The sequence below is a fragment of the Huijunlia imazamoxiresistens genome, assembly GCF_037132455.1.
GTDB classification, from domain to species: Bacteria; Bacteroidota; Bacteroidia; order Chitinophagales; family Chitinophagaceae; genus Flavisolibacter; species Flavisolibacter imazamoxiresistens.
Genome location: NZ_JBBBEI010000021.1, coordinates 1 through 98,190, shown reverse-complemented (window position 1 = coordinate 98,190; position 98,190 = coordinate 1). Strand labels below are relative to the sequence as shown.

Here is a 98,190-nt window from a genome sequence, read left to right as displayed (position 1 = left end):
AGTGCAAAGAAGCAAAGAAAAACGATACGAAAAACAAAACGTTAATTTTTTTCTTTCAGCCATTTCCCCTTTTCCTCTCCTCCTCAGGTCCTTTCAGCCCTTTACATACTTCTTTATCTATATACAGAGAACCTTAAATGGCTTCTTTATGGTGCCCGGCATCGTCCATTATAAACCAGGAGACAACCTGTAGAGCTGTTATTCCGAACGCAGATCCTGCCCCGCCTCAGCGGGGGAGGAATCCCCTCGGAAACGAAGGAATGTTTGTATTCGAAGGAGGGCTTTCCTGTTTCTGCAATAGGCTTTTCATGCCCCGTGGGGATTCCTCACTACGTTCGGAATGACAGCTCTACAGGTTGTTACCTGGCCTATGATTGTGGCCGGGAAGGACAGCCGTTTACCGGATCACCGTTATTTTTTGGGTCTGCACCCAAACTTTGCTTTGGGTTTTCAATACGACCCGGTAATAATAACTTCCTTTCTGAAGGCCCGAGACGTCAACGCCGGTGGTGTAGGTGCCCGCCTTTGCGGAAGCACTGATCCAGGAAGCCACTTCCCTGCCCTGCAGATCGTATAGCTTAATGGAAAGCTGGCCGTCGGCGGGAAGCTCGTAGTGCAGGCGGGCGGTGGCGATAACCGGGTTCGGATAATGAGCGACGCGGAAGCCGGCCATCGGTTCGGACGCCCCGGCTTTGTTGTCCAGGCTGGTAATGGAGGAAGCGAAGGGAGCATACTTTATGGTAAGATAATCTTCGCCGGTTCCAGGGCCCTCGCTCACCCCGGTAACATACACATTGCCTTTTGCGTCCAGGGCAAGGGCAACGGCGCCGTCTTCCCCGTTACCGCGACTGTTGTACCGGTCCACCCATTGCTGCACGCCTGCTGCCGTGTACTTGATCGTGGCATAGTCATTATCCATGCCGCTACCCTGGCTAAAGCCGGTTACATACACATTGCCCGAAGCGTCCAGGGCCAGGTCGGTTGCCCCGTCGGACAGGTTTTTCGGACCGTTGTAGCGGGCGGCCCACTGCTGCACACCTGCCGCATTGTACTTGATGGTGGCATAGTCGCCGCCCGAGGTGCTGCCCTGGCTCAACCCGGTGACATATACATTGCCCGAAGCGTCCACCCGGAGGGCATTCGCCTCATCTGCTTTATTTCCCGGGCCGTTGTAGCGGGCGACCCACTGCTGTACGCCGGCAGCGTTGTACTTAATGGTGGCATAGTCGCCGCCCGAGGTGCTGCCCTGGCTGAATCCGGTTACATACACGTTGCCGGAAGCATCCACCCGGAGGGCATGGGCAAAATCCAGTTTATTTCCCGGGCCGTTATAGCGGGCCAGCCACTGCTGCACGCCTGCGGCATTGTATTTTATCGTGACATAGTCGGAATCAGAGGCACTGCCCTTGCTGTACCCGGTAACATACACGTTGCCGGAGGCGTCCACGGCCAGCGCACTTGCCTCGTCGGGTAGATTCGCGGAACCGTTGTACTTTTTCACCCATTGCTGTACCCCTGCCGCATTGTACTTGATGGTGGCAAAGTCCTTACCGGTGGCACTGCTCTCGCTGGAGCCGGTAACATACACATTGCCGGCGGCGTCTACCGCTATGGCATTGGCCTCATCGGGGAAATTGCCGGAACCGCTATACCGGGTGGCCCATTTCTGGCTGCCATCATTGCCGTACTTGATGGTGGCGTAGTCATAGCCGGTGGCACTGCCATAGCTCAACCCGGTTACATACACATTGCCGGAGGCGTCTGCGGCCAGCGCCGTTGCCTGGTCATCGTCATCCGCCGGGCCATTGTATCTTTTTTCCCATTTCCGGCTTCCATCTGCATTATACCAGATGGTGAGGTAGTCCGCTGCGGGCTCATTGTACTTGTCATTTTTAAGGCTGCCCGACCCCGTCACCCACACGTTGCCGGAAGCATCCCCCGCTATGGCGGCGGCATTTTCCTTTCCGTTACCGGTGCCGCTTTCCCGCTTTGCCCATAGCTGCGTTCCCGCGGCATTGTACTTCAGGGTGGCGTAGTCATTTCCCGTCCCCGTTCCCCAGCTATCTCCCGCAACATACACATTGCCATTGCCGTCCACCGCCAGGGCATCGGCCGCATCATACCAATTGCCGGGGCCGTTATATCGTTTCACCCACTGCTGCACCCCCGCATTGTTATACTTTACGGTAGCAAAGTCCCCGGAATATAAGTAATCATCCACTGCGCTCAACCCGGTTACGTATACATTGCCCGAGGCGTCCATGGACAGGGCCGAAGGCATATTGAAGCTAAAGCCGAGACTGCTGCTGTTGTACTTTGCGGCCCATTGCTGCACGCCGGCCGCATTGTACTTGATGGTGGCGTATTCGGCGGTATAATTGGCGCCCTTGCTGTACCCGGTGACATATACATTGCCCGCGGCGTCCGCGGCCAGGTCGATGGCTTCGTCCGAGATATTTGCCGGGCCGTTGTAGCGGGCCGCCCACTGCTGCACGCCGGCGGCAGTGTACTTGACGGTGGCATAGTCGCCGCCCGAGGTGCTGCCCGCGCTATAGCCGGTTACGTACACGTTGCCGGAAGCATCCACGCGGAGGGCGTTGGCATAGTCCGGTTTATTTGCCGGTCCGTTGTAGCGTGCCAGCCACTGCTGCACGCCGGCAGCCGTGTATTTTATGGTGGCATAGTCATAATCGGTGGCGGCGCTGCCCTTGCTGTACCCGGTGACGTATACATTGCCGGAAGCGTCGACGGCCAGGGCCGTTACTTCATCGGCTAAATTGCCCGGGCCGTTGTACTTTTTTACCCATAGCTGCGCCCCCGCAGCATTGTACTTGATGGCGACATAGTCTTTATTCGTTGCGCCGGCCGTGCTGAAGCCCGCTACATACACATTGCCGGCGGCGTCTACCGCTATGGCGTTGGCCTCATCGGGGAAGTTGCCGGGACCGCTATACCGGGCAAGCCATTTCTGGCTGCCATCGCTGCCGTACTTTATCGTGGCATAGTCATAACCGGTGGCACTGCCCTTGCTATACCCGGTGACGTATACATTGCCGGAGGCGTCCACCGCAATGGCAGCCGCAACGTCATTGGCGCTGTCCGATCCGTTGTATTTAGCTTTCCACAGGATGTTCCCGTCTTTGTCGTGTTTGATGGTGGTGTAGTCGGAACCGGTTTCACTGTTTTCGATGCCCCCGGTGACATACACATTACCGGAGGCGTCCACGGCTACCGCATGGGCATTATCGCTGGAAAAGCTGCTGGTGCCATTGTGCCTTTTGACCCATTCGCGGCTTGCCTGGGCAAGGCAAAAAACAGGGAGCGGGAAAAGAAAGATAAAAAGCAGGACCTTCCGGAAAAGCAGTGTTGTTCTCATAACCTTACTTTTTTAAATGAATAAAAGGGGTGAGCGTTTTCCTGTCAACAGATACGAAAGGCTGTTTTGGCGTAAGGTGAAAGATTGCTATTTACAGGGTTGGGGAATTCAAAGCAGGCTGCGCAGTTGCTTCGTTTATAATGGCTAATATACATTAAAAAATTATAACGTAAGGTCGGGGCCATAAAAACCTTTGGCGGCGAAGTCCCGGGTGTTACCCAATAACGTATTGATGTTCATTGCGTTTTATTATTTTTGCCCTATGACAGGTATGATTTTTTCCAAATGTTCTTCTTTTCCTGCCAGGCACGTAGTGCTTGACATGAGGGATAGCTATACCTGTTCTTTTACGGAGTTCTCCCCCTTCTGTTACAAGCTGTATTTCTTCTCCAGTTACAAGGCTTATCCTGCGCAAGCGCTGTCCTGATCATTCCGGGATTTTACCGGTTTTACTCTTTTGCTTCCGCTAAGGAGCGCACCTGCCTGCATACGTGTATCATGGGGGCAGTGAAAAAGCCTGCTTATACTGCCCGTCCAGGGCATTTACATCGAACAGTAAAGAATACATTTTATGAATTGGATGATCCTTATCATCGCCGGGTTATTCGAAGTGGCCTTTGCGGCCTGCCTTGAAAAAGCAAAAGCCGCCACAGGAACCGAAGTTTACTTTTGGTACGCCGGCTTTGTCCTTTCTTTGAGTATCAGCATGCTGTTGCTCATTAAAGCCGCCCAGTCCCTGCCCATTGGAACGGCCTATGCCGTTTGGACGGGTATCGGAGCTGCCGGGACCCTGCTGGTCGGCATCCTGGTCTTTAAGGAGCCGGCAACCTTCTGGCGCCTGTTTTTCCTGACCACCCTCATTGGCTCCGTGGTGGGATTGAAAGCCGTTTCGCATTAGGTCCCCGGTTGGGCTATTGAAGCAAATGGGGAAATAAAGTTGATATGAGGCGTTAAGGAGCAGGCGGCCCCCTGGCTCAACTGAAAAATCAGGGTTATAAAATAGATAAAGGCGACCATGCTTATGGTCGCCTTTTATGGTCAATCGTTCTTCAAATTCAATCATACCCTCCATTCGGCAGCGGAGCAGGTTACCACCAGCGGGGGTCGCCTATGGCCGCTCCGCCGGCCAGGTTCCGCAGGGCATTGGCGGCGGGAATGGTAAAGTCCAGCCCTTCCGGGTTGGCGTATTGCGGGTCTATGGACACCGGGTACTCCCGGATGGAAAGAGGGTTTTCGTGCGCGGCATCGTTCATGACGAAGGCGCGCACCACTTCATTCCACCCGGTATACCTGATCGTATAAGAGTAAGACAACCGGCAGGAGCATTTCAACCACAGCGGCTTAAAGTTTTTTTAACATTTTTTAACCGCTCCTCTGCCCCGACGCCTGTTGTATGGCCCGGAGGAGCCTATCCGCCCGCCTGATACGTTTTGCTGAAAGAATGGAAGGATTCATTGAAAAGATATAAAGCCGTTTTTTCACCTTTGCCCTTCAGTCTCCCAACAATATGAGCTTCCTCAAACCCTTACAACTTATCCTTGCGGTAACGCTCCTGATCGGCGGACCGGCAACCCACGCACAAACGTTAAAGCCCCACCAGTTCAGCAATCCTATTGCGGCGCAACGGGCCGATCCGCATGTATGGAAAGCGGCCGATGGCACGTATTACTTTATCGCCACGGTGCCTGAGTACGACCGCATCGAGCTGCGGAAGTCAAAGACCATCAATGGCATCAAAGAAGCGGAACCGGTAGTGGTATGGCGCAAGCACGATAAAGGCCCCATGGGCAACCACGTCTGGGCTCCTGAACTACACCGCATAGAAGGGAAATGGTACATCTATTTTGCCGCCGGTTCGGCGGAGGATAAGTGGAAGATCCGAAAGTATGTATTATCAAACGCCTCGGAAGACCCCACCAAGGGCGAATGGAAAGAGGAAGGGGAACTGGTGAGCAAAAGGAATGAGTTCACCCTCGATGCCACCACCTTTGTCCATAAAGGCCAGCCTTACCTGGTATGGGTGGACCGGGCGTCCGCCAGGGAAACGAACACCGGATTGTACATTGCCCGGATGACCAGCCCGACTACCCTCGATGACCGGCAGGTGGTCATTTCCCAGCCTGAATATGCCTGGGAGCGGAAGGGGCATAACGTGAACGAGGCGCCGGCGGTGCTTATCCGCAACGGGAAGGTATTCGTGACCTTTTCAGCCAGTGCTACCGATGCCAACTACTGCATTGGTCTACTCTGGGCGGAGGAAGGTGCCGACCTGCTGGATCCCTCCTCCTGGCATAAACTGCCCGAGCCGGTTTTCTTTACCAATGAAGCGCTGAAACGTTTTGGCCCGGGGCACAACAGCTTTACCGTGGCGGAGGATGGCAAAACCGACGTGATGATCTATCATGCCCGCGACTATAAGGACATAAAGGGCGAGCCCTTGTACGATCCCAACCGCCATACCCGAGCCCGGGTATTCAGTTGGACGAAGGAGGGGATGCCTTACTTTGGCCAGGACCTGGACGATAACGAGATGGCGTCAAAAAAAGCAAAAAAAGCAAAGTAAATAGTCCCCTCCTGCCGGAGGGGATTTTTATTTCAGGTTACTGTACAAGGCAAAGGTGCCGGCGCCGGACTTTGTATTGTGCGGAATGTTCCTTAGATTTGAAAGGCATGACAGGTATGTTGCACGATAGAAACCCTTTACCTTCCCCTTATATCACCATAGTCGATATGCGGGACTGCTATACCTGTTCCTTCACCGAATTCCACCCCTTCTCCCCGGGGCTGTACTATTTTTCTTCCTATAAGGACTTCCATGCCCCTGCCTGCGGCTGATCACCGGACCTTCCGTGTTTGTAAGCTGCACCCGGTTCCTCCTTTCTGTATGAAGGAACGACAGGTGAACGTCTATTGAGGTTTTCCTCCGACAGCCTACTGTTGTTTTCTCCGTATGGAGCAGGATCGGAATAAGGGGCAATGCCTTTGTGATGCGCCGCATTTTTCCTGAAAACAATGAGGCCCCGCCGGCCCCTGTAATGGTGCATGGCCTGCGGCCTCCCCTCCTTTCCTTCCTTTTAATGACAAGAACATGGAAACGAATCAACAACAGGTTTCTGTGGCAGGATGGACGATCGCGTTTCTTTTATTGCTGAACGGTACCATTCTTGAAACCGCTTATACGCAAAACGGGCGCTGGTATTATGCCCTGTGGATCACCCTCCCCCTCTTACTGCTGGCCCTTGGGGACGTGGTGCAGAAAAAATACGCCCGCTGGCGCCACTACCCGCTCCTGGGCCATTTTCGCTGGCTGTTCCAGCCGGTGCGGCGGGCGGCGCCCCCGCCGGCAGGATGCGCCCTGCCCCCGCAGGAGCAGGAACTGCGGGTTTGGATCGGCGGTACCCGTTGCCTGAAACCGTATCACTGCAGCATTTTCAATGTACGTACCCCGGCCGAAGGCAGCCTGAGCGGGGATGGCCCCGTCTGGCAGATCGACCCCGGGTTTCTGGACGGTTCTGCTCCCGAAGGAAGCTTTGACCCCCCGGCTTTCCGGAAGGCCGCCCTCCGCCCCGAAGTAAAAATGATCGAGCTGAAGCTGCCGGAGGCCCTGCCCGGCGCCTGGATGTGCATGTCCGGCTACGAGGGGCTGGAAACAGCTGCATCGTCCCATCCTTCCCCGCCCTCTTTTCCGAAATTCGACACGGCGGAAGGCCTGCTGGGGTTTGTGCAGCTGCTGCAGGAGCTCAGTGAAGGAAAACCCGTGGGCCTGAATGTGTGCATCCGGGACCAGGGCAGCTTTGTGGCGCTCTGCCAGGCGATGGCCGCAACCGGTTTTTACCCGGACTTTATCACTATTGAAGGCACGGAAAACGGACCTGAGGCCCTTCCCCCGGAATTCTGTGGCCAAAGGGCCATGCCTTTATACAGGGCCCTGGCATTTGCCAGCCAGTCCCTTTCCGCTTACCGCCTGTCCGGCCAGGTAAAGCTCCTGGCTTCCGGATCAATCCTTACGGGTTTCGATCTCCTAAAAGTGCTGTCGCTGGGGGCTGTTGCCTGTTACAGTAAGGCCGCGATCAGGGAAACGCCGGGCTGTACCCCGGCGCGCGCCCTGGCGGAGGCCACGGCGCTGATGGCTGCCTGCGGGTTCGGGAGCCTGGAAGAAATCTGCCCCTCCCGGTTCTACCACCGGGACCAGGAAGGAGTGACGAAAACGTTGGAACAGATCTATTTTCCCTACAGGGGCGATGCTGTAAGCAACCATCTTTTCCCGGTCTTGAACTAAGGGCGGTATGCGGTGCGCCGATATTTTTTAACAAGCACGTTATCAGCGGATTACAAAGAAGTTTTCAAGAGCTGGGGCTGACCGGGCGGGGCACTTTTGATTTGCGGTTCTAAGTAATTTTTCTTACCTTATTGTCCGTAAAACGCCAAAGTTGTGCCTCCATCCCTTGATGCCTTGCCTGTAGTCAATGCGCTTCCCGGGGCGCACCTGGTCCTGCTTCCGGACCCGCCCCGGTTTACCATTGCCGGTGCCAGCGATGCGTACCTGGAAGCCACCTTCCTGAAACGAGAATGGGCCATTGGCCGCGGCCTTTTTGAAACGAACACCGATGATCCCGATAACCCGCAGGCTACAGGGGTAAAAAACCTCCGGAAGTCCCTCCAGTTCGTGCTGGAGCAGAAAGCGCCGCACCGCATGGCCGACCAGCGTTACGACATTATGAATCCCGTCTCCGGGCAGTTCGAGCTGCGGGTATGGCGGCCGCTGAACTCTCCCGTGCTCGATGAAGCCGGGCACGTGCAATACATTATCCATACCGTGGAAGATGTGACCGAGACCATACGGCTGCGGGAGGCGGAACAAAGGATGAACCGGCAACTGGAAGCGCAGGAAGCCACCTGCCGGGGGTTGTTTGCTTCCATGGACCAGGGCTTCTGCCTGATTGAAATTCTTTTCGACGAGGGCGGCCGGCCGGTGGATTTTCGCTGGCTGGAGGCCAACGGCGTGTTTGAACAGCAAACCGGCCTGAAGGAACCCGTGGGGAAAAAAGCAAGCGAACTGATCCCCGGCCTGGAGCCCTTCTGGGTAGAGCGGTACGGAAATGTGGCCCGGACCGGCAATCCCCATCGCTTCGTAGACCAGGCGGAAGCCCTGGGCCGCTGGTTTGACGTGCATGCGTTCCGGATCGAAGGCGAGGGCAACCACAAAGTAGGCATTCTTTTTACCGATATCACCGAGCGAAAAAAAGCGGAAGAAGCCCTGCTGCAAAGCGAAAACAACCTGCGCAACGTGATCCTTCAGGCTCCCGTGGCCATGGGCATCCTGAAAGGGCCTTCGTTTACGGTGGAACTGGCCAACGCCCGCCTGTACGAGCTCTGGGGCCGGGGGCCGGAAGAACTGCTGCACCGCTCCATCTTCGACGGGTTGCCGGAAGCCCGCAACCAGGGATATGAAGAACTGCTGACCGAAGTGTTTACTACCGGCAACACCTTTGCCGCCTTTGCCCGGCCCGTGACCCTGCCGCGGAACGGAGGCACGGAAACGGTTTACGTGAACCTGGTGTACGAAGCCTTCCGGCAGGGGGATGGCACCATATCGGGGGTGATGGTGGTGGCTACCGAAGTCACCAGCCTGGTGGTGGCGAACCTGCAGGTGGAAGAAAGCCACCGCGAGTTGCAGTTCGTCATGGACGTTATGCCGCACCTGGCGTGGTCCACACGGCCCGACGGGTACGCCGACTTCTTTAACCAGGGGTGCCTCGATTATACGGGACTGTCCATGCGGCAGCTCACGGGCAACCTGTGGACGGCCATGGTGCATCCCGATGATGCCGCCACCACGTGGAAGACCTGGAACGAGGCGCTGGCCGGCATGAACGACCACTACTCCATCGAGCACCGCCTGCGGGGCAAGGATGGCCTGTACCGCTGGTTCCTCACCCGGGCCATACCCCTGAAGAACGAACAGGGCGCTATTTTAAAATGGTTCGGCACCTCCACCAATATCGAGGACCAGAAAGCCGCGGAAGAATTTTTGGAACAACGGGTAGGCGAGCGGACCGAAGAGCTGGAAAGACGCAATAAAGAACTCCAGCAGTTCGCCCATATTTCCCACCACGACCTGCAGGAACCGTTGCGGAAGATCCTGCTGTTCAGCGACAAGATGAAGGCCGACGCCGATAACCGGCTTTCCCCTGCCTCCGGCAACCACCTCGATAAGATCCTGGCCAGTGCCCACCGCATGAGCCGGGCGCTCCGGGAAGTGCTGGACTTTGCCAGCCTGGATAAGGAGGAGGCGTTCGTGCCGACCGACCTGAACGAGGTGCTGGCGGCGGTGCAGGTAGACCTGGAACTGCTGATCCACGAAACCAACGCCCGGATCGTTTTCGATCCATTGCCTACCATACGGGCCGTGCCGCACCAGATGCACCAGCTGTTTTATAACCTGATCGGAAATGCCCTGAAATTTACGAAACCCGGCCAGCCGCCCCTTATTACCATCACCTGCACGACCTCCGGCACCCCTTCCCGGAAAGGGGCGCCGGCAGAAGAAAAGAGCAGGACGTACTACCAGATCACCTTAAAGGACAACGGGATCGGCTTTAACCAGGAGTGGGCCGAAAAGATATTTGAACTCTTTCAGCGCCTGCACAGCAGGGAAACCTATGCGGGTACCGGCATCGGGCTGGCGCTTTGTAAAAAAGTGGTGCTGAACCACGGAGGGCAGATCTGGGCGGATGGCGCACCCGGGGAAGGGGCTGCCTTCACGGTGCTGTTACCTGCCGAACTTCCGGAAATGCCCCTGGTGCCGGCTTTAGCAGACCGCCTGGAGCCCGATCGCTAAAAAGGGATACCGGGAGCAACGCCTGTCGCCTTGTCCCGGTATCCCCGTTATCAAAGTTTATTTTATACTCCGGACGCTACTGCACCAACAGGATTCCCCCGTCGGGCTGCAGGGTTACGGTAACCTCCCCGTTTTTCCTGATGCTTACCTGCTCCAGTTGCGGGCTGCGGTCCGGTTTGTCGGAATACAGCGAAACCTTCTTTTCCGCAAGCATCGGGAGCTGCAATTTTATTTTTTTGGCTTCTTTACCTGCATTGATGCCGACCACATACCATTTGTCCTGGTGCCGGCGGGCGAGGACCACGTATTTCCCCGGGTAACCATCAATGAAGACGGTCTCCTCCCAGGTGGTCGGTACCGCTTTCATAAAGTCCAGGACAAACGCGGGATATTCCTGCAGGTTGTTGGGTGTTATGCCGAAATTCTGAACCGGGGTCTGGAATAAAACCGAGGTGGCCAACTGGAAAACTTCGGTTGTTTTGCGGGTGGTTCCCCCGTTATTGTTGCGGTTATGGCGCTTGTTTAACAAGACCGGCCCAAAATCCATGGAAGCCACCGTATTCCGGATAAAGGGATGCAAGCAGGCATTGAACGCCTCGTTGTCATTGGCTTTCTGCGTAAAGATCAGGTTCTCGGAGGCCAGCACCGCTTCACTCCCCACGAAATTGGGATACATCACTTCCCATCCCCTGGGAAGCGTGGCGCCATGAAAGATCACCACCAGGCCATATTCGTTGGCATCCGAGAGGATGTCCTCGTACAATTTCAGGGTTTCCTGCTTGTCGCCACCGAAGAAATCCACCTTGATGCCTTTGATGCCGATGCTGCGCATCCATGCCATCTCCTTTTTACGGGCAATGGAGGTATTCATCCTGTTCTTCGGTCCCTGCGGGGCGTCGTTCCAGTAACCGTTGGAATTATACCACAGGCAGAGGCCCACCTTTTTGGATTGCGCGTAGGCTGCCAGCTCTTCTATTTTTTGGTGGCCGATCCGGGTATCCCACCAGTTGTCCACCAGCACGAATTCGTAGCCCAGCGTTGCCGACAAATCCACAAAGGTTTTCTGATCCTGGTAATTGATGCTGTTGTCCTGCCACAGCAGCCAGCTCCAGGTAGCGCGTCCGAACGTATAGGCTTTCGAGGGTGGGTATAAGGGATCTACCACATCAAAAGGTATCGTGGTCTCCACGATCGGCTTCAGGTTGTCGCCGACGGTGATGGTCCTCCAGGGGGTTGCCCCGGGCAGGCCGAGGCCGGGATGTGCCGAACCGATCCCGTTATTTTCTCCCGGTTCGGGAAAGGCGATGGTATACAGGCCGTCTTTGGTGGCTTCGCTCAATTTGGAGCCGCAATAGGAGCTGCTGACGCCTGTTTCCGAAACCAGGGCCCAGCCATGATCGCCTACGTGGAAAAGCCCGGGAAAGGTATAGCCTACACCGTATTGTGACACCCTTCCGATGGGTTCCTCCGGCACGTATTCTTCCTCATAGCTCGGTTTGGTGTGCTCCCAGCCGATCATCGGGGTGGCCTGCGGTGTCAGGAAGGTGGTTGTCGCTGCCGGGAATTTAAAGCCGCTCAGTTCTTTTTCGATGATGTAGTGCGCCGTGGCTTTCGGCTGGGGCAGGAAATAGCGGAATGCGACATCGTTATCGCTCACCCGGAAAATAATATCCAGGCGGTCTTTTCGTTCATTTTCCAAAGAGAAAATTTTCTCATTAGCGACATAATGCACCTGGGATCTTTTGATTTTACGTTCCTGGTACGTTTTGTCGATAACGGAGTCTTTCTGGTGCAGGAGCCTGAACCCGGAAGACAGGTCGGAAACATTGGTCATCAGGCCTAATGGTGATCTTTCCAGGATCGTTTTGCCATTATAGCTTAACGAATAGAAGGGTTTTCCTTTTTCCACCAGGAACTTAACGGATAGCTTTTTGTCCGGCCCCGCTATTTCCACTTCCTGGGCATTGAGCGGGACGATACCGGATGCGGCGTAAAGCAGGCCTGCAAGAACGAACTTGGCAATAACTTTCATCTTTGTTTATTTTCTAAAAATTTTAATGCGAACGTTTTTAAAAATAGTTCATGGCCCCATAAAAATGGCTGCCTTTAGGGAATTATCCGGGTAAAGGCAGCCCTATCTTTCAATAGTTGATTACTTATTGCTCCCGCCTCTTAGTAGCCGGGATTCTGTTTTAAGTTCGGATTCTTATCAATTTCGCTTTGCGGAACAGGCAGCCACTCCATTTTGTTGGGAACAAACTTCCTGTTTTCCACCAGGGTTTTGGAATCGCCGGTATGTGCGTTGTAGTGCATCGTGCCGTCCTTCTTTTTGATGATCAGGATCCCGGTAGCGGGCCTGTTCAACACGTTATCGGCGATCATCCAGCGGCGTGCATCGAAATAGCGGTGCTCTTCAAATGCGAGTTCCACACGTCTTTCATTGGCAATGGCCTCCCAGAGGGCGGTGCCGCTAGCGGTAACCTCGGGCATGCGGGCACGGCGCCGGATGTTGTTCAGCGCGGCCTTTGCCCCGGTTTCGTTGTTCAGGTTATAGAGGGCTTCCGCATAGTTGAGGTAGATTTCGCCCAGCCGGAACCAGATCCAGTTTTGTGCAGAGGCGCCGGTAAAGGTCCAGCTGTTGACCACGTACGCTTCGTTCAAAAACTTGCGCACGTTGTAGGCCGTTTTAGAGGCGTTCCAGGAGCCTATAGCGCCGTCTTTGGTATCGCTGCCGCCTTTGAGGGAACCATCCGCCTGCTCGTCGAAATGTGCGTTGATGATTCTTCCTTTCCAGGGGTCGCCGTCGCTTAAAACAGTGGCGTATAAGCGCTTGTCACGGTTGGCAAACGGGCGGGCGGCATGTGCCGGGTTGCTCCAGCTAAATTTGCTTCCGTCCGCCATTTCAAACGCATCTACAAACTCCTGGATCGGCGTATTGCCGCCCCACTGGTCGGAGCCGTTGGGGCCGTTGGACTGGTCGAGGTATTGAATGTTGTTCGGGGAACCATAGTTCTGCCGGGAGAAGATCACTTCCGGGTTGGCTTTGTCTAAAAACAGCTGGATGTAGTTGGTCTTTACGTCATCGCCATACTTATTGTACAAGGCATAGCCGTTGGCAACCGCCAGGTCTATGGCCGCTTTGGCCGCATCCGCCGCTTTCTGCCAGCGGCTGCTTTCCGGGCTGGGATAGCCCACCAGGGGGTTTACGTTCGCCTTATTCATCAGGGGGCTGGCCGCGTATAAAAGCACCCTTGACTTCAAGGCAAGGGCCGCTACGCTGGTAGCGCGTCCTTTGTCGGCGCCGGTATAAGCAGGCGGCAGCAGCGCCGCGGCTTTATCGCATTCCGATACAATAAAATCAACGCATTCTTTGTACGTATTCCGCGGCAGCGTAGCGCCGGCTTCGAGGTTCGTCAGGTCATACACCTGCGTGATCAACGGCATGCCGCCCCATTTGGAAACAAGGTCATGGTACATCAGCGCCCTGATAAAGGTTACTTCGCCGGTATACCTTTTCTTTAACGCTTCATCGGCAAAGGGCACTTTGTCGATATTGGTGAAAAACACGTTGCAATCCTTGATGTTCGCCCAGATGGTGCTCCAGCTCCGGTTGTCGCCACCCCACCAGGCGCCGTTCATCCGGCCCAGGTCGTTAGGGTTGACATAGCCCTGGGTGATCGGCTCGCAGCCGCGGCTCCAGGTGAGGTAGGTTTCATCCGCGACCGAACTCATCCAGGATTCCGACCAGCCCCAGCCCACCTGGTCGTAGCGGCGGTTGACAAAGCTGAGAACCAGTTTCGGGTCGTTCCAGACATCCACCTCGGTGACGGAGTCCAGGGGCTTTAGATCGAGGAGGTCTTTTTTGCAGGAGATCAGTCCTAAAGTAAGGGAGAGAAACAGGAGGCTATAGAGTTGAAAATACTTTTTCATAGACAAATTCATAAAGGCGTTATTTGAAACTTACGTTGATACCGGCGTTGAACACCCGGGTTTGCGGTGTGTACCAGCCTGCATAGTTCTGGTTGTTGGGCTTTGCTTCGGGATCCAGGTATTTGAGCTTGTCAATGGTGACCAGGTTGAAGCCGCTTACATACAGCTGCAGGTGGGCAAAAGGCAGCTTATTCAGGAGCGTGGAGGGGAAGCTATACGCCAGCTGCAGGCTTTTTAACCGTACAAACGCCGAATTCCGGTAAAAGAAGGTGTTGGTGTAGCTGGTGGTCGGAATGGTTTCCCGGTCGTACAGCCTTGGACCGGACGCATCCCCATTCGCTGCCGTCCAATGATTGTCCCAGTATTCCTGCGTAAAGTTCCCGATCGTGCCGGACTGGAAGTAAACGTATTGTGCCGACTTTGCCTGTCCCTGCAGCAGCAGATCCATCGTCCAGCCTTTGTAGGACAGGTTTGCCGGGATGCCGTAGGTGATGCGGGGTACGCTCGTAATGTCCTGCCGTACCCGGTCGTTGCCGTTAATTTTCCCGTCGCCGTCCACATCTCTAAAAACCAGGTCGCCGGGTTTGGTGCCGTCGGGATGCGGGGTTTTGTCGATCTCTTCCTGCGAGCGGTAGATGCCGGTAGCTTCCCAGTACAGCGGCGCGCCAATAGGCTTGCCCGTTTGCATCTGCCAGGGGTAGACAGAAGCCGGTTCGGCGATATTGAGGATTTTGTTCGTATTGTACGAAAAATTCAGGCCCACGCTGTATTTGAATTTTTTGATATTATCCCGGTAGTGGGCGGCAATTTCATATCCTTTGCTTTCCACCTTGCCCTGGTTCTCATTGGGCAGGCTGAGTCCCAGGTAACCGGGTACGGCTGCCGTGCGGGGGATCAGGATATCGTTGCGCACCGTTTTATAGAGGTCTACGCCCAGCGTTAATTTGCTTTTTAAAACGGCCAGGTCGAAACCTATGTTGGAAGATTGGGCGGTTTCCCAGGTGACATTGGGGTTGGCGCTTACCGGGATATACAGGCCCTGGGTCAAGACGGGCGATTCGCCGCCAAACACGCCGCCATTGGCCAGCACATAGCGGGTGATGTACTGGAAGGCGGCAATGTTGTCATTGCCCAGCAGGCCCCAGGAGCCTCTTAATTTCAGGTCGTCGATGAAGTTCACCGCGTTCATGAAATTTTCCCTGGAGATCCGCCACCCGCCGGAGACGCCCGGGAAGAAGCCGAAGCGTTTGTCGGCGGGAAAGTTCTGCGATCCGTCCACACGCCAGTTGAATTGGAGCAGGTAGCGGTCATCATAGCTGTAGCCAAACCGGCCGAAATAGTTTTGGCGGGCGGTTTTACTGGCGGTCCCGTTGTTGGTCAGCTGCGAATTCACTTCGCCGGCAAACAGCTGGTCGATCTGGGTGCTCAGCAGGTTGCTGCGGTAGCCGGATAAATAATCGTAATCGCTGGTGGCCTGCTCATAGGCCACAAAGCCGCTCCAGTCGTGGCGGTTGCCGAACTTGCGCTGGTAATTCAGCCGGATGTTCGAGGTCAGCATCATGTAGCGACTCATATTCTCGCTGAGGTCGCCTGTAGCCAGCCCGTAATGCTGGGGAACGGTATCGTTGTTCTGGATCTTGTACAGGTCAAAGCCCTTGTAGAAATTTTTATAAAAGCCCCCTGTATAATCCATATAGACGCCGCCGATCAGGGAAAGGCCTTTCGTGATCCAGGGCAGGTCCAGGGTGGCGCCCAGGTCGCCATTCAGGATCATGGACAGGTTTTTCTGGTAACCGGCCCTGTCGGTAGCCGCGGCTACGGGGTTGACGTCGTCGCCCAGGGCCAGTGCGGGCAGGTCGGTACCGGGGATATACGCAAGGGCCATCGGCTTTGCGGCCGTTATGAAGCGGAAGATGGTTTCGGATCCATGGTGCGGGTAGTTGCGCACTTCCTGCCGGCCGGCCAGGTTGAGGGCCATTTTCAGGTTGTTGGTCACCTGCACGTCAATATTGGAGCGTACGTTATATTGTTTGTAGTTGGTCGCTCCTTTCCGGTAATAGCCGTCCTGGTATTGGTTGCCTAACGAGAAGTAATATTTTACCTTGTCCGATCCGCCGCTTACGGAAAGGCTGTGCTGGTACTGGCCGGAAACAGGTTTGAGGGTTTCTTTCAGCCAGTTGGTGTTCGGATGCCCCAGGGGGTCGGAGCCGTCCCTGAATTTTTGAATATCTTCTTCGGAATACGTATGCGACTGGCCGGCGGCATCGTTCAGTTCATTGATGGCCAGGGCATAGGTGGCGGCATCCAGCATATCCGGAAGGCGGGTGGGCTGGCGCAGGCCGTAATTGAGCGTGTAATTAATGGAGGGCTTGCCGGCCTTGCCCCGCTTGGTGGTGACCAGGATCACGCCATTGGCGGATCGTGCGCCATAGATGGCGGCAGAGGCATCTTTCAGCACGGTGACGCTTTCCACGTCGTTGGCGTCCAGTCGTGAAAACCCGCCGGCCCTGTCCGGCACCCCGTCGATCACCACCAGGGGGGCGCTGCCGCCATTCAGCGTGCTGATGCCGCGAATGAGGATGCTGGCATCGTCATAGCCCGGCTCGCCGGTGGAGTTGGAGGCAATCACCCCGGTAAGCCTTCCGGCCAGGGTGTTGGAAATGGCGGGCACCGGCACCGCTTTGATGTTGGCGCCGGAAACGGAGACCACGGCGCCGGTCACATCTTTTTTACGCTGCGTGCCATAGCCTACCACCACCACCTGCTCCAGGGCGGCAGCCGTAGCTTTCATCGTGACATCTACGGAAACGGTTGCGCCTTGCTTTAAGCTATAGCCCGACAACGTTTGCGGCTCGTAACCTACGCTGGTAATGGAGAAGCTGTACGGGCCGCCGGCAGGCACCCGGGCCGTGAACATACCCGAGGTATCCGTTTTCGTTCCGGAGGTGAAGTTGGTCTTGCTGTTGCGAATCACCACCGATGCGCCCATAACGGCCTGGTTGTTATCGCCATGCACGATTCCCTGGATGACGCTGGGGTGCACTTGTGCCCGGGAGGTAAAGGGCTGAAGGAGTTGCGTGAGTAAAAACAGGGCGATAACAGTAGCCCTGGATCTGGCTTGCTTAAATTTCATACGACATGCAATTGGGTTTAGTAATCAATAAAAGTCTTTCTCATCCTGGTTGCTGATGAGTCGTCCCCGTTAGCAGGACGCTATAATGTATCGGGCTTGATTTTATTTGCTGATAATGAAAGCTGAATCTTTTTTGCTGACCGTCAGTCCATTCAGAAGGGCAATGCGCTTCAGAATGGTTTCTACGGAATCCGAGTTGTTGTATTTTCCGATAAAATAAAGGTTCCGGACATCCTGTTTTTTATAAAGGATTTTTACGTTATAGAAAGCCGATAAGCTGGCAAAAACCTGTTCCAGCGGTTCGTTGTTGAACATGTACCAGGATCCTTCCATGTCTTTCGGCAGTGAAGGGTCTTCGCGGAAGCTTTTCTCCCCTGCGGAGGCATCCCGGGCCCCGTTGCCCGACCGGAAGGCCCGCACTTTAGCCGGTGCGTCATTACGGTACACGAACTCCTGGCCGGGCGACAGGTAAAAATCGTTTTTCATTCTCCAATCCTGCTTTTCCACCGGCCTGATGACCACTTTGCCTTCGTACAACCGCACGGTAATCTGTTGTTCGTGGGCAAAGGCGGTAACGGTAAATTCGGTACCCAGGGCCGTGGTCGCTACCTGGTCGCTGATGACCGTAAAGGGACGGGCCTTATCTTTTGCCACTTTGAAGTTGGCTTTCCCGGTCAGGGTAATATCCCGGCTGTTGCGAAACGGTTCCCGGTAGGTGATCTCGCTTTTGTCGGCCAGAACGATCCAGGAGCCGTCCGGCAATTGCAGTCGTTTGTCTTTGCCGGTTGTATTGACCTCGTGGCGTACCAGGGCCAGCGCACTGTCCGGTTGCCTTTTGCCCTTTTGGCCGGCAATAACGGGTCCCGCCGGCTTGGGGTGGAAGAACAGGATCCCCAGGCCGACGACCAGGATCAGCGAGGCCGCCACCGCCAGGGCCGTACGGAAGGATTTTCGCCGGTGCCCGGGCAGTTGCACCACTTTTTCTTCCCCTGCTGCCGCCATGATCTTGTGAAAAATGCGGTCCGCTTTCGTTGGATCGGCCTTGCCGGCGATCGTCCGGTCGGCCAGCAACTGGTCAATGGAGTCGTTCAATCGGCTCTGGTATTCCTCCTGCTGCAGGTAGTGTAAAAAAAGCGCCAGCTCTTCCTCCGTCAACCGGTTCTGCACATAACCGCTCATCAACTCCTCAAAAGATTTATTGCTCATAAATTTACAGCTTAAGGTAGGAAGGCGTCCATCGCCCTGCCGGCGCCCTCTTTAACCGTCCTCTACCCATAAAGACACATAAAAAAGGACCAGGTAGTAGTCGCTGCAGGAATTTTTTTAAAAAATTTTAAAGTCCTCAAAAAGCGGCAGGAAGGGCGCGTGCAGGCCTGGGCCCCAGGCGGGAAGGTCACATACGTTCTTTTAGGGATAAAGGGTTCCCAGCATGCAGAGCAAAAATAAAAGGCCGTCCGTATGTTTTTCGAGGTATTGCCGGATCGCCTGTAAGGCTTTGGTCATGTGGCTTTTCACCGTGAGTTTGGAAATCCCGAGCTTTTCGGCGATCCGGGCGTGGTCCAGGCCTTCATTACGGCTGAGCTCGTAAACGGCCCGCTGCTGGGCGGGCAGCTGCGCCACCGCCTTCAGGATCAGTTGTTTGGTTTCCTTTAGCAGCAGTTGCTGTTCCGGCAGGGCGGAGGTTTCCAGGAAATACTGCTCCAGGTGGTCGACAAAGGGCTGCTCCGCGGTTTTTTTGCGCAACTCGTTGTAGATATGGTTGCGGGCCACCATAAACAGGTAGCCGTCGAATTTATCGATGGCGGGCAGTTGCTCCCGCCTGATCCAGATTTTCAGGAATACGTCCTGCACGATCTCCTCCGCTAAGGGGGAGGATTTTGTCAGCGCAAAGGCAACGGAATAAATGTGGTCCCAATAATGGTCAAACAGCTGGCGGAAAGCGGCTTCATTGCCTTCGGCCACCTGCAGTATCCATTCCTTATCCATATTTATGACAGCGCCAGGCACGTTCGGGAGTGATTTCGAAAAGAAAACCGGTTGATTTAATTTCCAAAGATACACTACCATGTTTTCAGGCTACAGAATGATTTGGAAACCTAAAGGCAAAGCGCCCCGGTTACAGATCGTTTTTTCTTTATGTTTCCAAATCATGCTACTCGATTGCTGCTTTGTTAAAACGGATGATTGTCGTTAAAAGGCAGCGGCTGCAGGGTGAAGACCTCCCGGGCCTGTCCGCCCATCAGCAGGTGGATGTAGGAATGCAGCGCATACCCTGTTTTGCCGTCGCTGGTGACCGTGGAAAGATAGACGGGATCGGTGGTGGAAAACGTGCCGGTGGCCGTTGCGGTTTTCCAGTTGTCCTTGCTGTTAAAGGTCAGCACCTTGTCGGTGGTGTAGCCGGCCCCGTTGTTCACCACCAGCAGTTGCTTGCCGTCCTTGCTCAGGAGCAGGCCGTCCGGAACGGAAATGGGCGTCTCCAGCTGGACCTTGGTATAGGAAGAGCCGTCCGACTGGATTTTGAGGATACTGTTCGTGTACGAGTGGCCCACCAATAAATAACCGGACTTGTGGTATTCGATGCCGTTCAGCCCAAAACCGCCAGGCGGGGGCGTAAAAGCCGCATCCTGGAACAGGATGGAAGCCTTGCCGGAAGGCGTCACTTTGTAAATGATCCCTGCATAGCTGTCGGTAACGTAGGCATTTCCCTGGGGATCGATCGCTACGTCGTTGGCCAGGTGCGGCGCTCCGTCGTTGGCTACGGCCGCCAGGTCCGCCAGGAAGATGCGGCTCCCGGACTTCAGGTCGTAAACAGCCAGCTGGGCCAGCGTCCCTTCTACATTGGCATTGGCGACCAGCAGCCGTTTGCCGCCTTTGTCGATTTCCATTCCGGCCGTGGAAGCCAGGGCCGCATCCTGGATAATAGGCGAGTACACCCCTTCGCGGGTAACCGCCCCGATGGTTCCCTGGGCAATGGAGCTGACCAGGAAGCGGTCATTGAAGGGATCGTACACCACGCCTTCGGGAAAAACAAAGGGTGCGGTAAAATGAATGGCATCCTGGGGGGTGGCCGGTTTGGCAGCGGCGGCAACCGGTTCGTAAGCGTCCGGGCGGAGCGGCGCATCGCTTTTTTTGCACGCAGCAAAGAAGACCGCCAGTGCGGCTGCTGTCAACATTTTCTTTTTCATGGAGGCAGTTGTTTAAGGAATGAAAATACTGATGAGTTCGCTAAAATAGCGGGCGCTTCCAAAAGGATAAGCCGCCCGACAATTTATTTTTTAAATACCGTTCGGTATGTATATTTGCACCATGGGCCGTAATTCTCACATACCTACCGCGGATACCGAGCAATACATCCTGGAGAAGGTATGTGATGTTTTTAATAAAAAGGGCTATTGGGGTACCTCCTTAAGTGATTTGGAAAAAGCTTCCGGGCTGACCAAGGGAAGTATTTATGCGAACTTCAGGGATAAGGAAGAGGTTGCCTTAAAAGTATTCGAATTCAACTACCAGCACATGCGCCAGGCGCTGCAGCAGCGGGTGTCCGGGAAAGCGGCCGCTAAAGAAAAGCTCCTCGCCCATATTGAATTTTATCTCGACTACTACCCCACTATGAAAACCAAGGGCGGTTGCGCTCTTCAAAATGCGTTGGTAGAGGCTGATGACACCAACCCGGCCCTTTTTGAGCGGGCCAGGCAGGCGTTAGCCTCCTGGAAAGATTCGGTGCAGCGCATCCTCGAAGAGGGGGTTCAAAACAGGGAGTTTGGTCCCGGCCTGGATGCCGGGCAGTATGCCGCCTATCTCCTGGCCTCGATCGAAGGCGCCATCCTGGTGGCGAAATCCCTGGACAGTCAAACGATTTTTGCCGATATCCTCGGCCATGTAAAAAGCGAGATCAGCCGATTATAAATTTTTTTGGACAAATAAATACTGATTGGTATGAAAAATAAACGAGTCGTCGTAACCGGGTTGGGGACCGTCAACCCCTTGGGACTGCGGGTACCGGAGTTTTGGGAAAACCTTATTGCCGGGAAGTCCGGGGCCGCCCCCATCACGAAGTTTGATGCCACCCATTTTAAGACGCGATTTGCCTGCGAGGTGAAGGGTTTTGACCCGGAAGCCTATATTGAACGGAAGGATATCAAAAAATACGACCTGTTCACCCAATACGCCCTTGCCGCCGCCCAGGAAGCGGTGGCGGATGCAGGGCTTCCATTCGAAACGCTGTCCGATAAGGAACGGGCCCGGATGGGCGTTATCTGGGCTTCGGGTTATGGAGGGATCAGCACCTTCGAGTCACAGTTAGGGGAATTCCACGCGGGCGACGGGACGCCCCGCTTTAATCCCTTTTTCATCCCCAAAATTATCACCGACATTGCCGCCGGCGCTATTTCCATCCGTTACCAGCTCTATGGCCCCAATTACTGTACGGTATCTGCCTGCGCTTCTTCCAATACCGCCATCATCAACGGTTTGGACCTTATCCGTTCCGGCAGGGCGGATGTGATCATTGCCGGGGGTTCCGAAGCCTCCATTACCCCGGCCAGTATCGGCGGGTTCAATGCGTCGCAGGCGCTGTCGAAAAGGAACGACGATCCCCAGGCTGCCTCCAGGCCCTTTGATGTGTCCCGGGACGGGTTTGTAGCAGGAGAAGGAGCGGGCGCGTTGATCCTGGAAAGCTATGAGCATGCGCTCCGGCGGGGTGCCCGGATCTATGCCGAAGTGGCGGGAGGCGGCATGGCTGCGGATGCCTACCATTTGACGGCCACGCACCCCGATGGCCTTGGGGCCGTTTTGGGGATCCGGGCGGCACTGGAAGATGCACAGCTGCATCCTGCTGCAATCGGGTACATTAATGCGCATGCCACTTCCACCGGGGCAGGAGACCTGAGCGAGATGAACGCTATTGCAAACGTTTTTGAGGATACGACCGATCTGTTCATTAGTTCTACGAAGTCCATGACCGGTCATATGCTCGGAGCTGCCGGGGCCGTAGAGTCTATTATATCCGTATTGTCCGTTTATGAAGGCGTCCTCCCTCCTACCCTTAATACGAGCGAATTGGATCCCTTGATCCCGGCTCAACTGAACATTCTTACGGGAAAGGCTATAAAGAAAGAGATTCGATATGCGCTCAACAACAGCTTCGGCTTTGGCGGACATACGGCAACTTCCATTTTCGGCAGGATATAGCCTGTAAGTTATCCGGGGTAACCATGGGAAATGCCGCCGGGCTCCCGTGAGCCTCATCGCGGGGAGGGTATTTTCGGCAGGAGCATAAAAATACAAGGTCCTCCCGCCTGGGAGGACCTGTTCACCTTTCATTTTCCCTTTAACTTAAAAGCTACCATTTTTTGTCGGTGCCGTAGCCGCTGTTGTAGCGGTCGTCGCCTTCATTCACGAAGGCGGTGAGCGGAAAAGGCAGGCTAAGCAGGAAAGCGTAGCAGGTTTGCACTATTTTTAAAGCGGGAAAACAAAACTGCATGAAAAGCGGAACACCTCCACCACAGGAAGATAAAAAGACGATTTACCAAGGTCTTAGGGCAAAATTCTTCCCCATTCACCCAACCGACAGTACCCTGGTAAAGGCGGGGAAGACAGCAGGCTTCTTCGTTTTCGGAGCTTTTTTGTTACTGGTTTCGCTAATGGTAGGCCTGGCCGTAGCTTTTGTATTGTAATGAATCGATCCGCAAACAAGCTTTTTGTACTTTACGCGGCATGCTGGTGCGGGGTGCGTTTATCCCGGTGGCTGCAGTGCCCGCTGCCCTGGATCAACGATTACCTCACCGACTTTTTGTTTGTGCCGGTTACGGCGCATATCTCCCTGGCGTGCATGCGTACATTTATTGTTTGCCGTAATTCCTATCGCTACCCGTTTCGTTACGTGCTGTTTATCGCTTTTTATGCGGCGGTTGTCTTTGAACTTATTCTGCCCCGCATCGCTCCCGTTTACACGGGCGACGCCGGCGATGTAGTGGCTTATTTTGCCGGCGGCTTTTTTTACTACTTTGTTCACCAGGGAAAGGCGGGAGAACCTGCGCCATAAACCGGGGGTACTGCCCAAAAATCTCCATCCGTCAGGGCTGCACGTTTATTGAATACTGTAACCGCCGTCCACGACCAGGGTATGGCCCACTACAAAGCTTGCCCCTTCACTGCATAGCCAAAGCACCGCACGGGCTATTTCTTCGGGACGTCCCAAACGCTTAACGGGTACGGTTTTCATCATCGCATCCAGTGCATCCTGCTGACCTCCAGCCATCATTTTGTCTACCATGGGCGTGTGAATGATACCGGGACAAATGGTATTGATCCGTATTCCCAGAGGGGCATACTCCAACGCTGCACTTTTAGTAAGCCCGATGACGCCATGTTTGGCTGCATGGTACGTTCCTCTTTGCGCACCGCCTAAGATTCCGCCGATGGACGAACAGTTTACAATGGCGCCACTGCCCTGCCTGCGCATCTGCTGCAATTCGTATTTCATGCAACTCCACACGCCCCGCAGGTTTACGCCCGTCACCCTGTCAAAATCCTCTTTGGTTTGGTCGGCCGCATCGGCCAGTACATTTTGGATACCTGCATTGTTAAAGGCTGCATCCAGCTTTCCGAATGCTTCCACGGTTTTATGGACCATCGCCGCTACTTGTGCCTCATCCGAAACATCGCAAACAATAGCAAGTGCCTTATGGCCATCCGCTATTAGCTGTCCCGTTGCTTTGTTTACCCCGTCTTCGTCCCAATCCGCTAATGCTACCGAGGCTCCGGCCTCAGCGAATGCTTTTGCTGCAGCAAACCCGATACCCTGGGCCGCGCCGGTAATCAGAACAACTTTGTTTTCCATTAGTGCCATAATTTAAATTTTTGTTTTTCTTATTGTCGATAAGGTTGTTTTTGCGTCAGGGCAAATGTTTACCCCACAAAGGTCCTGGCTCCCTGGTAAATGCCACTTATACAAACCACGGATAATGCTACCATTTTCACTGATCCGGAAACATCTCCATACAAGCTGGAAAATTCATAAGTAAATTTGAATTGGTTTTTAAATGCAAGTAAAATGGACCAGATCCTGAGCATTGATACGGTTAGCGAACACGACGCTTTTTATCATAAAGAGAATTTGCACCCATTGGTCAGCATTATGGACTTTGACGGCAGGGTGCCTAAAATCTATGCATCCAAAATGAATTTTGGGTTTTATGCGGTGTATTTAAAAGAAGTAAGGTGCGGTGATCTAAAATATGGGCGGCATACGTATGACTACCAGGACAGGACGCTGGTTTTCGTGGCGCCGGGGCAAGTCATCCATGTAGATATAAACAAGGACTATAAACCCCAGGGCTACGCTTTGTTGTTCCATCCGGACCTGCTGCGCGGCACCTCTTTGGGAAAGCATATTGACGATTATACCTTCTTTTCCTATCAATCCAATGAAGCGCTGCACTTATCGGAAAAGGAGCGAAAAATTGTATTGGACTGTTTCGGAAAAATCCGTTACGAACTGGAACAGGGGGTGGACAAGCACACGAAAATGCTCATAGCCGCGAATATTGAATTGTTCCTGAACTATTGCATACGCTTCTATGACCGCCAGTTCATCTCCCGAAATGAAGCCAATACAGACGTATTGAGCCAGTTTGAAAAACTGTTGAGCGAATTTTATCGCTCGGACAAGCCACAAACCATCGGCTTGCCGACTGTTACGTATTGTGCGGAGCAACTCCATCTTTCCACCAACTATTTCGGTGACTTGATAAAAAAAGAAACGGGTAAAACAGCCTTAGAGTATATCCAGTTGAAAATAATGGCTTTAGCGAAACAAAAGCTATTGGATGGTAAAAAAACCATTAACGAGATAGCATACGAACTGGGGTTTAAATACCCGGCGCATTTTACCAGGGCTTTCAAGAAGAGTACAGGCGTAACGCCCGTCGGGTATAGGTCGCTGAAGTAAGGTGCCCTTCGCCGCAATGTTTTATATGTTGTAACAAAATCTGCAATTTTAAAGATACCTGCATTGGACTTGCCCGATTGAACTACTCTCCGAATCAGGGCTTTTTCTTATTTTCTCGCGCAGCTATACCCTTAACGCTTCTTTTTCATAAAAGATTCACCTTCAAAAGCGGGTCATTCGCCGAAGGATCAGGGTAAAGCCCTCTCTGGCGTTCTATCTTTGACTGGTCAAACAATCCGAACCTTTTGAAAAATTAAATTCCAAAAAACAAGATCCAAAAATCCAAACCGTCCGTTTTCCGTATCCAGAAAAAGCCCGTTTTATCCGTAAGTACCTTTTGAAAACGTCCAGATCCTGAAAAACTAAAGGCGTCCGTATCCTGAACCGACGAACTTGTTAACGCCTTATAAACGATCCCCTCTCCGGAGGGGATTGTTGTTTTCCGATCAAGCCGGAGGCGACAAAACGACTGTGGGGGATGCGCAAATCGGAAGGACACTGCAGCGGGAAGAAGCCCTTTCCATCGAATGGATGTCGCTCCTACTTATTTTGATTATTGTTTATTCCTTCCCGGCTACCAGGTACACTTGCGGGTCACCCAACCTAAATTCTTCCCTGGAAATGGAACTGTAGGTGGCGATGGTGCGTAGCCCGGATTGTTGTAACAGGCTTTTCACTTCTCCCAGGGTAAATACATAATGTTTGAAGGCGTGCTCTTCCGTCCTGCCTTCTTTTGTATAAAGAAGACGGCTTATCAGGCAGCTCTCCTGGACCGAATAGCTGTTGTTGACTTCCATGGTTATGGCTCCAAAAGAATATGTATTATTATTCGCGTGCCGGGACAGGTGCGGCAAAATGCTTTCCGCCAGCATGCCGGAATGGATCACAAATTTCGCCCCTGTATAAAGGCTTGCAGCGACCTTTTCCACAAACAATTTCATTTTGTCCCTATTGAAATAGCCAAAGCTGTTTCCGAGGCACAGGGCTCCTGAAAACTGTTCCCTGAGGGGAACGGAAAGGATGTCCGCTTGAATGGCTTCAATGTTCAGGCTTTCGGAACGGATCTTATCGGTCAATTTTTGGATAAACGTCTCCGAAATGTCGATGCCGGTAACAGGGTATCCTCTTTTGGCCAGTTCAACAGCATGCCTGCCAAACCCGCAGGGGATATCCAGTATATGCCGGCCAGGTTGCAGGTTCCATTCACTTACCAGGAACGCCACTTCCTGAAGGGTCGTATCAGCGGGTAGGGCATTTTCCCAGATTTCGCAATTGATTCCCTGGAAAAAGTTCTCGTACCAATTATCGGAAATTTCAGTGGCCATGATGTTTCCTCCTTAGTGATAAACTTAAGTTATTCCCGGCGCATGCCTGCTGGCCTCCTCCCAAATTAACCGGACCGCCCTAAAGTAGAGAAAGCGGGCCAGGGTTCTCACCTGCTTCCTTCCGATGGTAGCGGGGCTTACAACCTCGCCGGGAGGCTGCGCCTGGGGCCGCTGTTCCGGCCGGCTTTGGAGGGGAAAAGGAGTTGCGGGCGATTCCAAAAATTTCGCTGTCTGTTCCTGCCTTCTTTTGTACTTTCTTTGCACGGCAAATTTTCCTTATGCAAATAATTGATACCCACGCGCATTTATACACGACTGAATTCGATGCCGACCGGCCGGCGGTAATGGAAGCGGCTGTCCGGGCCGGGGTAGGGCCGATCCTGTTGCCTGCCATTGACGGCGCCACCCATGAAGCCATGCTGCGGGTGGAGGCGGAATACCCCGTTTGCAAGGCCATGATGGGCCTGCATCCCTGCCATGTAAAAGAGAATTACGAGGAAGAGCTGAAGTTAGTGCAGGAGTACCTGGCCCGGCGTCCCTTTGTGGCCGTGGGCGAGATTGGTTTGGACTTTCACTGGGACACGACTTTTATGGAACAGCAGTACGATGCCTTTCACCGGCAGATCCGGATGGCCCTGGAGTATGGCCTGCCCATTTCCATCCATTCCCGAAAAGCCACGGAGGAGAGCATAGAGGTGATTCGGCAGTACCCGGGTCTGAGGGGTGTATTCCACTGTTTTAGCGGTACGACAGCACAGGCAGAGGCCCTGATCGGGCTGGGTTTTTACCTTGGTATTGGTGGGGTGGTGACGTATAAGAACTCCGACCTGGGGCAGGTGATTGGGGCGGTGGGGCTGTCTAATGTCATTTTGGAGACCGATGCGCCCTACCTGGCGCCGGTGCCGAAGCGGGGCAAGCGCAATGAAAGTGCCTACCTGACTTTTGTTATTGATAAGATTTCCAACGTTTTAGGGAGGGGTGCGGAAGAAATTTCAAAAATTACCACAGAAAATGCAAAAAAGCTCTTTGTACTTTCATAGGAAAGTGTATTTTTGCAGCCCATCAACGGAGAGGTGCTCGAGTGGTTGAAGAGGCACGCCTGGAAAGTGTGTATACCTCCAAAGGGTATCAAGGGTTCGAATCCCTTCCTCTCCGCAGGAAACTGTTCCAAAATTGCTAAAAACGCTGTAAATCAATGATTTGCAGCGTTTTTTGTTTTGGGCAATGTCCCAGAATTTTCAAAAGCGCACATATTTCAGGTGACCTTTTGGTGACCCATGGCCCCAAAAGGCAAAATAGGTCACCAAAACCCTTGTAAATAACTGATAATCAGCCGGTTCAAACTTTAGTCCGGTCGGTTTTGGACACTTTATTTGGTTAACTTCCCGAAAGGGAGAAAATGTGTGTTATGAAACGAATTGGTTTGCTCTTTTACGTGCGGAAGGCTAAAATGCTTTCCGATGGCTCCGCTCCCGTCTATGTACGCATTACCATTGACGAGCAGCGTTTTGAGTTATCCACCAAGCGCACCGTAAATCCCGCCCGCTGGAATGCCGCCGCTCAAAAGCTGAACGGCACTACCGAAGAGGTGCGTACCATCAACGCCTACTTCAAGACCCTGGAACAAAAGATATACGAGGCCTTCCAGCAGCTCAGCGCCGAAGGCGTTACGGTTACCGCCGAAGAGCTTAAAAACAAGCTCACTGGCAAAGACACCAAGCCTTTCCACTCCCTGGTGGCCATCTTCGAGGACCACAACCGGCAGGTGGAAGCCCTGGTAGGGCGGGAATTTGCCGCAGGCACCCTGGACCGCTACCGGGTCTCGCTCCGGCATACCATAGGCTTCCTGCAGTGGAAATACGGGAAAAAGGATATCGACATCGGAGAAATCAACCACGAGTTCGTGACCTCCTACGAGTTTTACCTCCGCTCCGTGCGCCGGTGCAACAATAATTCAACGGTCAAGTACATCAGGAACTTCAAAAAGATCATCCGCATCTGCCTGGCCAATGGCTGGATCGTCAAAGATCCTTTCCTGAACTATAAGTCCAAAATGAAAGAGGTAGTCCGGGACTACCTGAGCGAGGAGGAGCTCCAGCGGCTGGCGGAAAAAGAGTTTGGCAATGAACGGCTGGAGCAGGTACGGGACGTTTTCCTGTTTTGCTGCTTTACCGGTCTGGCTTATGCCGACGTGCAGAAGCTGAAGCGCTCCGAAATCTCAACCGGCATTGACGGAGAAAAATGGATCTTCACCAGCCGGCAGAAAACCGATACGGTTTCCCGGATTCCGCTATTACCCCTTACCCTTGAATTGGTGGAAAAGTATAATGATCATCCCCAATGTGTGAATCGGAACAAGGTACTGCCGGTTCTGAGCAACCAGAAGATGAATGCTTACCTGAAAGAGATTGCGGATGTCTGCGACATTAAAAAATACCTGACATTCCATATTGCCCGGCACACATTTGCCACTACGGTTACCCTTTCCAACGGGGTGCCGATTGAGTCGGTGAGCAAGATGTTAGGACACAAAAACTTGAAGACAACGCAACATTATGCAAAAATATTAGACCGGAAAGTTAGTGATGACATGAAAGTGCTGCGCCAGCTTTTTGCTAAACGAGGTAAAGGAAATGCAATCTGATGCTCAGTTTGCTTTGAAGTCCCTCATATTAATTAGAGTATTAATTATCAATAGCTTAGTCTGGGAGAAACTTCCGATTGTATATAGGGATCCAGTTTGTCAAGTACCTGACAATTCGGAGGAAGAGTCGAGTAGAAATGGCCTTTTCTATAATTTGAAAAACCGCCTATTGGAACAAATTACATTTCTTGAAAACGATTTTAAGAGTAGCGAAGAATTGGCCACCTTCACAAATTGTCAAGTCCCTAGCATAAGTTAGAGCTATTTAATTATGAAGAAGGCAAGTTCTTGGTTTCTAAATATAGCTCATGAGTCTACATTTCTAAGAAGTCGGGAGATTTAAGGCAAAATAACTATTTGATTAAAAAAATAATATATTAAAATGTGAAAATAAAAGTATTCTGTATCTTATTGACGGAGTATTTTTGTTCCCAGTAGTAATTACTTTATATTAGAAAGGGTCCTAGCTATAAAATTTGACCAAGAACTTGGCTTAGAAGTAATTTTGAGCCTAATTAGCGTATTTTTTCCCATGCTTGATACAATTGACAGAATAAGAAGAGAGGCGATTAAGGAGGTCGATCAGGATAAACGGTCCATGTTGGGTCAATATATGACTCCGGCAAGTGTGGCAAAATTTATGGCTTCGCTTTTTGAAGATAATAATATCGATAAGCCAATTTCCTTATTAGATGCAGGAGCTGGCGTAGGATCTTTAACCGCAGCCTTTTTGGACCGATCCCTTAACGGCTATGAATGCTCTAAAAGTATAAAAGTTGAAGCTTATGATATAGATAATACATTACTGCAATATTTTAAAAGTAATATAGCTCTCTATCAGCTTGCCCTACAAAATGTAGACGCTGTACTAGAGGTTGAATTATTTAATGTTGACTTTATTGTCAATGCTGTGGAGCGGATCAAAAGTAACAAGCCAAAAGTCTATACACATGCAATACTAAATCCGCCTTATAAAAAGATCCATAGTAAATCTGCGCATCGGCTATTGCTTCAGTCAATTGATTTTGGGACAGTGAACCTTTACTCTGCCTTTGTAGCCTTAGCTCTTATGCTATTACAAGAAAAGGGGCAATTAGTTACTATCATTCCAAGAAGCTTTTGTAATGGGAAGTACTATAAGTCATTTCGGCATTTCATTATGCAATCAGCAGTAATTAAGAGAATGCACTTATTTAAGGCAAGAGATAAGGCATTTAAAGATGATGATGTATTGCAAGAAAATATTATTCTTCATTTAGTAAAGGGAGGGGAGCAAGGGAATGTTATTGTTTCTCGATCAACCGATGAGAGCTTAGAAGATTTAACTGAATGCTGTTTTCTATTTGAGCAAATAGTTAAGCCTGGCGATCCAGAGGCTTTTATTCATATTCCTCATGTTGAAGTAAACTACCTGGAACAATCAAAGAACATCAGTTATCATTTATCAGACATCGAGTTAACTGTATCAACTGGGCCTGTAGTTGATTTCCGAGCAAAAGACTTTCTATACAAAAATCCTATAGAAGGAAGTGTGCCTCTGCTATACCCAGTCCATTTTAACGGAAAGGAAATCGATTGGCCAAAAGAAAGTAAAAAACCAAATGCCATTGCGCAAAATGGGAAAACTCAAAAGATGCTTTTCCCTTCCGGTTTTTATGTCGTCGTGCGCAGGTTCTCTTCCAAAGAAGAAAAGCAGCGCATTATCGCCCGGGTAATTAATCCTCACAAGTTGCAGGCCTCGTTTATTGGTATTGAAAATCACCTCAATGTGTTTCACTGGAATAAAAGAGGTATTCCTGAGGAAATGGCATATGGAATTGCCGCTTATCTTAACTCGTCTTATGTTGATTTACACTTCAGGAGTTTTAATGCGCATACCCAAGTAAATGCAGCAGACCTAAAACAATTAAAATATCCCAATAGAGAAGTATTGATGACCCTTGGCAAATGGGCGAAAAGCCTAGATACCTTTGAACAAAATTTAATAGATTTTCAGATTAAACAATTCTTATGAGTAAACTTAGAAAAGCTTCTGAAATTCTAAGCCTATTCAAAGCAAAAATAATCAAAGAGTCATATTCTATTAGAATATACTTAGCAAAGTATAGCTTTCCTATATGACTTATTAACCATAAAGCATACTGCACTCCTATCCATAGTATACTGTTGACTTCGTAGCCTAACTTTTTGTATCACAGATAAAAATATCATTGATTTGCTTTTAAATAAGAAAGATACATAGTAAATTCTTCAGCTAATTCACTATGTATAATCCTCAAATCATTTTTGATTGCTATGTTCTTAGGGTTGTTAATTAGCTCTTGTAGTTTTAATAATTTATTATGAACCTCATCTAACTTCCAAATGAGCCGGTACCTGGTTAAGTATAACTGCAACTTATTATACATATAATTGGCCTCTTTTGAGTTAGGTTTAGGAATTATAGAACCATTATGATCTCTTTCAAAATGATCGTTAAAGTCAATATCGCAAGGGTCAATGTAGTCTCCTTCATCATCTGACTTTAAAATATTGACGTATGAACAACAATAAACTAGATTTGAATAATCTGTTTCTAAGTCAGGATTCTTAGAGAACGGTTTGAAATGGTCGATATGAAATGTGCTTGTTCCTCCAAACCAAAAGTCAGGGCAGTCGGTATATCCGCATCTATTATTGAAGTCCTTTGCGATATGCGACTTATAGCTTCTGTATACTTTATACTTTTTAGTGCAAGTTCGTGAGGGGCAACTGCTTCTAAATTTATTTGACATTGCTATCGTCTATCTTTTTTAGTAGTTCATCAACTTTGTTTAAAATAGTATTAAGCCTATCTGAGTTTGACAATAACTTTAATTCTGCAGGAATAGAATTTTTAGCATCCACAGATTTTTCAAGGAAATCATCCAGGTCGATTATTCTTTTTTCCACTCCTATGTCTGCTTGTCCGGATTCTCTGATCTTTATAAGGGCTAGCAACTCGGCTTTTGCGTTCTCAATCCTTGATTTATAATGTTCAATTTGACTAATTACTCTATCAAGAAATTTAGCTTTAGCATTGCCTTCTTCTTTATTATACAATATGTTTTTTATGTACACAATATTTACATCATCGCTCTGGCTAATTGCTTCATCATCTAGAGCTGTCAATACAAAACACGGAAAATAATCTCTAATGGATTGATACTCTCTAACTAGGTCCACTCCATTATAAGGAACATTATATTTAATATCGCCTTTCATTTCATTTAAACGAAAGTCAGTGATTAAAGCATCAGGTGCTAACTTAATTATATAATCAATCATTTCCTCCATGCTTTCTAGAGGAAGCTTAGTAAATGGTTTAACCGATACTTTGGATGGAAATTCATCAACATAATCGGCAAAGTCTTCAAGTGTATCTTGCTCTTCGTCTATAAAAAGTAATTTATACATGTAATTGTGACTTATATTTTATGGGAAAACTAATTCTTAGGCCGAAACCTATTTTGGGAAATAATAGTTTTATTTTCCCATTATTTTCTTCGACAATTGATTTGACCAACCACATTCCTAAACCAGTTCCTTCTTCTTCGCCAGTATGTGCATTCCTTTTGGTTGTATATAATGGCTCGAAAATTCTCTCTGGCTCTACAATGTCGCTCGAAAGCCCAGGCCCATTGTCATAATAATCAAAAGTGATATCTTTTGCATTGCTGGAAACTTTAATCGTTACAATTCTTTCTCTTGTTTCTTTTGAAATGATGAAAGCATCAATGGAGTTAACTAAGAGGTTATTGAAAATGCTATCAATATCGATTTCAAACACCCTCATATCCAACTCTTCAATTTCGGAAATATCCATGGTAATACCTCGATTTTCGAAGACAGTATTCCAATCGTTTTTAAAAGTTGTAAAGTAAGGTTTGAGATATAATTGCTTTCTTCTTCTTTTATCCTTCCTTGTAGCTCCGAGAGAAAAGTTTAACCAATTTTGAAGTTTAATATCTTGTTTCTTTATCCGTTCAAGTTGCTTGAATGGGTTCTTTCTATCTTCTACGTCCGCATAATCGCTTTCCTTTATGCGGTCGATAATTAATTTTTTTAACTTGTCTGTTCTTGAAGCAAGTACATCATTTAATTTGCTGAGATCATGGCTAAACGATGCTAGTACAATTCCACTACTAGCCAAGCCTCTAAGGACTTTTTGTTCTTCTTTTAACTTTTCTATTTCTTCTTCTTTTCTTTCAATCTCGCTAGCTAATATTTCTTTTTCAGTGTCTGTTTCAGTATATTGTTCCTGGTTATTATTGTTCCCATCATTCTTTGATTGAGGTCTTTGCGCTGCTCTCCTTGCTCTACTTTCTGTCAAGATTCTTTGTTTGAGCTCTTCCGCTTTTCGTCTATCTCTTTCTGGCCCGTATTTTAAATCATCATAAGCTGACATTTCCCGCGCTATATATGACCTGTCTTCTTCAAACTCTGCGATTACTTCAGCTATTAAATTTTTGAAGACCTGAAAAGTTTTATTTTCTTGTAGTCCTTCGCGGCTTGATTTATCTTCAAAGTTTACATTCGTTAGTCTAGAAATTCTAATTGCGCCAGCTACATTTTCAGGTTCTACTTTGTAGCCTCCTTCTTTTTTACCGATACCTGCAGGGCTTGCTGACTTTCTATTGCCAAGCCCCAACCAGTCAAATGCAGTGTCTTTCACCTCGCCATACGGTCTAACGCGAAAATTGTCTCTGAATAATTTAATGCCGCCAAACTTATTTAACCAATCTCTTCTTGCGTTCGACAGAAAGTTCTTATTGAAAAATTTTTTTGAATCGAGAGAATTGGTTTGCCTCTTTAGAAAATAAAATGTAAAATCAAATACGCCTATATTGTCAAAAGTTTTATCCTCATCAACCGCTCTAAACCCTTGCAATAATTGCGAAAATGTTGTTTGCTTTTCCCAGTATCCGTTTAAAAAGTCAGCCTTTGTGTAATTCTTTTTTTGCATTGCCTCTCTGCTGAAAAAGTCATTAGGAATCAACTCAAGGTCATACTCATTTCTGTAAATCTTGATTTTGACATTTTGATTTTCGTCTGCTACTGCTGTAAGCTTATAATCGAAATCGTCACATACTGAACCTAAGACTTCGCCGTATTTTTCACGCATTAAGGAACTAAAAACAAATATTTCAAAGCCTCCAGTTTCCTTTGGCGGCACCAAAACTTCTAAGTCCGAATATACCTGATCAACGAAGTAATCCTCCCAATTGTCTCTTAAATCACTTATCTTTAGAATGGTTCCATATTTAAAATCTTTTTCTGATTCTATTTTTGTCAAATCTATTTGAGGTATTCTAATTAATAATTCTTCTTTTAAATAACTAGTTTTTATGCCAGTTAAAATTGCTCCGACTTTATCTATGGTTTTAAACTCTCCTTCAAAGTCCTCCCAATTAACAGCCCAATGATATCCAGTGTACTCTGTTGAATTCCCCTCTAGGTCAGTATCAAAATGGTAATCGGGATTAAATATTGTCGTCATTTCACACTTGCTTCCTAGTTTATCTAAAGCAAATCGGCCAATTCCTTTCGCGCCTGCTTTTACTCTTCCAGATTTTGTAAAAACTTCATTAGCTTTATTATCAGTTCCAATGGTCATCCAATGGTCTCTAATAATTTTTTGCGTCATTCCTTCTCCGAAATCAATTATGTAAAGAGTGGAGAGTTTTGAAATCTCATTTTTGAAACTAACTTTTCTATCTTCTGTAATGTTAGGTCTTGCTATATATGACTCATCCTTCTTTTCATATATTTCATTTAGTAGTTCGGGTTTTATGTTCTTAGATAGCAAATCATCTATGTAATCCTGCTCAACCTCATTTAGAAATAGCGAATATTTGTTGTCAAAGTAGACAATGCATATTTTACTGTCAGCATCATAGCCATTTTTCACTAATTCTATAATTGCACCTTTTGACGTAGCAATATTCTCCCGACCTATCAACCTAGCCGTTCTTGCAGATACTTTAAATGGGACTAAATTTGAATTTATATTCTCCATCATAATCGTTGAAGGTTATGCTTTTAAACGGACACCTTTAATAGGATGTAAAATCGTACATAATTAGAATGCTATATAGTAACTTGGACTAATTATATAAACGGTACTATCAATTGTCATTTTTCTAAAGCTATGAAGGTCTCCCCCCTCTATTTGTAATCCTTTTTATTAGATAATTCATAAAAATTTTGCATGTTGCTTTAGGTTTACTATGGCATTTAGAAAATCAAAAAACCACTATAAATATTGTTCCTTGACTTGAAAGAAGCTTGATCAATATGATATTCGCCTTTTAATAAAAAAATCGCTTAATTAGTAAAAACTTGCTAATTGTTTTAGTTCTCTAAAATCTTAGGTCCCTTTTAAGACTAAGAAGGAATTAATTATAGAAGCAAATTGAAAATGTTTTTATAAGGATTCATCAAAATATACTAAAATAGCTTCCTAAAAATTTATTGCCAAATAATATTTTTCCATTGATAGTCAAACAGTTGGAATACAAAGCTTCACTATTGAGATATAAATTTGTCTGCCCTTTTAATATTATTAAATACTATGTATTTTTAATATTCATATTACTCAATCGAGTGGTGGCAATAAAAATATCAGGATTATTAAGGGAAATAGTGACGAACTTGTCGATTGTTAGACTTTACTTATTGCTGCTCGTCCAATTCGCTAAGTGAGTTAGCAAATGTTTGTTCGCGAATACTTTTTCAACCAAAAGTTCTTTGACTGACCTCAAATCAGTTGTAATCTCTATACCCGAGTGACCGAAATCCGGGGAAGCCGGCAACTGTCTTTAGCCTGTTCAAGTAAAGAAGTGGCTGGCTATTCTTGCCATTGGTTGTTCATCTGAATAAGGGGCCTGGATACCTTCTCAAAGAAATGAAAAAAAGAAAGCCCTTATTGATCCAGCCTGTGCAGGGTCAAGGGATGATATTACATGTTTAACCGTTTTATGCCGGGATGCTTTTGGCTGCAGGGATTTAGGAGCTGTTTGTCCTTGCCTCATCGTCGCGGCAGGCCCCTAACCCTGTTTTATCTTTTGATACTTTTTTTGAATTACAATTCAACACAATCTGCACTTATTGCTCTGTTTATATCTGAAAAGTTATCTGGCAATCCAGGACGTTGTACTGACTCATTATTAGCTTCTTTTTCAGCTATAAATAAGTTTAAATCTAAAAGTTGCTGCAAAATATCAATACGTTTGGAAAAGCCGTAAGCTTCATAAACAGATTCGTCTAACGAAGCATGTAGGTCTTTTAACCTATTTGCACCTGGTTTATCCATTAGTTTGTATAAATTACTTAAAGTCATGTTGTTTTTATCCATGATTTCATGCCTGCCTAATCTTAAGTCTCTAGCAGCTTTGGCAACTTTTAAAATTTGTGTTGTTGTAGGATTTTGAGGCCAAGGGTATGTGTCCCAAATTGATTCTGTAGTGTACCTTGGGTCTCCTTTCATTGTAGAGCACTTCTCTTGGTACCATAAGATATGAAAGCTTGATTGAATAATGCCAAATGAGTAATCATCTTCAAATGCAAAAGCCATCATTGCGTCATTTGGATTTATTTCACTTGAGATAAATTCAAAAATAGGCCTTTTTGATACTCTTGAACAAGCAATGTATCGTGATATAACTTTTATCCTTGCTAGCATCTCTTTACGACCGTAGGATAGCTTCCACCAATTATTGTAGAAGTTTATGTGATGTTTATTGACCTTAGCCTTTGGATTGACGTTAAGAAGGTCACTATTGTCTTCTTCTTGTCTTTTAGCTTTTTCTTCCCTTTCCGGTAGAACATCTCTTTCTATTATTGAAAAAACTTTCTTGTATGTTGATGCAGAATTAACATCTAAGTTTGTGAAGTCAATCACATATCTTTTAGGCTGAGAGCCTTTATTAGAAAGCATTTCGTCACCTATAAGATATGGCCTTAAAACCTCCGAATATCGTTTGTTTTCCTTTATTAATATGTTTGCAGTTTTAATGTCGACCAAAAAACTTTCATGCCCATGGGTTTGTCCTTGGAAAACCATTTTTGGATTTTTGTTATTTAACAGCACTTTAGCCCCTGTTACATCGGTTCTAATACTTAAACTGCTATTAATTTTGTTTAGCTCATATTTGTGAATCTTCCCGCGGTCATCTTCAATATAAAGCAGCTTTTTAATCGGATACTCGCCTTTTTTCCAACAAACGATAGAGACAAATACCACTGCTATACCAGGCCATTTCTGAGTTGAAACTGCATTGAAAATTATTCCACTATTCTTGATGATATAATCTAAACTGCCTATTCGGCTATAGTTCTGTCGTATTGTATTAGTAGCAACTAGACCGGCAAAATCGCCTTCTTTAAGCTGTTTGTGGGCTTTGTAAAACCAGTAAGCGGAATAATCAGCTCGTCCAGGTATTTCTAGATAAGCTTTTCTAAGCTTATCAACATACTCTAATCCCAATTCTTCTTTTATCTTATTTTTTGATTGAAACGGCGGATTTCCAATAATAACATTAACCTCAGGCCAATTGGTAAATAGGGCGTCAGCGCAAATTATATTTGCGTCCAAATTATCAAGCGGAAGAGCTGGTTCCATTTGTAGCTCTAACCCCAATTGCCTAGTTTCAATGATAGTCTGCGCTTCTTTAATTGATAATTCTTTTGCAAGCATAAGGGTTACTTTAGCTAGTTCTACTGCGAAGAAGCTATTGTCAATGCCAAAAAACTGTTTTGGGCTTACAAGGGTCTGTACGCCTACTCTCTGTGCGGCATCTTGGCCAAAGTTTAGATGAATCTTGTTGAGTATATCAATTTCTATCCTTTTTAGTTCTCGATAGGCGATGTAAAGAAAATTTCCACTACCACAGGCTGGATCCAATACTTTATATTTTAAAACTTCCCTCCTCAAAGTTTGAAGTTCCTTCAATGTTTTAGCTTTTTCAATTTTCTCTCTCCAAGGCGCAACAATAGTCGGATATACGACTTTATAAATATCAACTTCGTGTGTAAAGTGGGATCCAGTTGCGTGTTGTTCTTCAGTGCCCATGCTCTCTTGAAAGATAGTGCCCAAAATTGCTGGGTGAACTTTTCGCCAATTCTCTTCAGTTGCTTTTTTTAGCAGTTTCAAATCTTCTTCATTTAACTCTATGGGATCAAAAGAATTGAATAATCCACCATTGAAATAGGCAACTTCTTTAAACCTTCCACCCTTCGCGGGCGTAGGTGAGGCCATTTGTCGGAATAGCCCACTTAATAAATCATATGCTGTTTCTTTGTCTTTACAATCATTTAAAAGCTGCGTAAAAAGCCCATTAGGCAGAAGTGCAATATCTTCTGCAAACATTGCAAACATAATCTGTAGAATAAATCGTTGGGCCTTTTCTCTTTCTATTCCTCTTTCAATTAATCGCCTGAATACAGATGAAACATGCTTTGCTGCCGCTTCAGTAACGTCTATAAGATTATTTTGAAATAATGGCTTTTTCGGAATTGGGAAAAGGAAGTTTAGGGCAGTATATCTTTCTAAAAGATTTTCTGTTTTAATTTTATCTAAAGGTTCATCCTGTTTTGAAAAGTTGTAAACGATGAACTCATCAAAATTGCAGAGTATTACGTACTCTGGACTCTCGGGCCGCAAGTTCCACCAATAATCAAAGGCTTGGGTTCTGTAGCTCTCAAGCTTTGTGCCTCGTTTTTTCATTTCAATTAATACTCGGTTGCTCCAAAGCAAATCTGCAAATCGTGTTGATTTCTTACTAGACTTCACTCTGTACTCTAGAACTGCTCCGGCTTCTTTATACCCATCATGGCCAAAAGCCTGAAAAAGCCTATCGCAAAATACTTGTGCTTCTCCTTTTTCATCCCCCTTTAGAGTTCTAGTATATTTAATAAGTTTTTCAATTCCAGTGGTTGTATAATTCAATGTTGTAGTTTTTTTATAATAAAATATATTATATAAATATTTTGTTAACGCTTCGTCCAGTTACTGCCAGACCTTTTGCGGATGAGCCGTTGGCGGTAGCCTGTACTAGCGCCTTGGGGTGGAGGACTTTAAAGGACTTTTCTAGTTTTTGGAAGGCATCGGTCTGGCAATCCCGTAGGCCGGTGGTTTTGGGGGCAGGCTGGTCTTGGAGGCGCTCTCGGAGCGACCAGGCTTCTTTCAGCCATTGTCGGAAGGTTTCGGGACGATGAATGGTAAAAGCGGGACGGGAGCGAGGCTTGGGGTTATGGTAGTCTGTGGAGCGGGTAAGCTCGCCTGTGCTCTCGTATATAAAGGGGAGGCGATCGTTGTTCAGGTATTTGAGCTTGACGTCGGCGTAGATCTTCCCCTGGTCTTCGCGCATGGTGAGGTGGACACCTTCTTCCTTTTTCTTGGCCTTGATGATGCCTACGGGCTTTTTGTCCACGAACAGTACGTAATCGGCGGGACCGACATCAGGCTTGTACTCCCGCACGGCCACACCCGGGCCCGCATGGAGGTTGATCTTGTTTTTTGACTGCACCAGCCAGCCGCAGGCGGCCAACTGCCGGTCGATTTCGTCACGGGCAATTTGTTCCGGGTTCTGGTTCATGGTACGAGGCACTAAAAATAATACTTATGCGTAAATAGGCAAAACCGAGAAATAGAAATTTGAATTTTGCGAGTTAGGGAAGAAGAAAATATAAAAGGATGAGTAGCTTAAGTTGATTAGCTTTCTGTTATATAAGAAAATTCATTTCCCTGCACTATTAAAGAGGTTTAGTTTACGGTAAGCCCAGGAGCAAGCTCAGCTAATTGAAGCCTTCTTAATAATAAGATTTCAGTGTTTTTCCTATAATCAACTTGTAAGCATTATCAACTTTTAAGGCTTATGGGAATGGTGAATTTTAATCAATGTGCCCATTTGCCAGTTTAATGAATAAGACATGACTTAGGCAATAGGTTTAGGATATGCCTGCTATCCTATAACTGATGAAACCTTCTACAAAGTGTAGAAAGTCTTTGTAGATAAATTGCCTTCTACAAATTGTAGAATTTTCTTGGATTTGTATGTTTTTAATTACTTGATAGACAATGTATTAGGGGTGGTCAGAGGCAATGGGGCTTTTAGTTGCTAAAACTAATTAATTAAATTAATTAGATTATTTAATTAAAATAGTTACATAATCTATCTATAATACCAAACAAACTTGGTAAATTTGAAGGTATCAAACTTGATAATTTCAAGAATGATATAAAAAAAATAAACCCCCAGTAGAGTGGATTTCTACCAGGGGTGTTAAAAAAACAGCTAAGGTCATGCGGGAACATCAAGTTTGGACCTATTATAGCCCCCACATGATTTCCTGTTTTATCTGCTCATTGGGTTGAGCGCGATCTGCTTTTTTGGGTCTATCTCAAATTTACAAAATTGCTTCTGATAATAATACGTCGGAAGCTTTTTATTTTTTGCCCCTACAGGCATTACTGTTAACAACATCTGCAATTTTATTGACTCAGCCGTTGGGCTATTCATAAAATACGGCGTCATTGTTTAATGTTTCAAGCTTCGCAGGGACGGAATTTTCCGATTTTCCACCACGTCCACAAATCCACTGGAAGAAAGTAGGCAATCTTTAGAGGCGGTATGGCACAATACAGCTGACTGATTAAAAATAGAAGTCCCGGTTCGGAACACCGATATTCTTTCCCGTACCTGTATAACCTTTAACGCGCGTGAACAGCATCTTGGCCGTTTCGCCGGTGAGCTGTCTGTTCATTGATTATATCGGCGTTTTCCTTCCCATAGTCTTTCCAAAGCTGTCTGAAATGCTAAATGCTTGGGAAGATAGCTGCCTTGTTAAAACAGACAGTGGCGGCTGCTCTAATTATTAATTATTTACAGGAATAACCGGCTGAACACCTTCTCAAAGAAAAAAAGAGAAAAAAAAGAAAGCCCCTTCACCAGCGGCCTGCTTATACTGGCCAAAAGAAGCCGGAATAAATGCGGTGGGTTATTGCCGTTGCCCTTATTGGTGCAGCCGGTGCAGGATCAAAGGACAAGGATGCGTACTGAACCGTTTTATGCCGGAACACTTTTGGCTGCTGGGCTTTAAGGACTGCCTGGCTTTTTCCTGCCGCCCCTGCAGGCCGCTAACTTTGTTTTCTTTTTTGAAGCTCTTATCCGGCGCCTTCTGATTAAGGTTTTCCTTTCAGCCGGCGCTTCTTGGACCGGCATAATGCTTCCTTTCTATTTAACCGGAAGCCGGGGCGTCGTTAATGCCTTTTATGGTCTGGGAGATTAGCCCAAACTTCAGCACCAATTTATCATCCCTGTCCCGGACACTGTACATCTGCTCTATTTCATCGTGATCAAAGCCTTTCAGCTGGTGTTGGAGCGTCTGGAGGATCTTGTCCTTCAGTAATTGATTCTTCTTTAGAATGGGCGCCATATGCCGGCCCAGCATCCTCGCCGCTGCAACCTTCAGGTCAAAGTCCCCCTGGATTAAATCATCATGGGTGCCGGTAAACAGTTCCTCCAAAGCTATTTCATGGTAATTCTTAACCAGGAACAGGTAATCCTCGAAATCCTTTGCCCTTCGGTCAGGCTTTTCACTGTAGGCCACCAGCTTCATGATGCACAGACCCGGCAGGGTCACTACCTTAAAATTGTCCTCGATCACTGCCGCCTCTTCTGTTACTTCCTTGCAGCCATAGACCGATAATTCGGTGGGTGGATTGTCCAGGAATACTTCCCCGTTTCGTTCCATTCCTCCAAAGGGGATTAAATCCATCGTTGCTCCATGGTAAAAGCGGTAGGGCTCCTTTTCGTCCCGCGTAAAGCCCTCCTCCTGGATCAGGTAGTCGTTCAGGGCGATCCAGGTTTCATAGTCTTTTACGTAAACCGAGTAATCGATATCCCTTGTCGTTCTCTTGACTAAGGGCAAATGGTTGATCCAGACATCCCTTGATTGGGCGCCAATTAAATAAAAATCTTTATTGAATTTCCGCAACGCCCTTTCCAGCGCCTCAAATATGTCTTTGTAGGCCTGCCTGATCTGTTCAAATTTAGGTAAGCAGGCGAGCAGCGGCATGTTGCCGGGCAGTGTGATGGGTGATAGCTTTGCTCTTAAAACCAAATGGGCATGGACAAAGCCATCAAAAAGCAACGCGTCAAACGAACCGACAAGAACAAAACAGAACTGATCCAACAATGGGAAAAGAGCGGACTACCCATTGCCTTCTTTTGCCGTCAGCAAAATCTCACTAACTCCCTTTTCCATTCCTGGTTCAAAGAATACCGACGCAAATCGATCACAATCCCGATGGCCGACTTTATCTCTCTACAAATCGCTGATCCATTCCCTGCTATACCAGATGACCAGGCAATCCCTTTGCCGACCGCTTTTTAGCAACAGCAAAAACCGAAGTGGATCTCTTAAAAAGACATTGCTTCGCTCTCTTTTCCTTTCACGCAAGATCTTTCCGGCTTCTCTAATCGTTTTACCGTAATCGATTGCCGGCATTTCCTAACTACCCAAAATACTACGCCAAACCAAAATCAATTTGGCACAAAACCCAAATCTATGAGCCTAAATTTTATTGTACACTAGCTGTAAGTGCAGGTGTTTCCTGTTGTTCAATATACATTACGGCAGAATCTGCTATATACTTTTCAGGTTGAAACGAAGAATTAAACGTTTCTTTAACACGCGTTAATGTAGATTCTAGCCCTGTAAGTTTAACTCTGAATTCTTTAGGGAATTTGTCATTGTTTGAATAAACTGATATTAAACTTTTATATCTATCGATATTTGAAAGCATTCTTAACGTTAACTGACCAAACCTAAGTCTTAACGACTGAACTTTATACATATAAACTTCAACTTGCCCTTTCCATTTTCCTTTAGTCTCTTTTAACGTGTCAGAGACTGCAAATTTATTTGCAATAATAATTCTGCAGCTATTTTTAAAAGATTCTCTTCTGTTATCCAAATTTTCTTCAAGATATTTGCTTTTATAGGCATTTTGACTGATTCCATAATATGTGAGTTGTTCGGCCAGCAATAAACTATCTTCTATTTGCAACTGACATAGTTCCTTGTTTATTAATTCCCATTCATGATCAATTACAGATTTCTCATATTCAAATTGACTCGCTGCATTCAATAACTTAAGCATTTGTGGGGTTCTTTCCGCTAAGACTTTGTAGTTTTTCTTAAATGAACCAACTAACGCACTAATTCCAGATGAAACGGTTTGAACTATTGAGCCATAAAGAGGAACTTTACTAGTAGCATCGCTAACTAACTTAACTGAGCTGTTTACAAGGTCCAGCATTTGATCATTACTATTTTGCTTTGAATACCATTTTTCATATTCAATTTTCCAGTTATTGAATTCATCATATTTTTGCAGATTGGTTATATCTCCTAACTGAGTGAAAAAAGTTCTTGAAGCTAAAAAAAGGTCAGCAGGTTTAATATCTCGCTGCATGCTTAACAATTCAGTAAAAGCTAGTTGTCCATTATGGCTTATTCTTGTCTTAGGTGCTTCTTCAATAACTTTTATTTTGTTATCCAAAGCAACCTGTAAATCTTCTAATGTTTTTATTTTTTCCTCTATTTTTTTGTCATTGATAGAGGAAAGCCTTTCAGTTAATTTAGATATTTTTAGCTCATATTTTTGAAGTTCCAATGTCAACTGTTGGAGTTGCTTGTCTCTTTCATCCTTAATTTGTTCGGAAACAGTTTTTGAAGTATCTACCTGTCCAAATCCAATCTTTGAGGCAAAGCATATGGCTAAAAGAAGTACATTTTTTTTCATTTTATTTGTTTTTTATTGACTCTGAATAATCATTTACAAAATATCTACTTACATGCAGGTCCTTTTCAGAATTTGGGCATCTCAGTTCAGTTGCAGCGTATCTTCAGGAACGGCAAAGGCAGCAATGCCGGTTTCGTCCAGTTGTAAGCCAATGCCCAAGGGATGAGTTAGGGAAAGGTTTTGGAAAAGGTTCCATCTTTTTCTAGGGAGATGCTGATGTGCTCATAGCTCATGTAGTCGTTGATGAGCAGTGCAAAAAAGTCGTGGGAGAAATTCTTCAAATTTCCTTTCAGCACAAAATGAGTCGGTGCGGCGGAGGGCATTGTATTTTGCGGGGCGGAAGTTTCCCGGCAAAATAATAGGGCAGCAAAGGCTGGCAGAAGTTTCTTCATACAGCAGTTGGTTTGGGGTGTGGTGAAAATTAGGCTTTTCCGATTAAATAAACTAGCCAGAAAGGAAGAGAAATTGAACATTTTTGTAAACTTTGGGCGAGTCCATACTTTAAATTTGAGCTAAGGGATTGGCTTGCAAAGGTTTTCACTTATGGGCCAGTAGTTCTTTTATCCCGTTAATGGGGTGGATGGGCAGGAGAGTAAGTGCATCTTTAAGCCACTCAGAAAAGTTTATTCAATGTATCCTGCAGCATCCCTCAAGGCCGCAGGTCTTTGATAACATAATTTTTCTTCTCTCAGATCACCGCCTGCCTACCGAAGATGTACAATAAATATGCACACATTTTTTTTTGCTAAAAATATTAGTGTTGCGGGCGTGGATTTATTCTAAGAGAAACCGCGTGGCTTTCCTTCACCGGCAACCGATTACCTTGATGATGCATTGATTTACAAAAGTTTTTGATTCTCCGGCACTCATCCACCTTACTGATCTAGACAGCAGGCGACAGCATGAAAGGGGCGGGTATTATGGACAATGCGATTCTGATCGTGGACCGGAGCCTAACCGCAGAGCACCTTGATATCGTCCTTGCGGCCGTACAGGGAGAGTTTACGGTCAAGGGGTTTGTGAAAAGGCGAATGGGGCATGGCTGTACCCAGAAATTGACGCCTACAGTCTCCCTACGCATGGATGTAATGGAGGATGTGCTGGTGTGAGCATTGATCACCTACTTCATCGCCTACGATGCCAGCCGGGCTTCATAGAGATCGATTGCGAGGATATCGACCTCACCCTGGTGAGCGAGTACGTCAAAGGGGAGAAGGTGGAATATTCGGCCCCGTCTTTGCCATCGCACCAGCATTGCAAAAACTCCTACAAGGATGAACTGATTGACCTCAAAAGATGTGCTTCCCGTGGCCTGGAGCGTCCCCTGCACGCCGAGCAAACCAACCTTATTGCAGTGATAAGCATCCCGGTCCCTATCAACCACACCTCCTACCACTGGTACAAAGAGGATGAGCGGGTGACCGGGCGCTTCCAGTACCAGGGCACCCGGGAACCTACCAAGTCCTAACTTTTAAACTACTGATTATGAACGTATACCACAAAGCCTACTTTTCCGCAGATAACACCGTGATCCACCAGATCACGGTCAGCAAGCTCATACCAGGAAAGCCCGCCGAATTCGTGGACAGCTTCCAGAATGCCCGGAAAGATAAAGTGCTGAAGCGCTACAAGAAGATGCTCACGCCCGCGCAGTTGGATACCCTAAAAAAAATGATGAACGCCAATGCCGATTGCCTGATCGACGAAAACGGCAAGCCTTCCGCTGCCGACTGGTAATACCGGTGCTGTCTTTTTCCGGCCTCGGTATGGCAAGCAAACTCACTATCATAGCGACGGTCCCAGGAGGGGGCATCCTGTACAAGGACGAACTGATCGATGTGAAAAGCCGCGATTCTCATGGCCAATGGCTGGTTTATGCCTCTGGCGGGGTTAATGTATCTGCATTCCCGGCGTATTGTGGGTTGGTCCCTGGAGAGCCATATGCAGGAAGAACTGATTAGCAGGGCTATGAAAAGAGCTCTGGAAAGCACTAGTGGACGAAATCTGGGGAGGCCTACAGTCCGCTTAACGCGTTGCTTTTCGGTGGCATTGTCCATGCCCGTTTGGTTTTAAGGGCAAAGCTAAAGGCCATCAAACGACCGGCAAGACGCTGTTGCTCGTGTGTTTATCAAAGTTAGTCCTGTAAATATTGTTCATAAAGCTTTTGGGCCGTTTCCAGGCAACGCCTGTCATTGGTGTTCAGTAAATCGGCATAGGCCAGCAAGGGTGGGACGACAAGGTTATTGCTGCCATCCTGGTTCCAGAACTTCTCGTAAACCTTTATGTTTCCGCTTTTATCCGGTGCCAACCGGTAATCCTTTATCAGCTCACTCCTGGTTTCCGTGGTGTAGAGGGTAAATTCCGCCGGCTGCAGGTAATCTGTATAGAGATCACCGGCCGGCTCCCCACCCCAAAAAGTTTTGCCCGGTTTCAACGGCAGCGCTTTCCATTTGGCCTGTTCCGCTTCCGATAAAAAGCGGAATGTTCCTATTTTCAGGTCTGGCTTTAGCCTGGTTTCATAGGCCGAAATCCACCTGCTCTCCAGGTCTTTTCTATTGTGCAGCTTATACTCATTCTTCGCTACTTGCAGCAAAAAGCCTTCGGCTTTCAGTCCTTTAATAATATTGGTGATATTGCCAATGCCGGTACCTGTGAGCGCTGCAATTTGCCGGTAAGGTTTGTTCAGCCAGGTTTCATCTTGCAGGAACAGGAAGAGTGCCTTTACCCCCGTTTTGGTAAAAGCCCGGTTTCCCCGCTCAGGTGCCAGTTTCAGGGGTTTTTGTGTCTCTATCCAAAGAAAGATACCCTGCCGCCTGATAAACAGGTTGCCGTTTGCTTCCAGGTAGGCTATGCCGGCCTCCCGGAGCGTTCCCTTTACGGAAGGCAGGATGTGCCCGGCCAGCAATAAAAAGGTCTCGTTGCCTGCTGCTGTCTCCAGGATACCGTGGAGGTGTTGGCCCCTTACTTCCTTTTTCACTTCCGTTTGGAAGCGAACGGTTTGCGCTCCGAGGTCCAACAAAAGATCTCCACCCGGTTTATCTTTAGCCCGTTTGTTCCAGGTAGCTTTTATCCGGGTCTGGCTGTACAGGTTTTCTATGGCGGTATGTACTATTTCCTGTTCCATAGTCGTTCACTTTTTTTAATCGTTCACAGAAACGTGAACAACGATAAAAAGTGAACAAATATAGCTTTTTGGCTTTGGAACCCGTTCCCTACAAGAAATTAATCGGTGCACTTTTGCTTTAAGCCGGCCTGCTTTAACGAAGAATACAACCTCTACCTGGAAAACAGCCTGATCTTTACCTTTAACTACGATTGCATCACCCCGAAGGCCGGGGCCTGCTACCCGGTTTACTCCGGTTCCTTCAAACCTTCTCTTCCTGCTGAATGGAGCAATCGCTCTACCTCCCCGTCAATAATGCCTGCCACATCCTTTTTGACATTCAAAAAATTTTTCGCTATGACTTCCGGGCTTATGGAATGGACTACAGGAAGGTCTTTTGTGTCGTTTCTTGCTGAAGGAAACATTCCAAGTTTATTCTCCAGTTCCGCATGAAAGGTCTTCAGTTCGATTTTCTCTCCCGGGGTATCCGCTACCATGCCCACAAATTCCCCGGAGGAAAGCGAAGCGATCTTTGAAGGAGGGACGGCATAATCCAGTTGCCCCGATTTGCTTATGGAGGTATCGATCCGGTTCACCGAGACGCTTTCCCGTACCTGTATGATCCTGCCAAAACGCTCGGACAGGAGTTTCGCGGTTTCCCCGGTTGCCTGCCCACTGATCACGTTGCCTATAATGTTCATGACTACATCGGCGCTTTCTTTCCCATAATCCTTTCGGAGTTGGCTGAAGTCCTGGATGCCCAGGCAGGTGGCAACCCTGTTTGACCGTGCCGTAGCCAGCAGGTTGTCGACGTCGTTGAAGAAAATGGTAGGAAATTCATCAAAGATGAGGCTGCACTTGTGGCAGTTCTTCCGGTTCACCACCCGTACCAGCCGGTTGACGTACAAGGAAATGACGGCTCCATAAACCTGTTGCTTTTGCGGGTGGTTCCCCATGCACACCACTTTGGGGCTTTTGGGATCATTAATATCCAGGGTAAAATCATCCCCGGAAAGTACCCAGTAGAGCTGCGGGGAAGAGAGCCGGGCCAAGCCGATTTTGGCGGAACCAATCTGGCCTTCCAACTGGCTCATGGCGCTGTTCTCATAAGCCGAGATAAATGGGTTTACCAGCACTTCTATTTCCTTCTCGGTTTTCAGTACCGGGAAAAGCTTGGCATAGTCGGCCTGCATCAGTTCAATAACGTGGGGCAGGGTGCAATAGGTTCCTCCCTGGTATTTCTTTAAAAACCAGATCACGGCAGTCAGGAAGTTGATGGGCGACTCTACAAAGAAGTCCCCCTGCCTGCGGATCCAGTCCCGGTTCAGTCCCATGAGAATAGTTCGGGCTGCTTCGGCCGCATCAGTGATATCTAAGAGAGTGGAAGGTTGAAGCGGGTTGCAGCGATGAGAGCGGGAAAGATCTTCGAAATTTACCAGGTAAAAGGTTGGTTTTACAGGAAAGGCGGACCGGCATTTTTGAAGCTCAGTATAGGTAATACGGGTAAGGTCGTCGAACTTGAAGTCATAGACAAACATCGAGAACCCTTTTGCCAGGTGTTGGGAAATCACATGGCGGATGACAAAATGGGTTTTGCCCGAACCGGGATTTCCCAATACCAGCAGGCCACGGAAGGGGTTGATAATATTTATCCAACATCTTCGGGTCTTCCCTTTGAGGATGTAACGGGCCGGCAGGTTAATGGAGTATTCGTTTTGGAGCAGACGTTCTTCCTGCGGAAAGCTTTCGTTCAGGCGGTTAAAAATGTCTCGGCCCAGTTGCAGCCGGATCAGTCGGGAAAGCAGTGTGCCGCCCGTCAAAATCAGAATATAGCCGAGGGCGGTCACTGTTATATATAAGATGGCGATGGTTTGTGCCGCCCCCTTAAGCTGTAACAGCGGGGTGCCGGTAAAATAGAATAGCGTGCCCAGGAGCAGGTAGATGGCCACCGACCTCCTGCCTATTTTTTCCTCTTTTCTTCCTTTGGCTCCCAAAAGCGAAATCAGCAGCAGTCCCAGGGAAAGCAGCTTGGAGTTGTGGATGCTGTGGAAGAGGCTGGTCCGGCTGATATTCCCCAAAATGTTATCGGAAAGAGGAGCGGTCAGGCACCATAGGGCAAAGGCTCCGTAGCAGTAATAGTAAAAGTGCAGCAGGAGTACGAGAATACTTGCCACCCGGGTGAAGTCCACAATCTTCCTGAGGCATTGTTCATCTTCCATTCTTGCCATAGCCAAATTTTTAGAGTCCGAGGTTGAGGTTTTGCTGCTGCTCCTTTTTCTTTTTCAACCGCTCTTCCGGCGGAGTAACAGAAGCGCCCTGGGCTTTGAGCAGCTGGTGGAAGAGCGCCCGCCCGGTAAGCTCCTTTTCCTGCGACAACGTTTTCTCCGGCTGCTTTTTCTGCAGCAACACTGGGCTCAATTTCTTTTCCATTTCCAGCTTCTGGGCTCGTGCATGTGCCAGCCGGTTTTCCAGCCCTTCAGGGGTGTACTCCTGCCCAAGGTCACGGTCGCGGAATACCGAGCAACTGCGGTGGTCTATATAAATTAAGGAGTCGGCGCGCCCCGCTTTGCCTTTTTGATGCGAAACATCGATTTGTTCCCGTAACAGAAGCTTCCTGATGCCGGAAAGGTCCCTGCCAGGGTTTTGGAGAAGGGTCCAGTCAATGGCGGTTTTCAGTTGCTTTTGATCCATGCTGCGCTTCAGCTCGTTTTCCAGAAATTTCTTTTCCAGCAGGGCCATGGTTGGCTTTCCTTCCAGTGAGCTGGCCTTAAGGGGTACACCTTTTTTCAATCCCTTTTCGTCCAAAGCCCGGTATACCAGCCCCTGGTGTTTGAAGATGCGGCTATGTTCCTTTCCCCTTTCCGCCTGTACGCCATACAGCTTCAGTACGGCATTGAATTCATCCAGGCTGGTGAAATGGTATTGGTGGAGCACATGGCTTACGGCCTTTTCAATACCCCTTTTGGTCTCGGTCCTGCCATAAACCACCCGTTCCACTTCTTTATTTAGCTCCTGCATTTGTTTTCTTTGCTGGTCCTCAGCGCGTACGAGGTCAAACTCCTGTTCAATTTCTCTCCGGGCTTGTTGGGACCGTTTGCAACCCGGGTCGTGAAAATCAATCCTTTTGCCACTATGCTGAATATTGGTGGTCACAAGGTGTAGATGGGGATGGCCGGCATCGAGGTGCTGGTAGACCAGGTAAGGCTGGGCGCCAAAGCCTATTTTTTCCATATACCTCGAAGCGATCCCGGCCATTTGTTCCTGATTCAGGCGGTCGGAGGGGTCGAAGTTGATGGAAAAGTGCAGGGCATTGAGCTTTGTCCTTTCGTTTAAAGCGGTCAGCTTTTCAAAGTGGCGGAGTATTTCAGAATAAGTAAGCTGCGTGGCCTCCTTTAAAAAGCCGGAAGCATGAAGAAGGCGGGCCTGTGCCTTTTCCACCTTTTGTTCATTGTAGCGCAGTGCCCGGGCAATACTTATCGGGGTTGTTATTCTTGTAACCATAGGTCATATATTTTATGCATGCAGGATTTGATTTCTTCCACCTTTTTGAACAGCACTTCCTTGCCTGCCTCATTCAGCACCAGCCATGCTTTGACACCGGGGAGATCGCTAAGGCTTTGGAGTCGTTTTACGGCCGAGGTAAAGCTTTTCTCCAGCAGGGTAACCTCTTTATGAAGTCCGGCCAGTTCTGCCATTATTTCATCTTCCGACTGGTTTCGGTAAGTACCGATGATAGGCTTACCGAGCAACTTTTTCCGGGCATATTCACTTAGTCCTCGACAGGTGGTATGGCTCTGGTAGCTCTGTATCTTCTGGAATTCTTCCAGGCTGAGCCGGATATGCAGCCATTGGTTCCGGGTAACTTTCTCTTCTTTCATGATTATCCATTTTAAAGGGTTTGCTCAAAAAAGATCAGGTAATATTTCTTAATGTTTTGGCCGGTTCGAAACTTGGGTGTGATACAATTCTATATCTCGACGGTTCTAAGCTGGGCCCTACATTTTGCCGTTGGGCATTGAAGAAAAAGCTGGGCTTTATGCTGGGATTCAGGTAGCGATGAATGGTTCATTTAAAGTGGATACGTGAATTCGGAAGCTGGGCTATCGGAGGGAGAAAGATGATGGAAAAGACCGGAAGGCCGACCATTGCTGTCGTGTGCTGGGTTCCAGGCAGGGGGAAGCCAACAGCCGCTATATCCCACTGGTGCTGAATGGAACCCTTTGCTTCTTTTTGGATGAGTTCTGAAAGTTTGACAGCTTCTTTAGTAGGAGAGAAATCGTAGGTTCGGACGCATCCAGATATGATAGAATGCTCTTCTTTTACTCTTCGGAATTCCCTTATGACAAGGGAAAAATGGAATTTACTGATCATAACGCCTCCTGCCTTTTTCACGATTTGCAACTCCAACAATGATAAAGAAACAGACGTAAAAAAGACCCGGATTGCCGGTCTAAACTTTAGCCCGGTTAGACTTTCTGCTGCCATTTAATTTTAGGTTCGATAAGTTCTTTTTTGTCATTCTCTAAAATGTGCATATGAGAAATGTGTTAACCTGGAACAATGCCCAGGAGATGGGACTTTCTGTCAGAATTCTTACCCGGTGCGACAAATAATGGGGTTTTGAGTTAAAAATGCACCAACCCGACGCGACAATTAACTAATACCTGGTGCGACAAAATTGTTTAATTTTATAAGCGGGCGCGACAATCATTACGTTTTTAGTTAATGATCACCTTAGAAAATAGTTCCTGCTTGGACTTAAAGCCTACAAGACGTATAACGAAGAGCTACTGTTCCATTACTGGTAAGAAACCAAGTAGGAAAACAGGCAACTCTCACCGCTTCGAGTCAGCTCTTGAACGCGACTATATTTCACTATTAGAATTTGATGAGCGGGTGGAATGGTATGTAGAGCAACCGTTTACTATTTCTTACTCTTATAATGGAAAAGTTCGGATTTATACCCCAGATTTCCTGGTAATCTATAAGCCTTCCGTTGATGCCATACCGCTCCTGGCTGAGGTAAAATATAAAGCAGACTTGAAGCGGCATGAGGCCGAATACCAACCAAAGTTTGAAGCTGCAATTGAATTTGCCCATGAGAAGGGGTACCAATTTAGTGTGATAACTGAAGAGGAGATTCGGACAGGCGGGTTGCAAAATGCTGTGTTCTTAAATAGATATTTACATGGAGATGTTGATGCAGAATGTGCTACCATTTTAATGACATGTTTATCAGATCTGCAATACAGCACCCCGGAAGCACTTTTAACTTACTGCAGCAACACTGCCAATAATAAATCGGAACTACTTTATGTATTATGGCAGCTAATAGCCAGAAGAACAGTTTGCTGCGATTTAATTGTTCCTATTACGATGAATTCAAAAATATGGATCAACCCATCTTTGAGATAAAGCCTGGCATAATCGTACTATTTAATTCTGAAAGGTATGAAGTGCTGAGGTTATTGGATGCATCAAGTGCTCTGGCCAGAAAACCCCATACTCAGGAGGTGCAAAGGCTTTATATCGATAAACTTGAGCCTATAGTTGAGGGTGACACTAAGGTCCCTCAAGAAAAAATAGTGGATTTGGGAGAGGTGTCCGAAAAGAATTGGGAAGTTGCTAAAAAGCGTTTTGAATTTGTTTCTTTATTTTTTGAAGGAATAAATGGAAACAATAACACTGCTGATGAGATTGCAAATAGAGCAGGGGTCCATAGGTCAACATTTTACAGATGGTTAAAAAAATATCAACGTACCGGACTGGCGTCCTCCCTATTAAACGAAGAGAATAACGGCGGTAGAGGGAAAAAGCGTTTGAGCAAAGAGGTAGAAGCTGTTATAGAGTCAGTGATAGACGACCGCTATTTAACCACTCAACGGCTCAGCGTTAAGAAAGTTTCATTTGAGATTGCAGGAAAGTGTAAAAATGCCGGATTACCTCCCCCCGACTATAAAACTGTCCGAAACAGAGTTTATGCCATAACCGAGGAGAAAAGGATGGCAAGGCGATATGATAAATCAGTTGCGAATAATAAATATGAGCCGGTGCAAGGCAGTTTTCCGGGAGCCGACTATCCGCTTGCTGTTGTTCAAATTGACCATACGTTATTGGATATAATAACAGTTGACGATGCCAGCAGGGAGCCTATTGGAAGGCCCTGGATAACTATTGCAATTGACGTGTTTAGCAGAATGGTACTTGGCTTTTATATCTCTTTGGATCCCCCTGGAGCTATGGGGACAGGGCTGTGCCTGTCACATGCAATTTTGCCAAAGGAACTATGGCTTGCCAAAATAAATATAGAAGGCAGGTGGCCTTGTTATGGTATTATGAAGTCAATTTACCTGGATAACGCAAAAGAGTTTCATGGGTATATGCTTGAACGTGCTTGCCAGGAATATGGGATTGAGATCAATTTTCGTCCGGTAAAGAAACCGAAGTACGGTGGTCACATTGAGAGGTTAATAGGAACGGTATTAAACGAAATCCATACCGTCAAAGGAACAACTTTCTCCAACTCTGGTCAAAGAAAGTTTTATGAGTCGGAAAAGGAAGCCTGCCTTACTATTGCTGAACTTGAAAAGTGGTTGGCTACTTTTATTGTGAATGTATATCATGAGCGGCAGCACAAAGCCATTGGCACAAGTCCAATAGCCAAGTATACCGAGGGTATTGTAGGTTCCAAGAATCAGATAGGCACAGGATTGCAAAGGCCCATTGTAAATGAGTTAAAATTGAAGTTAGACTTCATGCCGTTTATTGAAAGGACAATCCAGAAGTCCGGAGTGCAAGTCAACCTCATAAATTATTATCATGATATTTTAAGAAAGTGGATTCATGCCTGTGCCAACACAGATACACGGGCATCAAAGAAGAGAAAGTTTATTTTCAAAATGGATCCCCGTGATATCAGCGTCATTTATTTTTATGATCCGGATATTAAGGAATACTTCCCCATTCCATACAGAAACCCAGCGTTACCTCCAATGACTATATGGGAGCACCGAGAGATCATCCGTTCTCTGCAAAAGAACAGTAAAAACGAAGTAACCGAAAATGCAATTTTTGAAGCCTACTCAAGAATGAAGCAAATTGAGGATACGGCTTCAAAAACTACGGTTCGGGCAAGGAGGAAGAATACCCGTGCACTGCATGCACTGCAAAAGAGTATTAGAAATGAAATTGCTCCCTTGAAACCAGATAACATAGCGGAAGACCCAATTACCGGTGACTGTATTTTACCATTTGAAGATCTTGAAGATGAACCATTTAAGTAAATCGGTACAAGAAATTGCATCCTTAGACGACAATACAAGGATCGGAAAAATTCTTTCTGATAAATGGATTGGTTATACAAGGGCAAAGAATATTCTTTGCAGGCTGGATGAGTTATTTGTCCATCCAAAGACTCATAGGATGCCCAACCTCCTTTTGATTGGTCCGACAAATAATGGAAAGACGTTATTGCTTAGTAAGTTCTTTCAATTGCATAAGCCTGTAATAACGCCTTCGGACGTTCATTTAAACATTCCTGTAATTTATATTCAAATGCCTCATAAGCCTGATGAAAGGAGGTTTTATAATGTTATTCTCGAAACGTTAAATGCGCCACAGAAAGCTAATGACCGGATTGAGAAAAAACATGGGCAGGTGTTGTCAATATTAAAGAAGATTGAAACCAGAATGCTAATCATAGACGAGCTGCACCATATTTTAGCTGGAAACTATTCCAATCAGAGAGCCTTCCTGAACTTGATCAAGTATTTATCAAATGAATTGCAAATGGTTATTGTCGGCGCAGGAATAAATGATGCTTATCATGCCATAAATACGGATCAGCAAATGGCTAACCGGTTTGAACCAGCCTTATTACCCAAATGGAAATTTGAAGAGGAATACCTAAGATTACTAAAAAGCTTTGAAGCACTGCTGCCCTTAAGGAAGCCTTCCAATCTGGAAAGTAAGGATAAAGCTATGAAGATATTAAGTATGTCAGAAGGCATCATTGGTGAAATGGCCACTATATTAAGAAAGAGCGCCATCTTGGCGATCCAATCAAAGGGTGAGTGCATTACCAAACAAATTTTGGACAAAATCGACTATATCAGCCCTGCCGATAGAAAACGTCAATTTGAAAGTGTAAGCTAATGGATACTTCTTTTAGTTTGTTCAGTGAAGCTGATCGCAAATTACTGCCCGCATGCTCTAAACCGTTGCAGGACGAGCTGTTCAGTAGTTGGCTGACGCGGATGTCGCAGGACCATGGCTTAAATATATTTGAATTTTGCAATTTATGTTGGCCAAAGGCTGCAATATTTGAAAGGGATATAGACAGGAACTTGAAAGATGAAGTGATCCACCGGATTGCAGGAAGGACAAACTGCAGCTTTGAAGAGGTTAAATCCACCTCAATTAGGTATTTTGAATACAAGCTTTATGACCCTAATATTAAGAAATCAAATAGCATGACAAAATGGGTGTTGCCTATTGGAAGGCAATCATTTAAACACAATATGAAAGGTTTGATGTTTTGCCCCGGGTGTTTGACACATGATGCAGAGATGCCTTACTATAGGAAAAAGTGGCGCTTGGCGCTAACTTTTGCCTGTGTAGAATGCGGATGCTATTTATATGATTGTTGTCCTTGGTGTGGTTCTCCGATATGTTTTTTCCGGAACTCGATTGGCTTGATCAATCAGGGGTCCTTCAAGGGTTGGGTGACCTGCTTTAACTGTAAAAAAGATCTACGGAAAAGCAATATAAAGCAGGCTCCTGATGAGGTTATTGAAGTCCAGAAGAAATTGTATGATATTTTGGAGTTTGGTTTGGGCTGCAGGATTGTTTATCCTATTCAATACTTTGATGTATTGGGCTTTATGGTCAAAATATTGGTCAGTTCCAGATTAAGGTTCCAATCGTTGCGCGAGGACCTTCTTAAATATCATAAAGTTCCTTTTTTTACTTCAGAATCTAATAGGCCAAGGTTTGAAGCACTCGAATACAATAAAAGGATACAGGTTATTACTGTAGCTCATTGGTTGCTGGAAGATTGGCCAAACAGGTTTATTTTTTATTGTAAAAAACATGGCCTTTGCAGTACTGATGCATTGCCAGACGTAAAAGAGGCGCCTTTCTGGTATGAAAGTGTGATAAAAGATGAAATTTACCGTCCCCGAAATACACAATCAGAAGTTCCCTTTGGCCTGTATAGTATTTTTGGAATAACAAATCCGCAAAGTGGTCATCATAGACGTCGTGTTAAGTTTTAACTGTACAGTGAGCTTATGAATAATGGCTTGCCGGCTCACTGTACAGTTAGGTTTGGGCTTGGTGTCGCATCTGGTTATGGTATTGTCGCATCGCGTAGGAATTTTGACACTTTCGCTCTAGAAAAAGGGCTATAAAAGCCCTTCGTCTGCGAAACTGAAATACCCCTCACTGGAGATGATGAGGTGGTCGAGGATCTTGATGTCGAGGAGCTTTCCGCCTTCCTTGAGTTTGCGGGTCAGTTCTTCATCCTGACGGCTGGGTTTGGTGTTGCCCGAAGGGTGGTTGTGGCAAAGGATCATTGCCTGGGACCTGATCTTTAAGGCTGCGGTGAAGATAATACGTACATCTGCAAGGGTACTGTTGAAGCCGCCGGTGGAAACCTGGAAAATGGCCAGGACTTTATTGGCGCAATTGAGGAACAGGACCTTGAGGTGTTCCACCAAGTCCATTTTACCTTCTTCCCAATGTTGAACGAATAAGTCGTACGCATCGCTGGAGGTGGCAATTTGAGGGCGTTGGGATGCCTTTACTTTGGAGGTGTACACCAGTTCGATCTCAGATACCTGGAAGCCGGGACAGGGAACCAATTGCTTTTTCATAACAGCTGATTTAAAGGTTAATGAATGCTGAGGCCCCATTTCCGGCTTTGGGCAATCAAGACCAAAAGGAAACCGAATAAATCCGTGGGAGAAGAACGGTGAAGAAGTTGGTGGGCTCGTGCAGGATGTGAAGACGCAAGCAGGTTCTGCTGTTTTATGCGGTAGTCTTTTGGGCGCTTCAGCAGCCCAAAGCCGAACTTTGCTTCAGGCATTAATGAATGAAAAGCCGATCCTTGATCCAGAAAGGAAGTGAACCGATGATGAAAATGATGGTATAAGTCCAGGATCGATATGGGCTCGCTGCTCCATAGCATTACCGGACGTACAAGTGAGTGACACAACGAAAGCCCAATAGTTGCAACTCTGGTAAGTTCAAAACACCTGTTCTCCTTATTACTCTTCAGAAATATTGCAGCAGCGTCAACAAGATAAAGGGGCGTCTGGAATACACCGCTCGAAAAGAAGCTGCCCTTCCTGTTCCACGATTCAAACTCTATTCAAGATGCAACAGGTTGTTGAATGATCATATACTCTATCCTGTTTCGTAAGCACAGCCTGATGATATTTAAAAAAATTATTTTATGAAGTGCAAAAAATGTAATATTTTACAATAAAGCTGAAAGGTGTTTCATTCCGTTATGTATCAACTTTTTGCGTGGTGTTATGAGTTCCATGTCGGGTACAGTGTAGCTTACTTCAGTTCTTCAGTTTGGAATACATAGCGATTTAACTAATCAACGGAAAAGCTTTCCGAAAAAAACTTCAGGCAAACAAGTACTTCTCACCCATCTCATTCTTACGGCGGCTGCTTTTGAGGAAGTGACTTCCGGTGCATCCTATTGCCATTGCCGTAAACACTGCATCAACCCTGTGTTCAATTAAAAAATATTACTTATGGAACAGCTGTTAAAAATAATGAGCTCGATCTATCCGATTTCGGATGAAGTGAAAGAGCGATTTGCAAATGCGTGGACGCCCATTGAGTTCGCCAAGAAACAATTCATCCTTAGGGAGGGCCATATCTGCCGGAATATTTATTTTATTGAGCAGGGCTTGGCGCGCTGCTTTTATGTTAAGGGGACTACCGAGGTGTGCACCTGGTTTATGATGGAAGGCGACCTGATGATTTCCGTGGAAAGCTTTTTCCAGCAGACAAAAGCCAAAGAGTCTATCCAGGCACTGGAAGATTGCCGCATGTATTATATCAGCCACCACGACCTTATGGCATTATACCATGAATTCAAGGAGTTGAATTTTATTGGACGAACTCTTACCGAGAAATACTATATTCTATGCGAACAGCGCCTTTACAGCATCCGCATGATGAAGGCACAGGAAAGTTATGCTTACTTAATGAATCATTTTCCTGAAATCATCAGGCGAGTGCCCTGTAAATACATTGCATCTTACCTGGGGATTAGTGAAGAGTACTTAAGCTATATCAAAAGACAAGCGCCAATTGTTAAAGTTTCCTAAGCGTGAATTTCTTAAGAAATCTTAATTCGATTCACCCAAAGCCTCTCTAATTTTACATCAGAAAGCAAAAACAAAACCCATGAAATCCCTTCTGATTGTTTTGTTCGCTGTTTTTTGCTTTTCGTCCTGCAGAAAGGAAGTTGTGGAAGATACTGGTTCGGACTACCTTCAGAATGTAAAAAATGAATTAAGCTCTAAGCTTTCTCCCGACGATTACAGAAAACTGGATTTCAGCAAGGTGATCGTGTATGATGATGACAGCAGCAAAGCTCGGTTTTTGAAAGTTCCATTTGGTTCAACCGTGCAGGGTAGCAGTTTTGTATTCCTGCAAACAGGTAGGGATGGGCGGATCCATGATGGAAGGGTTATTTCCATCATGGAGTCTGCCCCAGCTACGGAGAATCAAGAAGAACATTCTTTAAATGCAAGGATCTCAATTAGTTCTTTGACGAAGGAAAGAGTGTCTGTAGAGCGGGCCACTGCCCTGCTCGCCCCTCCTCTAATAATGAAATCTTACCTACATACTGATGGTAAGGATGCGGCCGGAATTTTATATATTGACCTCAGTGTTTTGCTTGAGCTTCCCCGTTATCAGAACTATTACTTTGCAGAAGACAAGAGGGGCGGCGGTGGTGGCGAACCTGGGTATGGAACAGACGGCACGAATAATAATGCAGAGGATACCGACATGGTTTACCGCAAACCAATCCGGATCGATTTTGAGACCGTGGAGGATAAAAAGGCGATTGACATCTTATCTTATTTGAAATGCTTTGCTGCCATTCCGGATATGGGCGCTACTTATTCCATGGAAATATTAGTGGACATCCCGGTAGATAACCGGCCCGATATGGCTTTTGACTGGAAGGAAAGAGCTCCAGGGCATACTTTCTTGAAGCTGCAGAAATCCAACGGCAGGCAGACCGTTCAGCAATATTTCGGATTTTATCCGGTGGTGGGTTGGCTGAGTATCGCCACTTCCGTACCGGTCCGGGCAAAGTTTGTCGATAATGGATCACATGAGTTTAATGCTTCGTTGACAATGGGCCTGGACGGGAAGAAGTTCCAGAACGTTCTCAACCTGATTCAACGCCTGGCTCGATTTGCTAAATATGACTTAGACGGCTACAACTGCACTGATTTTGCACTGCAGGTATTTAATTCCGTCAGGTCTCCCGAAAAGCAACTCTATATATCGAAACGTCATATTCCAGGAGTTGTTGGCGGCAATGGTACGAATACGCCCAATGAGTTATATAGAAGACTGCAATACATGAATGTGTACAAGGATCCTGAGGCCAAAAATATTAGGCAGCCTGGATACCATGTAGTGTCCGGGCGCAGCAACGGTCCCTGTAAATAACCGTTCTTAAATAGATCTTTTATGAAAGTCATGAATAAATTAGGCACACCTGTAGTTAATATACTAACCTTTTCATTCATTATGATCAGCGGCGAAGCTTTCGGTGGACCTTATGCCATGTACTTGTTAGGCGCCCTTCCACATGGAATTAATTATTCGATGTTGGGTATGGGTGGGATTCTTTGTTTATTGATTTCCCAGATATTTTTCAATGGCGAAAAGAAACATTGGATGAAGCCGGCCCTGCAAATCATGGGTATCCTGCTGGCGATACTCTCATTGTATATCTTCTTCGCCCAGGACCGCAGGCAGTACAATTATGCAACTTTTGTGCAGACAGTCCCTTTGTTGACCCTGTTTTTTTTTAGCATATCAATTCTATGCGGAACAGTACTTGCGTTTATGCAGTTGACCGACCTGAAAGGTAAAAAGCCCCATTCGCATTCGCTTCTTTAAAGGGCTGGACCTTACCATTTATTTCTCTTGTGAAGTTTGAAAACTGTGTGTTATGTTTACCAATATCAGCTGGCAGGCATACTGGATTACTATTGCCCTTGCCCTAACAGCTTATTATGCAGTAGTACTGGTGATCTTTTATTCCGGAAGCATTAGAGTGGTCCTGCAGCAACGATGGACACCTTTCCTGCCACGGCCGGGTGGTACCAATCCCAAAAAAGCATCCTCTTTTCAGCCCGAGCTGTTTGAGCGGGAAACGGATTTCATTCCCGAAAACGTCCCTTCCGGAAGCGATGTTTCCGATTCGATCCAGCCTTTATTAGATGAACTGCGGGCCTTTTTTCAGCAGGCCGGTTCTTCCCGGATGGTCAAAGGGGAAATCCTCTTCTCCCTTAGCCGCCTCCTCCGAAAATATCCTTCTGTATCAGGTACTCCCAGCCAATTTTCCCTGGACCTCGTAATCTGTCAGGACTGTCAAAAGTATTGCTCCATCCACCTGGAAGCTGAAGAGGTAACTGCGTTGTGGAAAGAGTGAAGGCCGGATGGAGCTTTCTTAAACCCCAAATCTTGTTTTATATATGAAACCGAAGCGAATGAAATTCATCGCAAAGGGCCTCTTTGTGCCTGCCGCGACACTATTCCTGCTTTGCCTGGCTCTTACGGCAGCCGCCCAGGATGGCCTGGCCGGCATCAATGAGGCCAATACCCAGGTACGCAGCTATTTTACCGCCGGTTCCAACCTGATGTATGCCATTGGTGCCATTTCAGGACTGATCGGGGCCATAAAAGTGTACCAGCGCTGGACAGGCGGCGATCACGAAACAAGCAGGTATGCGGCTGCCTGGTTTGGTGCCTGCGTATTCCTGGTGATCGTGGCTACCGTGCTTCGTTCCTTCTTTGGCGTTTAATTTTTTGGAAATGGCTACACGAATTTACAGCATTAATAAGGGCATCAACCGTCCCGTGGAATTCAAGGGGCTGAAGGCGCAATATATCCTGTACCTGGGAGTCGGTTTATTCCTATTGCTGGTCCTCTTTGCCATCCTGTACCTGGTGGGTATTTCCCCGGCACTTTGTCTGCTGGTGGTCTTTTTGTTGGGAACGGCTCTTTTCGGGCTTATCTACCACTTGAGTAATCGGTACGGGCAGCATGGGTTGATGAAGCGCGCAGCCCGCAAAAGAATACCTAAAGTCATTAAATGCCGCACCCGTGAATGGTTCTGCTGATAATCCGTGCCCTTTCTGCCTGCAATAGCTATTGACCAACCTATAAATAAAACGCATATGGAAAAGAACCTGGAAGATATGTTTCCCCTCATGGACGTGGAGCATGATTGCATCCTGTCCAAATGGGGAGACATAACGGTGGTATATGAAGCGGAGTTGCCGGAGATCTTCACCCTGTCGGATGCAGACTACGAGGCTTTCCACCAAGCATGGGTAAAAGCCATCCGCGTGTTGCCACGTCATTCAATATTTCATAAGCAGGACTGGTTTGTGGAAAGTAAATACAAGGCCGATTTTGATGGCGTAGCGCATAGCTTTCTCTCCCATAGCAGTGAGCGGTTCTTCAACGAACGTCCCTATTTGGACCACCGCTGCTATATTTTCCTCACGAAAAAGCCGGCAGGAAGAAAAAGCGGCACATCGCTGACTTCCAGCCTTCTTAGGGCCTACCTTGCGCCAAAGGAAGTGCTGGACCCGCAGCTCCTGCAGGATTTTGTAGATAATGCCAGCCAGTTTACCCGCATCCTGGAGGACAGTGGTTTTGTTCGGCTCCGGCGCCTCCCGCGCGGCGAGATATTAAGCACCCAGTTCAAGGCCGGGCTGCTGGAGCGGTACTGTTTCCTGTTGGAGGATGCCTGTTCCCTTATGATTCGGGATATCTGCTTTAAGGAAGGTGTCAGCGTAGGCGCGGAGCGGTGCAGCCTATATACATTGGCGGATGTAGCCGACCTGCCGTCCCTGTGCGGGCCCCGGATCAATTATGAAAAGTATTCCACCGACCGGACAAAGTTTCCCATAGGATTTTCTTCCTCCATCGGTCAACTGCTTTCCTGTAACCACATTTACAGCCAGTACATCTTTATCGATGACGGTCCCAGGACCTTGCAACGCCTGGAGCGCCGCCGGCTCAGGCTGCAATCCCTGTCGGCCTGGTCCCGGGAAAACGCCCTGGCCAGGGACGCCACCTCGGATTTCCTGAACGAGGCCATTTCCCAGGGACGCCTGCCCGTGAAAGCGCACTTCAACCTGTTGGTGTGGAGCGATGATCCCGGCAAGGCGAGGGAATTAAAAAATATGGTTGCCTCCGCCCTGGCTTCCATGGATGCGGTGGCCCGGCAGGAGGTGGAGGGGGCAGCCCAGATGTTCTGGGCAGGGGTTCCGGGCGCAGCTGCAGACTTTCCAATGAACGACACTTTTGACACCTTTACGGAGCAGGCCTGCTGCTTCCTGAACATGGAAACGGCCTATCGTTCCTCTTCCAGTCCCATCGGCCTGAGGCTGGGTGACCGGCTGACCGGCCGGCCGCTGCATGTGGACATATCGGATGAACCAATGGCCCGGGGCACCACATCGAACCGTAACAAGATTGTCCTGGGTCCTTCCGGCAGCGGCAAGAGTTATTTAATGAACCATTTTGCTCGAAGTTATATTGAACTGGGCGCCCATTTGGGGGCGGTGGATGTAGGGCATTCCTACAAAGGATTGTGCACCCTGCTCGGTGGCGTTTACCTTACCTATGAGGAGGGTAACCCCATTCGCTTCAATCCTTTTTACCTGGCAAAGGGCGACCGCCTGGATACGGAAAAGAAGGAAAGCATTAAAACGCTGCTGCTGGCCCTGTGGAAGAAGGATGACGAAGTCTTCAACCGCTCGGAATATGTAGCCCTCTCCAATGCCCTGCAACTCTATTATGAGCAGTTACAACAGGACCCCGAAATATTCCCCTGTTTCAATACGTTCTATGAGTACCTGCAAACCGGCTTTGCCGAAGTGCTTCAGGCGGACCGGGTCAAGGAAAAAGACTTTGATATGGCGAACTTCCTGTACGTGTTGCGGCCATATTACAAAGGCGGGGAGTATGATTACCTGCTCAACGCTACGGAAAACCTGGACCTGTTGCACGAGCGCTTTATCGTCTTTGAGCTCGACAACATCAAGGACCACCCCATTCTCTTCCCTGTAGTGACCATCATTATCATGGAGGTCTTCATTTCCAAGATGCGTAAGCTCAAAGGCATTCGCAAAATAATCCTGATCGAGGAAGCTTGGAAGGCTATCGCCAAGGCAGGGATGGCGGAATACATCAAGTACCTCTTCAAGACGGTTCGAAAATTCTATGGCGAGGCCATTGTGGTAACTCAGGATATCGAGGACATTATTTCCTCTCCCATCGTCAAGCAAACCATTATCAACAACGCCGACTGCAAGATCCTGCTGGACCAGAGCAAGTACCAGAACAAATTTGACCAGGTGCAGGAGCTGCTGGGCCTGACCGAAAAGGAAAAGGCGCTTGTTTTGTCGCTCAACAAGGCCAATGATCCGGACCGGAAATACAAGGAAGTGTTTATCTCCCTTGGCGGAACCCTTTCCCGGGTGTACCGGACCGAAGTGTCACCGGAGGAGTACCTGGCCTATACCACCGAAGAAACTGAAAAAGTACAGGTGGCCCGGTACGCGGAAGTGTATGGCAGCATGCAGAAAGGCATTGCAGCAATGGCCGCCGCCATGAAATGTCAAAACAAATAAAAACAAAAGCCATGAAAATAATGATCTGGGCAGTTCCTGTTACGCTTCTGTTTTCCTGTGCAGGCCGGAATGCTTCTGACGCCGTCCAGGAATTTATCCCGGGGACTTATGTCCGGTACTACACCGATGAGTTTAGGAAAAGCTTTGATACGGTACAGATCCGCCCGGTAACCAGCTCGGGGAGCACGGGATATGCCATCACCAAACGGGACAGGTACAGGAAAGTGCTGGATGGCAGGGAACTTCCGGAACAATCTAGTGTAAAGGAGTGGATGGGGGCCTATGATCCCCAGACCCAAACATTGCTCCTGGAATCGTCAGGAAGCCGTATATATTTCGATCCATCCAAAGGAGAATTAAATATGGGGAAAGTGCCTTATAAGAAACTGTAAATGGTGTAGCTATGAAAAGGAAATTTTGCCGGTGGGCAATGATAGTCATTTGGGGGCTGTTCTTTTCCGCCCGGGCTTCAGCCCAGGACCCGATAACACTGATTATCAAGGAAGGAATAAAAAAAGTGATCAAAGCCGTGGACCTTAAAATTCAGCGGCTGCAGACAAAGACCATTTGGCTGCAGAATGCTCAAAAGGTAGTGGAAAACAGGATGGTAAAGCTAAAGCTCGATGAAATATCCGATTGGGCTGAAAAACAGCGGGCGCTTTACAAGGATTATTTCGAGGAGCTGCACCGGGCAAAAGGCGTTCTTGTTGTTTACGGCCGCACCCGGGAGATTTTCCGCAAGCAGGTACAGCTCGTGGAAGAATACAAACGGGCGGTGGGGCTGTTTCGAAAAGACCGGCATTTTACCGGTGAGGAAATAACGTATATGGAAGCCGTTTATAGTGGTATCCTGGAGAAAAGCCTGGAAGATCTGGAGCGCATCAGCCTGGCGATTGAGTCATTTTCTATCCAGATGAGTGATGCGGCCCGCCTGGAAATCATCAACAAGGTTACTGATGCCATCGAGCAAAATTATGACGACCTGAAACGGTTTACGAACCAGAACGCACTGCTTTCCCTGTCCAGGGCGAAAGAAGCCAGGGATATTGAATCGATCAGGATATTGTATAACCTTCAATAAGTGGAATGTGGCACGTCTTACCATTTGTATTTTTTTCCTTTTTGGCGTTACGATTACCCGTGCCCAGACAGTGGAGGAGTGGACGCAGCAGCGGAAAACGCAGCTCCGGTACCTGGTAGCGCAAAATGCGGCTCTGGAAGTATGGAGCAAGACGCTGGCGAAAGGATATGCCCTGGCAGGGAAGGGCCTTTCCCTGGTCAGGGATATAAAAGACGGAGACTTCTCGCTTCACCGGCAGTATTTTACTTCCCTAACCGAAGTCTCCCCGGCCATCAGGGACTATCAGAAAGTTCAGCGCGTCATTTCTATGCAAAAAAATATTATGGGGATATGCCGGGCAAAGCTGAAAGAGGCGAAGGGATGTGGCCGACTTTCAGGGAGGGAGATCCGTTTTTTGGAAATTGCCTATGCCGGTGTATTGGATGAGTGTGCGGAAATGATCAGCCAGCTTGCCGCACTATTAACAGATGGTGTTTTGAAAATGAAAGATAACGAACGGCTGTGCCGCATCGATGCACTTTATTCGGGAATGAGTGAGGCGTTAAAAGCGGCCAAAAGCATGGGGGAGAATAGCTCCCTGATGGCAAATGACCGGGAAAAGAAGGAAAAAGAAATAGAAGCTTTGCGGGCTCTGTATGGCCTGAAGCCGTAAGTATTATTTAAAGGATAAACAGTGAGTTATGAAACAGTGGATAGTGAATATCATGCTCCTTATTTTTTTCTTGGTCCCGGGTGTCCAGGTATGCGGGCAGTCCTACGAGGCGCAGCAGCTCCTGCTGAATGTGGAAAAACTCGCCCAGCTCAAAGAGGCCCTCAATGGCCTGAAAGAGGGCTACAGCATTATTTTCTCTGGTTACACTGCCATTAAAGATATATCCGAAGGGAATTTTCGTCTGCATAAAGCCTTCTTAGACAGCCTGCTCAAAGTAAGTCCAGCTGTCAGAAAGTACAAAAGGGTTGCGGAGGTCCTGGGTCACCAACGGCTGTTGCTGGTGGAGTACAAAGAAGCCTTAAAGAAATTCAGGCAAAGCGGAAACTTCACCGGTGAGGAGTTTGAATACTTTGAAAGCGTATACCGGAAGGTATTCAATGAAAGCGTTAATAGCCTGGATGCCCTTTCCCTGGTGCTTACCAATGGTGCGCTCCGGATGTCGGATAGCGAACGGTTACAAGCTGTAGACAGCATTTTCAAAAAAGTCCAGGAGGCGCTCCACTTTCTCCGGCACTTTAATAACCGGGCCCTTATCCTTTCACTTCAACGGGATAAAGAAAAAGCGGACATCACATCGCTCCTTTCTCTTTATGGTTTCATAAAGTAATCAAATCAGCAAATATGAAAAAGCAATTGAATGCTGTGCTATGCATGGCGGCAGGGATTCTTTTGCCCCAACTGTTGTGGGCGCAAACCAATGACCAAAGTACGGCTGGGAAGATAGGCGGGCTGCAGCAAGTGCTGGACGGGCTTTACGAAGAAATGCTGCCCCTGTGCAGCCAGCTTATTGGAGTAGGCAGGGGTATTGCTGCCTTTGCCGCCACCTGGTACATTGGCGTTAGGGTATGGCGGCATATCGCGAATGCCGAGCCTGTTGACCTGTTTCCCTTGTTCCGCCCCTTTGTGATCGGCTTTGCCATCCTCATCTTTCCCTCGGTACTAGATTTGATCGGGGGCGTAATGAAGCCCACGGTAACGGCAACGGCGGCCATGGTGGACAATTCGAATAAAGCGATCGAAAACCTGCTGAAGGAAAGGGAGAAGGCACTAAAGGAGTCGGATACCTGGAAGATGTATGTAGGCATGGATGGAAGCGGCGACCGGGAACAGTGGTATAAATATACGCATGGCGATGAAAAGGAAGGTTTGCTTGAAGGTGTTGGCAATGATATCCGGTTTGCTATGGCCAAAGCTTCCTACAGCTTTCGCAATTCCATCAAAGAATGGATGAGCCAGGTGCTACAGGTGCTTTATGAGGCAGCCGCCCTCTGCATCAATACTATCCGCACCTTTTACTTAATCGTGCTGGCGATCCTAGGCCCCTTGGTGTTTGGCATTTCCGTATTTGATGGCTTTCAGCATACGCTGACCGTCTGGCTGGCCCGTTATCTCAATGTCTTTCTCTGGCTACCCGTAGCCAACCTCTTTGGCGGTATCATCGGCAAGGCTCAGGAAAAGCTGCTGGCGCTGGATATCGGCCGCATCACCAGCAGTGGCGATACCTTTTTCAATACTACGGACACGGCTTACCTCATCTTCATGGTCATCGGCATCATCGGCTACTTCACCGTGCCGTCGGTCGCCAATTACATCATCCATGCCGGCGGCGGTGATGCCCTGCTGAACAAGGTGACCCATTTCAGCGGTGGCTCTTCCTCCATGATCGCCAGTGGCGGCAGCTCGATGGTGCGAAGTGTTTACGGCGATGCTGCCTCCTCCATACGGAATGATATGGCCAGCATGGGCGCCGGCAAGGGCTATTTTGGAAACGGCAGCGAGTTTCAAAAAGACAAACTCTCGGGTAAATAAATTTCTTGGGTTATGTTCCAGAAAATGAAAAACATCGATACGGCCTTCCGCTATATCCGGGCATTTTCCCTTTTTTTCCTGCTGGCCTGCATCCTGGTCAGCGGCTATGCCCTTTACCTGGGCCATGAGTTTAAAATCCAGGCGGAGCAGCGGATCTACATCCTTGCCGGGGGCAAGGTGCTGGAGGCCTATTCGTCGGGCCGCAGGGACAACCTGCCGGTGGAAGCCAGGGACCACGTGCGCATGTTTCACCAGCACTTTTTTACGCTAGATCCCGATGACAAGGTGATTACCGCCAACATCACCAGGGCGCTGTACCTGGCGGACGGCTCCGCCCGTCGGCAGTACAAAAGCCTGAAGGAGAATGGTTATTACGCAGAGGTGGTGGCCGCCAACATCTCCCAGGAAATCTCCATTGACAGCGTGGCGGTGAATATGACCAACGAACCCTATTACTTCCGCTGCTATGCCACCCAGAAAATTACCCGCCCCAGCAGTATCACCATGCGCAGCCTGGTGACGGAAGGCTATCTCCGGGGCGTATCCCGTTCCGACAACAACCCGCATGGTTTCCTGATCGAGCGCTGGGCCACGCTGGAAAACAAGGATTTGAAAACCCAAAACCGTTAGGTATGATTCCCAACATTTTTAAACGAAGAAAAGAAAGCCCGCATGCGGCTCGCCCTGAGCCCTCCCGCTGGCAGGTGCAGCAAAGGATTTGGATGGATTACCTGGTGCAGCGAACCATGCGCTTGTCCCTGCAAGGAAGGAAGGCGGTGGCGCTCCTGCTGCTTGCCCTGTTTTTGGGCGGTAGTATCTGGCTGCTTGTTGCCGGCTTCCGGCAGGCATGCTCCCCCGGCATTTCGGTCACACCCATCAAAACCATTCCCCTGGCAAAGCCGGTGGAAGAGGTGCCCTTCTCCAGTGAGGCTTTAGGGGAAAAGGGGCTGCCGCTCACCCGCTTGTTTGACGCTTACAAGGACAGCTTGGCGGGCTCGCAGCAGGGTCAGGCTGACTCCCTCAATCAACTGGAAACGCTTCCTTAAACCCTAAAAAATACGATTATGAAAAACGAATCAACTTATTCGCCGCAATTCCTTCGCAAAAGAAGGTTTTTGCTGGTGCTTCCACTGCTGGCGTTGCCTTTTGTGACCATGGCGTTCTGGGCACTGGGCGGAGGAGGGAAAGAGGATCGGCGCGCTGTAGACGGGTTGAACCTAAAACTGCCGCAGGCGCTGCTCAAAGAAGAGAAAGGCCTGAACAAGCTCAGTTTTTATGAGCAGGCGGAGGCTGATTCTGCCGACCGGATGGAAAATATCCGCAGGGATCCCGCTTACCGGCAGCCGGCTCCAGGAGCAGATTCAATGCCGGCAACTTCTCTTACAGCTTATTCCTATGATCCTTCACCGCCCGGCGCAGCGGGGTACCGGGACCCGAACGAAGAAAAGGTGTACCGGAAATTGGAAGCCCTGAACCGGCAGTTGGCCAACCTTCCTGCCGAACAGGGGAAGAAAAAGGTAAGCGCTCCAAACAACTACCCTGCCGCGGTGGACAATGACTACCTGGATCGGCTGGAATCCCTTGCGCAAATGATGGAGGAAGGGGGCAGAAAAGACGACCCGGAGCTAACGGAGCTCAATTCCCTGATGGAAAAGGTGCTGGACATTCAGCATCCTGAGCGGGTCAAGGGGAGACTGTCCCCAGCTATTTCAAAACAAAAGAGGACAGGTTCCCATCAAAGGAGCGGAAATGAAGAAGGGATCGGCCTGTTGGAAGGTCCGGTGCAACCGGGCGGAACTATACCCAGAAGAGGCAAAGGCGGCTTTTACGGGCTGGAGGAAGCCGGGGAGCAAAGAGCAGAAAAGGCCCCGGTCGTTCAGGCAGTGGTCGACCAGGCAACCGTGGTGGCGGAAGGTTCGATCATTAAACTCCGGCTGGCAGAAGACCTGGTGGTTTCGGAAGTACGCATACCCAAAAACACCTTTGTCTACGGCACGGCCTCCCTGGCAAATGAGCGCCTGCTGGTATCCATTACGGGCATCCGGTACCAAAACTCAATTTTCCCCATCCGTCTTTCGGTTTACGACCTAGACGGCATGGAAGGCATATCTGTTCCGGGCTCCCTTTCCAACGAAGCCTTGAAAGAAACCGCCGGCACAACGATGGAATCACTGCGATTGGGTACCCTTGAACCTTCCCTTAAAGGCCAGGCGGCGGATGCGGCCGTGCAAAGCCTCAAATCCCTTTTCCGCAAAAAGGCAAAAGCGGTAAAAGTTACCCTGCGCGAAGGGTACCGGGTACTGCTGCAGGAAAAGGAAGCATAACCATTCATTTCTACAACTTAAATCCTGTCAGTTTATGAATCGCTTGCTTGTAGCGGGGGCGGCGGCTGTTTCGCTCCTGCTTTACCCCTCCCTGTGCCTTCCTCAGGCAGCAGAAGACCAGGTAGCCCTGATGCTGGTAGAATCCCGCCCACTATCCATAACAGTGGCTAAAACGACCAACCTGATATTCCCAACAACCATCATCAGCGTGGACCGGGGCAGCAGTGATATCCTGGTCCGAAAAGCAAAGGGCGTGGAAAATATTTTGCAGGTGAAGGCAGCCCGGCCCTCCTTTGAGGAATCCAACCTTTCGGTGATTACCCGCGACGGCAGGCTTTACTCCTTTCCTGTCCGCTATGCCAAAGCCCCGGTGCAATTAAATATTTGTCTCAATAATACGGCTGCAGCCCCGCTCGTACCCGGAAGCCGGCCCTCAAAAGAGAATGCCCCGGTTTCCGGTGGCCAGCCTTCCGTTCACTCCTGGTTACCCGCTATTTTACCCCCCCGGGGCAGGCCATCCGCTTTTCGTAAAAAGGACCGGATGACGCTGCTACTAAGCGGGATATGGGTCCGGGGAGATGTGCTGCTGCTGCGGTTTGGGTTGGCAAACCGATCCCATATTGATTACGAACCGGAGGAGTTGCGTTTTTTCGTCCGGGACCGCAGGCGGGAAAAGCGCACCGCTTTCCAACAGGCGGAGCTCGCTCCAGTGGAAACCTGGAAAAGCGCTCCTGTGGTCAGGGGCAGATCGGCCGGAACCCTCGTGGTAGCCCTACCCAAATTTACCCTGCCTTCTCGTAAATACCTTTCAGTTCACCTGCGGGAAAAAGCGGGCAGCCGGAATCTTTCGCTTAAAGTGTCCAAAAGGGCCATCCTAAAAGCGAAAAAGCTTTACTCCTCCAACTAACTATTATTTCATCTTTTAAATCGTGTGTTATGAATGTGCAGAATTTGGAATATTTAGAAGACAACCTGCTGCGCTTGGGCTTTAGCAGGGAGCTGTTTCCAGCCCTTAGAAAGAACATGGAGCAGCGCTTTCCCCAATTTGTACTGATCGTGAATAAAACCCTGGAGCAGGCCGAGATCCGGGCGTCGCTCCTGTTCGAGAAGATGGAGGGCACGAACCTTTACTTTTTTACCCGCTACGATGCGCAATTGAATCCCGAAAGAAATGGGTTGCGCCAGGCGTTCCCTGTCTATAAAGGAAAAGGGGCATCTCTTAAGGAGGCCTGTAACCTATTGCAGGGAAGGGCGGTATACACGCATTTATCCTGCCCGGGAGAACAAAGGCGAGCCGCTTGGTTTCAATTGGACCTTCAGGCGATGGGAGAAGATGGCAATTATAAAGTCAGGCGGTACGAAGGAAGGAACAGCTTTGACCTGGAGCAGGTATTGGAACATTATCCCATCAGCGAGTTAAGGAACCCGCTGCAGAGGGAGCTGCTGGTGCTGTCGCTGCGTAAGGGAAACTGTCCTGCCGTATGGTTGGAAAGGGTTGGGGGAGCCGACCGGATGCACATCATCGCAGATCCCCGTTCCAGGTCATTAATTGTTTATGATGCCCTGGGCGAACAGCTTTCTCTTAACGCCATTCGGAAGAAATATGGAAAGTCCCGACAGGTGGATCGGTCTCTGGATCAGGCAGATGCAAAAGACGGGAAAAAGGAAATGGGCCAGCAGGCAAAGGTGACCGTCCTGCTGCAGTGAAAACCAAAGGCGCCTGAAAAGGGAAGGGGTCTTTATATGTAAACATTTACTGAGGAAGAAAAAGGAGGCGTGAGATATGGCAACCGAAATCATAACCCGGGAAGACCTGCAGCATTTCCGACAGCAGCTAATACAGGACCTGCGGGACTTGCTCCAGCAGTCCACCCCTTCAAAACAGGATATCCGCTGGCTCAAATCAGGTGAAGTGCGCAAATTGCTGCATATTTCTTATGGAACGTTACAAAACCTCCGAACCCAGGGGAAGCTCCGGTTTTCCAGGATTGGCGGTATTCATTATTACCGTTCCGACGACATAGAGAAATTGTTCGGAGAGGCAAATAGTTGACCTTTTTCTAAACGAACGAGTCTGGTTATGTACGCGCTGCAGCTTACCCGTTTTTTACAGGCAATTAAGGGCGATGGGCGTATTGGTCCCACTCATATTTGCATTTACCTGGCTATTATCCAGGCCTGGAGCCAGCATGGGTTTGTGAATCCTGTATCCGTTACCCGTATCGGGATCATGGAGGCGGCAAAGATCAGTGCTAAGGCAACCTATCATAAATGCATGAATGAACTTCAGGACTTTGGGTATATAAGGTACATTCCTTCCAGACATCCAATTTGGTTTAGCCTCGTTTTTCTGTATGATTTGAATGAAAAGCAATGCCTTTAATGAAGGTTATTAATTAGGTGACATTCCCTGAGACATAGTTATGCTACCAATCTATTGGAAGGCGGTACGGACATCCGCTATATCCAAACATTTTTTGGAGCATAATAACCTGAAAATCAACATGCTCTATACGCAGGTCAGCCGGGTTAAACTGGAAAGGATCAGTAGTCCCGTGGATAAGTTGCCCTGGTAGCAGGAAAGCAAGGGTATGATGCTCATGGCGAAAGCTGGCCTACTGGAAAGGATGTGCCAGGCATATCTGGGATAATAATGCAACACCGTTGCATTATTATAGACTGATGCTCCAAACCAAAATATATTGGTCAAGTGTCCCTGGTTAATGAGAATGATCGATAGACTGAAATTCAATTAGTTGGGAAAGTCTGCAAAGGTATAGGCAATAATTATTTTATGAGTGGGACATTGCCTGCTTAAAAAATGCAGAAGTGTATTGTTGGCGGCAGGCATAGGTGCAATTTTCCTTATATGTGCTATATTTATTTACATTAAAGCTGAGCTGTGACCTAGTAGGCGAAGCTTTGTTCAAGCTACGGATCGGCGCCCTCTTTTCTTGCATGCGTATTTTGGGTATATAAATCAGTGATAGTGCGTCTTGGTATTAGTTAGTTTAGGCATGTTCGCCAAGATAGCAAGTATTAATACCCCAAAAGCGAACCTGTAGGCAGGTGACTTTTAGGGGAAAAAGTGAAGAATAAGTGGCAGTGCGGAAAAATGTGTAAGTTCGAACAATAGAATGTAGGCAGCCATGTAGGAGTCGCCCGCCGCTTCGGTTCCGGCCAGACATAGGGTAGTGGCTCCCTGTAAACAGATCCAGGGTTGCGGCCTTCCCTCACTTTTTGCAGCAGTCTCCTGGTGACAGATCACTTTGTGCTCGGAGGGACTTCTTTTGGGAGTCTAAATAGTTGAAACGGTTTCCTTATTTCAGCTTTTCGGTAGAAGGTCTCTTGCTTTCCCATTTTGCAGGACATTGATAACTGGGGCAACGCAGAGCCGGTTTTTCCTTTTCCGGATTTCCTTGGGGAATCCAGGCCTTTCCTGTTGGGTGACTTGCTGGCCCTGCCGGGGAAGTTCGACAAATTCTTCTTTCTTTCGGCCTGTTTCAGGCAGACACGGCTCACGGGTAGACCAGCCGTTTGGGTGGCCACAGAAAGGTGGTATCCTGGCTTTTACGCCTGTGGCTTTTCATAGGGCGACGGCGCCCTCGCTCTGGTTTCGCTGCAGGTTTTCGGACGACTCCAGCCCCACGGCTGCCTACATGGTCTTGGCGAAAGTTGGGCGGAAGTGCTATATTTAGGCAACAAAACTATACTGGGCTGTGGCTCAGGGGGCGAAGCTGTGGCTTTTCAAATCCCCAACCTTCGCCAAGCCCTTGGACGTTATGGGCAAGGCAGCTAGTTATTAAAATAGGTGCCGGTAAGTTGAGGCGGTTTACATTTATAGAGCCCTGCCTCTGTGGGACAGACACAGGGGAAGCTGCTTAGCTTTTTGCAAACCCCTCCAGCAGGGCCACGGTAGATCCTTTCCCACGAGTCAGCCGCCCTCCGCAGCTCGATACACTTCGCGCCAAGAGACAGCTGTTGAAATTTGATAGGGGGCAGCCGAAAGCCTTCGCCAGATTTTGCCAACGGCTCTGGTGGACGGACAGGCCGCGACCCTCCGCACATTTCCTGTAGCATCGTGACAGGTGAAGGGAGCCCAGCCCATAATAGGCTTGCCAAAAGCCTAGTGACATTAAACTTGAAATATTTATTAAGGCAGGCCGGCCTTCGGCAAGCCCTTTCACGTTAGCATTCATATTTAATCCCTATAAACAAAAATGTTTTTCACATCCAAGAGACTTCAAGAAAGAGCTGAAGGCTTAGAACAAATCAAGGAAATTTTAAAGGATAAGAATAAATCAGTTGTGATTCATTATTCCTGCGAATCATTTGTCACTTCTCACGGTAGGACACCACGAGTAACGTCAATATGTATGCGGTATTTAGGTACGGCTCAAACTAAATCTTTTTCAATTCATCTTCAAGCCCAATTTGGCAAAAAAGATTTCAATAACTTATCAGATAGTGACTACGACGAAATAGAACGTAAAATGCTGGATGAATTTTACCAATTTGCAAGACAGCACAGAGATTTCAAATGGGTCCATTGGAATATGAGGGATTCCAACTATGGATTTGAAGCGATTTCAAATAGATACAGAATTTTGGGCGGGGAGGCGTTTGAAATCGATGAAGATAGAAGATATGATTTGCCAAGAATATTAAGTAAAATATATACGCACAACTATGAAAAGAATAGACCTGATGGTAGATTGTTGAATTTAGCAAACAGAAACAATATAACAACTGTAGATGCTTTGAGAGGGGAAGAGGAATCCTTAGCTTTTGATAATAAAGAATATTTGAAACTGCATAAATCAACGCTTCGAAAAGTTGACATTATTGATAGTTTCATTGTTCGGGCAGACAACGGCGAATTGAAAGTAAATGTCAAAAAGAAGCATATATATGGCTTTACTATTCCTGGTATTTTTGAGATTGTCAAAAATAATTGGATATTACTGTTAATTTGGTCATTAATTGTTTATATTTTGGGTGCTGCGTCTGAACCAATTATTCAAAAGCTATTCGGTACTAGCAATTGAATAAAACGAGTGCTAACATTGCATTTGCAAAAGCATGGCTGCAGAGCTATCTTCAACTGTAAATCATTACTCGCCTATCAAGCAAAAGTGAAGCAGTAGTACATCTAATATCATGCCTTCGCAAATGCTTTGAACGTTGTGTGCAACTTTACCGAAGCAGTCTCAAAATCAAAGAAGACTAAATGAGAATACCTAAAGAACTGACCCCTATTGCTTATGGCACCTCTAAAAAGGTGTACGAAAAAAAGCTAACCTTCAGTGAAGGACAAAAAATCATAGTTGGCGACAATCAAATGAATAAAAACTCAGCTGCTGATTACATCAATGATTTTCGCTGCTTGGTTGAAGGCAAAAGATTTACACGAACACTTAATGCTTACTCAATGGAATATTTCCTTGATTTTATTTTCAAGGACTATGGAACACAAGGGTTGACAAATGCTCTCATTGCATTAAAAGAACATATTGAATATTATGAAGCTATTCAAAAGGTGAGAATGCATAAAATGAGAGACATTTACGAAAGGTATCTTGCTGCTGTACCTATTCAATCATCTGACGAACAAGAGCAAAACGAAATAGTAAAGGAAATCATCAAGGACAAGTCTATAAAGGCAGACATTTTGAATGAACTAAGAAATTTGAAGGAAACTGATCCTGAAACTGTTACATTCAAGGGCAAGGCCTTTAAGCGGGATAATAAAACTGTTGCTCAAATTAAGGTTTTAAGAGATTTTCGTTGTCAGTTTTGTGGGACAACAATCAAGAAAAAAGACGGCAGCAATTATATTGAGGCTGCACATATAAAAGCAAAGCATTTGAAGGGCAGAGAAACTTTAGATAACATAATCTTGCTCTGTCCCAATCATCACAAGGAATTTGACTTTGGCGATAGGATTATTATTAGTCATACAAAAAAATCGGTTGATGTAATTCTCAATGGAACAGATTACCATATAGAATTTGAAACTGTTGATAGTGCGAAGACAGAAAGGCAGCACACAATATGAGGCTTTGCGTCATGGCAGGTAATGGAAGTAGCATCGACTCTAGCCGCTGTTTAGCCGGAGTCCCAGCGCGACGAACAAAACCGAAAATTTAATTCCTATTTTCAGCAATACAATAAATTTGGGCTGCAGTTTCGTGGGCGACCAATCACAGAATGCCGCCACGGACGCCCAGCCCCTGAACCTTGTCTGCAATAATACTTCCTTCATGAACGACCTTTTTCATAATTTGGACTTTGAAAAAACTGTAAAGTTCCTAACGTTGATTGTTGGAGCAATTGGACTTTTCAAGGCATTAATTGAATACACAAAAGCGCAAAGATGGAAAAAGGCGGAATTCCTTGCCAAGGAAGTAAAGGAATTTTTTGCTGATAATGATGTGCAGAGAGCATTGCTTATGCTTGACTGGAGTATTGTTGATATACCTCTCTTTGAAAACGAAATTGAAGACAAGAAAAAATTTTCGTTCAATGACCTAATGCTTGTAACAGCTTTAAGGCATCATAATGAAACGTACTTTACTGACGAGGAAACTATAATTCGGCAAACTTTTGACGAATTTCTTTTTAAACTTGGAATGTTTCAGAATTACATTGATAGTAAGCTGATAACAAAAAAAGATATAGAACCATATTTATCGTACTGGATAAACTTAATTGGAAACATAGACTTGGAAAGAAAAGATGAACAGTGTTTTAGGCAACTCTGGAGGTTTATCAACTATTATGACTATAAGCCAGTAATAAAACTATTTGAAAGTTTTAAATACAATATCACTACCGAAAAAATGCCAGATACCATTCCTCATCAAAATCAAAAATCAGCAGGGAGCTGAAATTACTAAAGGTAACATCGGTTGGCGTAAGTGAGGCACGACGAACAAACAATCCGCATTTTGCATCTATCAGCAGCAGTTCCAGCACAACGTTCAACATTCAGCTTTAGCTATTAAATTCATTATCAACAATTCTTATCGGCTTCAGTTCAGGGCTGGACAAACATAAAGGCCACACCGAACTCCAAGCCTTTAAGCGTTGGCTGCAACCTACCATAATTTATAGAAATCAAACCAAACTGCATAAAAATAAGCATGCGAAAACTTCTTGACAAACAAACAGTACGAATCGATGATCATAAGCGCGGCAACAAGGAGGCAAAGAAATGGAACGATCAGAGTGTAGACGTACACATAGATAAGCGAACGAAGTACAAGATCGGCGGGAAAATTAGACATGTTACTATTCGAATACCAATAAATTCAGATAGAGAAATTGGTGTTGAAGTGGATGGCAAGAAGAATGAAGAAATCCCACGACCCTTATACAAAGAGATACGAGATGCTCTCCTAAATAACCGTGAGAAAGCAAATGATTTTGCTCGAGACATTATTACAGAGGTAAATAATTACGGGGCTTTATTAGAAAGCGAAGGCAGAGCAAGTGCTGCATTAAATCGGTTGTCAAAGCATTTTGATCTTGACTGGACAAAGGATAAGGTGGCGACTTACGTTAATGAGAGCCTACAAGCATATACGCAAATATATAGTTCGAAGGAAAAGAAATTATATTTTATGACCTTGCAGCCGCAATACATTGAGCTTAGTGACATTACGAGATCGTCAAAGCATGAGATTAGGCTGAAAAGATTCGAATGATTAAACGCCTGCCCGTTGCGGCCAACATGCAGCTTGGCGCTATGGCGGGGCGACTCAACGCAGCGTCAGCAACAGGTCTCCTAATCAGCAATAGTTCCAGCGTGACAGGACGTAGGTGAGCAGTAGAAATAATCATCAAATTTTATACATTTTTCTGCAACAGTTCAGAGCTGGCGAACCACGGAATGTCGCTCCAGCTATAATTCAAATCTGCAACCAAAATAAGAATCGAAGTGGTAGCGACTTCTTATGCTTAAAAAGCCATGAAGCGAGCATGATTGACAAACTAAAGGAGGATATTATTAGCAAGACAAATAAACTTTCAGACGACTTTAGCCTATGGAAAACAATCGTAGGAAAAAGCATTGGTAAAATCTAAGTAGAACACTTTTTATTTTATTAATCGACATTTAGGTTTATGAAAAATGAGTATTTCATAATAGAATCTTTACCCAAAGACGACATTCACGATGGTAAAATATTTTACGATGCATTGAAATCATCTGGAATCTATGAGCCCATATACAAAGTAGTGACTTCGGCTACTGAATTTGAAACCGCTTTAAAAATTTTTGAAACCAGTGGCTGCAAGTTTTTATTCATTTCCGCACATGGGGATGAAGAAAACATTACCTTAATTGATGGGGATTACAATGCTTATGATCTTGCGGATTTGGATCTCCACTTACCAGGTCGCCGAGTTTTCTTATCAACCTGCCGGGGTGGCTCGTTTATATTTGCAAGATACTTCATAAAAAAAGGTGTGTATTCGGTTATTGGTTCACCTGATGATCTTTCTCAAATTGTTGCAACTGCTATTTGGACTACAATGGCAATACTTTTCGAAAGACTAAATAGCGGCGGGATAAAATATGAAGAGTTAAATACGACTATGAAAGTCCTTTCGGATGTATACGGAATTGACTTAGCTTATTTCTCTTTTATACGGGATAAGCCGAAAATGAAAAGATACTTTTATTCAAGCGGATTGGAGCGGATTAAAGAAGTTTATAATTTATAACTTAAAAATCATTGAAACTACGCACGGCATTGAACTTTATGCAAGTTGGGTTCGACAAGCAAACGTTAATAAATTGCAATTCTCAGATTCACATTGGTCAGACGAATTACTTTCAACTTTTGTCCTTAAATTCAACATTATATTTTCAATCAGCACCGGTAATCGGCAGACGGAATGCTAATTCTCAACCTGCATAAAGTCCAGTAATTTGTGCGAAACTCCAAAGACTAAGAATGATCGATTATCAAAACGTACGTGAATACCTCTTGAACCAAGACATCATTTTGAATGGAGTAAAGCTGTCGGAGTCTGATTATTTCAACTATGAAAAAGATGAATTAAAAAATGTATTTGAACAATATTTTGACTTTTGCTTGAATGCGCTGAGGCGTAATGAAGACAAATATCAAATACGGCCGTCCTTCGTTATTTTCCTGAATAATTTTTCTGTCAATGCTAGGGCAGGGCTGGTCAACGGCAATTTCTTGATACTCCTAAATATGGGCTTAATTGCAAATCTGTATCCTTTTTTTCTTGACTACAGATTTAATCTTAGACGGCCTATTTACAATAAATTCGAAGTAATCGATAAGCATTTTGATTCATCGCCTGAATGGCTCATGTTTCAAATTGCCACTCAGTTTACGTTTTATCATGAGCAGGCTCATTTAATTCAAAAATCAGAGCTTCTACAGTATATTTTTCAGGAGAACTACGCCGATGGTAGCGAAGGTTTTTCTTTAGAGCATCATGTTCTCGAAATAGACGCGGATAGCTGGGGCGCCCATTTTGTGTGTTATCATATCGTAGAGTATTGGCACCGGCAAAGGAAAGAAATACAAACCAAAGACACATTGATAGCCCTGTTAACATTAGGATTATCCTCTATTTTTTCTTACTTTATTTTCCTGTCGGGGGGTCGATATAAGATTTATTTAAAGGAGTCAACGCATCCTCATCCAAGTCTTAGAATTGCATATATGGCTGATACGTTTCTTAATGTAGCAGAACAATCTTTTCAGACGGACTTTCAAGTTGACAAGAATTTAGTACTGGTGGATTGTTTTCGGATTTGCGAGGAGATGTTTAAAGAACGGAGACCGGAAATCAATTATGTGGAAATATTTTTAAGAGAATTGAGGGAGCAAATTGGCCATGCGCAGGGTTATATTACCGAAATGCAAGCTGAAATTAGAAGAAGGCCATATTTAACTGTAAACAATTTCGAAAGGTTGTTGGGAGCAGATTGAACTGGTTGGGGATGACCTATATCTAAGTACATTGACTTTTAAGTCTTTTTATACTGATGGTTTTTCTGATTGACTTCTTGATAAACAGAATTCAATTTTCTTCTGGCAGCTTCGATGGAAAACTGCCAATGGATTTTGATTTTCTTTTTATTTCGCTCTTTGACAATAGCAACAACCTCTTTGTTTAAGCGCTCTTGGGTTGGTATGCGTCTGCCCAGGCATTGTTTGACCAGGGCGGAGAATTCTATTTCAATCATGTTCAGCCAACTGGCCGACTTGGGGTTGTAATAGAACTCAAAACGCTGTGCCAGTGCGAAGGCTTCACCAGCAGAAAAGGTCTCATAAAAGGCGCTGGCATTGTGCGTATTGAGATTATCCTGTACCAAGCGGATCTTCACCGCCTTTGGGTATGCTTTTGCCAGAGCTTTTAGGAAAAGGGCATATTCCTTCTTGGTGCGTCTTTCATAAACCGCAGCCTTGCGCTTACCGGTCAAGGGCTCAATAGCGGCCAGCAGGGCGCAGGAACCCTTCTTTTCGTAGCTGTAGTGTTCCCGCTGGACTCTACCGGTCTGCATGGAAATTGGCTCTACTTCATCGCCAATAAGAAAGCAGGGGCGCTCGTCGAAGCAAACCACCGGGAAGCGTTAATCATAGGGCTGGGCGTAAAGCCAGAGCACCTTTTCCATACCGGCCAGAAAAGCTGCATCTACTTTCGAGATGCACCAGCTGCGTTTGAGGTGGGGCTTTAGGTCATTTTTTTTAAGATGACACGGACATAGTCCCGCGACAGATGCTCGCAATAGCCCAGTTCCACCACCTTGCTGGCCAGCAGCCGGATGCTCCAGTGGGTATGTCCTTCAGGAGGCGTAGAACAGGCAAGAGCGGTTATTTTAGCTCTTTGTGCACCGTCTATTTCCACCGGCCGACCGGAACGGGGCTTGTCCTGAAGCATCTTAAGCCCTTCTTTGTTATAGGCTTCGCACCACTTGGACACGCTTTGGTAGCAAATGCCCAGGGTTTCGGCCACGGCTCCATAGGTCTTGCCCCGGCTTACTTCCAAAAGGGCGGTAGCCCGTTTAAATACTTTGGCGTTCAAAGAGCCTTTTGACAGCAGACCCTTCAAATAGGTCTCGTCCGCTGGCTTTAAGGTTAAGGTTGCGCTTTTCATAACTCACTAATCTAGACCAGTAAGTTACGAATATTAATTATGTTAAAAGTCAATGTACTAAGTACATTGTAATCTAAGGTAAGCAAACGAGCAGCAGCATGTTGCCGGGCAGTTTGATGGGTTATAGCTTTGTCCTCAAAACCAAACGGTCATGGACAAAGCCGCCAAAAAACAACGCATCAAACGAACAGACGAGGAAAAGCTGGATCTGATCCACCAATGGAAAAAGAGTGGTCTTCCCATCGCTGCTTTCTGCCGGCAACACCATTTTTCTGACTCCCTTTTTCATTCCTGGTTGAAGGAGTACCGCCGCAATACAGCCACGCCCCAAGTAAACGACTTTGTCCCTCTACAGATAACCGAGGCAGTTCCTTCTATGCCGGATGACCAGGCTTTCTCCTTACCCGAAAAGGTTTTGCCCTTTGCCGAACTGGTGATGGCCAGCGGTGGCAGCATCAAGCTATACCAGCCGGTCGGAGCCGATTATTTACGCACCTTAATATCCTGACCCATGCTGGCCTTAAGTGATTCCTGCCGGTACTTCCTGTACCGGCCTGCCTGCGACATGCGCCGAAGTTTTTACACCTTGGCCGGCATGGTCCGGGAGCAGATGCAGGGCGATCCTTTAAGTGGCGACATCTTTATCTTCCTCAGCCGGCGGCGCAACCAGGTAAAGCTGCTGCGTTGGGAGGGCGACGGCTTTGCTCTTTACTCCAAGCGCCTGGAGGAAGGTACATTCGAGATGCCGGAGGCCTTGGATGAGGGTTCTTTTCTTATCAGTCACAAGGAACTGCTGCTAATTCTGCAGGGTATCTCCCTGAAGCAGGTCCGGTATCGTAAGCGGTATGCTTCTGTAAAAGAATGCTAAATATGTAATAGTTCCAGCAAATCTACCAAGCACTGAACCCAGCTGCCGTAGCAAAGATGGTTAAAATATAGGCAGATACCAGTTTAAGTTTGATAAATGGCTATTTATCAGTTCTTGCCTCTGTAATATTTCCTTGAAAATAAATAAGCAAAGGGAATTGAAATTATGAAGTAACAAAGAATAAGTAATATGATTTCCTTTTTTACCTCAGAAAAATAAAAAGGAAGATAGCTTTTATCAGCCTTTAAAGCCAGAAGGGCCCTGTAGGTGCTATACAAACCACCAAGCAAAACCGTTAAGGTCAATGAGTGAACTATAACATAAATCTTTCCATTCTTTAGGGATGTACTCCTTAAGAAACTGCTTGCCCAAAATGCAAATAATCCACTTAAAATAAGAAAGAAAAGCATCTCCTTTAAATTCCCAAAACTGGAGATTAAACTTTTAAAAAAAGTTGGGTTCTCTCCGTAGAAAAAATACTCTACCGCAGGATCTGCGAAAAACGGCAAAAGGTACCAATAGGCCCCGGTAAAAAGATTTAGAAAAATAAAGGTTACAAGGAACAAAAGGAATGGCAGGCTTTTTAAAAGTCTCACATTGAGATATTTTACAATTAAGATTTATTTTCTCAGTTTCATGCCGATTGGCTATGGTTCCAAAATTATAGAAAGTGCCAATGCATTCCTTTGAAATCAGGATGGTATGCAGCATATTTGTAGGTAATGGAAGCCGCCCCTGCCATAGATTACAAGGCCCTGTATGAGCAATCCCAGGAGGAACTGCTCCAGGCCCGGGGCACCATCGCCGTCCTCCGGCACGAGCTGGACCGGTACAAAAAGATGCTTTTTGGCAGGAAAGCCGAGCGCTTTGTCCCTTCCCATTCCGCCAATCCTTCCCAGCTGGCCTTGGACCTGAACGCCGAAACCGTAGCCGAGGTAACCGTCACCGGAAAGAAAAAGGTAGAATACACCCGCACTACGGTCGAGAAGAGGCCAACGTACCACCCCGGCAGATACACCCTGCCGGCCTGGTTACGCAGGGAAGAGATCCGCCTGGAACCGGACGACGTCCCGCCGGGCAGCATTGCCATTGGGGAGGCGGTTACCGAGGTGCTGGAGATCACCCCTTCAGAGCTCTATGTCAAACGGATCATCCGCGTAAAATATTTGATCCCTTCCAATGCGGGGAACGACGGCTCCAGGATCATCGTGGCGCCGCTGCCGGTTCAACCAATCCCAAAGTGCATAGCCGGGCCCAGCCTGCTGGCCCAGGTGCTGATCGACAAATACGGGTATCACCTCCCGTGCTACCGGCAGGTGCAGCGCTTTGAGCACGCCGGCATCACCCTCCAGTATTCCACCATTATCTCGTGGATCGGCGGCACCTGTAACCTGCTGGAAGTCCTGTACGAAGCCCTGAAGAAGGAGGTGCTGAGCGCTGGCTACCTTCAAGCCGATGAGACCGGCATCCGGGTGCTTGACCGCAACAAGGCTGGCAAAAAGGTACACAACGGCTTTTTCTGGGTATACCAGGACAGCCTGCAGAAGCTGGTATTCTTCGACTACCAGAAAAACCGGAACAAAAGCGCCCCGGAGGGCATGCTGAAAGATTTCAAGGGGCACCTGCAGACGGATGGCTATGAGGTATATGACAAGTACGACAAAAAAGAAGGCGTTATTCACCTGAACTGTATGGCCCACGCCCGCCGGTATTTTGTGGAAGCCCTCAAAAAGGATAAAGAGCGGGCGGAATATGTACTGGAGCGGATGCAGCAGTTGTACGCCATTGAGCGACGATGCCGGGATGCGGAATACTCTTTTGAGAAGACCCGGAAGGTCCGGCAGGGAGAATCGGTCCCGATCTTGGAGAAGCTGGGGAAGTGGATGAATGAGCAACTTCCGGAGGTGCTGCCCAAAAGCCCTATAGGCAAAGCGCTGGCGTATTCGGTCAAGCGATGGGAAAAGCTATGCCGGTATACGGAAGACGGTATGCTTCAAATCGACAGCAACCTCATCGAGAACAGTATCCGCCCCTTGGCTTTAGGGAGGAAGAACTTTCTCTTTATCGGCTCCCATGATGCGGCGCCCCGTACCGCCATGATGTACAGCCTGTTGGGTTGCTGCAAAATGCACGGGATCAACCCGCTGGAATGGCTTACCGATGTACTTGCCCACCTGCCCATGCATCCCATTAATCGATTAAAAGAGCTCCTGCCTCATAACTGGAAGCCTTTTCAAATAGTTTCTTCAAATGTCAAATAATTGGGCTGTTGCTTTTGGCCTCGCACTGTTATTACCTGTACATAACGTAATCAACTATTGATTGTACATCTTGTTTTGTTAATAAAGGGAACACCGGACAACGGAACTCGTATGCCTTACTTAAGGCTATATAAGCCGTGTCTGTGGCAACAGCCTCGCGGTTGGTTAAAAACTGGTAAATCCAACCACTGTTTCTTTTTTTAACTACATCATACAATGCTGGTCCAGTCAATTCTTTAGATATTGCATGGCAACTAGCGCAGTTCTGCTGGAAAAGCCCTTTGCCTGAACCATGAGGGTTCTGCACAAACTTACTTTCAGGCAAAGGAGGATTGAAGGTTATGTCACTGTTTTTAAATACTATGGATTTATAGATCTTAAGTATAAGGCCCGAGTCTTTAATATCCTTTCCCCATATGGTAAATTGATTTTTTCCAGCAACTCGGGGAATACGCATTGCAATGTATCCTGAGCCAGGAGTTGTCGGAACTGTTATTGTTGCACGAAGTCCGTTGACAGTATCCTTGGCAATTTTATGGGATATTGAGTCTTCTCCGCTTAAATCAACCCCATACCAACCATAATCAAACCAAAGGGAATCGTGGCCATTAGTAAGTCCTCCAATGTAACTGTCTATCCCTTCTTTTTCTACAATGCTCCATTCTTGCGGCGCTCTTAACTTGAAATAGCCACAGTCAAGCGTCTTCCACTCATTAATTTTTTCTGTGCAAGAAAAAATTAGCACTACGATAATTAAACTTAGGCGAAATTCCATATGGCGTACAACTTGCTAATATACTCATTGTCGCAATAAAATGGTAACCCAACAGGCATTACCTGCACATGCTCGTTGGGTTACAATCTAAGTTGCTTCATACTGATCATTTAGCGGGTTGACCACTTGATAAGCGGAATTCAATTTCTTCCTGGCGGCCTGTATCGAAAACTGCCAATTGGTTTTGATCCTCTTGCTGTTTCGTTCTTTGACAATAGCTCTAACCTCTTTGATCAACTTCTCCTGCGTTGGTATGCGCCTGTTCAGGCATTGCTTTACCAGGGCCGAGAACTCTATTTCAATCATGTTCAGCCAGGTGGCCGACTTGGGCGTATAATAGAATTCAAAGCGCTGCGCCAGGGAAAATGCTTCCGCAGCGGGAAGGTGCTCATAAAAAGAACTGGCATTGTGCGTACTGAGGTTATCCTGCACCAGCCGGATCTTTACCGCCTTAGGGTATGCTTCCGCCAAGGCTTTAAGAAAAAGCGCATACTCCTTTTCGGTGCGCCGCTCATAAACTGTGGCCAGCCGCCTACCTGTCAAAGGCTCGGTAGCCGCCAGAAGGGCACAGGAACCGTTTTTCTCATAGGTATAGTGTTCCCGCAGCACTTTGTCGGTATGCATGGAAAGCGGCTCTGCTTCATCGCCTATGAGAAAGCAGGGGCGTTCGTCAAAGCACACCACCGGGTAACGTTCATAATAAGGCTGGGCGTACAGCCACAGGATGCGCTCCATACGGGCCAGAAAAGCAGCATCTACTTTCGAGATGCACCAGCTGCGTTTGAGGTGCGGCTTGAGCTCATTTTTTTTAAAATTTTGCCGACATGGTTATGTGAAACGTGCTCACAACATCCAAGCTCAACAATCTTGTCTGCCAACAACCGAAGACTCCACTTGCTGTGCCCTTCAGGAGTGTCTGAGCAGGCAAGGGCTGTTATTTTTGCCCTTTGAGTGCCATCTATCTCAACAGGCTGGCCGGAGCGCGGCTTGTCCTGAAGCATTTGAAGCCCTTCTTTTCGATAGGCTTCGCACCACTTCGATACGCTCACATAGTAGACATTAAGAGTGATTGCTACCGCGCTATAGGTTTTGCCTCGACTTACTTCAAGCAAAGCCGTTGCTCTTTTGAACACTTTGGCTCCCAATGAACCTTTTGACAGCAGCTCGAGCAAATAGGACTCGTCGGCCGGTTTTAAAGCAAATTGTTCACTTTTCATAACTCACTGTTTCAGAACAGTAAGTTACGAATACAATTTTACTTTAATTACAATGCACTTAGCTAGAACATCTTTATACAGCTTAAGCAATTGATATCATTCCGCTTACATGCGCTTAATAAAGGGAATGGTACGGGGGACGCTGCGCCAGTTTATGACTGCCGGGCAAATATTGATTTTCGATTAAAACTTTTCAAATATTATTTTTATATTGGATAAATTTCATGGTTGCCGTTCGCTCCAGCTTAAGGTGACACTTTTCAATTTATAGAATCCATTGAAACATAATTTTAAAGCCTAAAAAAAATGGATAACAATGTAAATTCAGGCTCAAAGAAATCTTTTGATGCTCCTAATCAACGAGTAGAAGAGGAATTAATTGAAGTAAACAAAAATTTGGCTTTATTAATTGAAAAGATTGATGGGCGAAAAAAAAGAGATGTATGGGATAGGTTTCAAATACTTGCCTCATTTATCTCAAGCGTTCTTTTTGCAGGAGTAGGGCTGTATTTTACAACAGTTTATAACCATCGTGAAGCAGATAGACAAGAAAAGCTGCAATCGGCTCAGTTAGCAATGGCTGAACGTGAAGAAAAAAGAGATAGTTTAATGAAACACTCCCAATTAAGAATTGAAGAACTAAACGCTATAACCAATATTACTCCATTTCTAGCAAGCAAAGATGAAAATATTAGACGATATGCCATGTTTGCATTGCAATCCTTATTCAAAAAGGAAGATATTGCGGTAAGTTTAGCAAACAAGTCTTATGAAAATAATAATCTAAAAAAGTTATCATTAAATGATACAATTAGAAGTAAACTTTTAAGCAAGACAAATGGTAGTGTTTTACTAAGTTATGCCCTAATGGTCATTGAGCAAGACGTACCGTTAGAAGAAAAGAAAGTTGCAGTTAAAAACTTAAAGGATGCTGTAATAAATCCCCAGGCCACGCAAAAGGTACAAGAAGAAGCAGCAAAATATCTTTCAATGATTGCAGGCTCCGAGAAAGTTCCAACAGATATTCGGGAAACCGCACTTGATTATTTGAAAGATATCAGAAGAATACAAAGAAGTTCAATTATTTCTGAAATAGAACGTGAAAAAGTGGAAAGAAATGTTGACGAACTAATCTTGCACCATACATGGAAGCCTGATATAAAAACTTACCGCGGGGAGAAAACAATTCAAAACATAGCACAGGTTATGGTAAATGATAGAGGTTACTCAAGGGCGGCATGGCATTACATCGTTTCACCAGATGGGTTAGTATGGACAGGGAGACCACTTAATATGATTCCTGCAAGCATTATGACCCATAATAATGGGACGATTTCTATCGAGATTATTTTAAATGGCGATGAAGAACTTCCAACTGATGAACAAAAAAAATCTTTAGGTATACTGCTGTCAGCCCTTTGCAAAAGGTTTAACATTGACCCTAAATATAATTTTAGTGAAAATAGAGGATTTCATAGTGACTATCCAATTATGGGTAAAGTAAAAAGCTGCCCGGGTAAACTTATAAAGAAAGATATGGTTTTAAGTTGGATAAACTCATATGGAAGATAACTCTGGAGATTCCGGACTGTTGAGCTTGATCTGAAATATGAGGGGGAGGCCAAATTAGTTGTAATTTCTTTATCCGAGTAGGCGAAATAGGGAGAAGCCGACTCCCACCATCGTATCCTTCCAAAAACATTTTCTTTTTTCTCAAATTACAGGTAACAATTTCTTTATTTCCATGATTTATTAATAGAGTCTTAAAAACAAACTTGACCAGAGCAAATCAATGCTATATGAAGCAGGCCGAAGTCGTAATTAGTGGCCAGCCGGATGCTGTGTTTGAGCAGGGTGCATGCCTTGAGCAGGCTTTTTACCTCCTGTGGTTCAGTACTAAGGGTAACTTATCGAGATGGTCAATCTCCGGGAGTCCAAATTGCTGATAGTTAAGGTTCAACTAGTGTCATGTTTAATATTTTTGATTTTCAATAAGTTGCAAAGTGGTTCTTTGAAATTTTAGGAGACAATCGTCTGAAGTAGGCTATACAACTGGATTTTATCGAAAAGTGAGGCGCTTAAAATCTGTAAAATTTTGTAATTCGAGTGCTTGATCTGAAGTTTAACCCTAATGATGGCAACAAGCGTATAAGTAATGATGGCAATATACACCTGGGTTTTCGCAGCATTGAAGGAAGTGCCCCAGACAGCCTTCATTTTTAGGTGCCGCTTGATCCAACGGAAAAACAGTTCTACACTCCAACGATGTTTATACAGTAAGGCGATTTCTGTGGCCGGAAGTTCGAAGTTGTTGGTAATGAACACAAAGCTTCTATCCACCTCTAGATTATAATACATGATTCGTCGCAGCTTGTCCGGATAAGCCTTTTGTGGTCGGAATCCTTTCAAGGTGACGGTCTGATCACAGAGTATGCTCTTAGACTTATTGACACTGGCAGAATAAAGGCGGTTGAAAGAGAAGTTGATCTTAGTCCGGGTAACGAAGAAAGCCTGGCTTGGGTCTATTCGATACAAGCGTCCGAAGTCCAGATAGGCTTTATCCATAATGTAATAAGCGCCGGCCTCCAACTGGAGTTCATCCAGAGCCCTGACGTCATGGAAACGGCCAGAGGGGAGGAATACAAAGGATGGGACGCTGTATTAACGTCATAAAGGTTATGCAGTTTTACTGCTCCTTTGTTCTCTCTAGAGGCCCACCAGAACACATTCGGGCAAAGATCAATGGTTGTAAGGATCAAAGTCATAAACTTTTCCTTAAAGCCGCCTTGAAGTCTTCGTCCTCAGTAATGGTCTGTTTTGCCAGATGGATCATCTCGTAGGCAAAGTCTCCGTAAATGCGGTAATCCCGGTGTTCATTCGCCTTAGCCAGGTTGGTGCGGGAAACATTTGCATCAAGGTCAAGATGATAGAACTTGCTTCAATGCGCGTCCAGTGTGATAATAGGGTCTCGTAGACTTTCCCTGCCGCTTAGCTGCCCGAAGATCATTGCGAGCAGTTGGTGGTAACACGAGAAATGCCGAACCCTTTTGTTGCCTTGGTACTTTTGAAGGCACCGATCGAAGATTCGGGCCGGCAAAAAGAGCAACTTTGAGCGCAGACATGTCTGCCTGCGTTCATTGCGGAAGTTTTATACCCCCCCCAAAAAAAATAGGAGCTCAGCAGACCAAGTCGTCACCGTTACCGATAGCCTTCAAGCCCTTGTCCCTAAAGCATTTCAAAGAATTTATCCCGAAGCTAACGGGACACTAATGGTCCAGTCTAAATATATGACAAATGTTATTTCAAGGAAAGCGTTCGCGTGTATACTCAAGACCTTTTAGCGATCCAGTTCAACGAATCAACAACGCCAACATTTGAAAGCCTCAAATTAACTGTGTTAAAGTATAAACTTTATTACCATGAAAATGACGAAAAGAAGTATAGCAGTATTGGTATTATTTATACTTGCAGCTATCTATTTCTCTTTTCTGTTTGCTTACAACGATAAGCCGTTGAAAAAAATGAATTTCCTAGTAGTTGTTCTATTTTGCAATCTGGCTGTACTAATGATGTTCTGGATCATTATTCAATTGATCGCTCGTAAAACATTGAACCGCGGCATGCAGGATTTCCTGATCGGCGACAACCAAGGATATAGTCTATCAAGGTTGCAGGCGGTATTATGGGCTATTACCATTATGGGTTCGCAGTTTTCGATCATGTGTTCTATCTGGCTTGGCCATGGATTTAACTACCTTCATTTATACCAGCCTGTTTTCTCAGATTCCGCCTTGTGGCTACTTGGCTTAAGCCTTACCAGTTGTATTGCAGTCAAAGGCATCACAGTAGAACGGATACGGTCAGGCCAAGACTTGGTTATAAAAGCCAAACCAAGATTGTCAGACATAGTGATGGGGGCCAATGGACTTGACTTCAGCAAATGCCAGATGTTGATTTGGACAATGGTAGGGATTTTTTCTTTCGATTTTAATACCTACAACTTTATTTATGCTGTCGCTGAATGCTCTGATGTATCGATTCCTGTTTTGCTAGATCACCAGTATTCAGAAACCTTGTTAAAAGATTTAGGTGAATGTAATCCTTTCGTTCCTTACCTCGCCTGGTCTTTCGTGGTGCTGATGGGAATAAGTCAGGGTGCTTATGTAGGAAAGAAATTGATCCCGGCAGGGTTAACGCCAGAAAGCATACCGCCTGGCAATGATACCGGTACAGGAAATGACCGGGAGGTACCAGAAGCTGTGATACAACAGGCAATTCTTGATAACAGGAATAAATGGTTGAAGGATTTTGATGTTAAGGCAATATCAGTAGGATGGAAACGTCTTTCTAATGATAAAGAGGTCAATTGTATTGTCTTTCAACCTGTCAGCAAAATTTCCCCGGAGACATTACCCAATACGCAGTACATACCGCCGGTTATTGTTTATTTCTGGGGACCCGAAACCGAAAGAAAAGAATACCACATTCCAACAGACGTACAGCCCATTGGCTCGGATATCAAATCTAGTGCAGAGCACAATCGTACTTGTCATGGTAACTGGCCTAAAAGGCCGGGTTGCTCTGTCTCCAGAATCCATGCCGGCGATTCAGGCACTATAGGCATGAAGGTCTTCCGCGGAAAAGACCCGTTTTTCGTAAGCTGTTATCACGTGCTATGCGGCCCTGAACTAAATGCCGAAAAATACTTTTTACGCAACCATTCGCCCGATCCTGCCCGCTCTGTTATTTCACCTTCTGGACAAGATTCAGGGTTGCCCGAAGATAAGATTGGTGAAGTGGTAGAGGGGTATATAGATGAATTTACGGATTGTGCATTGGCGAGGCTGAGTGATTCTTTCCTGCTTGCCGACAAACCCTGGAGTCATTTAACTGCGCCTATGGAAACACGTGACCTTAGTTCAGATGATGTAAAAAAGCAATTACAACTTTCCATCTATGGTCGTAGTTCAGGGTATCGTACCGGCAATTTAAAATTCTTACATACTGACTGTGATGTGGAGTATACCATCCGTAATAGAGCCCAGTATCTTAAACTATCGGGGTTGATCCAAACCTCCCGACTTTCCGAAGGAGGAGATTCCGGTGCCCCGGTTTGTGACCCAGATGGCTTTATCGTTGGAATGATAGTGGCCACATCTTCTGCGGATAGTTTTATTATTCCCATTAACCGGGTTCTTTCATATTTAAATGTCACAATAAAACCTAAAACATGAAAATCTTATTTGCCATGATGATGCTGATGTTAACAGCCAGTGCTTTCTCGCAGATTTCTGTGACAGATGCGGCAGCAAAAGCAGGAACGGCCGGAGTGCCCTATGTTCTTCCCAAAGATTTTAACATCGATCCAAGCGGCGCAAACGACGATGAGGCGAAGTTTACCATTACCGGCGTTATCACTGCTGGAGACGATTATAAAAAATTTGAAGTAAAGTATCTTAATACCACTACCGGCAATAATGTAACGGTGACCGGCGTATTAACCGGGACTGACTATACCTTCAGCCTGGCCAACCATATGGCGATTGCCAAAGGTGTTTTTAGGTTGTTTTATAATACTGCTGAAAAGGGGGCAATCTTGTTTACCGTAAAACAAAAAGATGATCAGTCAAAAACAGGCGGCGGTAAGCCAGCGCCGGTTGAGTATAATCCTGCCAAAGACAATAAATTATTAGCGGATGCAACTAAAGAAGCACGGTCATTTATTGCAAAAAACGGGATAAAGCCCGATAAGCGTACCAACACTTGGCGAAAAGGAGATAAAATCTATCTTTTTGTTGATGCTCAAGGCAACTACATATTAAAAGGCCCGCCTACCGCTGCATTCAGGCAAAACACTTATGTAGTTGTTCTTATTAAACGATCAGCAGACCCCAATATTTACCAACTAGTTCCACCCGAATCATTTTTAACTGACCGGCTAAATATTGACGGGGATACCACAAAAATTGCTAAGTCTAGCTCATCCGCTATTGTAATGGGCATGGATGTAATAGAATTTGCTGAAATTGGTCCCTATGAAGATGAATTCCAGGTGCAGGTGAAAAAAACAGACCCTGGAAGCCTCTCTGCCACAAACATCATAGATACCAAGGTGAAAGTGGCCAAGTTGTATCATGTATCCATACAGGGCTCAATGATTGCAACTTCTTTGCGTGATCCGCAGAATATAACGAAGATAGCTCTTCCCAGTGGAGATTCAACCCTTACAGCAGACGATCCGAAGTCCCGTGGTTTGTTTTGTGTAACCGCTGTATGGTATCCCTGGGGTAGATCATTCATATTTCCTCCACGTGGAGGTCTGTTTAGTAAGGAAAGGTTCGGATTAGTTATTGGGGTTCGCGCGGATAAAGATCAGTTTAAAAATTTCATAGGAGGTTTACAATTTGATTTTGCTCGCGGAGGAAGTATTTCTTTTGGTACTCACTACGGCAGACATACAGTCGTAGATCGAACTAAGAAATTTGATTTTGGTAAAGAGCTATTTGTAGGCAGCATCTCCGACAAAGTCCGGCAGCAATGGGACGTTGGCGCATTCATAGGAGTAAATATAGACATACGCATTTTGAATTTCATATTTGGCGGTGCACAGGCTGCAGCCGACTAAGAATACAATGTGGATTATGGCTGACTATTATCAAGCTTTATTGGCCCCCCCCTCCTAATTTGATCCGAAAATCCGCCTTTAATTAGATTGATGGTATTGAGTCAAGTAAGTGAAACCGAACGCCATTCAACATGGGTATTGCTGCAAGTGGGGCTGAACGTTGAAACAATCGGCAGCAAACTGCTATCCGCAGCAGTTTTGGCTGATGAATAGCGCCGAACAACAGTTCTTAATATCAACAATATTGTATAATCAAGCTGTAGTTCCGTGCTGGACATTATAATGCCCCCATCTGCAGCAATACCTGTTAGTTATACGTGACAAATCCCCAGATGAACGATGAGTCTTCCATCTTCGACACTTTTTCACTTCACATCAAAGCAGTGGCGAAAAGGAATACTTGCCGACAATTTTAAACTTAAATATTGTGTACGCTATTTAGGTCCACAGTCGGGTAAAGACTTTTAATTGACGCCCCCCGAAAAACTGAACCGCTGAAAACTGGAGAAACCAAGCAAATTTTATAACTTAAAACCAAGGAGGATTGCCATGAAAATGACAAAACTTTTAGAAGCACAAATTGCCCTTGTCCTAAAAACCGACGGAAACCGTCGTGAAAGTGGAGGAAGTCTATCCCAAGATGCGCATATTAGAAAAGGCTTATTAGAACTACAAGAGGAAGTACGGTAGAATGGATGTTAGCGAGTTGCGAAAACTATGGTTGTAGGCAATAAATACTTTGATAACTTTATATTTAGGAAAAAACAAATGAAATTGATTTAAGTCTATGAATACAGATGATAAAGATGTCAACAATTGGCAAACTAAAGTCCTTCCCTTCGTTATTATTGTTCTATCGATTCTTCTAGCAACATTTATTTTACTTTACTTAAATGAGGTACAAAAAATTCAAAGTTCGTTTTTGCCAAATACTGATTACAATGTTGTTAACGTCTCTAAAAATTTATCTAGTTTAGGAATTACAGACTCTGATAAGATGTACAATACAGAGTTGATCAGCTTGCTGAATCGACATTATAGCGCATCGCTAATAATTAAATCGCGTATATTGATAATAAACCTTTCTTTCTTAACTGGAATGGTATTATGCTTTATTGGAGGTTTATTCGTGTTAGGGAAATTCTCGGAAAAAGCTACAAAGTTTAATGTAGGACAAGAAAAAGCCAACCTCTTACTAACGTCATCTTCTCCAGGAATAGTTATTACTTTCTTTGGAGTTTGTCTGATTGGAATTTCAATTTTTTCCAAGACTTCACTTATTGTTGAAGACAAACCCGTATATCTAAGGGAAGATTATAATTCAAATAGTCAACATGAAGTAAACATTGATGATTCAATAACAAAAGCATTAATTGATTCACTTAAAAGAGTTACAAATAATGAATAAAGTTTTGATAATAATATTTTTACTATCAGTAAAAGGTGCTTGGGGCCAGGACTACATCGCCGCTATAGTGCGCATGCTCGAAACAAAACACTATTCTGAAGCATTCAATTTTGGCCAAAAAGCAATTTTTACATTGAATGCTTCCAGAAAAAGAAATTTTCAATTAGAATATTATACTTGGTTAGCACTATCCCTGAATCAAAACCCCAAGACGAAACAAGCTGGTTGTGGCATTTTGAATGATTATTTAAAGAATAACAAGTATAGCTTTGATAATTTCGAGTTTTTGTCTAAGAAAAAAGATTCAATATGTAACCTAAAAAAAGAAATTTCAGTTGTGGATATTTTTGGTTCAAAGGAACAACCAATAGTAGATAATACTAAGTATAAAAAGGGCGCCTTATTAGATGCGCACTTTAAATCGTATAAAATTCTAAGGGAATCATTGTCATTCACTACAAAAAGCTTCTTTCTGAATCTAACTGAGGAAGATTTTAATCGGGTTACTAGCCAAAAAATTCACAAAGATAACAATTCGTATTTGAGAGACTCCAGTGTCATTCCAAATTTTGAAGTTGGGGTAAATATCGACACTTTAAGAGCTTTTATTAAGAGTAGATATAAAGCTGATAATTATTATAAGTCAAAAAATTTTGCGCTAGTTAGTAAAACTAAAAAATCATCAGAGCTAAAATTAAGCTCAGAACTGTTGGAAAAAACTCTATCGTTCTATAATTTATCACTGAGCTTGCCTGAAAACAAAAAAATGATTTTTGTGTATTTGGCTGACACATATCAAGGTGTAAGCAACGCTGTATATGAAATTTATAAAGCTTACGAAAATGATCTTATAGGATATACAGATACTCGAACTAACAGTATAGTTGCTTGGATTCCTTCGAGTACTAAAATTGGGACATTAAAACATGAACTCATTCACATTTTGTGCTTTAATAAATTTGTCTTAGGGCCTGATTGGGTTGAAGAGGGATTGGCATCATTATATGAAGAGTCAAGATTTATCAATAGCAATTTGATCGGTGTAAACAATTGGAGATTAAAATTCATCAACGCTTTGGATGTAAAGTTAAGAGACTCTTTATTTCAAAGCATGTTGGGTCATTCTGAAACTAGTTACGACTATGTAGAATCTCAATTATATTCTGAGTTTCGACAAATTTTAGGTTCAGCCAAAAAACACCACTTATATAGTTTGCTAGAAAATGATATTGATGTACGAGCTTTTTTTGTTACCAACTTTCTAACCTTTTGTAAAAACTCTATGAATAGATACCTGTTTCTGTATTTACAAGATAAAGGAAAATTGTTAAGTGTTTTGAGGCAACTTGATCTTGGTAATATAACTAGTGATAATTTAGATTATAAGTCTTTTTTACAAATATTGTTAGAAGCAACCAACAGTAGCAACCTGGAAGAATTCTTTCAAAAATTTAATTCTTGGTTATCGGCACAAAAGATTACTTAAAGTTATTGTTCTAGTAGCAATGTTTATCCGATGCAAGAAATAAATTTTGCGATCTAACAAATAAGGCTTTCTTGGGCCTGCAAGACTACAGATTGACGAGCCAAAAATTCAATAATTAATTTCACTACAGAACGAAGGCTAAGCTGACAGAACATGAAAGTTCTGTACTGCAGCAAGCTGATAAACTTTAACGGCGATGCTATGATGAAAAAACCTAAAGATAGTTCATTCAATTTAAAAGCTTTTTTAGAAAGTAATAAAATCTACTTTGAGACTATTGCTGCGACGAGTTTAACCATCATGGCTCTAATAGTAAGTTATAATTCAAATCAAATTTCAAATCAGCAACTTGAAATTCAAAAAGGACAGTTAGCGGCTAATTTCAGATATGAATATTCTTATACTGCAATATATGTTACAGGCAGTGAATCACAAGTTTTCGTAAAAGTATATAATGACGGTAGTAGTATCAGCAATTTACAAATAGATGTAGTTGAATCTATCAAAGTAAGAAAATATAGAAGTAATGAAATTATTGAGACAAGTCATTACTGTTGTGATTGGGATACTACTTTAACAAGGGATGAGACAATCAAAGATGACAAATATTTGGGCACATTAAGGGGCAAAAGAATTAATCAAGAATTATATGAAAAAACTTTGAAAAAGATAGGACAGAGCATTTCATATTTAGACTGGGAAACCTTCGCCATAATAAAGTTAACTTACAAAAACTCGTATGGAAAAGTCGAGAGTGAATACCATACAATCAGCTTTGAAAGTGATTATCCGCAACTGGAGCAATCAAAAGCTGAGTATTACTTTAATAAGTTTAAATCAGAGCCAGCAATTACTCTTGAAGATACTCCAAATGAAGTAATACAGAGATGGAAGTCAAAAATAGAATAAGCGCACCAGCTAACTAATAAGATTTTCTTGGGCCCAAAAGGCCAAACGATGTTGTACGGAATCGGCCGGAAGCTAGATGAGGTAGCTGTTATTTTGTAGATCGCGCTTTTTTGAGTAGCAAGGCTTAAGTTGCCAGGGATGGTGTTTTAAGAATGAGGCGATCATTGGGCGTTTTCACCATTATTATTTTGTTAAATAATCCCTAAGAGTTATTTGCAAAGTGGAACGAAGCGTTGTTGTAACCTATTTGTAGGTAGCGGCATAGCCCTACCTGGCTTCATCATACTGCTCCTTATTTAAGAATCTGTGCAGGGCAGGTGCTATTTTAGTGCAAGCAAATAAATTTTGCCACCTCTTTCCACCCTGCAGTGTTTGTCCAGTATGGTGAATAGGCGGTTGAAATGGTGGGCTAGGTGGGTGAGCCGGCGGTAATAATTGGTCATTTGTAGAATTAGACTTTGGTGTCTTCTTTAATACACTCATGAACCAATAACGCTAAAGAATTCTGAAGAATGCTTTAGTTAAGCTGACACAATGGATGAGCAGAAATAATAAGATTGAATGTAGTCGATCATTCGTTTATCTAATTTCTGATGAGTATATCTCTCAAAACATTCTTAACTTTGGATCAAGGGTTCTGTTCCATATTTCGTCCGAGAGTTCCGGCGACCTTTTGGTGACCTGGCGCAATTTTTTAGAGATTAATTCATTGATTTATAGTGTTTTAGGCATATAGTTCCGTTCCCTTCCTCTCCGCTAAAACATTGTTTAAAGATGCTCCAAAAGCCCGCAAACGCACTGTTTTCGGGCTTTTTGCTTTTTGAAACGGTTAGGACTGCCTTTCTTGCCGCAGCTATAAAAGTTTGGGTACATCAGCAATGTGTCGTCTTTTAACCGTTAGGTCTAAATCAGGGGATAGCTGTGCCAGGCATCGCTTTCTTAAGCAACTGGGATATATCTGGAAAGGTTCTGGTCATTCGGGGTACTTACCTCGTCCTCTTATCTTTTAGCTCTATTTTAGATCAAAGCCTTCGTTAATAAAGGCTAATAACGTCTGCTCCAAACCTTCACATTAATTAACGATCAGCCCTTAAACATAAAGCTCTTCGGCGGTTCTTATATATGTAACCAACATTACAGAACAACAAAAAGCACTTCATTATGAAAAAGATATTTACACTGGTACTGACTCTGGGAACCCTGACCTCCGTATTTGCCGCCGCTCCTTCAGTAGTTACTACCTCTAAACCGGCAATAGCCTCCATTGCTTCTTCATATTCCTATTCCGAACGGGAGCGGGATGAGCAGATTACCCGTATCCGTAGAGAGTATGGCTACAAGATCAAAGAAGTAAGAGAAAGCCGCAGGCTTCGTTCTTCAGAAAAAGACCATCAGGTGCGTAACCTGGAGCAGCAACGCGACCGCCAAATCCGCTGTGTATTTCGGTAAAAGCGAGCCACCCGTTTCGATGAAACAAGGCCAGTTAAGAGGAACGTAAGTTGATGAGTTAA

Annotated in this window: 86 protein-coding genes, 1 tRNA gene and 1 pseudogene; 56 read left to right on the top strand and 32 right to left on the bottom strand. The window is 46.2% G+C overall.

The window, feature by feature from the left end; genetic code table 11:
• Positions 1–397: 397 nt before the first annotated feature.
• Positions 398–3,376, bottom strand: a complete 2,979-nt coding sequence (locus tag V9K67_RS21010) for an SBBP repeat-containing protein (protein WP_336725909.1) — start codon at positions 3,374–3,376, stop codon at positions 398–400.
• 571 nt (positions 3,377–3,947) lie between these two features.
• On the opposite strand from V9K67_RS21010, the gene V9K67_RS21005 reads away from it, so the two are divergent.
• The gene (locus tag V9K67_RS21005) at positions 3,948–4,274 is read left to right on the top strand and encodes a DMT family transporter (RefSeq protein ID WP_336725908.1); all 327 of its coding nucleotides are present in this window, start codon (positions 3,948–3,950) and stop codon (positions 4,272–4,274) included.
• A gap of 190 nt (positions 4,275–4,464) precedes the next feature.
• Here V9K67_RS21005 and V9K67_RS21000 read toward each other — a convergent pair whose 3' ends face one another.
• Positions 4,465–4,689, bottom strand: a complete 225-nt coding sequence (locus V9K67_RS21000; protein ID WP_336725907.1) for a hypothetical protein — start codon at positions 4,687–4,689, stop codon at positions 4,465–4,467.
• Positions 4,690–4,883: 194 nt separating this feature from the next.
• Here V9K67_RS21000 and V9K67_RS20995 point away from each other — a divergent pair, with 194 nt between their 5' ends.
• From V9K67_RS20995 to V9K67_RS20985, 3 genes are all read left to right on the top strand, one after another.
• The gene (locus V9K67_RS20995) at positions 4,884–5,939 is read left to right on the top strand and encodes a glycoside hydrolase family 43 protein (RefSeq protein WP_336725906.1); all 1,056 of its coding nucleotides are present in this window, start codon (positions 4,884–4,886) and stop codon (positions 5,937–5,939) included.
• Between the two features lie 525 nt (positions 5,940–6,464).
• Positions 6,465–7,655 (top strand): glutamate synthase-related protein, encoded by a 1,191-nt coding sequence (locus V9K67_RS20990; RefSeq protein ID WP_336725903.1) that lies wholly within the window; start codon positions 6,465–6,467, stop codon positions 7,653–7,655.
• A 153-nt stretch (positions 7,656–7,808) separates the two neighbouring features.
• A complete protein-coding gene (locus V9K67_RS20985; protein WP_336725901.1) occupies positions 7,809–10,217 on the top strand; it encodes a PAS domain-containing sensor histidine kinase in 2,409 nt (802 codons plus the stop codon).
• A gap of 76 nt (positions 10,218–10,293) precedes the next feature.
• Here the strand turns inward: V9K67_RS20985 and V9K67_RS20980 are convergent, their stop codons facing one another.
• From V9K67_RS20980 to V9K67_RS20955, 6 genes are all read right to left on the bottom strand, one after another.
• Positions 10,294–12,249 carry a glycoside hydrolase family 97 protein gene (locus V9K67_RS20980; RefSeq protein WP_336725899.1) on the bottom strand — a complete coding sequence of 652 codons (1,956 nt, stop codon included), beginning with the start codon at positions 12,247–12,249 and terminating at the stop codon, positions 10,294–10,296.
• 140 nt (positions 12,250–12,389) lie between these two features.
• Complete coding sequence (locus V9K67_RS20975) at positions 12,390–14,147, bottom strand: RagB/SusD family nutrient uptake outer membrane protein (RefSeq protein ID WP_336725897.1); 1,758 nt, start codon at positions 14,145–14,147, stop codon at positions 12,390–12,392.
• 19 nt (positions 14,148–14,166) lie between these two features.
• Positions 14,167–17,280 (bottom strand): SusC/RagA family TonB-linked outer membrane protein, encoded by a 3,114-nt coding sequence (locus tag V9K67_RS20970; RefSeq protein WP_336725896.1) that lies wholly within the window; start codon positions 17,278–17,280, stop codon positions 14,167–14,169.
• A 102-nt stretch (positions 17,281–17,382) separates the two neighbouring features.
• Positions 17,383–18,486, bottom strand: a complete 1,104-nt coding sequence (locus V9K67_RS20965) for a FecR family protein (protein WP_336725894.1) — start codon at positions 18,484–18,486, stop codon at positions 17,383–17,385.
• A 201-nt stretch (positions 18,487–18,687) separates the two neighbouring features.
• Positions 18,688–19,266, bottom strand: coding sequence for an RNA polymerase sigma factor (locus V9K67_RS20960; protein WP_336725891.1), 579 nt, complete (start codon positions 19,264–19,266; stop codon positions 18,688–18,690).
• Between the two features lie 185 nt (positions 19,267–19,451).
• Complete coding sequence (locus tag V9K67_RS20955; RefSeq protein ID WP_336725889.1) at positions 19,452–20,465, bottom strand: hypothetical protein; 1,014 nt, start codon at positions 20,463–20,465, stop codon at positions 19,452–19,454.
• A 121-nt stretch (positions 20,466–20,586) separates the two neighbouring features.
• Here V9K67_RS20955 and V9K67_RS20950 point away from each other — a divergent pair, with 121 nt between their 5' ends.
• From V9K67_RS20950 to V9K67_RS20935, 4 genes are all read left to right on the top strand, one after another.
• Positions 20,587–21,186: a TetR/AcrR family transcriptional regulator gene (locus tag V9K67_RS20950; RefSeq protein ID WP_336725887.1), complete on the top strand. Its 600-nt coding sequence runs from the start codon at positions 20,587–20,589 to the stop codon at positions 21,184–21,186.
• 30 nt (positions 21,187–21,216) lie between these two features.
• Positions 21,217–22,470, top strand: a complete 1,254-nt coding sequence (fabF, locus tag V9K67_RS20945; RefSeq protein ID WP_336725885.1) for a beta-ketoacyl-ACP synthase II — start codon at positions 21,217–21,219, stop codon at positions 22,468–22,470.
• A gap of 290 nt (positions 22,471–22,760) precedes the next feature.
• On the top strand, positions 22,761–22,955 hold the full coding sequence (locus tag V9K67_RS20940; protein WP_336725884.1) for a hypothetical protein: 195 nt from the start codon (positions 22,761–22,763) through the stop codon (positions 22,953–22,955).
• A gap of 53 nt (positions 22,956–23,008) precedes the next feature.
• Entirely contained in the window at positions 23,009–23,323 is a 315-nt protein-coding gene (locus V9K67_RS20935) for a hypothetical protein (RefSeq protein ID WP_336725883.1), read from the top strand.
• A 45-nt stretch (positions 23,324–23,368) separates the two neighbouring features.
• On the opposite strand, the gene V9K67_RS20930 is transcribed toward V9K67_RS20935, so the two are convergent.
• Complete coding sequence (locus V9K67_RS20930) at positions 23,369–24,130, bottom strand: SDR family NAD(P)-dependent oxidoreductase (protein WP_336725881.1); 762 nt, start codon at positions 24,128–24,130, stop codon at positions 23,369–23,371.
• A 204-nt stretch (positions 24,131–24,334) separates the two neighbouring features.
• Between V9K67_RS20930 and V9K67_RS20925 the strand changes: the two genes are divergently transcribed.
• The gene (locus tag V9K67_RS20925; protein WP_336725879.1) at positions 24,335–25,231 is read left to right on the top strand and encodes a helix-turn-helix domain-containing protein; all 897 of its coding nucleotides are present in this window, start codon (positions 24,335–24,337) and stop codon (positions 25,229–25,231) included.
• Between the two features lie 560 nt (positions 25,232–25,791).
• On the opposite strand, the gene V9K67_RS20920 is transcribed toward V9K67_RS20925, so the two are convergent.
• On the bottom strand, positions 25,792–26,556 hold the full coding sequence (locus V9K67_RS20920) for an SAM-dependent methyltransferase (RefSeq protein ID WP_336725877.1): 765 nt from the start codon (positions 26,554–26,556) through the stop codon (positions 25,792–25,794).
• A gap of 278 nt (positions 26,557–26,834) precedes the next feature.
• Here V9K67_RS20920 and V9K67_RS20915 point away from each other — a divergent pair, with 278 nt between their 5' ends.
• The 4 genes from V9K67_RS20915 (at position 26,835) to V9K67_RS20900 (ending at position 31,214) form a co-directional block, all read left to right on the top strand.
• Positions 26,835–27,596: a TatD family hydrolase gene (locus tag V9K67_RS20915; protein ID WP_336725875.1), complete on the top strand. Its 762-nt coding sequence runs from the start codon at positions 26,835–26,837 to the stop codon at positions 27,594–27,596.
• Positions 27,597–27,623: 27 nt separating this feature from the next.
• Positions 27,624–27,711, top strand: a tRNA-Ser gene (locus tag V9K67_RS20910).
• Positions 27,712–27,964: 253 nt separating this feature from the next.
• On the top strand, positions 27,965–29,200 hold the full coding sequence (locus V9K67_RS20905; RefSeq protein WP_336725873.1) for a site-specific integrase: 1,236 nt from the start codon (positions 27,965–27,967) through the stop codon (positions 29,198–29,200).
• A gap of 532 nt (positions 29,201–29,732) precedes the next feature.
• The gene (locus tag V9K67_RS20900) at positions 29,733–31,214 is read left to right on the top strand and encodes an Eco57I restriction-modification methylase domain-containing protein (RefSeq protein ID WP_336725871.1); all 1,482 of its coding nucleotides are present in this window, start codon (positions 29,733–29,735) and stop codon (positions 31,212–31,214) included.
• A 193-nt stretch (positions 31,215–31,407) separates the two neighbouring features.
• On the opposite strand, the gene V9K67_RS20895 is transcribed toward V9K67_RS20900, so the two are convergent.
• From V9K67_RS20895 to V9K67_RS20870, 6 genes are all read right to left on the bottom strand, one after another.
• Positions 31,408–31,974 (bottom strand): HNH endonuclease family protein, encoded by a 567-nt coding sequence (locus V9K67_RS20895; RefSeq protein ID WP_336725870.1) that lies wholly within the window; start codon positions 31,972–31,974, stop codon positions 31,408–31,410.
• The gene (locus V9K67_RS20890; protein ID WP_336725868.1) at positions 31,964–32,635 is read right to left on the bottom strand and encodes a response regulator; all 672 of its coding nucleotides are present in this window, start codon (positions 32,633–32,635) and stop codon (positions 31,964–31,966) included. The genes V9K67_RS20895 and V9K67_RS20890 overlap by 11 nt, the downstream gene beginning before the upstream one ends.
• Complete coding sequence (locus tag V9K67_RS20885; protein WP_336725867.1) at positions 32,628–35,240, bottom strand: ATP-binding protein; 2,613 nt, start codon at positions 35,238–35,240, stop codon at positions 32,628–32,630. Before V9K67_RS20885 ends, V9K67_RS20890 begins: the two co-directional genes overlap by 8 nt.
• A 1,062-nt stretch (positions 35,241–36,302) precedes the next feature.
• Positions 36,303–39,167, bottom strand: a complete 2,865-nt coding sequence (locus V9K67_RS20880; protein ID WP_336725865.1) for a class I SAM-dependent DNA methyltransferase — start codon at positions 39,165–39,167, stop codon at positions 36,303–36,305.
• 28 nt (positions 39,168–39,195) lie between these two features.
• Positions 39,196–39,828, bottom strand: a complete 633-nt coding sequence (locus V9K67_RS20875; RefSeq protein WP_336725863.1) for a hypothetical protein — start codon at positions 39,826–39,828, stop codon at positions 39,196–39,198.
• A 1,630-nt stretch (positions 39,829–41,458) separates the two neighbouring features.
• On the bottom strand, positions 41,459–42,151 hold the full coding sequence (locus V9K67_RS20870) for a hypothetical protein (protein WP_336725861.1): 693 nt from the start codon (positions 42,149–42,151) through the stop codon (positions 41,459–41,461).
• 198 nt (positions 42,152–42,349) lie between these two features.
• Between V9K67_RS20870 and tnpA (V9K67_RS20865) the strand changes: the two genes are divergently transcribed.
• Positions 42,350–42,616, top strand: a complete 267-nt coding sequence (tnpA, locus tag V9K67_RS20865) for an IS66 family insertion sequence element accessory protein TnpA (protein ID WP_336725858.1) — start codon at positions 42,350–42,352, stop codon at positions 42,614–42,616.
• Positions 42,617–42,803: 187 nt separating this feature from the next.
• On the opposite strand, the gene V9K67_RS20860 is transcribed toward tnpA (V9K67_RS20865), so the two are convergent.
• Both V9K67_RS20860 and V9K67_RS20855 read right to left on the bottom strand, forming a co-directional pair.
• Positions 42,804–44,030, bottom strand: coding sequence for a hypothetical protein (locus V9K67_RS20860; RefSeq protein ID WP_336725856.1), 1,227 nt, complete (start codon positions 44,028–44,030; stop codon positions 42,804–42,806).
• Positions 44,031–44,197: 167 nt separating this feature from the next.
• The gene (locus V9K67_RS20855; RefSeq protein WP_336725855.1) at positions 44,198–44,422 is read right to left on the bottom strand and encodes a hypothetical protein; all 225 of its coding nucleotides are present in this window, start codon (positions 44,420–44,422) and stop codon (positions 44,198–44,200) included.
• Positions 44,423–44,932: 510 nt separating this feature from the next.
• Between V9K67_RS20855 and V9K67_RS27190 the strand changes: the two genes are divergently transcribed.
• From V9K67_RS27190 to V9K67_RS20845, 3 genes are read left to right on the top strand one after another with little or no spacing between them, the layout of a single operon-like run.
• Positions 44,933–45,139 carry a S24 family peptidase gene (locus tag V9K67_RS27190; RefSeq protein ID WP_414696786.1) on the top strand — a complete coding sequence of 69 codons (207 nt, stop codon included), beginning with the start codon at positions 44,933–44,935 and terminating at the stop codon, positions 45,137–45,139.
• The gene (locus V9K67_RS20850) at positions 45,136–45,498 is read left to right on the top strand and encodes a hypothetical protein (protein ID WP_336725854.1); all 363 of its coding nucleotides are present in this window, start codon (positions 45,136–45,138) and stop codon (positions 45,496–45,498) included. Before V9K67_RS27190 ends, V9K67_RS20850 begins: the two co-directional genes overlap by 4 nt.
• Before the next feature lie 17 nt (positions 45,499–45,515).
• On the top strand, positions 45,516–45,767 hold the full coding sequence (locus tag V9K67_RS20845; protein ID WP_336725853.1) for a hypothetical protein: 252 nt from the start codon (positions 45,516–45,518) through the stop codon (positions 45,765–45,767).
• Between the two features lie 397 nt (positions 45,768–46,164).
• Here the strand turns inward: V9K67_RS20845 and V9K67_RS20840 are convergent, their stop codons facing one another.
• From V9K67_RS20840 to V9K67_RS20820, 5 genes are all read right to left on the bottom strand, one after another.
• Complete coding sequence (locus V9K67_RS20840; protein WP_336725852.1) at positions 46,165–47,154, bottom strand: type IV toxin-antitoxin system AbiEi family antitoxin; 990 nt, start codon at positions 47,152–47,154, stop codon at positions 46,165–46,167.
• Between the two features lie 227 nt (positions 47,155–47,381).
• The gene (gene mobC, locus V9K67_RS20835) at positions 47,382–49,361 is read right to left on the bottom strand and encodes a conjugal transfer protein MobC (RefSeq protein ID WP_336725851.1); all 1,980 of its coding nucleotides are present in this window, start codon (positions 49,359–49,361) and stop codon (positions 47,382–47,384) included.
• Positions 49,362–49,371: 10 nt separating this feature from the next.
• Positions 49,372–50,634 carry a relaxase/mobilization nuclease domain-containing protein gene (locus V9K67_RS20830; RefSeq protein WP_336725848.1) on the bottom strand — a complete coding sequence of 421 codons (1,263 nt, stop codon included), beginning with the start codon at positions 50,632–50,634 and terminating at the stop codon, positions 49,372–49,374.
• Positions 50,619–51,011 (bottom strand): plasmid mobilization protein, encoded by a 393-nt coding sequence (locus tag V9K67_RS20825; RefSeq protein ID WP_336725845.1) that lies wholly within the window; start codon positions 51,009–51,011, stop codon positions 50,619–50,621. The genes V9K67_RS20830 and V9K67_RS20825 overlap by 16 nt, the downstream gene beginning before the upstream one ends.
• 187 nt (positions 51,012–51,198) lie before the next feature.
• Positions 51,199–51,618: a hypothetical protein gene (locus tag V9K67_RS20820; protein WP_336725843.1), complete on the bottom strand. Its 420-nt coding sequence runs from the start codon at positions 51,616–51,618 to the stop codon at positions 51,199–51,201.
• Between the two features lie 240 nt (positions 51,619–51,858).
• Between V9K67_RS20820 and V9K67_RS20815 the strand changes: the two genes are divergently transcribed.
• From V9K67_RS20815 to V9K67_RS20800, 4 genes are read left to right on the top strand one after another with little or no spacing between them, the layout of a single operon-like run.
• Entirely contained in the window at positions 51,859–52,548 is a 690-nt protein-coding gene (locus V9K67_RS20815) for a TnsA endonuclease N-terminal domain-containing protein (RefSeq protein WP_336725841.1), read from the top strand.
• Entirely contained in the window at positions 52,524–54,416 is a 1,893-nt protein-coding gene (locus V9K67_RS20810; RefSeq protein ID WP_336725840.1) for a TnsB C-terminal domain-containing protein, read from the top strand. The genes V9K67_RS20815 and V9K67_RS20810 overlap by 25 nt, the downstream gene beginning before the upstream one ends.
• The gene (locus tag V9K67_RS20805; RefSeq protein WP_336725839.1) at positions 54,400–55,287 is read left to right on the top strand and encodes a TniB family NTP-binding protein; all 888 of its coding nucleotides are present in this window, start codon (positions 54,400–54,402) and stop codon (positions 55,285–55,287) included. Before V9K67_RS20810 ends, V9K67_RS20805 begins: the two co-directional genes overlap by 17 nt.
• Positions 55,287–56,408: a TniQ family protein gene (locus V9K67_RS20800; RefSeq protein WP_336725836.1), complete on the top strand. Its 1,122-nt coding sequence runs from the start codon at positions 55,287–55,289 to the stop codon at positions 56,406–56,408. Before V9K67_RS20805 ends, V9K67_RS20800 begins: the two co-directional genes overlap by 1 nt.
• A 129-nt stretch (positions 56,409–56,537) precedes the next feature.
• On the opposite strand, the gene V9K67_RS20795 is transcribed toward V9K67_RS20800, so the two are convergent.
• Positions 56,538–57,008 carry a JAB domain-containing protein gene (locus V9K67_RS20795; protein WP_336725834.1) on the bottom strand — a complete coding sequence of 157 codons (471 nt, stop codon included), beginning with the start codon at positions 57,006–57,008 and terminating at the stop codon, positions 56,538–56,540.
• An 894-nt stretch (positions 57,009–57,902) separates the two neighbouring features.
• Here V9K67_RS20795 and V9K67_RS20790 point away from each other — a divergent pair.
• From V9K67_RS20790 to V9K67_RS20675, 24 genes are all read left to right on the top strand, one after another.
• Positions 57,903–58,484, top strand: a complete 582-nt coding sequence (locus tag V9K67_RS20790) for a Crp/Fnr family transcriptional regulator (RefSeq protein ID WP_336725833.1) — start codon at positions 57,903–57,905, stop codon at positions 58,482–58,484.
• A gap of 79 nt (positions 58,485–58,563) precedes the next feature.
• Positions 58,564–59,847 (top strand): hypothetical protein, encoded by a 1,284-nt coding sequence (locus tag V9K67_RS20785; RefSeq protein WP_336725831.1) that lies wholly within the window; start codon positions 58,564–58,566, stop codon positions 59,845–59,847.
• Positions 59,848–59,868: 21 nt separating this feature from the next.
• Complete coding sequence (locus V9K67_RS20780) at positions 59,869–60,303, top strand: hypothetical protein (protein ID WP_336725829.1); 435 nt, start codon at positions 59,869–59,871, stop codon at positions 60,301–60,303.
• 52 nt (positions 60,304–60,355) lie between these two features.
• On the top strand, positions 60,356–60,838 hold the full coding sequence (locus tag V9K67_RS20775) for a hypothetical protein (RefSeq protein ID WP_336725827.1): 483 nt from the start codon (positions 60,356–60,358) through the stop codon (positions 60,836–60,838).
• Between the two features lie 58 nt (positions 60,839–60,896).
• Complete coding sequence (locus tag V9K67_RS20770; protein ID WP_336725825.1) at positions 60,897–61,211, top strand: DUF4134 domain-containing protein; 315 nt, start codon at positions 60,897–60,899, stop codon at positions 61,209–61,211.
• Positions 61,212–61,221: 10 nt separating this feature from the next.
• Positions 61,222–61,530: a DUF4133 domain-containing protein gene (locus tag V9K67_RS20765; protein ID WP_336725824.1), complete on the top strand. Its 309-nt coding sequence runs from the start codon at positions 61,222–61,224 to the stop codon at positions 61,528–61,530.
• Positions 61,531–61,587: 57 nt separating this feature from the next.
• Entirely contained in the window at positions 61,588–64,056 is a 2,469-nt protein-coding gene (locus V9K67_RS20760) for a TraG family conjugative transposon ATPase (RefSeq protein ID WP_336725821.1), read from the top strand.
• Between the two features lie 11 nt (positions 64,057–64,067).
• Positions 64,068–64,448, top strand: a complete 381-nt coding sequence (locus tag V9K67_RS20755; protein ID WP_336725820.1) for a hypothetical protein — start codon at positions 64,068–64,070, stop codon at positions 64,446–64,448.
• A gap of 38 nt (positions 64,449–64,486) precedes the next feature.
• A complete protein-coding gene (locus V9K67_RS20750; protein WP_336725819.1) occupies positions 64,487–65,137 on the top strand; it encodes a conjugal transfer protein TraI in 651 nt (216 codons plus the stop codon).
• 7 nt (positions 65,138–65,144) lie between these two features.
• Entirely contained in the window at positions 65,145–65,789 is a 645-nt protein-coding gene (locus tag V9K67_RS20745) for a hypothetical protein (protein ID WP_336725816.1), read from the top strand.
• A gap of 28 nt (positions 65,790–65,817) precedes the next feature.
• Positions 65,818–66,456, top strand: coding sequence for a TerB family tellurite resistance protein (locus V9K67_RS20740; RefSeq protein ID WP_336725815.1), 639 nt, complete (start codon positions 65,818–65,820; stop codon positions 66,454–66,456).
• A 14-nt stretch (positions 66,457–66,470) separates the two neighbouring features.
• Positions 66,471–67,658, top strand: coding sequence for a conjugative transposon protein TraJ (traJ, locus tag V9K67_RS20735; protein ID WP_336725813.1), 1,188 nt, complete (start codon positions 66,471–66,473; stop codon positions 67,656–67,658).
• A gap of 12 nt (positions 67,659–67,670) precedes the next feature.
• Positions 67,671–68,288, top strand: a complete 618-nt coding sequence (gene traK / locus V9K67_RS20730; RefSeq protein WP_336725811.1) for a conjugative transposon protein TraK — start codon at positions 67,671–67,673, stop codon at positions 68,286–68,288.
• Between the two features lie 2 nt (positions 68,289–68,290).
• The gene (locus tag V9K67_RS20725) at positions 68,291–68,704 is read left to right on the top strand and encodes a hypothetical protein (protein WP_336725809.1); all 414 of its coding nucleotides are present in this window, start codon (positions 68,291–68,293) and stop codon (positions 68,702–68,704) included.
• 18 nt (positions 68,705–68,722) lie between these two features.
• Entirely contained in the window at positions 68,723–69,982 is a 1,260-nt protein-coding gene (gene traM / locus V9K67_RS20720) for a conjugative transposon protein TraM (protein ID WP_336725807.1), read from the top strand.
• 34 nt (positions 69,983–70,016) lie between these two features.
• Entirely contained in the window at positions 70,017–70,889 is an 873-nt protein-coding gene (gene traN / locus V9K67_RS20715; protein WP_336725806.1) for a conjugative transposon protein TraN, read from the top strand.
• 29 nt (positions 70,890–70,918) lie between these two features.
• Positions 70,919–71,689, top strand: coding sequence for a hypothetical protein (locus V9K67_RS20710; protein WP_336725805.1), 771 nt, complete (start codon positions 70,919–70,921; stop codon positions 71,687–71,689).
• A 76-nt stretch (positions 71,690–71,765) separates the two neighbouring features.
• Positions 71,766–72,035, top strand: a complete 270-nt coding sequence (locus tag V9K67_RS20705) for a helix-turn-helix domain-containing protein (protein ID WP_336725803.1) — start codon at positions 71,766–71,768, stop codon at positions 72,033–72,035.
• A gap of 2,167 nt (positions 72,036–74,202) precedes the next feature.
• Positions 74,203–75,030 (top strand): hypothetical protein, encoded by an 828-nt coding sequence (locus V9K67_RS20700; RefSeq protein ID WP_336725802.1) that lies wholly within the window; start codon positions 74,203–74,205, stop codon positions 75,028–75,030.
• Positions 75,031–75,212: 182 nt separating this feature from the next.
• Complete coding sequence (locus V9K67_RS20695) at positions 75,213–76,040, top strand: HNH endonuclease (RefSeq protein WP_336725801.1); 828 nt, start codon at positions 75,213–75,215, stop codon at positions 76,038–76,040.
• Positions 76,041–76,245: 205 nt separating this feature from the next.
• Complete coding sequence (locus V9K67_RS20690; RefSeq protein WP_336725800.1) at positions 76,246–76,872, top strand: hypothetical protein; 627 nt, start codon at positions 76,246–76,248, stop codon at positions 76,870–76,872.
• Between the two features lie 255 nt (positions 76,873–77,127).
• Positions 77,128–77,691 (top strand): hypothetical protein, encoded by a 564-nt coding sequence (locus V9K67_RS20685; protein ID WP_336725799.1) that lies wholly within the window; start codon positions 77,128–77,130, stop codon positions 77,689–77,691.
• A gap of 418 nt (positions 77,692–78,109) precedes the next feature.
• The gene (locus V9K67_RS20680) at positions 78,110–78,712 is read left to right on the top strand and encodes a hypothetical protein (protein WP_336725798.1); all 603 of its coding nucleotides are present in this window, start codon (positions 78,110–78,112) and stop codon (positions 78,710–78,712) included.
• 233 nt (positions 78,713–78,945) lie between these two features.
• Positions 78,946–79,962 carry a hypothetical protein gene (locus V9K67_RS20675; protein ID WP_336725797.1) on the top strand — a complete coding sequence of 339 codons (1,017 nt, stop codon included), beginning with the start codon at positions 78,946–78,948 and terminating at the stop codon, positions 79,960–79,962.
• Positions 79,963–80,000: 38 nt separating this feature from the next.
• On the opposite strand, the gene V9K67_RS20670 is transcribed toward V9K67_RS20675, so the two are convergent.
• Positions 80,001–80,597: an IS630 family transposase gene (locus tag V9K67_RS20670; RefSeq protein WP_336725796.1), complete on the bottom strand. Its 597-nt coding sequence runs from the start codon at positions 80,595–80,597 to the stop codon at positions 80,001–80,003.
• 110 nt (positions 80,598–80,707) lie between these two features.
• Positions 80,708–81,058 (bottom strand): helix-turn-helix domain-containing protein, encoded by a 351-nt coding sequence (locus V9K67_RS20665; RefSeq protein ID WP_336725794.1) that lies wholly within the window; start codon positions 81,056–81,058, stop codon positions 80,708–80,710.
• A 223-nt stretch (positions 81,059–81,281) separates the two neighbouring features.
• Between V9K67_RS20665 and tnpA (V9K67_RS20660) the strand changes: the two genes are divergently transcribed.
• Together tnpA (V9K67_RS20660) and tnpB are read left to right on the top strand one after the other, a co-directional pair.
• The gene (tnpA, locus tag V9K67_RS20660; protein ID WP_336725792.1) at positions 81,282–81,638 is read left to right on the top strand and encodes an IS66 family insertion sequence element accessory protein TnpA; all 357 of its coding nucleotides are present in this window, start codon (positions 81,282–81,284) and stop codon (positions 81,636–81,638) included.
• Between the two features lie 3 nt (positions 81,639–81,641).
• Positions 81,642–81,998, top strand: coding sequence for an IS66 family insertion sequence element accessory protein TnpB (gene tnpB, locus V9K67_RS20655; protein WP_336725791.1), 357 nt, complete (start codon positions 81,642–81,644; stop codon positions 81,996–81,998).
• Between the two features lie 107 nt (positions 81,999–82,105).
• On the opposite strand, the gene V9K67_RS20650 is transcribed toward tnpB, so the two are convergent.
• Complete coding sequence (locus V9K67_RS20650; protein ID WP_336725789.1) at positions 82,106–82,594, bottom strand: hypothetical protein; 489 nt, start codon at positions 82,592–82,594, stop codon at positions 82,106–82,108.
• A gap of 126 nt (positions 82,595–82,720) precedes the next feature.
• On the opposite strand from V9K67_RS20650, the gene tnpC reads away from it, so the two are divergent.
• The gene (gene tnpC, locus V9K67_RS20645) at positions 82,721–84,259 is read left to right on the top strand and encodes an IS66 family transposase (protein WP_336725787.1); all 1,539 of its coding nucleotides are present in this window, start codon (positions 82,721–82,723) and stop codon (positions 84,257–84,259) included.
• Positions 84,260–84,290: 31 nt separating this feature from the next.
• Here tnpC and V9K67_RS20640 read toward each other — a convergent pair whose 3' ends face one another.
• The 3 genes from V9K67_RS20640 to V9K67_RS20630 all read right to left on the bottom strand — a co-directional run bounded on the left by V9K67_RS20640 (position 84,291) and on the right by V9K67_RS20630 (position 86,251).
• Entirely contained in the window at positions 84,291–85,034 is a 744-nt protein-coding gene (locus V9K67_RS20640; RefSeq protein WP_336725784.1) for a c-type cytochrome, read from the bottom strand.
• 87 nt (positions 85,035–85,121) lie between these two features.
• Positions 85,122–85,802: an IS630 family transposase gene (locus tag V9K67_RS20635; RefSeq protein WP_336725910.1), complete on the bottom strand. Its 681-nt coding sequence runs from the start codon at positions 85,800–85,802 to the stop codon at positions 85,122–85,124.
• Positions 85,790–86,251, bottom strand: coding sequence for a helix-turn-helix domain-containing protein (locus V9K67_RS20630; RefSeq protein ID WP_336725783.1), 462 nt, complete (start codon positions 86,249–86,251; stop codon positions 85,790–85,792). Before V9K67_RS20630 ends, V9K67_RS20635 begins: the two co-directional genes overlap by 13 nt.
• A 306-nt stretch (positions 86,252–86,557) precedes the next feature.
• On the opposite strand from V9K67_RS20630, the gene V9K67_RS20625 reads away from it, so the two are divergent.
• Positions 86,558–87,823 (top strand): peptidoglycan recognition protein family protein, encoded by a 1,266-nt coding sequence (locus tag V9K67_RS20625; protein WP_336725781.1) that lies wholly within the window; start codon positions 86,558–86,560, stop codon positions 87,821–87,823.
• A 447-nt stretch (positions 87,824–88,270) separates the two neighbouring features.
• Here the strand turns inward: V9K67_RS20625 and V9K67_RS20620 are convergent.
• Positions 88,271–88,879, bottom strand: a pseudogene (locus tag V9K67_RS20620) (IS4 family transposase); the annotation flags it as partial.
• Between the two features lie 310 nt (positions 88,880–89,189).
• Entirely contained in the window at positions 89,190–89,369 is a 180-nt protein-coding gene (locus V9K67_RS27185; RefSeq protein ID WP_414696788.1) for a DUF4372 domain-containing protein, read from the bottom strand.
• 301 nt (positions 89,370–89,670) lie between these two features.
• Between V9K67_RS27185 and V9K67_RS20615 the strand changes: the two genes are divergently transcribed.
• The 7 genes from V9K67_RS20615 to V9K67_RS20585 all read left to right on the top strand — a co-directional run bounded on the left by V9K67_RS20615 (position 89,671) and on the right by V9K67_RS20585 (position 98,128).
• Entirely contained in the window at positions 89,671–91,485 is a 1,815-nt protein-coding gene (locus V9K67_RS20615) for a hypothetical protein (protein ID WP_336725779.1), read from the top strand.
• Complete coding sequence (locus V9K67_RS20610; protein WP_336725777.1) at positions 91,482–92,876, top strand: hypothetical protein; 1,395 nt, start codon at positions 91,482–91,484, stop codon at positions 92,874–92,876. Before V9K67_RS20615 ends, V9K67_RS20610 begins: the two co-directional genes overlap by 4 nt.
• A gap of 549 nt (positions 92,877–93,425) precedes the next feature.
• Positions 93,426–93,566, top strand: coding sequence for a hypothetical protein (locus tag V9K67_RS20605; protein ID WP_336725776.1), 141 nt, complete (start codon positions 93,426–93,428; stop codon positions 93,564–93,566).
• A gap of 97 nt (positions 93,567–93,663) precedes the next feature.
• Positions 93,664–94,284 carry a hypothetical protein gene (locus tag V9K67_RS20600; RefSeq protein WP_336725774.1) on the top strand — a complete coding sequence of 207 codons (621 nt, stop codon included), beginning with the start codon at positions 93,664–93,666 and terminating at the stop codon, positions 94,282–94,284.
• Entirely contained in the window at positions 94,277–95,770 is a 1,494-nt protein-coding gene (locus tag V9K67_RS20595) for a hypothetical protein (protein ID WP_336725772.1), read from the top strand. The genes V9K67_RS20600 and V9K67_RS20595 overlap by 8 nt, the downstream gene beginning before the upstream one ends.
• 153 nt (positions 95,771–95,923) lie before the next feature.
• Positions 95,924–96,679 carry a hypothetical protein gene (locus tag V9K67_RS20590; protein WP_336725770.1) on the top strand — a complete coding sequence of 252 codons (756 nt, stop codon included), beginning with the start codon at positions 95,924–95,926 and terminating at the stop codon, positions 96,677–96,679.
• A gap of 1,161 nt (positions 96,680–97,840) precedes the next feature.
• Entirely contained in the window at positions 97,841–98,128 is a 288-nt protein-coding gene (locus V9K67_RS20585; RefSeq protein WP_336725768.1) for a hypothetical protein, read from the top strand.
• Positions 98,129–98,190: the final 62 nt, after the last annotated feature.

Excerpts from the sequence above, each read along its gene's own strand:
- V9K67_RS21010 (WP_336725909.1), bottom strand. The coding sequence starts at position 3,376 with ATGAGAACAACACTGCTTTTCCGGAAGGTCCTGCTTTTTATCTTTCTT.
- V9K67_RS21005 (WP_336725908.1), top strand. The coding sequence starts at position 3,948 with ATGAATTGGATGATCCTTATCATCGCCGGGTTATTCGAAGTGGCCTTT.
- V9K67_RS20995 (WP_336725906.1), top strand. The coding sequence starts at position 4,884 with ATGAGCTTCCTCAAACCCTTACAACTTATCCTTGCGGTAACGCTCCTG.
- V9K67_RS20990 (WP_336725903.1), top strand. The coding sequence starts at position 6,465 with ATGGAAACGAATCAACAACAGGTTTCTGTGGCAGGATGGACGATCGCG.
- V9K67_RS20980 (WP_336725899.1), bottom strand. The coding sequence starts at position 12,249 with ATGAAAGTTATTGCCAAGTTCGTTCTTGCAGGCCTGCTTTACGCCGCA.
- V9K67_RS20975 (WP_336725897.1), bottom strand. The coding sequence starts at position 14,147 with ATGAAAAAGTATTTTCAACTCTATAGCCTCCTGTTTCTCTCCCTTACT.
- V9K67_RS20970 (WP_336725896.1), bottom strand. The coding sequence starts at position 17,280 with ATGAAATTTAAGCAAGCCAGATCCAGGGCTACTGTTATCGCCCTGTTT.
- V9K67_RS20965 (WP_336725894.1), bottom strand. The coding sequence starts at position 18,486 with ATGAGCAATAAATCTTTTGAGGAGTTGATGAGCGGTTATGTGCAGAAC.
- V9K67_RS20960 (WP_336725891.1), bottom strand. The coding sequence starts at position 19,266 with ATGGATAAGGAATGGATACTGCAGGTGGCCGAAGGCAATGAAGCCGCT.
- V9K67_RS20955 (WP_336725889.1), bottom strand. The coding sequence starts at position 20,465 with ATGAAAAAGAAAATGTTGACAGCAGCCGCACTGGCGGTCTTCTTTGCT.
- V9K67_RS20950 (WP_336725887.1), top strand. The coding sequence starts at position 20,587 with ATGGGCCGTAATTCTCACATACCTACCGCGGATACCGAGCAATACATC.
- fabF (WP_336725885.1), top strand. The coding sequence starts at position 21,217 with ATGAAAAATAAACGAGTCGTCGTAACCGGGTTGGGGACCGTCAACCCC.
- V9K67_RS20940 (WP_336725884.1), top strand. The coding sequence starts at position 22,761 with ATGAAAAGCGGAACACCTCCACCACAGGAAGATAAAAAGACGATTTAC.
- V9K67_RS20930 (WP_336725881.1), bottom strand. The coding sequence starts at position 24,130 with ATGGCACTAATGGAAAACAAAGTTGTTCTGATTACCGGCGCGGCCCAG.
- V9K67_RS20925 (WP_336725879.1), top strand. The coding sequence starts at position 24,335 with ATGGACCAGATCCTGAGCATTGATACGGTTAGCGAACACGACGCTTTT.
- V9K67_RS20920 (WP_336725877.1), bottom strand. The coding sequence starts at position 26,556 with ATGGCCACTGAAATTTCCGATAATTGGTACGAGAACTTTTTCCAGGGA.
- V9K67_RS20915 (WP_336725875.1), top strand. The coding sequence starts at position 26,835 with ATGCAAATAATTGATACCCACGCGCATTTATACACGACTGAATTCGAT.
- V9K67_RS20905 (WP_336725873.1), top strand. The coding sequence starts at position 27,965 with ATGAAACGAATTGGTTTGCTCTTTTACGTGCGGAAGGCTAAAATGCTT.
- V9K67_RS20900 (WP_336725871.1), top strand. The coding sequence starts at position 29,733 with ATGCTTGATACAATTGACAGAATAAGAAGAGAGGCGATTAAGGAGGTC.
- V9K67_RS20895 (WP_336725870.1), bottom strand. The coding sequence starts at position 31,974 with ATGTCAAATAAATTTAGAAGCAGTTGCCCCTCACGAACTTGCACTAAA.
- V9K67_RS20890 (WP_336725868.1), bottom strand. The coding sequence starts at position 32,635 with ATGTATAAATTACTTTTTATAGACGAAGAGCAAGATACACTTGAAGAC.
- V9K67_RS20885 (WP_336725867.1), bottom strand. The coding sequence starts at position 35,240 with ATGATGGAGAATATAAATTCAAATTTAGTCCCATTTAAAGTATCTGCA.
- tnpA (WP_336725858.1), top strand. The coding sequence starts at position 42,350 with ATGGACAAAGCCATCAAAAAGCAACGCGTCAAACGAACCGACAAGAAC.
- V9K67_RS20860 (WP_336725856.1), bottom strand. The coding sequence starts at position 44,030 with ATGAAAAAAAATGTACTTCTTTTAGCCATATGCTTTGCCTCAAAGATT.
- V9K67_RS20855 (WP_336725855.1), bottom strand. The coding sequence starts at position 44,422 with ATGAAGAAACTTCTGCCAGCCTTTGCTGCCCTATTATTTTGCCGGGAA.
- V9K67_RS27190 (WP_414696786.1), top strand. The coding sequence starts at position 44,933 with ATGAAAGGGGCGGGTATTATGGACAATGCGATTCTGATCGTGGACCGG.
- V9K67_RS20845 (WP_336725853.1), top strand. The coding sequence starts at position 45,516 with ATGAACGTATACCACAAAGCCTACTTTTCCGCAGATAACACCGTGATC.
- V9K67_RS20840 (WP_336725852.1), bottom strand. The coding sequence starts at position 47,154 with ATGGAACAGGAAATAGTACATACCGCCATAGAAAACCTGTACAGCCAG.
- mobC (WP_336725851.1), bottom strand. The coding sequence starts at position 49,361 with ATGGCAAGAATGGAAGATGAACAATGCCTCAGGAAGATTGTGGACTTC.
- V9K67_RS20830 (WP_336725848.1), bottom strand. The coding sequence starts at position 50,634 with ATGGTTACAAGAATAACAACCCCGATAAGTATTGCCCGGGCACTGCGC.
- V9K67_RS20825 (WP_336725845.1), bottom strand. The coding sequence starts at position 51,011 with ATGAAAGAAGAGAAAGTTACCCGGAACCAATGGCTGCATATCCGGCTC.
- V9K67_RS20820 (WP_336725843.1), bottom strand. The coding sequence starts at position 51,618 with ATGGCAGCAGAAAGTCTAACCGGGCTAAAGTTTAGACCGGCAATCCGG.
- V9K67_RS20815 (WP_336725841.1), top strand. The coding sequence starts at position 51,859 with ATGATCACCTTAGAAAATAGTTCCTGCTTGGACTTAAAGCCTACAAGA.
- V9K67_RS20810 (WP_336725840.1), top strand. The coding sequence starts at position 52,524 with ATGGATCAACCCATCTTTGAGATAAAGCCTGGCATAATCGTACTATTT.
- V9K67_RS20805 (WP_336725839.1), top strand. The coding sequence starts at position 54,400 with ATGAACCATTTAAGTAAATCGGTACAAGAAATTGCATCCTTAGACGAC.
- V9K67_RS20800 (WP_336725836.1), top strand. The coding sequence starts at position 55,287 with ATGGATACTTCTTTTAGTTTGTTCAGTGAAGCTGATCGCAAATTACTG.
- V9K67_RS20795 (WP_336725834.1), bottom strand. The coding sequence starts at position 57,008 with ATGAAAAAGCAATTGGTTCCCTGTCCCGGCTTCCAGGTATCTGAGATC.
- V9K67_RS20790 (WP_336725833.1), top strand. The coding sequence starts at position 57,903 with ATGGAACAGCTGTTAAAAATAATGAGCTCGATCTATCCGATTTCGGAT.
- V9K67_RS20785 (WP_336725831.1), top strand. The coding sequence starts at position 58,564 with ATGAAATCCCTTCTGATTGTTTTGTTCGCTGTTTTTTGCTTTTCGTCC.
- V9K67_RS20780 (WP_336725829.1), top strand. The coding sequence starts at position 59,869 with ATGAAAGTCATGAATAAATTAGGCACACCTGTAGTTAATATACTAACC.
- V9K67_RS20775 (WP_336725827.1), top strand. The coding sequence starts at position 60,356 with ATGTTTACCAATATCAGCTGGCAGGCATACTGGATTACTATTGCCCTT.
- V9K67_RS20770 (WP_336725825.1), top strand. The coding sequence starts at position 60,897 with ATGAAATTCATCGCAAAGGGCCTCTTTGTGCCTGCCGCGACACTATTC.
- V9K67_RS20765 (WP_336725824.1), top strand. The coding sequence starts at position 61,222 with ATGGCTACACGAATTTACAGCATTAATAAGGGCATCAACCGTCCCGTG.
- V9K67_RS20760 (WP_336725821.1), top strand. The coding sequence starts at position 61,588 with ATGGAAAAGAACCTGGAAGATATGTTTCCCCTCATGGACGTGGAGCAT.
- V9K67_RS20755 (WP_336725820.1), top strand. The coding sequence starts at position 64,068 with ATGAAAATAATGATCTGGGCAGTTCCTGTTACGCTTCTGTTTTCCTGT.
- V9K67_RS20750 (WP_336725819.1), top strand. The coding sequence starts at position 64,487 with ATGATAGTCATTTGGGGGCTGTTCTTTTCCGCCCGGGCTTCAGCCCAG.
- V9K67_RS20740 (WP_336725815.1), top strand. The coding sequence starts at position 65,818 with ATGAAACAGTGGATAGTGAATATCATGCTCCTTATTTTTTTCTTGGTC.
- traJ (WP_336725813.1), top strand. The coding sequence starts at position 66,471 with ATGAAAAAGCAATTGAATGCTGTGCTATGCATGGCGGCAGGGATTCTT.
- traK (WP_336725811.1), top strand. The coding sequence starts at position 67,671 with ATGTTCCAGAAAATGAAAAACATCGATACGGCCTTCCGCTATATCCGG.
- V9K67_RS20725 (WP_336725809.1), top strand. The coding sequence starts at position 68,291 with ATGATTCCCAACATTTTTAAACGAAGAAAAGAAAGCCCGCATGCGGCT.
- traM (WP_336725807.1), top strand. The coding sequence starts at position 68,723 with ATGAAAAACGAATCAACTTATTCGCCGCAATTCCTTCGCAAAAGAAGG.
- traN (WP_336725806.1), top strand. The coding sequence starts at position 70,017 with ATGAATCGCTTGCTTGTAGCGGGGGCGGCGGCTGTTTCGCTCCTGCTT.
- V9K67_RS20710 (WP_336725805.1), top strand. The coding sequence starts at position 70,919 with ATGAATGTGCAGAATTTGGAATATTTAGAAGACAACCTGCTGCGCTTG.
- V9K67_RS20705 (WP_336725803.1), top strand. The coding sequence starts at position 71,766 with ATGGCAACCGAAATCATAACCCGGGAAGACCTGCAGCATTTCCGACAG.
- V9K67_RS20700 (WP_336725802.1), top strand. The coding sequence starts at position 74,203 with ATGTTTTTCACATCCAAGAGACTTCAAGAAAGAGCTGAAGGCTTAGAA.
- V9K67_RS20695 (WP_336725801.1), top strand. The coding sequence starts at position 75,213 with ATGAGAATACCTAAAGAACTGACCCCTATTGCTTATGGCACCTCTAAA.
- V9K67_RS20690 (WP_336725800.1), top strand. The coding sequence starts at position 76,246 with ATGAACGACCTTTTTCATAATTTGGACTTTGAAAAAACTGTAAAGTTC.
- V9K67_RS20685 (WP_336725799.1), top strand. The coding sequence starts at position 77,128 with ATGCGAAAACTTCTTGACAAACAAACAGTACGAATCGATGATCATAAG.
- V9K67_RS20680 (WP_336725798.1), top strand. The coding sequence starts at position 78,110 with ATGAAAAATGAGTATTTCATAATAGAATCTTTACCCAAAGACGACATT.
- V9K67_RS20675 (WP_336725797.1), top strand. The coding sequence starts at position 78,946 with ATGATCGATTATCAAAACGTACGTGAATACCTCTTGAACCAAGACATC.
- tnpA (WP_336725792.1), top strand. The coding sequence starts at position 81,282 with ATGGACAAAGCCGCCAAAAAACAACGCATCAAACGAACAGACGAGGAA.
- tnpB (WP_336725791.1), top strand. The coding sequence starts at position 81,642 with ATGCTGGCCTTAAGTGATTCCTGCCGGTACTTCCTGTACCGGCCTGCC.
- tnpC (WP_336725787.1), top strand. The coding sequence starts at position 82,721 with ATGGAAGCCGCCCCTGCCATAGATTACAAGGCCCTGTATGAGCAATCC.
- V9K67_RS20640 (WP_336725784.1), bottom strand. The coding sequence starts at position 85,034 with ATGGAATTTCGCCTAAGTTTAATTATCGTAGTGCTAATTTTTTCTTGC.
- V9K67_RS20630 (WP_336725783.1), bottom strand. The coding sequence starts at position 86,251 with ATGAAAAGTGAACAATTTGCTTTAAAACCGGCCGACGAGTCCTATTTG.
- V9K67_RS20625 (WP_336725781.1), top strand. The coding sequence starts at position 86,558 with ATGGATAACAATGTAAATTCAGGCTCAAAGAAATCTTTTGATGCTCCT.
- V9K67_RS20615 (WP_336725779.1), top strand. The coding sequence starts at position 89,671 with ATGAAAATGACGAAAAGAAGTATAGCAGTATTGGTATTATTTATACTT.
- V9K67_RS20610 (WP_336725777.1), top strand. The coding sequence starts at position 91,482 with ATGAAAATCTTATTTGCCATGATGATGCTGATGTTAACAGCCAGTGCT.
- V9K67_RS20605 (WP_336725776.1), top strand. The coding sequence starts at position 93,426 with ATGAAAATGACAAAACTTTTAGAAGCACAAATTGCCCTTGTCCTAAAA.
- V9K67_RS20600 (WP_336725774.1), top strand. The coding sequence starts at position 93,664 with ATGAATACAGATGATAAAGATGTCAACAATTGGCAAACTAAAGTCCTT.
- V9K67_RS20595 (WP_336725772.1), top strand. The coding sequence starts at position 94,277 with ATGAATAAAGTTTTGATAATAATATTTTTACTATCAGTAAAAGGTGCT.
- V9K67_RS20590 (WP_336725770.1), top strand. The coding sequence starts at position 95,924 with ATGAAAGTTCTGTACTGCAGCAAGCTGATAAACTTTAACGGCGATGCT.
- V9K67_RS20585 (WP_336725768.1), top strand. The coding sequence starts at position 97,841 with ATGAAAAAGATATTTACACTGGTACTGACTCTGGGAACCCTGACCTCC.